The sequence below is a fragment of the Pseudomonas sp. B3G-3 genome, assembly GCF_028640915.1.
GTDB classification, from domain to species: domain Bacteria; phylum Pseudomonadota; class Gammaproteobacteria; order Pseudomonadales; family Pseudomonadaceae; genus Aquipseudomonas; species Aquipseudomonas chlororaphis_I.
Window position 1 is genome coordinate 1 of record NZ_JAQZAB010000064.1, and the last position, 111,460, is coordinate 111,460.

Here is a 111,460-nt window from a genome sequence, read left to right on the forward strand (position 1 = left end):
ACTGCGCCGGAAGTGGGGCGAATTATAGACTTCCAGAATCTGCCGTCAACCCCTAATTTGCTTTTACTATGAATAAACCTGAAAACACCCCAAAAGGGGTGTTTTCAGGCCCCATATATAGAAGGGGTCGGTTGCTCTCTATATAGAAGAGCGCACTCACAGCACGCCTGAGGCTCGCAAGGCATCCACGGACTCAAGCTCAAGCCCCAGCACCCGCTGCAGAACCTGGGCGGTATGCTCTCCTAATAGAGGAGGAGCATGACGGTACTCGACCGGCGTTTCGGAGAGACGGATCGGGCTCGCCACCTGAGGCACCAGCCCGGCCAACGCATGGGGCAGCTCGATCGCCAACCCGCGCGCCTTGACCTGCGGATCCTCGAACATCTGCGCCAGGTCGTTGATAGGGCCGCAAGGCACCCCTGCCTGCTCCAACTGGGTGACCCACTCAGCGGTGGTCTTGAACACAGTGGCCTGACGAATCAGTGGAATCAGCACCGCCCGATTGGCAACCCGCAGCTTATTAGTCGCAAAGCGCGGATCGTCCGCCCACTGCGGTTGGCCCGCCACCTCGGCAAACTTGCGGAACTGCCCGTCATTCCCCACGGTAAGGATGAAATCACCATCCGCCGTAGGAAAGTCCTGATAAGGCACGATATTCGGGTGAGCATTACCCAGGCGCTTGGGAGCGACTCCAGTGGTCAGGTAATTCATCGCCTGGTTGGCCAGACACGCAACCTGCACATCCAGCAGCGCCATATCGATGTGCTGCCCACCACCGCTGTGCTGCCGATGCGCCAGCGCGGCAAGAATCGCCACAGTCGAATACAGCCCCGTCAGGATATCCGTCAACGCCACGCCAACCTTCACCGGCCCAGCACCTTCATCGCCCTCGGGACGCCCGGTCAGGCTCATCAGCCCGCCCAGCCCCTGGATCATGAAGTCGTAGCCGGCACGCTTGGCATAAGGCCCGGTCTGGCCGAAGCCGGTAATGGAGCAATAGATCAGGTCAGGGTTGAGCGCCTTCAGCGACTGGTAGTCCAACCCATAGGCCGCCAAACCGCCAACCTTGAAGTTCTCGATCAGAATGTCGGACTTGGCCGCCAGTTCGCGCACCAGGCGCTGACCCTCCGGCCGAGTGAAGTCGATGGTCACCGACTGCTTGTTACGGTTGGCCGACAGGTAATAGGCAGCCTCCGTGGTGTTCTCGCCATAAGCGTCCTTGAGGAAAGGCGGCCCCCAGGCGCGGGTATCGTCACCATTGCCCGGACGCTCGACCTTGATTACCTCGGCCCCCAGGTCTGCCAGGATCTGACCGGCCCAAGGCCCGGCCAGCACTCGCGACAAGTCCAGCACCCGCAAATGAGATAACGCGCCCATGGTCGCTCTCCTATTAGTAGAACGCCTGGATGCCGGTCTGCGCGCGCCCCAGGATCAAGGCATGGACGTCATGGGTCCCTTCGTAGGTATTCACCACTTCCAGGTTGACCAGGTGACGGGCGATACCGAACTCGTCGGAGATGCCGTTACCACCCAGCATGTCGCGGGCCATGCGAGCGATGTCCAGCGACTTGCCGCAAGAGTTGCGCTTCATGATCGAGGTAATTTCAACCGCCGCCGTGCCTTCATCCTTCATCCGGCCCAGACGCAGGCAGCCTTGGAGGGCGAGGGTGATCTCGGTCTGCATGTCTGCCAGTTTTTTCTGGATCAGTTGGGTAGCCGCTAGCGGGCGACCGAATTGCTGACGATCCAGGGTGTATTGGCGAGCGGTGTGCCAGCAGAATTCGGCCGCACCCAGAGCGCCCCAGGAAATGCCGTAGCGGGCAGAGTTCAGACAGGTGAACGGACCTTTCAGGCCACGCACGTCCGGGAAGATGTTCTCTTCCGGAACAAAGACGTTGTCCATGACGATTTCGCCGGTGATGGAAGCGCGCAGGCCGACCTTACCGTGAATCGCCGGAGCACTCAGACCTTTCCAGCCTTTTTCCAGCACGAAGCCGCGGATATCGCCAGCATCGTCCTTGGCCCACACCACAAACACATCAGCGATCGGACTGTTGGTGATCCACATCTTGCTGCCAGTCAGGCTGTAACCGCCGTCCACCTTGCGAGCACGGGTAACCATCGCGCCCGGGTCGGAACCATGGTTGGGTTCGGTCAGACCAAAGCAGCCGATCCACTCGCCAGAAGCCAGTTTCGGCAAATACTTCTGCTTCTGGGCTTCGGTACCAAATTCGTTGATCGGCACCATCACCAGGGAGGACTGCACGCTCATCATCGAGCGGTAGCCGGAATCCACACGCTCCACTTCACGGGCAATCAGGCCGTAGCAGACATAGTTCAGGCCGCTGCCACCGTACTGCTCGGGAATGGTGGCACCCAGCAGGCCGACTTCGCCCATTTCGCGGAAGATCGCCGGGTCGGTCTTTTCATGACGGAAAGCTTCGAGCACACGCGGCGCCAGCTTGCCCTGAGCGAATTGCTCGGCACTGTCGCGCACCATGCGCTCTTCTTCAGTGAGCTGTTGATCCAGCAGAAGGGGATCGATCCAGTTGAAGCTTGCTTTACCGCCCATGAGTGAGTCCTCGTGAAGTAGGTCAACGTTCGTGGGTTGATCCTAGGCCGGCTTGCCGGGCGCGGCAAACGAGGATTTCGCATACTGTTGTGCTAATTTCTCACTCCGTAACAGCCGTAAGTGGCTTTTAGCGATTCCATTAGTGAGATTGCCGTACATGCGCAGAAAGATCCCCAGCACAGCCGCCCTGATCAGCTTCGAAGCCGCCGCACGCCACGAGAGCTTTACCAAGGCGGCGCAGGAGCTTTCGCTAACCCAGGGCGCAATTTGCCGACAGATCGCCAGCCTGGAAGAGTTTCTCGGGGTCGAGCTGTTCCGCCGGTCCCGGCGCGGCGTCAAGCTGACCGAAGCCGGGCTCTCCTACAGCCGCCGCGTGGCCACCCAACTGGACGCGGTGGAGCGCGACACGCTTTCCGTCATGGGCCAGCAGGGCGCCAACGTCATCGAGCTGGCGGTGGTCCCGACCTTTGGCACCCAATGGCTGCTGCCCCGACTCAAGGATTTTCAGCAGCGACACCCGGAAGTCACGGTCAACCTGACCAACCGCACCCGGCCTTTCCTGTTCGCCGATACCGACTTCGACGCCGCGATTTACTTTGGCGATGCCGACTGGTCGGGCACCCAATCCCATCGCCTGATGGGAGAAAACCCAATGCCGGTGTGCAGCCCCGCGACCCTGGGCAACCGCACCCGGCTAAGTGCCGAAGAAATCGCCGAGCTGCCGCTGCTGCAGCAGACCACGCGCCCCTATGCCTGGCGGCAATGGTTCAACTCACAGCACCTGAATATCCCGCGGGACATGACAGGCCCGCGTTACGAACTATTCTCCATGCTGGCGCAGGCCGCCATGCACGACATGGGCATCGCCCTGATCCCGCCATTCCTTATTCAACGGGAGCTGAGGGAAAAGCGCCTGGTGATCGCCAACCCCGAAGCCCTGGCGAGCATCAAGGCGTATTACCTGATGATTCCCGAGCGCAAGGTGGAGTCAGCGTCTTTACGGGCTTTTCGCGATTGGCTGGTGGAGCAGGCACAAAGCTACAGCCTAGAGAAATAGCAGGGCAGGGCAATAAATTGACTTCGTAGTCAAAAAAAATCAAACACTACAGATATAACTAAATGTCGCATTCAGACAGACTGTATCGATAAGCGGGACAACCGTCCTACAAGCGCCTAACCACGTGGCTTGTAGGGCTTTTTGAGGGTCATGAACGCTCATTCACGCGAGCAATATGAAAATTGTTTTATTTTCCGTCGAAATCCTTACAGGTCACGACTTACAAGGGATTGAGCCCAACCCTTGCGACATTCGGTCACAGGGTGACTTGTAGTTAATTTTCCGTCACCCCTCATAATCCCTTGAAGGGCGTAATGTTCGCCTGCAAAATGCCGCGCCCCGCCTTGATTCTGGCGGGATCGTGCTGATCGGCCGCCCCAGCTGCACCATCCGTAGTGCGCTGGCCTTCTAGAAAAGATCGAAAGCAATAAGATCAAGCAGGAGATTTGACGTGCACATTGGTGTTCCTCTCGAGACCCAAACGGGTGAAACACGGGTTGCTGCAACCCCGGAAACCATCAAGAAACTGATCGGCCAGGGTCATAAAGTCACTGTGCAGAGCGGCGCCGGCATCAACGCCAGTGTTGTCGACAGTGCCTATGAAGCGGCAGGTGCAACCATTGGCAGCGCCAACGATGCATTCGGCGCGGAGCTGATTCTCAAGGTCGTGGCTCCCAGTGACAGCGAGCTGGCCCTGATCAAAAGCGGCACCGTCCTGGTGGGCATGCTCAATCCGTTCAGCAATGAAACCATTGCCAAGATGGCCGAATGCGGCATCACCGCCTTTGCCCTGGAAGCAGCGCCACGCACCTCGCGGGCCCAGAGCCTGGATGTGCTGTCCTCGCAAGCCAACATCGCCGGTTACAAGGCGGTGCTGCTCGCTGCCCACTATTACCCGCGCTTCATGCCGATGCTGATGACTGCCGCGGGCACCGTGAAAGCTGCTCGCGTGCTGATTCTCGGTGCCGGGGTTGCCGGCCTGCAGGCCATCGCCACCGCCAAGCGCCTGGGCGCGGTGATCGAGGCCTCGGACGTGCGTCCGGCGGTCAAGGAACAGATCGAATCCCTGGGGGCCAAGTTCGTCGACGTGCCTTACGAGACCGATGAAGAGCGCGAATGCGCCGTCGGCGTCGGTGGTTACGCGCGCCCGATGCCTGCCAGCTGGATGCAGCGCCAGGCCCAGGCCGTGCACGAACGCGCCAAACAGGCGGACATCGTGATCACCACCGCCCTGATTCCGGGCCGCAAGGCGCCAGTGCTGCTGAGCGCCGAAACCGTGGCCCAGATGAAGCCAGGCTCAGTGGTCATCGACCTCGCCGCGGCCCAGGGCGGCAACTGCCCGCTGACCGTGGCGGATCAGGTGGTCGTCGAAAATGGCGTAACCATTGTCGGCCCGACCAACCTGGCCGGCGCTGTCGCTGCCGATGCCTCGGCGCTGTACGCCCGCAACCTGCTGGACTTCCTGAAGCTCGTCTTCACTAAAGAAGGTCAGTTCGAGGTCAACCTAGAAGACGACATCGTCGCCGCGTGCCTGATGTGCCGCGACGGCCAAGTCATCCGTAAAAACGCCTAAGCAGGGATTCAGACGATGGAAGAGCTTATCTCCCCCGGTATCTACAACCTGATCATCTTCGTGCTGGCGATTTATGTCGGTTATCACGTGGTCTGGAACGTTACACCCGCACTGCACACCCCGCTGATGGCGGTAACCAACGCCATTTCGGCGATCGTGATCGTCGGCGCCATGCTGGCCGCCGCCCTGACCGTGACGCCGCTGGGCAAGACCATGGGCACGCTGGCCGTGGCCCTGGCCGCGGTCAACGTGTTCGGCGGCTTCCTGGTAACCCGCCGCATGCTTGAGATGTTCAAGAAAAAAGCCCCGAAAGCCGTAAAAGAAGAGGCGCCCAAGTAATGAGCATGAATCTGGTAACGACGCTCTACCTGATCGCGTCGATCTGCTTTATCCAGGCCCTCAAAGGCCTGTCGCACCCGACCTCCTCGCGTCGCGGCAACCTGTTCGGCATGCTCGGCATGGCCCTGGCGATCGTCACCACCGTCGGCCTGGTGTTCAAGCTCGGCGCGGAACTGGCGACCGTTGGCATTGGCTACGTGATCGTCGGCCTGCTGATCGGCGGCACCGCCGGTTCGATCATGGCCAAGCGCGTGGAAATGACCAAGATGCCGGAGCTGGTGGCCTTCATGCACAGCATGATCGGTCTGGCGGCGGTGTTCATTGCCATTGCTGCCGTGGTCGAACCGCAGTCCCTGGGCATCGTCCAGCAGTTGGGGGATTCGATTCCGGCCGGTAACCGCCTGGAGCTGTTCCTCGGCGCAGCCATCGGTGCCATCACCTTCTCCGGTTCGGTGATTGCCTTCGGCAAGCTGTCGGGCAAGTACAAGTTCCGCCTGTTCCAGGGCGCACCGGTACAGTTCGGCGGCCAACACAAACTGAACCTGATTCTCGGCCTGGCGACCCTGGGCCTGGGCGTGACCTTCATGTTCACCGGCAATCTCAGCGCCTTCGCCCTGATGCTGGTCCTGGCCTTCGTGCTGGGCGTGCTGATCATCATCCCGATCGGCGGCGCCGACATGCCGGTGGTGGTGTCGATGCTCAACAGCTACTCGGGCTGGGCAGCGGCGGGGATCGGCTTCTCGCTGAACAACTCGATGCTGATTATCGCCGGCTCCCTGGTGGGTTCGTCCGGTGCGATCCTGTCGTACATCATGTGCAAGGCGATGAACCGTTCGTTCTTCAACGTACTGCTTGGCGGCTTCGGCAACACTGCAGACGCTGGCGGCCCGGCGGGCGCGCAAGAAGCCCGCCCGGTGAAGTCCGGCTCGGCCGACGACGCCACCTTCCTGCTGACCAACGCCGACACCGTGATCATCGTTCCGGGTTACGGCCTGGCGGTCGCGCGGGCCCAGCACGCGCTGAAAGAGCTGACCGAGAAACTGGTACACCGTGGCGTGACCGTGAAGTACGCGATCCACCCGGTAGCAGGGCGCATGCCCGGCCACATGAACGTACTGCTGGCCGAGGCCGAAGTGCCGTACGACCAGGTGTTCGAGATGGAAGACATCAACTCCGAGTTCGGCCAGGCCGACGTGGTGCTGGTGCTCGGCGCCAACGACGTGGTCAACCCGGCGGCGAAGAACGATCCGAAATCGCCGATCGCCGGCATGCCGATTCTCGAGGCGTTCAAGGCCAAGACCGTCATCGTCAACAAGCGTTCGATGGCCAGCGGTTATGCCGGCCTGGACAACGAACTGTTCTACCTGGACAAGACCATGATGGTGTTCGGCGACGCCAAGAAAGTCATCGAAGACATGGTCAAAGCCGTCGAGTAAACCCTGCTCCAGCGCAACACCCAAGACCTCAGCCTTTAGTAGGCTGGGGTTTTTTATTTCCCGCACAAACCCGACAAAAGGCTCTAAATCGCGGCCTTTCATTCGACCTTGGTAGCGGGACGAATTTTTTTGAAATCACTAGACTGCGCATCTTGCTTCCGCTGCCCGAGATAACAATCCATGTACCGTGATCGTATCCGCTTGCCTTCGTTGTTGGATAAGGTGATGAGCGCCGCCGACGCTGCCGCTCTGATTCAGGACGGCATGACCGTCGGCATGAGCGGCTTCACCCGCGCCGGCGAAGCCAAGGCCGTGCCCCATGCATTGGCCGAGCGCGCCAAGGTAACCCCACTGAAAATCAGCCTGATGACCGGCGCCAGCCTGGGCAACGACCTCGACAAGCAACTGACCGAGGCCGGTGTCCTGGCCCGACGCATGCCGTTCCAGGTCGACAGCACCCTGCGCAAGGCGATCAATGCCGGCGAGGTGATGTTCATCGACCAGCACCTGTCGGAAACCGTGGAACAGCTGCGCAACCAGCAGCTCAAGCTGCCGGACATCGCCGTCATCGAAGCCGTGGCGATCACCGAGCAGGGCCATATCGTGCCGACCACCTCGGTGGGCAACTCCGCCAGTTTCGCGATTTTCGCCAAGCACGTGATCGTCGAGATCAACCTGGCGCACAATCCGAACCTGGAAGGCCTGCACGACATCTATATCCCGACCTACCGGCCGACCCGCACGCCCATCCCGCTGGTGAAGGTCGACGACCGTATCGGCAGCACCGCCATCCCGATCCCGGCGGAGAAGATCGTCGCTATCGTCATCACCAACCAGGCGGACTCGCCATCCACTGTTTCGACGCCAGACAGCGAAACCCAGGGGATCGCCAATCACCTGATCAACTTCTTCAAGCAGGAAGTGGACGCTGGGCGCATGAGCAACAAGCTCGGCCCGCTGCAGGCGGGTATCGGCAATATCGCCAACGCGGTGATGTGCGGCCTGATCGAGTCGCCGTTCGAAGACCTGACCATGTACTCCGAAGTGCTGCAGGACTCGACTTTCGACCTGATCGACGCCGGCAAGCTGAGCTTCGCCTCGGGCAGCTCGATCACCCTGTCGAGCCGGCGCAATGCCGATGTGTTCGGCAACCTGGAGCGTTACAAGGACAAGCTGGTGCTGCGCCCGCAGGAGATCTCCAACCATCCGGAAGTGGTGCGTCGCCTGGGCATCATCGGCATCAACACCGCCCTGGAGTTCGACATCTACGGCAACGTCAATTCCACCCACGTCTGCGGCACGCGGATGATGAACGGCATCGGCGGTTCGGGTGACTTCGCGCGCAACGCGCACCTGGCGATCTTCGTCACCAAGTCCATTGCCAAGGGCGGGGCGATTTCCAGCGTGGTGCCGATGGTCAGCCACGTCGACCACACCGAACACGACGTCGACATCCTGGTGACCGAAGTCGGCCTGGCCGACCTGCGTGGCCTGGCGCCACGGGAGCGGGCCCGGGTGATCATCGACAACTGTGTACACCCGGACTATCGCCAGCCCCTGAATGACTACTTCACCGCCGCCTGCGCCCTGGGCGGCCACACGCCGCACATCCTGCGCGATGCCCTGCGCTGGCACATGAACCTGGAAGAAACCGGGCGCATGCTCGCTGTGTGATGGGTACAGTCGATGGCTGACGCAAGCACAGTTGCGTCAGCTCATCGACAGTCCTTAAACACTTGTCAAAAACTGTACTGCTGTACTGGTGTTTTACCCCCTCAAAACCCCACCTTTTTCAAGAAAACGTCCTGAAACGCACCTAAATGGTGCTGATAGGTACAGTTGCATCATTTCCGAACAGTACAGCACCTATAAACAGTTAACTGGTCCCTCACAATACAGATGAACTGTATCTACAGAGACTGGCGCGAGAGGAGGATCATGGGCACCAGTTAAACCACTACCTAATCCCGCCACAAGCGGAAGGATGCACACCATGGAACGTACACTCAGTTCCGAACTGTTCTTCGAAGACAAAGCTGCAAAAACCCAGGCCTCCCTGCCTCTGCGCGTTCTCGCCAACCTGATGTTGTGGCAGCGCCGCATCTCCAGCCGCCACCAACTGGCTCGCCTGGATTCGCGTCTGCTGGCTGACGCAGGTATCAGCGAAGCTCAACGCTACGAAGAGCTGAGCAAGCCGTTCTGGCGCTAAGTTAGCGTCGCTGGCCCTGACCCACCGGGTCCACCGCCAGCACCCCGAATTGAAAAAACAAAACCCGTCGCGGGCAACTGCGACGGGTTTTGTCGTTTTAGGCCTGGCAATACTGGGAAGAGCCGGTACAGAAAGGGTATGGCCAGACAGGTACAGTTTAAATATAAATAAAACTGGACCAGTACAATTTCACACTGTTGTATCTGTATATGAGCCTGCGTGAATAGCAACATGGTGTCCCAAGTCCCTGACTTCGGCCTGCCGAAAGGACCGCACCATGAACCACATACCAGGACGTATCGTACCTCTCAGTTTCTCCCATCCTCAGATAAGCGCGTGGAAACGCTTGTACCGCGCCTTGTGCCAAATGCAACAGAACGCCCGGACACGCCGCGTACTGGCAGGGCTCAACGATCAGCAATTGTCCGATGTAGGCATCAGCCATAGCGACCGCATGGCTGAACTGGAGAAACCCTTCTGGCGCTAGTTCGCGCCAAGACAGCAGAAGAGGGCTATTCGAACAGATGGGGTGGGCCTAATATCCAGTAGCGTGTAGCGATTTTCCTGAAGGGGCGTCTGATTCATCTGCCCCACAGTGACTACCCGGTGCCCACTCAGCACCACCCTATCTGTTATCAAGGAGTTTTACCTATGTCCCGTCTTCGCCTGCTCAGCGCTGCTGCCTTGCTGGCCTTGGCCTCCAACGCCCACGCCTCCAGCTTTATCGTCACCACCGATGCGGTTGTCGGCGCACTCAAGGCCACTTCCGATGCGACTTCCGACGTCACATCCTCGTTCCGTGACGACAAAATCGTGCGCGCCGCTCGTGACGACGCCGCCAGTTTTGTCGCCACCGAAGGCGCCATTCGTGGAGTGAAGCTGGAAAGCGCGTTTGACCACATCCGCCAACAGTTGCCACAACTGAGCGCTACTGACGCCCAGATCGCTCAGGCCATCCTGACGATCTGACACCGGTCCGGCGACGGGTGCGCCCAACGCACCCGAAACCCTGGGCGCTGGCTCTCGCCCGGGCATTGCGCTAGCCTTGCCGCTGGTTTTTCAGCTGTCGAGACTCATGCGTTTTTTCAGATCCCTGCTTACCGTCCCTTCGTTGATTGCCGTTTGCTGGACTGGCTCGGCGGCTGCTTTCGACTTGAGCACACAAGGCCTGGTCATCACTGGCTACGCTACCAGCAAGGTGACCTCCGCGCCTTTCGACAACAAACGCGTACTGGCTGCCCAGGATGATGCCGCGGCGTTCGTCGCCACTGACGGCCACCTGCGCGGAGCCCGGCTGGAATCAGCCCTGAAATACCTGCGTAAAACCCAGCCACAACTTCATGTCGGCGACCTTGAACTGGCGCAGGCAATTCTCGTCCAATAACTATCCCTGTCATCCCGGAGTCGTTCCATGCGTAGCCCGCTGATTGCTGCCACCCTTGGCCTGTTGCTGTTGGCTGATGTGGCCCAGGCACAAACCCTGGTAGCCACCAGTAACATCATCGTTCGAGCCTTTGGTCGTACCATCGATTTCACCTCGGACACCACCACCTCCATCCGCGACTCGAAAATCGTGCGTGCCGCCCATGACGACGCCGCCAGCTTCGTCGCCAGCGACGGTGATATTCGTGGCGCCCAGCTGGAGGCCGCCTTCGATACCTTGCGTAACCGCGTGCCGGAAGCCCGCGACGCCAGTGATCAGGTGCTCGCCGAAGCCATCCTCGCACTGTGAGGCCGCTCGCTGCCTGGCTGCTGGGTGCAGCGCTGTTACTCTTGGGCAACAGCGCTCAGGCCGACCTGCAACTGCGGCTCAAGACCGAAGGCTTGAGCCCGGAGCAGCAGCACGCCAGCCAGGCGCTGCTGGATGAAGCGATGCAAGCGCTGCCGCCGCGCTTCATCGAACAACTGGACCGTCGCATCGATGTCGGCTGGACCGACGACATGCCTCACAACGCCTACGGCCAGGCATCGCTGGTCGACGAACTCGACCTGAATCGCAAGCTGCTGGCCAGCCTCACCGACGGCAGCGCGGCCACCCAGAAAACCCATCGCCCCCATGGCACCGTGCGCCGGGAAATGCTCGCCACCGTGCTGCATGAACTCACCCATATTTATGACCGTTCGCGCCTGTGGTCGGGCGCCGAGCGCACGCTGATCCAGCGTTGCAGCCGCCAGAACAGTGCCTCGGGCCTGATCGGGCTGCCGGACCAGTGCCGCGGCCAGACCGCGCGCCGCTTCACCCTCAGCGACGACCCGCGCCTGCTCGACCTCGCCGGCTGGCCGCAATACGTCGGCCGCCGCGGCGAACGCGAGCAGTACAACCGCCAGATCGCCCGCAGCCCGGATATCTACGAAACGACCAACCCGAAAGAGTTCGTCGCGGTGAACATGGAGTACTTCCTCCTGGACCCGAGCTACGCCTGCCGCCGGCCAGCGCTGTACCGTTATTACCAGGAGCATTTCGGCTGGGCGCCGAAGGCCAAGGACACCTGCACCCAATCCTTCGCCTTCCTCAATGCCGGCAACGACTTCGCCAAGCAGCCGCTGGGCAAGGTCGACCCGGAGCGGGTCTACGCCGTGGATTACCTGCTGGCCGAAGCCAACCAGAACTGGGTCAGCCGCTGGGGGCACAGCATGTTGCGCCTGGTGATCTGTGCACCTGGCCGGCCACGCGGGCCGGATTGCCGGCTGGACCTCGAGCAGCACCTGGTGCTGTCCTACCGCGCCTTTGTCGGTGACGTGCAGCTGTCGAGCTGGGACGGCCTGGTCGGCAAATACCCGTCCCGCCTGTTTATCCTGCCGTTGGCCCAGGTCATCGATGAATACACCAAGACCGAGTTGCGCAGCCTGGCTTCGGTGCCGCTGAACCTCTCGCGCAGCGAGATCGAAGAGGTGGTCGAACGCGCCGCCGAGATGCACTGGAGCTACGACGGCAACTATTACTTCCTGTCCAACAACTGCGCCGTGGAAAGCCTGAAGCTGCTGCGCAGCGGCAGCAACAATGCCCAGCTCACCGGGCTCGACAGCATCATGCCCAACGGCCTGCTGGAAGTGCTCAAGGGCCGTGGCCTGGCCGACACCAGCGTGTTGGACGACCCTCGCGAAGCCTTGCGCCTGGGGTATCGCTTCGACTCTTTCCGCGACCGTTACCAGGCGATGTTCGAAGTGTTGAAAAAGCATCTGCCGATCAAACAGAACAGCGTCGAAGACTGGCTGTCCCTGAGCGCCGCGCAGCGCCGCCAGTGGTTCGACCAGGCAGACCTGCGCACCAGTGCTGCCTTGCTGCTGCTCGAACAGGCAAGCTTCCGGCGCCAGCTGCTGCTGGCCCAGGACGAGGTCAAGCAGCGTTATCTGGGCGCTCGCGACCTGCAGAACGGCGGCATGGACAAGGCCAACAAGACCCTGCAGGAAATCCTCGCCAACAGCGGCTTCCTCAGTCGCCCGGCCGAGTTGCTCGGTAGCAGCGGCTATGGCTTGCCGCAGCCAAGCGAATGGCAACGCCTGGAGTCGGAAAGCAGCCTGCGCCAGAAACAGCTGCAGGCCCTGACCGGCGATCTGGACAAGGAAGTACGGGCCTTGCTGGAGCCGAACCGCGCCGCCGAAATCGCCGCCAACGAAGCCAACCTGAAACAGCTGGGCGAACACCTGCGGGCCTTGCACAAGGCCGCGGGCGGGCTGGAACTGCCCTGATCCCGCATCGCGGGCCAGCCTCCTTCATAGCTGGCCCGCGAAGCGATCCCGCAACCTTACAACGTCTCCTCGGCCTCTCCCGGCAGCTGCTCATCCAGGTGCAGCCAGGGCAAACGGCTGTCGGTCCAGATATGCCGCTCGGCCGGCGCCAGTTCCGGATGATCCAGGGTAGCGATGGTCACATCGATGCTGTCCGGGCTCAGTTGTGTGATCAGCGCCAGATGGGCACCGCAGTTCGGGCAGAAGTACCGCGCACAGCCGGGTGAGGAGTGGTAACACGCCGGCGTCCCGGCCAGCCACTGGAAAGCCGGGCGGGGCAGGGTGATCCAGGTGGTCACCAGGCCGCCGCTGACCCGTCGGCAGATCGAACAATGGCAATGGGCGATATCGCGCAACGGTCCACTGAACTGATAACGCAGCTGCCCGCAATGGCAACCGCCGGTATGCAACAGGCTCATACAAGGACCTCCCATCGAATAGCAGCGGAAAACTCCGTCAGCAGGCCGACCTGGTTGTTTTTTAACCGCACGTCGGCTTGCGACGCATCCGATCATTGCTTTCTACAACGAAAGGTAGCTGAAAGCTTCCGCGATTAGGATCGCCTCCACTGCCGGCAACAGACCGGTTGGCCAATGGGCGTTTTCGCGCCTCCAGGCCCAATTAACAACAACAATGGTGATTCTGATGTCCGTTCGTACCCGCCTTTTCACCCCGCTTCCTCCACGTCCCGCGCGTCCCGTTCTGCGCTGACCCCAACCGGTTCGCCATTCCCTAGCCGCGCTACGCCTGGAGTATTCCCATGCTGACTTTCCTTGGCTTCGCCATGGTCATCACCTTCATGTTCCTGATCATGACCAAGCGCCTGTCCGCGCTGATCGCTCTGATCATCGTTCCTATCCTGTTCGCGCTGTTCGGCGGCTTCGCCCCGAAAATCGGCCCGATGATGCTCGAAGGCATCACCAAGCTGGCGCCGACCGGCGTGATGCTGATGTTCGCCATCCTGTATTTCGCCCTGATGATCGACTCCGGCCTGTTCGACCCGGCCGTGCGCAAGATCCTCAAGCTGGTCAAGGGTGATCCGCTCAAGGTCTCGGTCGGTACCGCCGTGCTCGCGCTGGTGGTGTCCCTGGACGGCGATGGCGCCACCACCTACATGATCTGCGTGGCGGCCATGCTGCCGCTGTACAGCCGCATCGGCATGAGCCCGCGGATCATGGCCGGCCTGATCATCCTGGCCGGCGGTGTGATGAACATGACCCCCTGGGGAGGCCCGACCGCCCGTGCCGCCAGTGCGCTGCATGTCGACCCGTCGGACATCTTCGTGCCGATGATCCCGGCGATGCTGGCCGGCGTGGTGGCGATCCTGGCGATCGCCTATATGTACGGCAAGCGCGAACGTGCGCGCCTGGGTGAACTGCACCTGCAGGGCGACGAGATCGACCACAGTGAAATCAGCGTTTCGCAGTTCCCGGACGCCCGCCGTCCGAAGCTGATCTGGTTCAACGGCGCACTGACCTTCGCCCTGATGTGCGCACTGATCGCCGGCCTGTTGCCGCTGCCAGTGCTGTTCATGGTGGCCTTCAGTATCGCGATGATCGTCAACTACCCGTGCCTGCAACAGCAGAAGGACCGCGTCGCGGCCCACGCTGGCAGCGTGCTGGCGGTGGTCGGGCTGATCTTCGCCGCCGGTATCTTCACCGGCATCCTGTCCGGTACCGGCATGGTCGACGCCATGTCGAAGAGCCTGCTGGCGGTGATTCCGGATGCACTGGGCCCGTACCTGGCGGTGATCACCGCGCTGGTGAGCATGCCGTTCACCTTCTTCATGTCCAACGATGCCTTCTATTACGGCGTGCTGCCCGTTCTCGCCGAGGCCGCCAGTCACTACGGCATCACCGCGGTGGAAATGGCACGTGCCTCGATCGTCGGCCAACCCGTCCACTTGCTCAGCCCGCTGGTACCATCCACCTACCTGCTGGTGGCCCTGGCCGGTATCGAGTTCGGCGATCACCAGCGCTTCACCCTCAAGTGGGCAGTACTGGTTTGCCTGTGCATAATGTTCGCCGCCTTGCTGATGGGGATTTTTCCGCTGTTCAGCACTCTATAAAAAGCAATGACTCACCGCGTCGGCCGCTAGACTTCGTTCTCGGAAATCTCGACTGGCGCGGTACAACACTCGCTCAAAGGAATACACATGGAATGGCTGACCAACCCGGAAATCTGGGTTGCCTTCTTTACCCTGACCGCCCTGGAAATCGTCCTGGGTATCGACAACATCATCATGATCTCGATCCTGGTCAGCCGCATGCCCAAACACATGCAGGCACGGACCCGGATTTTCGGCCTGGCGCTGGCCATGATCACGCGGATCCTTCTGCTGCTGTCGATCACCTGGGTCATGCGCCTGACCGCCGACCTGTTCGTGGTCTTCGGCCAGGGTATTTCCGGGCGTGACCTGATCCTGTTCTTCGGTGGCCTGTTCCTGCTCTGGAAGAGTTCCCAGGAGATGTACCACGCCCTGGAAGGCGAGGACGAAACCGCGGAAGAACCAAGCGGCAAGGGCGGCAACTTCCTCTACACCATCATCCAGATCGCGATCATCGACATCGTGTTCTCCCTGGACTCGGTGATCACCGCCGTCGGCATGGTCTCCCATGTGCCGGTCATGGTCGCGGCGATCATCGTCGCGGTGCTGGTGATGATGCTGGCCTCGGGCACCATCAGCGAGTTCATCGACAAGCACCCGTCGCTGAAGATGCTGGCGCTGTCGTTCCTGCTGGTGGTCGGTACCGTACTGATCGCCGAGGCGTTCGAAGTGCATGTGCCAAAAGGCTACGTCTACTTCGCCATGGCCTTCTCGCTGGCGGTGGAGGCGATCAACATCAAGATGCGCACCGCCATCGCGAAAAAGAAAAAGCAGCAGGACCCGGTGAAACTGCGCAAGGACATCCCGGGTCAATAACCCGAGAGCGCAGCAGAAAAAGGGGCTTTCGAGCCCCTTTTTCACACCTGCGAAAAGCCGTTTTTTCATGACAGTTTTGTTTCAATCGCCGCATCAGCTATGCGATGCTGGCGCACAGACCGTTAGCCAACTACAGCTTAAGTACAGAACGTAGAACGACGCGCGGCACCGTTAACTTGCCCCTCTGGGGCGCTATTCACCACAGGGGGCCGTTATGCTCACCCTGCTCAATTTGCTCTCCGCCGTGGCCTTGCTGATCTGGGGCACGCATATCGTCCGCACCGGCATCCTGCGGGTCTATGGCTCGAACCTGCGTCACCTGATCGGCCAGAACATGGCCAAGCGTCCGCTGGCCTTCATCGCCGGGATCCTGGTCACCGCCATGGTCCAGAGCAGCAACGCCACGGCGATGCTGGTCACCTCGTTCGTCGGCCAGGGGCTGATGGCCCTGACACCCGCCCTGGCGACCATGCTCGGCGCCGACGTCGGCACCGCGCTGATGGCCCGGGTGCTGACCTTCGACCTGTCCTGGCTGTCGCCGCTGCTGATCTTTCTCGGGGTGATCTTCTTCCTGTCGCGCAAACAGACCCGCGCCGGCCAGCTCGGGCGGGTAGGGATCGGCCTGGGGCTGATCATCCTGGCACTGCAACTGATCGTCGAAGCCGCCGCGCCCATCACCCATGCCCAAGGCGTGAAAGTCCTGTTCGCCTCGCTGACCGGCGACATCCTGCTCGATGCCCTGATGGGTGCGCTGTTCGCCATGATTTCCTACTCCAGCCTGGCCGCCGTGCTGCTTACCGCAACCCTGGCCGGGGCCGGCGTGATCAGCCTGCCGGTGGCCATCGGCCTGGTGATCGGCGCCAACATCGGCAGCGGGGTGCTGGCCTTTCTCAGCACCAACATGCAGAACGCCGCCGGCCGCCAGGTGGCGCTGGGCAGCCTGCTGTACAAGCTGATCGGCCTGCTGCTGATCATTCCGGTGCTCGACCCGCTCGCCCACTGGATGGACAGCCTGGACTTCAGCCCGCAAGAGGTGGTGATCGGTTTCCACCTGCTCTACAACACCCTGCGTTGCCTGGTGCTGCTGCCGACGGTCGGGCCGATGGCCAAGGTCTGCGCCTGGCTGCTGCCGGAGCGCCCGGAAACCAACGGCCGGGCCAAGCCTCGCCACCTCGACCCGACCGCCCTGGCCACCCCTAGCCTGGCCCTGGCCAACGCGGCGCGGGAAACCCTGCGCATCGGTGACCTGATCGATAACATGCTCGAAGCCGTGCGCGATGTGCTGCACGGCAAGCAGACCGCGATCACCCAGGAAATGCGCAACCTCAACGACGACGTCGAAGTGCTCTATAACGCGATCAAGCTCTACCTGGCGCAGATGCCCCGGGAAGACCTCAGCGAACAGGACAGCCGGCGCTGGGCCGAAATCATCGAACTGGCGATCAACCTGAAACTGGCCAGCGACCTGATCGAACGCATGCTGCGCAAGATCCAGCAGCAGAAGACCGCGCAGCGCCGCTCCTTTTCCGAAGTCGGCATCGAGGAACTGGTCGGCCTGCATGAACAGCTGATCGCCAACCTGCGATTGGGGCTTTCGGTGTTTCTCAGCGCCGATCCGGAAAGCGCCCGGCAGTTGCTGCGGGAAAAACGCCGCTTTCGCGCTCAGGAACGTCGCCTGGCCCATGCCCATGTCAGCCGCCTGCAACGTAAAATCGTCCAGAGCATCGAGACCAGTTCGCTGCACCTGGAACTGATCGCCGATATGAAACGCTTGAATTCGCTGTTCTGCGGCAGCGCCTACGTGGTGCTGGGGACGTCCGAAACCGGTGCGCTCGCCGTGGACGATATGACTGACATCACCCATTCACCCTGAACGTCCACAGTTACCCGAAGTCTGTAGAACTTACGCCCGTCGTAAGGAAGCCTGTTATGCGTTGCCTGTTACTCGCCTGTCTGCTGCTCGGATCAGCCCACTCGTTTGCCCTGGATCGCTTCCAGGTCGAGGGCTACATGCTGCCCAACGGCCTGCAGTTGCTGCTCAAGCCGGGCAGCGAGCGCGGCCACGTAGCGATTCGCCTGGTGGTCGGGGTAGGGCTGGACGACTTCGGCTGCGCCGACAAGGAACTGCCGCATGTGCTCGAACACCTGCTGTTCAGCGGCATCGACGCCAGCGGCGAGGGCGGGCTGGAAGAACGCATGCAAGCCCTGGGCGGCGAGTGGAACGCCTATACCAGCAATGCCGACACCACCTTCGTCATCGAGGCCCCGGCGAAAAACCAGCGCAAGGTACTGGACCTGCTGCTGGCCCTCTTGACCCGCACCGAACTCGACGACAACGCACTGCAAACGGCGAAACGGGTGGTCGAGCGCGAGGACGGCGGGCACTACTCGCACCTGCAACGCTGGCTGGACCGCCAGGACCTCGGCCACACCGCCAGCAACCAGCTGGCAGTGGAACTGGGCCTGAAATGCGCCGAACGGGCCGAGGTCGATCAACTGACCCTCGAACAGCTGGAGCGGCTGCGCAAGGACTGGTACGCGCCGAACAACATGACCCTGATCGTCGTTGGCGACCTTGACCGCCTGTTGCCGGCCTACCTGGAGCGCAGCTACGGCGCGCTGGAACCGGTGGAGCCCAGCGAGCACCAGGGCCTGCCGGACATTCAACAAACGGCCGTCGCCGAGCGCAGCCTGATCCACGGCTGGGTCGGCGACAGCGCCAAGCTGCATTGGCTGTTTCCCGAGCCAACCCTCGACCGGCAGCACGATGAAACCTTCGACCTGCTCAAGGATTACCTGGACTGGGCGCTGTACCAGAAGCTGCGCCTGCAGCACGAGCTGTCCTACGGACCGAACAGCGAACGCGAGGTGTTCGGTGGCGTCGGCTTTCTCAGCCTGAATGCCGACCTGGAACGCGCGGACCTGCCCCAGGCCCGACAGGTGATCGATGAGCTCAAGGCGCAATTGCTCAAGGACGGCCTGGAGCCCGCCACCTTCGCCCGTCTGCAACAGGCCGCCATTGCCCGCCAGGCCTGGGCGGTACAGGGTAACAGCGCCCTGGCGGACTACTACTGGGGCGCCTTGAGCGACTACGCGGACGGGCGTTTCAGCGACCCGGCCAAGCGCCTGAAAGCCGTCAGCCTGAAGCAGGCCAACCAGGCCATGCGCCAGCTGCTGGAGCAACCCGGCTACCTGCGGATCGAAAAACCGCTGCTGAGCTACACGGCCTTGAGCGGGCTGATCCTCGGCGCACTGCTATTGATCATATTGGCGCTGTTCGGCTGGCGCGCTTATCGCAAACGAATCCGTGGCTGATGCGTCTTTTGTCATGCTAAACCGTTATTCTGTCGGGGATTTTTTCTAGTGTGATTGCCGAATGCCAAACCTGACTCATTACATGCAGCGCATCCTGGAACTGATGAAGCGCTACCCAGGGGTCATTGCGCTCGGCGGTTTCATTTCCGGTGTCGGCAGTTTCATCCTGGTGGACCGCCAACAGGGCCTGGCCACCTGGATCGCCGTGATCATGCTGGTGAGCTGGATCTGGCTGATGCTGGAAAACAGCCTGACCCAGCTGTTCACCAAGATCTTCAAGCGGGAAATCCCCCAGCCGCTGCTGCGTTACGCAACGCAGATGATTCACCAGGAAAGCCTGTTTTTCGTCCTGCCGTTCTTCTTCATCACCACCGCCTGGAACAGCGGACAGCTGGTATTCACCGGCCTGCTAGGCGCCTCGGCGCTGGTCTCGATCATCGACCCGCTGTACTACAAATGGCTGGCCCCGCGGCGCTGGCTGTTCCTCGCCCTGCATACCCTGACACTGTTCGCCGCGCTGCTGACCGCGCTGCCGATCATCCTGCACCTGACCACCGCGCAGAGCTTCAAGCTGGCCCTGGGCATCGCCATGCTGCTGTCGTCCCCCAGCCTCGCGTCGATCTTCCCGATCCGCAACCTGCGCGGCGCGCTGATGCTGCTGGGCATGACCCTGGCCATCGGCGGCACCGGCTGGCTGCTGCGCTCCTGGGTTCCGCCGGCGACCTTGTGGATCGCCGAGGAAGCCATCAGCACCCAGTTGCAGGACCGCACCCCCGGCGCCAGCCTCAAGGAAGTCAGCGCCAGCGACGTGCGCAGCACCGGGCTGTATGCCTACACCGCGATCAATGCGCCGCGCGGGCTGGACGAGCGCATTTATCACGTCTGGCAATTCAACGGCAAAGAGGTCGACCGGGTGGCCCTGGACATCCACGGCGGGCGCAAGGAGGGCTACCGCGCCTGGTCGCACAAGCAGAACTTCCCCGGCGATCCGACCGGCAGCTGGCAGGTCCGGGTGCTGACCGAAGACGGGCAGGTGATCGGCGTGCTGCGCTTCAAGATCACCGGCACCAACGGACAAAACTCAGCACCTTAGTACAAGGCAAAGTCGCCTCGATCGTGGTATTACGTAGCACTGCGTAAAAACCATACAAGCACGGAGCTTATGACCCAGAGCGCGACGGCCGGCAGTGCCCAACTGGATACGTCAAGTTCCCCCTCGCGGTTGCGAGTCACGGGGGACTGGACGCTCGTCCATTACACCGAGCTCAAGCACCTCTGCGAAAAGCTCACCGGACAATACGACACCAGCACCCACATCGACCTCAACGGCCTCGGCGCCCTGGATACCGCGGGCGCCTCGCTGCTGGTCGAACTGCTGGGTTCCGAGCGTCTCGGCAAGTCTGCCGAACACCCCGACTGCACCCTGTCTTCGGCCGACCGCGCGCTGCTGCAGACTGTCTATTGCTCGCTGAGCGACTTCTGCGTGCCGCTCAAGGAACCGGAAGTATCGGTCGGCATCCTGTTGCTGACCCGGATCGGCAAGGCGGTCGACGCCATCTGGCAGGACAGCCTGAAGCTGCTGGGTTTCGTCGGCCTGATCCTGGAAACCCTGGTCCGTGGCCTGCTGCATCCCAAGCGCTGGCGCATCACGCCGATGGTCGCGCATATCGAGCAGACCGGCCTCGACGCCGCGCCCATCGTCGCTCTGCTGACCTTCCTGGTGGGCGCCGTAGTGGCCTTCCTCGGCGCCACGGTGCTGCAGAGTTTCGGCGCCAGCATCTTTACCGTGGACCTGGTGGCGTTCTCCTTCCTGCGTGAATTCGGTGTGCTGCTCACGGCGATCCTCATGGCCGGCCGGACCGCGAGCGCCTTTACCGCGCAAATCGGCTCGATGAAGGCCAACGAAGAAATCGACGCCATCCGCACCCTGGGCCTGGACCCGATGGAGCTGCTGGTGCTGCCCCGGGTCCTGGCGCTGCTGGTGGCGCTGCCGATGCTGACCTTCCTGGCGATGCTCTCGGGGATTGTCGGTGGCGGGGTGGTCTGCGCGCTGTCGCTGGATATCTCGCCGGCGATGTTCCTCGCCTTGCTGCAATCGGACATCGGCGTGCAGCATTTCCTGGTGGGCATGGTCAAGGCGCCGATCTTCGCCTTCCTGATCGCCGCCATCGGCTGCCTGGAAGGCTTCAAGGTCAGCGGCAGCGCCGAGTCTGTGGGGGCCCACACCACGTCCAGTGTGGTGCAATCGATCTTCGTGGTGATCGTCCTCGATGCCGTCGCCGCGCTGTTCTTCATGGAGATGGGCTGGTGAACCGTTCAACCCGTCCGCCTGCCGAGGCGGTGATCGAAGTCCGCGGCCTGTGCAATCGCTTCGGCCCGCAGAGCGTGCACGAAAACCTCGACCTGGACCTGTACAAGGGCGAGATCCTCGCCGTGGTCGGCGGTTCGGGCAGCGGCAAGTCGGTACTGCTGCGCAGCATCATCGGCCTGCGCCAGCCCAGCGAAGGCTCGGTGCGGGTGTTCGGCCAGAACCTGCCAAGCCTGGCGGAACATGAGCGCTCGCTGATCGAACGGCGCTTCGGCGTGCTGTTCCAGAAGGGCGCGCTGTTCTCGTCGCTGACCGTGACCGAAAACGTCGCCCTGCCGCTGATCGAGCACGCCGGCCTGAGCCGCGCCGACGCCGAGCACCTGGCGGCGGTGAAGCTGGCGCTGGCCGGGTTGCCGCTGTCGGCGGCCGACAAATACCCGGCCTCGCTGTCCGGTGGCATGATCAAGCGCGCCGCCCTGGCCCGGGCGCTGGCCCTGGACCCGGACATCCTGTTTCTCGACGAACCCACCGCCGGCCTCGATCCGATCGGCGCCGCGGCGTTCGACCAATTGATCCTGACCCTGCGTGACGCCCTGGGCCTGAGCGTGTTCCTGGTCACCCACGACCTGGATACGCTGTACACCATCACCGACCGGGTGGCGGTGCTGGCGCAGAAAAAGGTGCTGGTGGCGGATGCCATCGACCAGGTCGCCGAGACCGACGACGCCTGGATTCACGAGTACTTCCATGGCCCTCGCGGCCGCGCGGCGTATCAGGCCGCTACACAGCTCAACGAGGTATGACATGGAAACCCGAGCCCATCATGTACTGATCGGCCTGTTCACCGTGATTGTGGTGGTCGGCGCCCTGCTGTTCGGCCTGTGGCTGGCCAAGTCCAGCGTCGACACGGAGTTCAAGGACTACGAGGTCGTGTTCAACGAGGCCGTCAGCGGCCTGTCCAAAGGCAGCGCCGTGCAGTACAGCGGGATCAAGGTCGGCGATGTGGTCAGCCTGCGCCTGGACCCGAACGACCCGCGCCGGGTCCTGGCGCGGATCCGCCTGAGCGGTGAAACCCCGATCAAGGAAGACACCCAGGCCAAGCTGACCCTGACCGGCATCACCGGGACTTCGATCATCCAGCTCAGTGGCGGTACTCCACAAAGCCAGCCGCTTCAGGGCAAGGACGGCAAACTGCCGGTGATCGTCGCTTCGCCATCGCCGATCGCCCGCCTGCTGAACAACAGCGAAGACCTGATGACCAGCGTCAACCTGCTGCTGCACAACGCCAACAGCATGTTCTCGCCAGAGAACGTCGAGCGCATCGGCAACACCCTCGAACACCTGGAGCAGACCACTGGGGCCATCGCCGAACAGCGCGGCGACGTGCGCCTGGCCATGCAGCAACTGGCGTCCATCGGCAAGCAGGCCAGCGCCACCCTGGAACAGACCACCGCGCTGATGCGCAATGCCAACGGCCTGCTCAACGAGCAGGGCAAGCAGATGTTCGGCAGCGCCGAGCTGGCCATGCAATCGCTGGAACAGAGCAGCGCCACCATCAACAAACTGCTGACCGACAACCAGGACTCGCTGAACAACGGCATCCAGGGCCTCAATGGCCTGGCGCCGGCGGTGCGCGAGCTGCGCGACACCCTGAGCTCGTTGCGGGCCATTTCGCGTCGCCTGGAAGCCAACCCCAGCGGCTACCTGCTGGGCAGTGACAAGAACAAGGAGTTCACGCCATGAAGCGTGCCTATCGCCCATTCGGCCGGCTGGCCCTGGCCGCCGGCTTCGCCTTGAGCGGCGCCTGCTCGATCCTGCCCCAGGCCGACCCAGTGGATATCTATCGCCTGCCCACGGCCCAGAGCGCCGCAGCCCAGCCTCAGGGACACACACAGCCCTGGTCCCTGCGCCTGACCAAACCCCTGGCGAGCGACGCCTTGAACAGCGCGAGAATCGCTGTGATCCCCCAGGGCGATGTGATCAGCAGCTACAAGGACGCGCGCTGGAGCGATCCGGCGCCGGTGTTGTTGCGCAATCGGCTGCTGGACGGATTCCTCGCCGACGGTCGGGTGCAACTGCTGGGCACCGACGACAGCGATGTGCAGACCGATCTCGAACTGGGCGGCAACCTGCAGGCATTCCAGAGCGAATACCAGGGCAAGGCCGTGGCGGTGGTGATCCGCCTGGATGCGCGCCTGGTGCGCGGCTACGACCAGAAGATCCTGGCCAGCCAGCGCTTCGAAGTGCGCCAGCCGCTGAACGATACCAAGGTGCCGGCGGTGGTCGCCGGATTTGGCCAGGCGGGGGATACCCTGAACCGGCAGGTGGTGGAGTGGACGGTGAAGCAGGGCAGCCAGCTGGTCAGGCGCTGACGGCCTCATCGCGGGTAAGCCTCGCTCCTACAGGATGTTTATCGTCCTTGTAGGAGCGAGCTTGCTCGCGATCAGCCGAAGAACCAGTAGCACACCGCAATCGCCGCCACCACGCCGGCCAGCTCGGCCAGCAGGGCGCAGCCGACGGCATGGCGCGCGCGCTGGATGCCGACCGAACCGAAGTACACCGCCAGCACGTAGAAGGTGGTCTCGGTACTGCCCTGGATAGTCGCCGCGGCCAACGCCGGGAAACTGTCCACGCCCTGGGTCTGCATGGTTTCGATCAGCATCGCCCGCGCGGCACTGCCGGAGAACGGCTTGACCAGGGCCGTCGGCAGGGCATCGACGAAACGCGTGTCCCAGCCGGCCCATTCCACCAGATGACGGATGCCGTCCAGGCCGAAGTCCAGGGCCCCGGAGGCGCGCAGCACGCCTACCGCGCAGAGCATCGCCACCAGATACGGCAGCAGGTTCTTGGCGACGTCGAAACCTTCCTTGGCGCCCTCGACGAAGGCCTCGTAGACCTTGACCTTGCGTAACGCGCCAATCACCAGGAACAGCATGATCAGGCCGAACAACGTCAGGTTGCCCAGGATCGACGACAGCGACGCCAGCGCGGTGGCCGACAGCGTGGCCAGCAGGGCCATGAAGCCGCCCAGGGCCAGGGCGCCGGGAATCAGGTAGGCCAGTACCACCGGATCCCACAGGCGCAGGCGCTGCATCACCGCGACCGACAGCAGGCCGACCAGGGTCGAGGCGCTGGTGGCCAGCAGGATCGGCAGGAACACCAGGGTCGGGTCGGCGGCGCCCTGCTGGGCGCGGTACATGAAGATGGTCACCGGCAGCAGGGTCAGGGACGAGGCGTTCAGCACCAGGAACAGGATCTGCGCGTTGCTCGCCGTGGTCTCGCTGGGGTTGAGGTCCTGCAGGGCGCGCATGGCCTTGAGGCCGATCGGCGTGGCGGCGTTGTCCAGCCCCAGGCCGTTGGCCGCGAAGTTCAGGGTGATCAGGCCGATGGCCGGGTGCCCTGGCGGCACGTCCGGCATCAGGCGGGTGAACAGCGGGCCCAGGGCCTTGGCCAGCCAGTCGACGATCCCGGCCTTCTCGGCGATCCGCAAAAAGCCCAGCCACAGGGTCAGGGTGCCGAACAGCAGCACCATCACTTCCACCGACAACTTGGCCATGGCGAAGATGCTTTCCACCATCGCCGAGAAGATCCCGGCGTTACCGCCAACCAGCCACTGCGCCAGCGCTGAAACGGCCGCCACGATGAAGAAGCCAAGCCACAGGCCATTGAGCATCAGTTATTCCCCCAGAAGATGCGGCGAATGATAGCGGGGCGGACAGAAACGACAAACCCCGGATTGACCGGGGTTTGTCGATGATGACAGAGCAGAACATTGCTAGCCGCTGCCACAGGCTGCGCTCGCCTGCGCAGGAGGCGCCGCGGCCCGGATCGCGAAGTTCCTGCGGAACTTATCGCAGCCTTCGGCAGCGGCTACAGGTATCAGCCTTTGGTGACTTCACCGGCCGGCAGCGGCTCCTTGCTGCGCCAGTGCGGCAGGGAGTTCCAGTAGCGCTGGCCCTTGGCGTCGTCGTACATGCCTTCCCAACGAGCGATGACCAGTACCGCCAGGGCGTTGCCAATCACGTTCAGGGCAGTACGGGCCATGTCCATGATGCGGTCGACACCGGCGATGAAGGCCAGGCCTTCCAGCGGAATGCCCACGCTGCCCAGGGTCGCCAGCAGGACCACGAAGGACACGCCCGGTACGCCGGCGATGCCTTTGGAGGTGACCATCAGGGTCAGGACCAACAGCAGTTGCTGGCTGATCGACAGGTCGATGCCGTACAGCTGCGCGATGAAGATCGCCGCGATGCTCTGGTACAGGGTCGAACCGTCGAGGTTGAACGAGTAACCGGTCGGCACCACGAAACTGCAGATGGCTTTCGGCGCACCGTAGGCTTCCATCTTCTCGATCACCCGCGGCAGCACGGTTTCGGAGCTTGCGGTGGAGTAGGCCAGCACCAGCTCATCCTTGAAGATGCGCATCAGCTTGATCACCGAGAAGCCGAACAGGCGAGCGATCAGGCCCAGGACCACGAAGGCGAAGAAGGCGATGGCCACGTAAACCAGGATCACCAGCTTGGCCAGCGGCAGCAGGGAGGCGAAACCGAAGTTGGCCACGGTCACCGCGATCAGGGCGAATACGCCGATCGGGGCGTAGTTCATGATCATGTGGGTGACTTTGAACATGCTTTCCGAGACGCCCTGGAACATCTTCACCAGCGGCTCGCGCAGGTCGGCCTGCAGGCTCGACAGTCCGAGGCCGAACAGCACCGAGAAGAAGATGATCGGCAGCATCTCGCCGCGGGCCATGGCCGCGAAGATGTTCGATGGGATCAGGTTGAGGATGGTTTCGATGAACGCGTGTTCATGCTGTACCTCGGCGGCGGTCGCCTGGTACTTGGAAATATCCACGGTACCCAGGGTGCTCATGTCGATGCCGGCGCCCGGGTGGAACACGTTGGCCAGCACCAGGCCGACCAGGATCGCGATGGTGGTGACGATTTCGAAGTAGATGATGGTCTTCAGGCCGATACGCCCGAGTTTCTTCGCGTCGCCCACGCCGGCGATACCGACGATCAGCGAGGAGATCACGATCGGGATCACGATCATCTTGATCAAGCGGATAAAGATATCGCCCGCAGGTTGCAGGACGTTGCTGATCCACCAGGCTTTTTCGGCACTGAAATGGTTGAGCAGCGCACCAATTGCAATCCCCAGCACCAGACCGATGAGGATCTGCCAGGCGAGGCTTAGTTTTGCCTTCTTCATATCATTACCCTTACTTCAGTTGGACTCGGGCTGATGCGCGAACTGGAACGCTCAATGGCGGAAAAGTCTGTGCATCGGCCCCCGTATAAGGTCACCCCGAGCGAGCATTTACGGCTCTCTGCAGGCGAAAAAAGGCGCAACTATTCCGACGCAAGGGGGGCGCGTCTAATGCCGTAAACGCCTACCCTATGCCGAATCGGCATGAGTTTTTCTAAACGAAACGGGCGTCCCAACCGGTTCGAATGCGACATTTCGGCCTGGCCATCTGCCGTGAAACGGCCATTTCAGGCGGCATTCAGCGCTTTTGGAAGGATTCGGAATGACCTTCGAAAGAAGGGAAAGTTCTTACGTTAGAACCAGAAATCCCGTCTGGAAAAAGGCAAAAGTTTCTCGATGTACGGTCGCAAAGAAACACCGTGAAACGGTTAGGCCAGGCAACTCGGAATATTTGTCGCGAACCCCTGCCTGAAAAAGCAGGCACCTCTCTGCCACAAAGGTTTGTGGCATTCAAACACGACGCAAGTCGTCAAGCCTGAGCGGCTTGCGAGCTTGCGCCGCAGTTTTTCCTGACCCGGCCCTCGCGGAGGCACTCCCTGTACCCCTAGGTCACTCCGATCCGGTTTCGATCAGAACGTCCCGGCTCCCTGGTCATGCGCTGCCCCTCCTCGGGGCGGTGCAACGGAAAGCAAGGCCCGCTGGACACTCGCCTTCCATGATCGAAGCTTTCGAACCGCAAACTCAGTACCAGTTCGGGTCCTTTTTCAGCTGTTCCCTGAGCAAGCCCTGCATGCCAGCGTCCGGCTTGCCGAGAAAACGGTATTCGGCATGGCGGGTCGGCGACTTGTCCGCGGGCAGGCCCGCCGGCACTTCGACCAACATGGCGTAGGCGTGTTTCTTGTCGAAACTGAACGCCACGATCAGGCGCTGGTTGCGACAGGTATCGCGGGTTTCGCAAAGCGGACCGACCAGGTACTTGTCGCCGTCTTCTTCCAGCGCATTCATCTGCTGCGCATCACCGGACAGGTTCATCACCCACTCCGGCAGGCGCTCTTCCTTTTCGACGACGTCCTGCCAGGTTTCACGGTATTGCGGGTCGCTGTTCAACAACTCGTTGACCCGGGTCTGACCGTCGTTGGCTGCCATCGCCGTGGCCGCGCCGCCCAGTAACAGGGCGGCGGCCAATGCTTTCAAAGAAACGCTCATGTTCAACCTCGACCACGACGGCCAAAGAAGAAGGAAGCAATGAACATCACCAGGAAAACGACAAAGAGAATCTTGGCGATACCCGTGGCGGTGCCCGCGATACCACCGAAGCCCAGTACCGCGGCGATGATGGCAATGATCAGGAATGTGATTGCCCAGCTCAACATGGTCATTCTCCTTACGCTTCTATTTAGAGGTACTGCTTAGCCGGCCCGCAGTTGCGTACCGGCTGTCCTGCCTAGAACACCCAGCGCTCCTGATAAGCCGTGTCGGTGGCAGGCTGAGCCTGGTCGACGTCCATCAGATGCAGCGGGGCGGAATCGGCAAACCGAGTGCTGACTGCACTGAAGTGGGTTTGGGTGGTGTGATAAACCGGCAACCTCACAGCCTCTTGCTGCTGGCTCTGCTCCCAACGTGAAAACTGCTGACCGCCAATCAAGGTCACCAGCAATGCCAGGCTGGCGAACAATCCCTGCTGCAGGTGCAGGGGCGAAACAGACAATTGGGCGAGACGTTGGCGTTTCATCCGGAGGCTCCTCCCACGCGGGTCATTGTTCTCAAGCGCTTGTGGCTGCGCTTGCAGCTTGTTCGGCCGAGTCTGATCGGACTGTTGCAGCCTGCATGCCAGTTTTTTGAATTGAAATAAATTCAATAAAAACAATGAGTTGAAAGCAAACAAGGAAGATCTTCATACGCCATCCTGCACGATGCCGCCCTGGATACCGTGCGAATTGCACGATTGGACTGATACTTGAGGAAAAAACGCGGCTGAAAATGCAGGAGTACAGTGACGAAATCGGGAAAGAATTACGGAGAAGTCCTAAAAGCAATAAAAAACCTATTATTTTCAATCGATTAGCAATACACCCCGGAGATGACTAACCTGCACCCCTGGGAATCGATAAGAATTAACCATGCAACTTGCCCGATTTTTCCGGGACTAAATAAGATCACTCACTTCAGGAGCCTCGGACATGGAATCAGCACCGGAAAATCAAGGCCGCATTCTTCTGGTAGATGATGAGTCCGCAATCCTGCGTACCTTCCGTTATTGCCTGGAAGACGAGGGCTATACCGTCGCCACGGCCAATAGCGCCGCTCAGGCCGAGGCCTTGCTGCAACGCCAGGTGTTCGACCTGTGTTTCCTCGACCTGCGCCTGGGCGAGGACAACGGCCTGGACGTGCTGGCCCAGATGCGCATCCAGGCCCCCTGGATGCGGGTGGTGATAGTCACTGCCCATTCGGCCGTCGACACCGCGGTGGACGCGATCCAGGCCGGCGCCGCCGACTACCTGGTCAAGCCCTGCAGCCCCGACCAACTGCGCCTGGCGACCGCCAAGCAGCTGGAAGTCCGCCAGCTCTCGGCGCGCCTGGAAGCCCTCGAAGGCGAAGTGCGCAAACCCAAGGACGGCCTGGACTCCCACAGCCCGGCGATGAAAGTGGTGCTGGAAACCGCCCGCCAGGTCGCCGGCACCGATGCCAACATCCTGATCCTCGGCGAATCCGGCACCGGCAAGGGCGAGCTGGCCCGGGCCATTCACGGCTGGAGCAAGCGCGCCAAGAAATCCTGCGTGACCATCAACTGCCCGTCGCTGAACGCCGAGCTGATGGAGAGCGAATTGTTCGGTCACAGCCGCGGAGCCTTCACCGGCGCCAGCGAAAGCACCCTTGGCCGGGTCAACCAGGCCGATGGCGGCACGCTGTTCCTCGATGAGATCGGCGACTTCCCGCTGACCCTGCAACCCAAGTTGCTGCGGTTCATCCAGGACAAGGAATACGAGCGGGTCGGCGACCCGGTAACCCGCCGCGCCGACGTGCGCATCCTCGCCGCGACCAACCTCAACCTCGAGGACATGGTGCGCGACGGCCGCTTTCGTGAAGACCTGCTGTACCGCCTGAACGTGATCACCCTGCACCTGCCGCCGCTGCGCGAACGCAGCGAAGACATCCTGACCCTGGCCGACCGTTTCCTCGCACGCTTCGTCAAGGAATACGCCCGTCCCGCCCGAGGCTTCAGCGACGAGGCCCGCGAAGCGCTGCTCAATTACCGCTGGCCGGGCAATATCCGCGAGCTGCGCAACGTGGTGGAACGCGCCAGCATCATCTGCCCCCAGGAGAAAGTGGAGATCAGCCACCTGGGCATGGCCGAGCAACCCACCAACAACACTCCGCGCATCGGCGCCGCCTTGAGCCTGGACGAGCTGGAGAAAGCCCATATCGGCGCCGTGCTGGCCACCAGCGATACTCTCGACCAGGCCGCCAAGACGCTCGGTATCGACGCCTCGACGCTGTACCGCAAACGCAAACAGTACAACCTGTGAGCCGCACCTCATGAAGTTAGCGATGAAACTGCGCACGAGACTGTTTCTGAGCATCTCGGCGCTGATCACCGTGGCGCTGCTCGGCCTGTTGCTCGGGCTGGTCAGCGTGATGCAGATGGCCAAGACCCAGGAAGCGCTGATCCGCAACAACTTCATCACCCTGGACCTGGGGCTCAAGCTGCGCCAGACCCTGGGCGACCAGCTGATCATCATGCTCAACCACAACCCTGACCGGGCGGCACTGGACGACTCCAGGCAGGAATACCTGGCCCTGCTCGACCAGGGCATCGAGCATGAACGGCAAAACAATGTGCGCAACGGCTTCACCCAGGCACGCGACGACTACCAGAGCTTCTTCGAGGCCTTCGAGCGTGCCGACGGGACCTCGGCAGGGGTCAATGGCAATACGGAACTGACCCACCGCTTCAATACCCTGCGCAATGGCTTGATCAGCGAACACAAGCAGGCCCTGGACAACATCAATGACATCGAACATCAGGCCCGCAATCGCGCCTTGCTGATCGCCGGCCTGCTCGGCCTCGTCGGGCTGGCCGTGCTGATCATCGGCTTCATCACCGCCCACGGCATCGCCCAGCGCTTTGGCGGCCCCATCGAAGCCCTGGCCAAGGCCGCCGACAATATCGGCCAGGGCAACTTCGACGTGACCCTGCCCCTGTCTTCGGCTGCCGAGATGAACTTGCTGACCCGGCGCTTCGGGATCATGGCCCAAGCCCTGCGCGAGCATCAGGCCACCAATGTCGACGAACTGCTCGCCGGCCAGCAGCGCCTGCAATCGGTGCTCGACAGCATCGACGACGGCTTGCTGATGATCGACCGCCAGGGTCACCTGGAACACCTCAACCCGGTGGCGCAGCGTCAGCTGGGCTGGGACGAGGAACGCCTTGGACAAGGGCTGGGCAGCGCCCTGCAGCGACCGGAGCTGGACGAGCAGCTGCAACTGGTACTGCGCGGCGGCAGCCTTGAACGGCCGCCGGAGGACCTGAGCATCGAGGTCGATGGCGAATCGCGCCTGCTGACGTACAGCCTGACCCCGGTCAGCCATCCCCAGGGGCATATCCTCGGCGCGGTGATGGTGCTGCACGACGTCACCGAGCAGCGGGCCTTCGAGCGCGTGCGCAGCGAATTCGTGCTGCGCGCCTCACATGAATTGCGCACCCCGGTCACCGGCATGCACATGGCGTTCGGCCTGCTGCAGGAACGCCTGCGCTTCCCTGAGGACTCCCGCGAAACCGACCTGCTGAACACCGTCAACGAAGAAATGCAGCGCCTGATGCAGCTGATCAACGACCTGCTGAACTTCTCGCGTTATCAGAACGGCCTGCAGAAACTCACCCTGGCGCCCTGCTCCCTCGAAGAGTTGCTGGAGCAGGCGCGCAACCGCTTCATCGGCGCGGCCACGGCGCAGGGCATCGAGCTGCTGGTGGAACTGCAGGAGCCGCTGCCGCGGCTGCATGCCGACCGCATGCAACTGGAACGGGTGCTGGACAACCTGATCGACAATGCCCTGCGGCATACCGCCAAGGGCGGGTTGATTCGCTTGCAGGCGCGCCGGCATGGCGAGCGGGTCATCATCAGCGTCGAAGACAACGGCGAAGGCATCGCCTACGGGCAACAGGGACGGATTTTCGAACCCTTCGTCCAGGTCGGGCGCAAGAAAGGCGGGGCCGGCCTGGGCCTGGCGCTGTGCAAGGAAATCGTGCAACTGCACGGCGGGCGCATGGGTGTCTATTCGCGGCCCGGGCAGGGGACCCAGTTCTATCTGGCCTTGCCTCTTTAGGGGCTAGACCTCGTCGTCCAGACGCCGCGGGCCCAGGCGGCGTCCGCGGGTAATCAGGTCGATGAACTGCACTGCGCTCAGTGCATGGGCAAACAGCCAGCCCTGGCCAAAACGCACGCCCTCGCTGCTCAGCAGCAACGCCTGATCCTCGAATTCGATGCCCTCGGCAATCACCTTGAGCTCCAGGGCATGGGCCATGCGAATGATGTGCGGGGCGACGCCGCTGCTGGCGGCGTCATGCCCCAGGGCATCGATGAATGCCTTGTCGATCTTCAGGTAATCCACCGGCAGGGTCTGCAGGTAGGCCAGGCTGCAATACCCCGTGCCGAAGTCGTCGATCAGCACCTGATGGCCAACGTCCCGCAAGGCTTGCAGGTTATGCCGGGCGACCACCACATCAATCAGCCCGCGCTCGGTGACTTCGAAGGCGATCTGCCGCGCCGCCACCCGATGCAGCGCCAGCAGGCGCGCCATCACCTTGCCGATCCGCGGCACCATGACATCGCAGGCCGCCAGGTTGACCGAGATGTACAGCTGCGGGTTGGCCCGCAACAGATGCCCCAACTGCTCGAGCAGGCGTTGCAGGACAAAATCGGTGATGGGGCGGATCTGCCCGGTGTTCTCCGCCATGGGAATGAACAGCTCCGGACTGGTCAGGGTGCCGTCCGGACGGCGCCAGCGCAGCAGAGCCTCGGCGCCGACACACTGGCGCGTTCGTAGATCGAAGATGGGCTGATACAGCACCTGTAGCTCGCCACGGCGCAGCGCCCCTTGCAATTCGGCGCCCAGGGACTGGCGCTGCCCGGCCAGTTGAAAGGCCAGGCCGCCGATGAAGATCGCCAATGCCAGGCTGCTGGGCAGCAGCCACCACCACCCCTCGAACATTTCTCGCTGCATGTTGGTGCGGGGGGTGACGAGTACCAGCTGATACTCCGGATTGCGGGTGGGCATCCGGTAGATCAACTGGTCCTGGGTCACCAGCAACGGGCTGCGCCCCGCGGGCGGCCACGGCTCGGTCGGCGGCCATTCCAGCGCCGGCCCCAGCACCGGGATGGCCCGCAAGCCATGGTCGAGAACCACCATCAGGCTGCTGTTGGCGGGCAGATCGACCATATCGGTCAGATGCCCGCGAGACGTTGCCACGCGAAAGTTGCCCCGCCCGAGCATCAGCGCCGCGCGGTTTTCGTTGGGTTCGGTGGAGGTGTTCAGCCAGTAGTTGTAGGTCGGGCCGCTGATATCCGGCGGCCGCATCACGGCCAGGTTGTCCTGGCGTGGCCAGTTGGTGCAGGCCTGGGCAGCATCGATGTAGGCCGCTTCATAAATGAAGCGATAACTGAAACTGATCTGCTGCAGGGTCGCGACCATCTCGGGGCTGCATTCGCGCAGGGGCTGCGCCTCGAGCACGTCCAGGCCTTCGCGCAGCTGGCCGAACAGTTGCTCCAGGCGCTCGAGAAAGCGCTGGCCCTGGGCATTCATCTGCTCGCTTTCGCGCAATTGCGCCTCATGCATCGCAATGCCCAGGCTCGCCGCCAGCAGCAAGGCCGCACTCAATACAGCCGCGCACGTCGCCAACAGCCAGGGGCGATAGAACCAACTGCGCAGGGGTTCGCGGGCGGCCAGCATCATTGGATATCCGAGGGTTACCAATGAGTTATAGCTACTGATTGAGAAAAAGCCCTGACCGTCGGGCGGGCGTCATTATTTTGTCTGGTTGAGAACCTGCAGGATCGCAGCGCTTTGCGCGTCCGGCTGGCCGTCGAAACGCGACGGCCGGTAATGCATCTGGAACGCGGCCAGCACGTGACGGGTCGCCACATCCAGCTCGCCGGTCTGCGGCGTCTCATAACCAAGACGCGCCAGGCCTTGCTGGAACCAGGCGATGCTCGGCAACTGTGCGGCAAAGAACACCTCCTGGCGCGCCACCGCCTGGGCGTTCGGCCACCGGCCCAACCCGGCTTCGGCCAGACGCTTCCAGGGGAACAGCGGGCCCGGGTCGAGCTTGCGCAGGGGGGCGATATCGCTGTGGCCGATGATGTGTTGTGGCGCGATGTTGTTGCGCTTGCTGATGTCCTTGAGCAGCACGATCAGGCTCTGGACCTGCGCTTCGCTGTAGGGGTACCAGACACGTCCGGTGGGCAGGTCGCGAAAGCCCGGGTTGACGATCTCGATCCCGATGGAGCTGGAGTTCAGCCAGGTACGGCCTTGCCACTGGCTCTCGCCGGCGTGCCAGGCGCGGTACTGCTCGTCCACCAGCTTGTAGATGGTCGCCGCCTTGTCGTCGCCGATCAGGTAGTGGCTGCTGACCTGGCCATGGGTCAGCAGTTGCAGGGAACGCTCCATCGAGGCCGAGGTGTAATGCACCACCACGAATTGCACCCGCTCATCGAAGTTGACCGAAGGGTGACTGGTATCGAAACGCGGACCGCTGGCGCAACCGGCCAGCAACAGAAGGGACAAGGCGAGGACAAGAACTTTCATGGTGGAAGGCAGTACGCTGGAGAAAATAATGCAACAGTGTAACGTACTGCCTTTGCGGAAAACCGGCAAAAACACCGCTTTATACAAAATGGAACAAATTATGCGTCAACCCAGTTCCACCCGGTTGCGCCCCGCCTCCTTCGCCCGATAGAGCGCCTGATCGGCTCTTTTGAGCACCAGATCGCTGCGTTCTCCCGGCTTGAAGGCACTCATGCCGATGGACATGGTGATGGTCACGCGCTCGCCCTTGAAGTGGAACGGACAGGCTTCGATGGCCGCCCGCAAGGTTTCCGCCAGGCGCGCCCCGACCGGCCATGAAGTATTGGGTATCAGCAGGACGAACTCTTCACCGCCGAAACGGGCAATGAAATCACTGCCGCGCAGGCGCTTGCGCAGTACGCCTGCGATGATCTTCAGCACCTTGTCGCCGGCCAGGTGACCGTAGTTGTCGTTGATGCGCTTGAAGTGGTCGAGGTCGAGCATCGCCAGCAACAAGGTGTTGCCGTGCTGCTGCCACTGCGCCACTTCATGCTCCAGGCGCTCGCTCCAGGCCGCGCGATTGGGCAGGCCGGTGAGGGGGTCGATCAACGCTTTCTGCCGCTGTTCTTCCAGGTGCTCGCGGTAGCCCTGGGCTTCCTGCTCCATGCTCGACACCCGCTCGGCCAGGCTCTGCAGGCGCGCGGCCACTTCCTTCTCGCGCTCGTCACGCTGCTTCTGGTGATGGTCCATGGTGCCGAGCAGGCCTTCCAGGTGGCTTTCCAGGACCTGCTTGAGGTCGTCCAGATCCGCCGCCTCCTGAACGCTGCTTTGCAGACCATCGACCTGCTCGCGAATCTGCGTGTCCATCTCCCGCGCCGCGGAACTGCTGTCGGCATGGCCTTCGCTGGCGGCCTGCAGGTTGCTCTGGAAGGATTCCAGGCGCTCGTTGAGCTGCTTGAGATAAGCCTCGAACTCATGCTGGCCACTGTCGGTGATCGCCAGCATCAACACTGCCAGATCGTCGAGGATCGGCAGCAATTCGTACCAGTTCAATCCATGTTGCAAGCGATCGCGCATGGACTCGGCTTGCGGCCGGTGACGCTCGGGCAGGCTCAAGTCGTCCAGCAGGCCGAGCAGGGTATGTTCGATGTGCTTGGCCACCGAACTGTAGGACGGCTCCGGCGAGTCGGGCAGGGCGTACAGCACATCCTGCTCGGCCTGCTGCGGATCGACCGCCGCCAGCGCCTCGGCCATGGCCGCCGGCAATGGCAAGCGGTCAAGCAGCACTGGCGCCGGGGTCGCCTCGGCGGGTGCGGCAACGATCAATTCGTCCGGGTTGGAAAGAACAACCGGAGCCTCGACAGTCGGCGGCTGCACGGACAGCGGTGCTTCGACGGGGCCAGGCACAACTGGCAGCGGCGCTTCCTGCGAATCCGGCATCGGCGGTGCCGGCTCGACGGCGATGGGTTTCTCCGACTCCAGCACCGGCGGCACAAAGGCCTCGACCTGGACTGCCGTGGTTACCTCGGGCAGCGCTTGCGGCTGTGGCTCGGGCGGCTGGCTGACAGCAGCGGGCTTCTCGACCACAGGCGGGGGCACCGGCTCCAGGGTTTCGGACGGCCGTGCGGGCGCGACTTCGACCCGAGGCGGGGGCGGGGGCGTGTCAACTCTTTCAGCCGTTGCCAGCGGCTGCTCCATAGCGGGGGCTGCCACCACCGCAGGCGTCTCAGCCGCGGACGCCGCAGGCGCTTCGTCAGCGTCACGACCACCAAACAAGCGCTGCAGCAAACCTGGGCGGCTCGGCTCCGGGGGGCTCTCCAACTGGCTCAGCGCCTTGCCTTGCAGGCCGCTCAGTTCGCCCAGCAACAGTGGGATTTCCCGGGCCTGGCCGACGCGACCATCCAGCTGCTTGGCGAAGTTTTTCAGCGGCCGACTCACCTCGCGGGGCAACGGCAGCTTCTGCAACTGGCTGACCAGCGAAGTCAGGGCCGTGCTCATTTGCTCGATGCGCGTCTCGCGACGCTGCTCGGAGTCCAGCACGGCTTTTTCCAGGCGTGGCAACAGGGCCGCCAAGGCCGCGTCCATATCGTCGGTGCGCACCACCTCGCGCATTTCCTTCATGCACTGGTCGACGGCGCGATCAGTCCCTTCGGCCGCCAGCGTGCTGCGCACCAGGCCACGGCGAAGCAGGTCGAGGCGGGCATTCCAGCGTCGCTCGAGTTTTTCCTGTTGTTCGATACTTTTGAGGTATTTCTCTTTCCAGCGCTGGGCGTCGTCGCTCATTCATGGGTTCCGCGAGGGGCAGGACTCAGCGCGGGCAATGCATCGGCCGTGAGCGAACCCGGCAGACGAATCTCTACCGCGACCGGCAGGTGATCGGAAATCGGTTGGGCCAGGACTTCGACCCGCTCCAGCGTCAGGCTAGAGCTGAGCAAAATATGATCAAGACAGCGTTGCGGGCGCCAGCTGGGGAACGTCGCTTCCAATTGCGGCGCCAGCAGACCGAGATCGCGCAACGGCGAGTGCTCCAGCAGATCGCTGGCATGGGTGTTCATGTCGCCCATCAGCACCTGATGCTTGTAGCCGCCGATCATCTCGCGGATGTAGGCCAGCTGCCGGGTGCGCGTACGGGCGCCCAGGGCCAGGTGCATCATCACCACCACCAACGCCTCGGGACCATCGCCGAAGCGCAGAAGGATCGCACCACGCCCCTTGGGGCCTGGCAGCGGATGATCTTCGATCGCCCAGGGTCGCAGGCGGCTGAGCACACCATTGCTGTGCTGGGCCAGGCGACCGAGGTTGCGATTGAGTTGTTGGTACCAGTAGGGGAAGGCGCCGAGCTGGGCCAGGTGCTCGACCTGATTGACGTAGCCCGAGCGCAGGCTGCCGCCATCGGCTTCCTGCAGGGCGACCAGATCGAAGTCGCCCAGCAGATCGCCGATCCTTTGCAGGTTGTCGGCGCGCCCGTTGTGCGGCAGCAGGTGCTGCCAGCCACGGGTCAGGTAATGCCGGTAACGTTCGGTACTGATACCGACCTGGATATTGAAACTGAGCAGCCGCAGACGGCTGTCTGCCGGCAGGCCGGAGGACGCCACATGGTGCTCGTTGACCCGCGGGTCATGCAGGCCAACGATGCGTTCCGTACCCCAACGTCGCATGGCAGGGGCTCGCTTACTTGGCCGCCCGCTCTTTGGCGATCAGCTGGTCGGCGACGCTCAGGGCACCTTCAGGACCACCGGCGGTGCCCAGGTCGAAGCGGTACTTGCCATTGACGACCATGGTCGGTACGCCGGAGATCTGATAGGCCTGGGCCTTCTTCTTCGCGTCCTCGACCTTGCCTTTGACGGCGAACGAGTTGTAGGTGCTCAGGAACTTGTCCTTGTCGACGCCTTCGCCGGCCAGGAACTCGGCCATTTCCTCTGGGGAAGCGAGTTTCTTGCCGCCATGGATGGCTTCGAATACGGCTTTGTGGACCTTGTGCTCGACACCCATGGCTTCCAGGGTGATGAACAGTTGGCCGTGAACGTTCCAGATACCGCCGAACATGGCCGGGATGCGTACGAAGTTGACGTCGGCCGGCAGTTTTTCAGCCCATGGGTTGATGGTCGGCTCGAAGGCGTAGCAGTGTGGGCAGCCATACCAGAACAACTCGACCACTTCGATCTTGCCAGGCACCGCAACCGGAACGGCGCTGCTCAGCTCTACGTATTGTTTACCGGCTTCAAGGGGTTCGGCGGCTTGAGCGGTCATGCCAAACAGGCTGGCAGTGACGAGAGCGGCGCTGAGAATCAGATTACGCATGCTTTACTCCTGAACAAGTAAGGTCGCCTCGCGCGGCCTGTTCGCAGACAGGTCATGGCGGGGCTTGAGTTCGCTAGTGTAGCGGCAGACGCCATAAAAAAGGGCGGCCTGAGCCACCCTTTATGCTTTCATCGACAGATTAATCGATCATTAACGTTGCGCAAGATAGACCCTTTCGCAACATGATCGCCGGCCTCAGTGCAGGCCCTGGATGTAGCTGGATACTGCTTCGATGTCCTTGTTGCTCAGCTTGGCGGCGATGCTGCGCATGATCATGGTGTCGCCGTCGTTGGTGCGGTTGCCTTCGCGGAAGTCGGTCAACTGCTTGGCTACGTACTGAGCGTGCTGGCCACCCAGGTGCGGGAAGCCGGCGGCGGCGTTACCCGTGCCATTTGGCGAGTGGCAACCGGTGCAGGAAGGCATGCCTTGATCCAGCTTGCCGCCACGGAACAATTCTTCACCGCGAGCCACGACTTTCGGGTCTGCCGCGCCGACGCTGCCTTTCTGGCTGGCGAAGTAGGCGGAGAGGTCAGCCAGGTCCTGATCGCTCAGGTTGGTCAGCAGGCCGGTCATTTCCAGCACCTGGCGCTTGCCGGACTTGATGTCGTGCAACTGCTTGTTCAGGTAACGCTCACCCTGACCCGCCAGCTTTGGAAAGTTAGGCGCCATGCTGTTCCCATCCGGACCATGGCAAGCACCACATACGGCGGCTTTCGCCTGACCGGCAGCAGCGTCGCCTGCAGCATGGGCGACACCTGTGATGCCCAAGGTCAACAGCAGACTCACGAGTAATTTGTTCATCAGCTAATCCAACTACGGCTAAGGGTTAAGAGTTATGGACCGGGATCACTCGCTCATCCAAAGGATGATGGCTCGGTAATCCTCGGCACTGCAGTCCATGCACAAACCACGCGGCGGCATCGCCTTGAAACCCTGGGTCACGTGTTGCACCAGCGTCTCCATACCTTGCGCCAGCCTCGGCGCCCAAGCTCCCTGGTCCCCCTTGCGGGGAGCCGTTGGTAGTTGGCCGGAATGACAAGCCCCACAAACACGGTTGTACACAGCTTCCGGATCCTGTGTAGCCTGAGCGCTGTAAAGCGGTATCAGGACGCCGGCAGCCAGCAGCCATTTCGTCATAAAACGACCTTTTCAGGGTTGAGAGCGTGCTGCGTTCTAATGCGCAATCAAGGTCTATCGCTCTCGTGAACTTCATCCTACGCTGGGACAAAGCGCACACAAAATCTGCGGCATTATATACTGGCGTTACTGAAACGGAAACGACACCGCTCGCCGCGTCCATTCTCGGCACCGCCCCTATCGGAAATCCCATGCAACTGAAAAACCCCATTCTTGGTCTGTGCCAACAGTCCACTTTCATGCTCAGCGCCGCCAAAGTCGATCAATGCCCCGACGACGAAGGCTTCGAAGTCGCCTTCGCCGGGCGTTCCAACGCCGGCAAATCCAGCGCCCTGAATACCCTGACCCATGCCAGCCTGGCACGCACCTCGAAAACCCCGGGCCGCACGCAGCTGTTGAACTTCTTCAAGCTAGACGACGATCGCCGTCTGGTCGACCTGCCGGGCTACGGTTACGCGAAAGTACCGATCCCGCTCAAGCAGCACTGGCAGCGTCACTTGGAAGCCTACCTGGGCAGCCGCGAGAGCCTGAAGGGGTTGATTCTGATGATGGACATCCGCCATCCGATGACCGACTTCGACCTGCTGATGCTCGACTGGGCCGTCGCCAGCGGCATGCCGATGCATATCCTGCTGACCAAGGCCGACAAACTGACCTACGGCGCGGCCAAGAACACCCTGCTCAAGGTGCAGTCGCAAATCCGTAAAGGCTGGGGCGACAACGTCACCATCCAACTGTTCTCGGCGCCAAAACGCATGGGCCTGGAAGAGGCCTACACTGTACTGGCGAGCTGGATGGAACTGGCAGACAAAGGCGCCGAAATCGAAGTCTGAAAGACATAGATAAAACTGTCTGTGGAGTGATCAGGCAAGGCAAAAGCGCGGCTCGAAAGCGGAGTTTACTGGCTGTAAATGAGCATTTCGGGCCGCGCTTTTAACGCAGCATGATCGCGCCACAGGCAGTTTTAGGGCAAAAAAAAACCCCGGACTTCGTATGGGGAGGGGAAGTTCGGGGTCCAAGTTCCGGACCGCTAGGGCGGGGTCCAGATATCTGCCAACACTTAACACAACATAGGAGCATCGAAGGGCTTCACCAGCCATTCAGATACTCTGAGTGGGCTTTCGCCGATTAAGTTCCGGGAGGTTTCAAAAACTATTGGCAATAGTCGATGAAATTTTCCGCACTAATAGCTCTTCGCCAGCCTTCGCCGCGGCACTATGCCGCGGCCAAAGTGCTGCGTTCTCGCCTCAGTGCGCCTCATCCCAGTTACTGCCCACCCCGACCTCGACCAGCAGCGGCACATCCAGGGTCGCGGCCTTGCTCATGTAGCCGCGAATCTCCTCGCTTACCTGGTCCACCAAGTCTTCGCGCACTTCCAGCACCAGTTCGTCGTGCACCTGCAGGATGACTTTGGCATCCAGGCCTGAGGTCGCCAGCCAGTTATCCACCGCCACCATGGCCTTTTTGATGATGTCGGCCGCCGTGCCCTGCATCGGCGCGTTGATCGCCGTACGTTCGGCGCCGGCGCGTTCCTGCGGCTTGTTGGAGTTGATCTCCGGCAGGTACAGGCGGCGCCCGAACAGGGTTTCCACATAACCCTGTTCCGCAGCCTGGGCGCGGGTGCGATCCATGTATTCGCGCACGCCGGGATAGCGGGCGAAGTAGGTGTCGATATAGGCCTTGGCGGTCTTGGTATCGACGCCGATGTCCTTGCCGAGTTTCTGCGCGCCCATGCCGTAGATCAGGCCGAAGTTGATCGCCTTGGCGCTGCGGCGCTGATCGGAACTGACGTCCTTGAGCTCGACCTTGAATACTTCGGCCGCGGTTGCCGTGTGCACGTCGAGGTTATTGCGGAAGGCATTCAGCAGCCCTTCGTCGCGGGACAGGTGCGCCATGATCCGCAGTTCGATCTGCGAATAGTCAGCCGCCAGCAGTTTGTAGCCAGGCGGCGCGATAAAGGCCTGGCGGATACGCCGGCCTTCGGCGGTACGCACCGGGATGTTCTGCAGGTTCGGATCGCTGGAAGACAAACGCCCGGTAGACGCGACCGCCTGATGGTAGGAGGTGTGGATCCGCCCGGTACGCGGGTTGATCTGCTCCGGCAAGCGGTCGGTGTAGGTGCTCTTGAGCTTGCTCATGGAGCGGTACTGCATCAGCACCTTGGGCAGCGGGTAGTCGTCCTCCGCCAGCTTGGCCAGCACTTCTTCAGCAGTGGACGGCTGGCCTTTGGCGGTTTTCTTCAGCACCGGCAGGCCGAGCTTGTCATAGAGAATCACCCCCAGCTGCTTGGGCGAGCCGAGGTTGAACTCTTCGCCGGCGATCTCGAAGGCTTCACGCTCCAGTTCCACCATCTTGTCGCCGAGTTCGATGCTCTGCACACGCAGCAGGTCGGCATCCACCAGCGCTCCCTGGCGCTCGATCCGCGCCAGTACCGGCACCACGGGCATTTCGATATCGCTGAGCACGCTGGCCAGGCTCGGGATCGCAGCCAGTTTTTCATGCAGGACCTGATGCAGACGCAGGGTCACATCGGCGTCTTCCGCCGCATAAGGCCCGGCCTGCTCGAGGGCGATCTGGTCGAACGTCAGCTGCTTGGCGCCCTTGCCGGCGATGTCCTGGAAGCTCACTGTGGTGTGGCCCAGGTATTTCTCCGCCAGGCTGTCCATGTCGTGCCGGGTAGCCGTGGAATTGAGCACATAGGACTCGAGCATGGTGTCGAAGGCGACCCCGCGCACCGTGATGCCGTTGGCCTGATCGCCGCCGATGGCGCAGTTGGCCAGGATGTTCATGTCGAACTTGGCGTGCTGGCCGACCTTGAGTTTGTTCGGGTCTTCGAAAATCGGCTTCAGGGCCCGCAGGACGGTGTCGCGATCCAGTTGCTCCGGCACATCGATATAAGAGTGGGTCAGCGGAATATAAGCCGCTTCGTTGGCCTGCACGGCGAAGGACAGCCCCACAAGCTGCGCCTGCTGGGCGTCGATACCGGTGGTTTCGGTATCGAAGGCGAACAGCTTGGCGTTCTTCAGTTTCTCCAGCCAGATATCGAAACGCGCCTGATCGAGGATGGTTTCGTACTGCGCTTCGACAACCACCGGCACTTCGATCTCGACCTGAGTCAACAAGTCGGCCACCGGCTCAGAGGCGGCGACACTCAGCTCCAGGCGCTTGGCATCGCGCTGCAGCTCGTCGAGCCAGCTCTTGAACTCCAGCAGGCTGTACAGCTCGAGCAGTTTGTCGCGGTCCGGTTCGCCCAGGTGCAGGTCGTCCAGGCCGATATCCAGCGGCACATCGACCTTGATGGTCGCCAACTGATAGGAGAGGAAAGCCATCTCCTTGTGCTCTTCGAGCTTGGCCGGCAGGGTCTTGGCCCCGCGAATCGGCAGGCTCGGGACGATATCGAGCTGGGCATACAGCTCGTTCAGGCCACCGTTGACCCCCACCAACAGGCCGGAAGCGGTCTTCGGGCCGATGCCCGGCACACCCGGAATGTTGTCGGAGGAGTCGCCCATCAGCGCCAGGTAATCGATGATCTGCTCGGGAGCGACGCCGAATTTCTCCTTCACGCCCTCCACGTCCATGCTGCTACCGGACATGGTGTTGACCAGCGTAATGTGCCCATCCACCAGCTGCGCCATGTCCTTGTCGCCAGTGGAGATCACCACCGGCCGGTCGGCCGCCGCGCTGCTGCGGGCCAGGGTGCCGATCACGTCGTCCGCCTCGACGCCCTCGACGCACAGCAGCGGAAAGCCCAGGGCGATCACGCTGGCGTGCAACGGCTCGATCTGCACCCGCATGTCGTCGGGCATGCTCGGGCGATTGGCCTTGTACTGGGCGTACATGTCATCGCGGAAGGTCCCGCCCTTGGCGTCGAACACCACGGCGAACGGACTGTCCGGGTACTGCTTGCGCAGACTCTTGAGCATGTTCAGCACGCCCTTGACCGCACCGGTCGGCATGCCTTTGGAAGTGGTCAAAGGTGGCAGCGCGTGGAAGGCGCGGTACAGGTAGGACGAACCGTCCACCAGGACGAGGGGGGCTTGGCTCATGAGCAGGATCAACCTTTTCGGCGGGTCCGGCGCTAGAATAGCGGGACCGTTGACGACAAAGGGACAAGGTTATCATGCGCACACTAAATCGCTTGCTGCTGGCCAGCCTGATTGCAATCGCGCCGATGGCCGTGATTGCGGCGGAGGATGCGCCATCGGCGGATCCGGAAGTGACCATTCGCACGGAAGGCGACAAGACCATCCAGGAGTACCGCCAGAACGGTTTCCTGTACGCCATCAAGGTCACGCCGAAGGTTGGCAAACCCTACTTTCTGGTGCGCGCCGACGGTTCCGATGGCAACTTCATTCGTTCGGACCAGCCGGATATGCTGATTCCGGCGTGGAAAATTTTCGAGTGGTAAACCACTCCTAACTTCAACCGGCGCTGGCTCGACAGCGGCGCCCGTACTGGCAGTTTTTAACCATGTCTGTGTTTACTCCCCTGGCTCGGCCCGAGCTGGAAACCTTTCTCGCCCCTTACGGGCTCGGCCGCCTGCTTGACTTCCAGGGGATTGCCGCTGGTAGCGAAAACACCAACTTCTTCATCAGCCTGGAACAGGGCGAGTTCGTCCTGACCCTGGTCGAGCGCGGCCCGGTCCAGGAAATGCCGTTCTTCATCGAACTGCTGGACGTGCTGCACGACGCCGACCTGCCGGTGCCTTACGCCCTGCGCACCACCGACGGCGTGGCCCTGCGCGAGTTGGCCGGCAAGCCGGCGCTGCTGCAGCCGCGCCTGGCCGGCAAGCACATCAAGGAAGCCAATGCCCAGCATTGCGCGCAGGTCGGCGAGCTGCTCGCTCACCTGCACCTGGCGACCAAGGACAACATGATCAAGCGCAAGACCGATCGTGGCCTGGACTGGATGCAGGAAGAAGGCTCGCAGATGCTCTCGCATCTCGATCCGCAGGCGCGGGATCTGCTGCAGCGGGCGCTGGATGAAATCGCCGAACAGAAGGTGAAGATCCTCGCGCTGCCACGGGCCAATATCCACGCCGACCTGTTCCGCGACAACGCGATGTTCGAAGGCACGCACCTGACCGGGCTGATCGACTTCTACAACGCCTGCTCCGGGCCGATGCTGTATGACGTGGCGATTGCCCTGAACGACTGGTGTTCCGACGCCGACGGCCTGCTCGACGGCTCGCGCGCCCGGGCCCTGCTGGGCGCCTACGCGACCCTGCGCCCGTTCACCACCGCCGAGGCCGAGCTGTGGCCAACCATGCTGCGGGTGGCCTGCGTGCGCTTCTGGCTGTCACGCCTGATCGCCGCCGAGTCCTTCGCCGGACAGGACGTGCTGATTCACGACCCGATGGAGTTCCAGCTGCGCCTGGCCCAGCGCCAGCAGGTCAGCACGCCATTGCCGTTCGCCATCTGAAAGCATCGCGGGCAAGCCTCGCACCTACGATCCCNGGAGCGAGGCTTGCCCGCGATAGCGTCAACCGCCTTTACAACGATTCCAGGCAACCCGCCAGATCGTTGCCCAGCTTCTCCAACACCTGCTCGTACCCCTGCGCGGAGGCCGGGGTGTAGCCGCCCAGCGCATCGAGCTCCGCCAGCTTCACCGGCAAGCCCGCCACCAGGGTTTCGGCCAGGCGCGGGCGTAATGGCGGCTCGCTGAAGACACAGGTCTTGCCGACTTCCTGCAAGCGCATGCGCATCGCCGCTACATGCTGCACGCCTGGCTGCACCTCGGCCGCGACGCTGAACACGCCCGCGTGCTTGAGGCCATAAGCGTCTTCGAAATAATCGAAGGCTTCGTGGAAGACGAAGTAAGGCTTGCCGGCGATTGGCGCCAGGCGGGTTTTCAAACGGGCATCCAGGGCATCCAGGCGTGCGTCGAAAGCCTTGGCGTTGCTCTGGTAACGCGCGGCGTTGGCCGGGTCCGCGGCGCTCAGGTCGGCCGCCATGCGGTCGGCGATGACCCGCGCGTTGACCGGCGACAGCCACAAGTGCGCATCGAGGCTGCCCGGACGATGATCGTGATCATGTTCGTCGGCTTCTTCAGCGTGCGAGTGGTTATCTTCGGCGAAATGACGGAGTTTCAGGCCTGGTAGGTCCTGCACCGCCAGCGATGGCAACGTGCGGCCCTTGAGCACCCGCGGCAGGAAGCTCTCCATGTCCGGGCCGATCCAGTACAGTAACTCCACCGACTGCACTTTGCGCACGTCGGAAGGGCGCAGCGCATAGTTGTGCGGCGAGGCACCCGGCGGCAGCAGAACCTCGGGCACGGCGATGCCATCCTGGACGGCGGCGGCGATCAATTGCAGGGGTTTGATGCTGGTCAGGACCCGGACCTCGGCCTGGGCCGAGCTGATCACGAACAAACTGGCGGTAAAAGCGACAAAAAGGGCAAAAAGTCGGGACACGATGACCACTCGAAGAGGCGAGAACGGGTAACATAATAACGTCTCTCACAATTATCGTCGCCGCTCATGCCTAAAACCCCCCTCGCCAGTCGCCCCCACGACCACTCTCACTGCGTGCACAGCGCGCTGTCCGAGGCCGATGCCCTGTGCGCGCGCCAAGGCCTGCGCCTGACCGCCCTGCGTCGGCGGGTGCTGGAGCTGGTCTGGCAAAGCCACAAGCCACTGGGTGCCTACGACATCCTCGCCGTGCTCAGCGAACAGGACGGTCGTCGCGCCGCGCCGCCAACCGTGTACCGCGCCCTGGATTTCCTCCTGGAAAACGGCCTGGTGCACCGCATCGCCTCGCTCAACGCCTTCGTCGGCTGCAACCACCCGGAACACGCGCACCAGGGCCAGTTCCTGATCTGCCGCGTCTGCCACGCCGCCATCGAGCTTGAACAAAAATCCATCAGCGACGCGATCATCAGCAGCGCCCGCGATGTCGGCTTTGTCGTCGAAGGCCAGACCGTTGAAGTGGTCGGCCTCTGCTCGGGTTGCCAGGGGGCTTGATGAGCACTGCCTTGATCCGCCTCGACCAGGTCGCGGTGACCTTTGCCGGGCAGAGCGTGCTGGACAACATCCAGCTCAGTGTCGAACCAGGGCAGATCGTCACCCTGATCGGCCCCAACGGCGCCGGCAAGACCACCCTGGTGCGCGCCGTGCTCGGCCTGCTCAAGCCCGACAGCGGCAGCGTCTGGCGCAAGCCGAAGCTGCGGGTTGGCTATATGCCGCAGAAGCTGCACGTCGATCCGACCTTACCGCTGTCGGTGCTGCGCTTCCTGCGCCTGGTGCCCGGCGTGGACCGCGCGACAGCCTTGGCCGCGCTGAACGAAGTCGGCGCCGAACAGGTGATCGACAGCCCGGTGCAGAGCATTTCCGGCGGCGAAATGCAGCGTGTGCTGCTGGCCCGCGCCCTGCTGCGCGAGCCGGAACTGCTGGTACTGGACGAGCCGGTACAAGGCGTGGACGTCGCCGGCCAGGCCGAGCTGTACAGCCTGATCACCCGTTTGCGCGATCGCCACGGCTGCGGCGTGCTGATGGTCTCCCACGACCTGCACCTGGTGATGAGCACCACCGATCAGGTGGTCTGCCTCAATCGCCACGTGTGCTGCTCCGGCCACCCGGAACAGGTCAGCGGCGACCCGGCCTTCGTCGAGCTGTTCGGCCAGAACGCGCCGAGCCTGGCGATCTACCACCACCATCACGACCACGCCCACGATCTGCACGGCTCGGTCGTCACCGGGGCCGCGGCCGGTCACGTTCATGTTCACGGAGATAGCTGCAAGCATGGCTGATTTTCTGTTCTACGCCCTGCTCGCAGGCCTGGCGCTAGCGCTGGTGGCAGGTCCCCTGGGATCGTTCGTGGTCTGGCGGCGCATGGCCTATTTCGGCGACACCCTGTCCCACGCCGCCTTGCTCGGCGTGGCCTTGGGCTTTCTGCTGGATGTCAGCCCGGCGGTGGCGGTGACCGTCGGCTGTCTGTTGCTGGCGGTGCTGCTGGTCACCCTGCAACAACGCCAGCCGCTGGCTTCCGATACGCTGCTGGGGATTCTCGCCCCCAGTACGCTCTCCCTCGGGCTGGTGGTACTAAGCTTCATGCATGACGTGCGGATCGACCTGATGGCCTATCTGTTCGGCGATCTGCTGGCGATCAGCCCCGGCGACCTGGCGTGGATTCTCGGCGGCAGCGCCGCGGTCCTGCTGCTGTTGGTGGCCCTGTGGCGGCCGTTGCTGGCGATCACCGTGCACGAGGAGCTCGCCAGGGTCGAAGGCTTGCCGGTGGCGTCGTTGCGCCTGGCGCTAATGCTGTTGATCGCGGTGGTGATCGCGGTGGCGATGAAGATCGTCGGGGTGTTGCTGATCACTTCGCTGCTGATCATCCCGGCGGCTGCGGCTCAACGTCACGCCCGTTCCCCGGAGCAGATGGCGCTGGGTGCAAGCCTGCTGGGCATACTCGCGGTCTGTGGCGGGCTGGCGTTGTCCTGGTTCAAGGACACCCCCGCGGGGCCGTCGATTGTGGTCACGGCGGCCGCATTGTTTCTGCTGAGTTTTGTCCTGCCCCGTCGAGGGGTGTAGACTTGCTCGCTTTTTGCGCAATTAGAGAGTCGCAGGAATGAAGCCGTTCGCCTCCCGTTATCTGCTCCTTGTCGCATTTTCCCTGCTGCTGGGCGCCTGCCAGAGCACGCCGCCGGCTGAAGTGCCCGACGCCCGCGCCACGGCCATCGCACAGCTGCAGCAAAATATCGCCAGCAGTGAACTGGCCACCGCCGAAGACCAGTTGAGCGCCTTGCAGGCCCAGTCGCCCAACGACCCGCAGCTCGAGCAATACCAGCGCCAGCTGGCCGAAGCCTACCTGCAGCGCAGCCAGATCGTGCTGCAAAAGGGTGATGTCAACGCCGCCGCCACAGCCCTGAGCCGCGCCCGCGCGCTGATGCCCAAGGCACCGGCCCTGACCGGTGGCGTCGATGGCGCCATCACCCAGGCCCGTAAAGCCGAGCTGGAAAAAGCCGAAGCCGCGCTCAAGGCCGCTGAAGCCCGGCCGCCAGCCAAGCTGATCGACCCGGCCGCCGAGAGCACCACCATTGCGCTGAACCTCAGCGATATCAAGCAACTGCGTCGGCAACTCGATGCGATCGCCGCCGATGTGGTGAATTACCAGTGCGACGTGAGCATCCAGGCGCCACGCACCGAGGATTACCCCTGGCTGAAGACCCTGCTGAGCAAGCGGGTGAAGAAGCTCGACGGTGAGTTCGACCTGCAGATCGAGCGGCAGATCCTGCGCCACGTCCCGGCACAGATGGTGCTGAGCCCGCGCAAGCCCCAATAAACCCATCGCCCGCAAGCCCGCGGCTGTAGGAGCAAGCGGGCGGCGATCCGACTTGCCCGCGATGGACGATAACGCGGTACTACAGATGACCGTGGCGCCCCCATCGCACGCAAGCTGTGCTCCTATACAACATCTCGCCGCAATCGCCTTGGGCTCCCGCTCCCAGAGCCGGTGCCATAACCTTTGATCGCGTTATTGCCAAATCGAAGGATGAATACAAAATAAATGCTAAGAACCTCTATACGGACAGGCTAAAATGCGCGCCCGGCTAACCGCTGATCCTTTTCTAACGCGCCCCACAAGGTTCGCTACGTGATCGAGTTTCAAAACGTCCATAAAACCTACCGGGTCGCCGGTAAGGATATTCCCGCCCTGCATCCGACCACTCTGAAGGTCGAGAATGGCCAGGTATTTGGCCTGATCGGCCATTCCGGCGCGGGCAAAAGTACCCTGCTGCGCCTGATCAACCGCCTGGAAAACCCCAGCGGCGGCAAGATCATCGTCGACGACGAGGAAGTCACCGCCCTGGACGCCAACGGCCTGCGCCGCTTCCGCCAGCAGGTCGGGATGATCTTCCAGCACTTCAACCTGCTGGCTTCCAAGACCGTGGCCGACAACGTCGCGCTGCCGCTGACCCTGGCCGGCGAACTGTCGCGCAGCGCGATCGACCAGCGCGTGGCCGAGCTGCTGGCCCGCGTCGGTCTGTCCGATCACGCCAAGAAGTACCCAGCCCAGCTGTCCGGCGGGCAGAAGCAGCGCGTCGGCATCGCGCGCGCCCTGGCGACCAAGCCGAAGATCCTGCTGTGCGACGAAGCCACCAGCGCCCTGGACCCGCAGACCACCGCGTCGGTCCTGCAACTGCTGGCTGAGATCAACCGCGAACTGAACCTGACCATCGTGCTGATCACCCATGAGATGGACGTGATCCGTCGCGTCTGCGACCAGGTGGCGGTGATGGATGCCGGGGTGATCGTCGAGCAGGGTTCGGTGGCCGAGGTGTTCCTGCATCCCAAGCACCCGACCACCAAGCGTTTCGTCCAGGAAGACGAGCAGATCGACGAAAGCGAACAGCGCGACGACTTCGCCCACGTACCGGGGCGCATCGTGCGCCTGACCTTCCAGGGCGACGCCACCTACGCGCCGCTGCTGGGCACCGTGGCCCGCGAAACCGGGGTGGACTACAGCATCCTCGCCGGCCGCATCGACCGCATCAAAGACGTCCCTTACGGGCAACTGACCCTGGCTATCACCGGCGGTGACATGGAGGCGGCCTTCGCCCACTTCACCGCGGCGGACGTTCATATGGAGGTGCTGCGCTAATGGAACTGCTGACAAGTTTCTTCGCCAATATCGACTGGTACGAAATCTGGCTGGCCACCGGCGACACCCTGCTGATGCTCGGTGGTTCGTTGCTGTTCACCGTGCTGCTGGGCCTGCCCCTGGGTGTGCTGCTGTTCCTTTGCAGCCCGCGCCAACTGCTGGAGCAGAAGAGCCTCTACGCCCTGCTGTCGCTGATGGTGAACATCCTGCGTTCGCTGCCGTTCATCATCCTGCTGATCGTGATGATCCCGTTCACCGTGCTGATCACCGGTACCTCGCTGGGTGTCGCCGGCGCGATCCCGCCCCTGGTGGTCGGCGCCACGCCGTTCTTCGCCCGCCTGGTGGAGACCGCCCTGCGCGAAGTGGACCGCGGCATCATCGAAGCCACCCAGTCGATGGGCGCGACCACCCGACAGATCATCACCAACGCCCTGCTGCCGGAAGCCCGTCCGGGTATTTTCGCGGCAATTACCGTGACAGCGATTACCCTTGTTTCCTACACCGCCATGGCGGGCGTGGTAGGCGCGGGCGGTCTCGGCGACCTGGCGATCCGCTTCGGTTACCAGCGCTTCCAGACCGATGTGATGGTGGTCACCGTGGTGCTGTTGCTGGTGCTGGTTCAAGTTCTGCAAACCGTCGGCGACAAGCTGGTGGTGCACTTTTCCCGAAAATAAGTCGGCCCTGGCCGGCAGGCGTCCGGCACCGGGCGCCTCACAAGGAGCTAGCTGGATGAAAAAACTACTCGTCGCTTTCGCCGCCGTTGCCGCGTTTTCCGCGAACGCCGCTGACACCCTGACCGTGGCCGCCACTCCGGTGCCTCACGCCGAGATCCTCGAATTCGTGAAGCCGGCGCTGGCCAAGGAAGGCGTGGACCTGAAGGTCAAGGTCTTCACCGACTACATCCAGCCGAACGTGCAGGTCGCCGAAAAGCGCCTGGACGCCAACTTCTTCCAGCACCAGCCGTACCTGGATGAGTTCAACAAGGCCAAGGGCACCCACCTGGTGAGCGTCGCCGGCGTGCACCTGGAGCCGCTGGGCGCCTACTCCAACAAGTTCAAGAAGCTCGAAGAACTGCCAGGCGGCGCCAACGTGGTGATCCCCAACGACGCCACCAACGGCGGCCGTGCCTTGCTGCTGCTGGCCAAGGCCGGCCTGATCAAGCTCAAGGACTCCAACAACATCCTGTCCACGGTCAAAGACATCACCGAGAACAGCAAGGACCTGAAATTCCGTGAGCTGGAAGCCGCGACCATCCCGCGCGTGCTGACCCAGGTCGACCTGGCGCTGATCAACACCAACTACGCCCTGGAAGCCAAGCTGGACCCGTCCAAGGACGCCCTGGTGATCGAAGGCAAGGACTCGCCTTACGTGAACATCCTGGTGGCCCGTCCTGACGACAAGGATTCGGACGCCATGAAGAAACTGGTTGCCGCCCTGCACAGCCCCGAAGTGAAGCAATTCATTCTCGAGAAGTACAAAGGCGCCGTGGTTCCGGCGTTCTGATCGGTTACAGAAACACAAACGGGGCGCCTCAAGGCGCCCCGTTTCGTTTCAGTTGCCTACCGCGCCCCCTGTAGCCGCTGCCGCAGGCTGCGATCGGCTCCGCAGGAGACGCGCTCTTGAGGGCCTCGGAAGGTGCTCCGCACCTTATCGCAGCCTGCGGCAGCGGCTACAGGACTCAGGCGTCCCGGATTATTTGCGCTGCAACATCACCGGCAGCTGGGCCACCAGTTTCTGGTTGTTCAGCGGCGCGCGGATGAAGCCGCGCTGGGTGCCGTCCGGGCCGATCACCGCGAGGTTACCGCTGTGGTCGACGGTGTAGTTGGGCTTGCTGGTATCCGCCGGAATGAACGGGATACTCACCGCATTGGCGAGCTTCTGCACATCCGCCACCGAGGTCGCGGTCAGGCCCTTGAAGTCCTTGTCGAAGTAGCCCAGGTACTGTTTCAGCTGCTGCGGCGTATCGCGGTTCGGGTCGACGCTGACCAGCACCACCTGCAGGTTGTCCACCGCCTCCTTGGGCAGCTCGCTCTTGATCTGGCGCAGCTGGGCGAGGGTGGTCGGGCAGATGTCCGGGCAGAAGGTATAGCCGAAGAACAGCAGGCTCCACTTGCCCTTGAGCTCATTGAGCACCACCGGCTGGCCTTCCTGGTCGGTCATCTTCACATCCGGCAGGTTGCGGCTCTGGGGCAGCAGGATGATCCCGGCGTCGATCAGCGCGGTCGGGTCCCCCTGGTTCTTGCCGGTCAGCACTTTGTTGACGGTGAGCCCCAGCACCAGGGCCACCAGCGCCACGAGAATAAAGACGGTTTTCTGAGTTCGAGTCATAGGTTCAACAATAGGTAGTGGTCTACGAGCAGCGCGATAAACAGCAGGAACAAGTAATAAATAGAGTACTTGAAGGTGTTGATCGCCGCGTGCGGCCGACTGCCACGGTACAGCACCCAGGCCCATTGCAGAAAGCGCGCGCCCAGGCCCAGGGCGCAAATCAGGTAGAGCAGGCCGCTCATGTGGATCGCATAGGGCAGCAGACTGACCGCCAGCAGGGCGAAGGTGTAGAGCAGGATATGCACCTTGGTGTAATGCTCGCCGTGGGTCACCGGCAGCATCGGGATGTCGGCCTTGGCGTATTCCTCCTTGCGGTGAATGGCCAGGGCCCAGAAGTGCGGCGGGGTCCAGGCGAAGATGATCAGCACCAGCAGCAGCGGTTCGGCCGTCACATGGCCGGTGGCCGCGACCCAGCCCAACAGCGGTGGCGCAGCCCCGGCCAGACCGCCGATCACGATGTTCTGCGGGGTCGCCCGCTTGAGGAAACCGGTGTAGATCACCGCATAACCGAGCAGCGATGCCAGGGTCAGCCAGGCAGTCAGCGGGTTGGTGAACGCCAGCAGCAAGGCTTGCCCGGCGATGGCCAGCAGCAGGGCGAAACCCAGCGCCGCCGGCGGCGATACCCGGCCTTCGGCCAGCGGCCGTTTGTGGGTGCGCGCCATGACCGCGTCGATCCGCCGGTCCACCACATGGTTCACCGCTGCCGCCGCACCGGCGCACAGGGCGATGCCCAGGTTGCCGAACACCAGCACCGTCCACGGCACCCCGGCACGGGTGGCGAGGAACATGCCCACCAGCGAGGTAATGAGCATCAGCACCACCACCTTGGGTTTGGTCAGCTCCAGGTAGTCACGCCAGATCGCCTGGCGGTGACGCTCGCCGATCAGAGTCGCCATGGCATTTCTCCTTTAATAGTGATGGGCCCGGCGGCGTGTTTGCGCGGGCTCAGGCGCCAGCCCAGCGGCAGGTGCGAGCGGGCGCGGACCAGGCTGGTACGGGCGTGATAGTTGACCAGCACCAGGGTCAGCAGCAGCGCCGCGCCACCCGCGTTATGCGCCACGGCCACCGGCAGCGGCAGGTGGAACAGCACATTGCTGATGCCGAGGCCGATCTGCGCCGCCAGCGCCACCAGCACCAACCCGGCGAGGCGGGTCATGCCCACATGCTTGAGTTGCCAGGCCAGGCCGAGCAACACCAGGGTCACCAGCAACGCGCCGATGCGATGGGTCAGGTGGATGGCGGTGCGGGCGTCGCTGTCGAGCTGCCCGCCCAGGTAGTTGGGGCCGATGTGCTGGGTCAAGTGAAAACCGTTGGCGAAATCCGCCGCCGGCCACCACTGGCCGTGGCAGGTCGGCAGGTCGATGCAGGCCACCGCCGCGTAGTTGGAGCTGACCCAGCCGCCCAGGGCGATCTGCCCGATCACCAGCACCAGCCCGGCCGTGGCCCAGTACTGCAGGCGGCGCGGCACGATCAGCGCCGGCAGCACCCCGGACAGGCGCAGCGTCAGCAAAAACAGCAGGCTCAGGGTGGCGAAGCCGCCCAGCAGGTGCGCGGTGACCACCTGCGGCCACAGCTTGAGGGTCACCGTCCACATGCCGAACAAGGCCTGGGCGAACACCACCGACAGCAGGAACAGCGGCAACTTCAATGGTTGCCCGGGATGATGCCGATGGGTCCAGGAGCGTGCCGCCAGCAATACGATCAACAGGCCCAGGGTACCGGCGAAATAGCGGTGGATCATCTCGTTCCAGCCCTTGTGGGCTTCCACCGGGGTGTCGGGAAAATGCAGCTCGGCATGGGCCAGCTGGGCTTCGCTTTTCGGCACGCTGATGAAGCCGTAGCACCCCGGCCAGTCCGGGCAGCCGAGGCCGGCGTGGGTCAGTCGGGTATAGGCGCCGAGCAGCACCACGATCAGTGCCAGCAAGGTGGCAAACAAGGCGAGGCGAAATCCAGGTTTGGCCATGACGATGCCCTTATCCGATGTTCGACAGTTTCAGCAGATGGCGCAGGTCGTTGAGCAGGTCCTTGCCCTTGACCCGGGCGTCGTAGCGCAGGACCAGGTTGCCGTGCGGATCGACTATCCACAGCAGCGGCGCGCCCTGGTCATTGGCGCCCTTGGTGAAGGTCGGCAGGTCCAGTGGGTAGCGTTGCAGTTGCGGGTATTCGCGCTGCAGCTTGGCCTGGTAATCGGTGTCCAGCGGCTGGGCGGCGGCCAGGGCGTGGCTGGCCCGGGAGGCGTCGCGGCCCAGGGAGATCTGGATCTGCCGCGCCAGGTACACCAGTTGCTGGCAATCCACCGCGCAGTCCCTGGGCGCGGTGACCAGGATCTGCCAGCGCGTCTCGTCGGCCTGGACCCCGATATCGGCGCGGCTCTGGCCGTTGCCGATCAGCTCACCGTGGTAGCTGCGGCTTTCCGGCACCCAGAACTGCAACTTGTACATGCCGGTGGCGAGGATCATCGGGCCGATCACCATGGCCACGATCAGCAGCAGCTGCCAGCGTCCGCGGCGCCGGTTGTGCGGCGCCTGGGCCTCAGAAATGTTGGGTGGATTCATGGCCGCTCCCATGGTGTTTCTCCCTTGCGTTATGCCATCCGAGATAGAGGTACAAAGCGCACAGGGCCAACGCCATGGCGAACCACTGCACGGCGTAGCCCAGATGTTTTTCCGGCCCCATGGCCACCACCGGCCATTCGGTCATGTAGGCGCCCGGGCCAGCCTCCTGGCGCAGCTCGTAGGCGAAACCGCTGCGCCCCAGCTCGCTCCAGAGCCTGGCCGGATCGACCGTCGTCACCAGCCGCGGCCACTGGGCATTGCGCGGATCGGCATGCAGTTGAAAGGTCGCGCCGGGGGCGACATAGACCCAGGCGTCAAGGTCCAGTGGTTGTTCGGGAGTACTGAATACCGGTGGCGTGCGCCGGTCCGGCCAGGGCAGCCAGCCACGGTTGAGCAACAGCCATTGGCCGCTGGCCTGGTCGAGAAAGGGTTGCAGCAGCTCGACCCCGACTTTGCCTTCGTGCATGCGGTTATCCAGCAGCAGGCTGTGGGCTGCATCGAAGCTGCCATGCACTCGCACCCGGCGGAACGCCGGATCAGGGGCAGCCTGCAGCTCATCCACGCTCAAAGGCTCGGCCACCCGCCGTTCCGCGTAGCTGGCCAGCAGCTCGCGCTTCTGTTCGCCCCGGCCCAGTTGCCAGAACCCGAGCGTCACCAGTACCGGCAGCAACGCCAGCACCACCAGGGTCGGCAGCACGCCCGGGCGAAAGCCGTTCATGGCAGCGCCCGAAAGTGGCGAGATCGACTGGCTATACTCAAGCGCATCGCGTTTCCCCTGGAGCCCACCATGCTTAAAGCGGCAATCGTCCTGTTGCTGATCGCCACGCTCATCAGCCTGTTCAGCGGCCTGTTCTTTCTGGTCAAGGACGACAGCAGCTCCCATCGCCTGGTCAGGTCGTTGACCGTGCGTGTGTGCCTGGCCGCGCTCACCGTCGGCTTGATCGCCTGGGGCTTCTTCAGCGGCCAGCTGGTGTCGCACGCGCCCTGGTAACCCCGCGCTCAGAGCACGTAGACGAAGACAAACAAGCCGATCCACACCACATCGACAAAGTGCCAATACCAACTGGCCGCCTCGAAACCGAACTGATGCTCGGCGTCGAAGTGCCCCTTCATGATGCGCATCAGCATCACGAACAGGATCAGCGTGCCGATAGTCACGTGGGCACCGTGAAAGCCGGTGAGCATGAAGAAGGTGGCGCCATAGATGCCCGAACCCAGGGTCAGCCCCAGCTCGTGGTAGGCGTGCAGGTACTCCTCGGCCTGGAAGCCGAGAAAGGCACAACCCAGCAGCACGGTGATCGCCAGCCAGATTTTCAGCGCGCCGCGATGGCCGTTCTTCAGGGCGTGGTGGGCGATGGTCACGGTGACGCTGGAACTCACCAGCAGCACGGTGTTGAGCAGCGGCAGGCCCCAGGGGCTGATGACTTCCTTGGGCGGCGGGAACAGCTTGGAATCGGGGTTTTCGAGCAATGGCCAGACGAACTCGAAGTTCGGCCAGAGCATGTGCGCGATGCCCTTGCTGCCTTCGCCACCCAGGGCCGGGCCGGCGATCTGGCGCACGTAGAACAGCGCGCCGAAGAAGGCGATGAAGAACATCACTTCGGAAAAGATGAACCAGCTCATGCCCCAGCGGAACGAGCGATCCAGCTGGGCGCTGTACAAGCCAGCGCGACTTTCCTTGATCACCGCGCCGAACCAGCCGAACAGCATGTAGGCCAGCAACAGGCTACCGACGAAGAAAATCAGCGGGCCATGGGATTCCGGGCGCGCGGCCTTGAGGTCGTTGAACCAGGTGGCCAGGCCGAACACGGTAACGAACATGCCCACGGTGGCGATGATCGGCCACTTGCTCTGGGCGGGAACGTAATAATGCTCATGAGTTGCCATTTATTGTTCTCCTTATCGGGCACGCTTGAACGTCTTAACCGCCGGTGTTGGTGCTCACGGCCACCGGTGGATGACGCGCGGTGATATCGAACAGCGTGTAAGCCAGCGTCAGGTGCTTCACATCCTTGGGCATGTCGCGGTCAACGATGAAACGTACCGGCATCTCGATCTGCTGACCGGGCTGCAGCACTTGCTGGGTGAAACAGAAGCATTCGGTCTTGTGGAAATACATCGCGGCGCTGCTCGGCGAAATGCTCGGGATCGCCTGGGCGCTCATCGGGCGGTCGCTGGGATTGCGGGCGATGAAGATCATCTCGTTCACCGCGCCCGGATGGACCACGATGTCGTCGGCCTTGGGATAGAAGTCCCAGACCATGTCGATCGCGTTGGTCGACAGGAACTGCACCCGCACCTGGCGCGAGACATCCACCTGCTGCTCGCCGGAATACTGCCCGCCGGTCTTGCCGTTGATGCCCAGTGCCTTGCACATCACGTCATAGATCGGCACCAGGGCAAAACCGAAGACGAACATCGCCGCCACCACCAGCAACAGGCGGGTGACCAGCTTCTTCATCGAGATCTCAGCCATGAGCGCGCCCCCTTGTAGGAGCGAGCTTGCTCGCGAAAAAATCACCAACGATGACTCGATGAGGCTGATAGCGCGCCACTTCGTGGCTATCGCGAGCAAGCTCGCTCCTACAGGAGGAGGTCAGCGGGTATCGCGGCAGGCTGTTCATTTCACTTCCGGCGGCGTGGTGAAGGTGTGGTAAGGCGCCGGCGACGGCACGCTCCACTCCAGCCCTTCGGCACCGTCCCAGGGCTTGGCCGGTGCGGGTTGGCCGCCACGGATGCACTTGATGACGATGAACAGGAAGAAGATCTGCGTCGCGCCGAAGGTGAACGCGCCGATGGACGACACCATGTTGAAATCGGCGAACTGCAGGTTGTAGTCCGGGATCCGCCGCGGCATTCCCGCCAGGCCGACGAAGTGCATCGGGAAGAACGCCATGTTCATGCCGACGAAGGACAGCCAGAAGTGCAGCTTGCCCAGGGTTTCGTCGTACATATGCCCGGTCCACTTCGGCAGCCAGTAATAGGCCGAGGCGAAGATGCCGAAGATCGCGCCCGGCACCAGTACATAGTGGAAGTGCGCGACCACGAAATAGGTGTCCTGGTACTGGAAGTCCGCCGGGGCGATGGCCAGCATCAGCCCGGAGAAGCCGCCGATGGTGAACAGGATCACGAAAGCCACGGCGAACAGCATCGGCGTCTCGAAGGTCAGCGAGCCCTGCCACATGGTGCTGACCCAGTTGAAGACCTTGACCCCGGTCGGCACCGCGATAAGCATCGTGGCGTACATGAAGAACAGCTCGCCCACCAGCGGAATGCCGACCACGAACATGTGGTGCGCCCAGACGATGAACGACAGGAAGGCGATACTCGCCGTGGCGTAGACCATCGAGGTGTAGCCGAACAACGGCTTGCGCGAGAACGCCGGGATGATTGCGCTGACGGCGCCGAAGGCCGGCAGGATCATGATGTACACCTCGGGGTGGCCGAAGAACCAGAACACATGCTGGAACAGCACCGGATCACCGCCACCGGCGGCACTGAAGAAGCTGGTGCCGAAGTGGATGTCCATCAGCATCATGGTCACGCAGCCGGCCAGCACCGGCATCACCGCGATCAGCAGGAACGCGGTGATCAGCCAGGTCCAGACGAACAGCGGCATCTTCATCAGGGTCATGCCGGGGGCGCGCAGGTTGAGGATGGTGGCGATCACGTTGATCGCACCCATGATCGAGCTGATGCCCATCAGGTGGATGGCGAAGATGAAGAAGGTCACGCTTTCCGGCGCGTAGGTGGTGGACAGCGGGGCGTAGAAGGTCCAGCCGAAGTTGGGTCCGCCACCGGGCATGAACAGGGTCGAGACCAGCAGCAGGAACGCCGCCGGCAGCAACCAGAAACTGAAGTTGTTCATCCGCGGCAGGGCCATGTCCGGCGCGCCGACCATCAGCGGGATCATCCAGTTGGCCAAGCCAACGAAGGCCGGCATCACTGCGCCGAAGACCATCACCAGGCCGTGCATGGTGGTCATCTGGTTGAAGAATTCCGGCTGCACGATCTGCAGGCCGGGCTGGAACAGCTCGGCGCGGATCACCATGGCGAACGAGCCGCCGAGCAGGAACATGGAGAAGGCGAACCACAGGTACAGGGTGCCGATGTCCTTGTGGTTGGTGGTCAGCACCCAGCGCATCAGGCCCTTGGCGGGGCCGTGGGTATGGTCATGATCGCCAACGACTGCATGACCGTGCTCATCGCTCACAGCGTTCATGGCCTGTCTCCTGTAAACGGTTGGGCTGGACGATCGAGGGCAGCACGCCCCGAGCGGCTGCGGGAACACGCAATGGACCGGGTCATTTGCTTTCCGCCTGTTTCAGAGCCAGGACATCCTTGGGCGTCACCATGTCGCCCTTGTTGTTGCCCCAGGCGTTACGTTCGTAGGTGACCACCGCCGCCAGGTCGACTTCCGACAGCTGCTTGCCGAAGGCCGCCATGGCGGTGCCAGGCTTGCCGTGGAAGACGATGTTCAGGTGATCCGCCACCGGCCCGGTGGCGATCTTCGAGCCCTTGAGCGCCGGGAACATCGGCGGCAGGCCCTGGCCCTCGGCCTGGTGACAGGCCACGCAGGTGGTGTGGTAGACCTTGTCGCCGCGGGCCACCAGCTCTTCGAGGGTCCATTCCTTGCTGGTCAGTTCCTTGAGCTTGAGGGCCTCGGCCTTGCGTTCGCCCAGCCAGGTGTCGTAGTCGGCCTGGGTCTTCACATCGACCACGATCGGCATGAAACCGTGGTCCTTGCCGCACAGCTCGGCGCACTGGCCGCGATACAGGCCGGGCTTGTCGACCCGGGTCCAGGCTTCGTTGACGAAACCGGGGATCGCATCGCGCTTGACCGCGAAGGCCGGGACCCACCAGGAATGGATGACGTCGGCGGAGGTCACCAGAAAGCGCACCTTGGCGCCGATCGGCAGCACCAGCGGCTGATCGACTTCCAGCAGGTAATGCTCGCCCTTGGCGCTCTGGTTATGAATCTGTTCGGCGGGGGTGGTCAGGTTGCTGAAGAACTCGACGTCCTGGCCCAGGTATTTGTAGTGCCACTTCCATTGATAGCCGGTGATCTGGATGTCCACATCCGGCTCACTGGCGTCGTACATCTTGATCAGGGTCGCGGTGGCGGGAACGGCCATGGCCACCAGGATCAGCAGCGGCACCACCGTCCAGAGGATTTCCACCGTCGTGCTTTCATGGAACTTGGCGGCCACCTGGCCGGTGGAGCGGCGGTGCACGATCATCGACCAGAACATGGCGCCGAAGACAATGACGCCGATCACCACACAGATCCAGAAGATGGTCATGTGCAGGTCGAATACCGCGTGACTTATATCAGTCGCTCCAGGCGCCATATTCACGGTCCAGGCGCCATGCGCCTGGCTGAATACCGACCACAACAGGAGGCCCATCCAGACTTGTGGATGTCGCATCATTGCGGGTTCCCCTTATCGTTCTTGTTATCCCGCCGGCTTTCACCTGCGGCCAAGGGATCGGCTGCCCAGACTACGAACTTAAACCGCCGAGCCTTCGCTGCACATGCAGTCGGGCGTCATCAGCTAACTTCATACAGCCCCGAGTATAGACAGCGACTTCGACCTCGCAACGCGGTGCCGTAAATCCACTGAAACAGTTTGCCGCGGCCTTATAGGCCACGGTTGGAAAGGGATAGGGGATGAGTGATGGCGAAGCGATATAACTCAGACGACTAACCATGAAATAATTATGAGAAATACGTCTTAAGCGATTTCGTGAGCAGGCTAACTTATGTCTTCCCTAATTAATTGCCCTTGTTTCCTGGAGTATTCATGAACACCGCCGCATTGCGCGAGCAGATCCAACGAGCCCATCAACATGAGTCCAGCACCGGGCATTTGCGCCGCCAGCTGGAAACCCAATTGCCACACCTGCACCCCGCCATCCAGCTCCCCGAACTGGACGCCCAGGGGGTGATGACCCGTTTTGTCGCCGCTTATATCGATCAGGTTCCCGACCTGCTGGACGCCGCCAACGAAGTCGCGCGCGAAGCCGGCATCGAGTCGCAGATCAAGCCGGTGCTGAAGATCGCCGAGCAGTTCTTCCTCCAGCCGCCCGCCATCATGGCCGGCCACGAAGGCCTGGACAGCCTGCTGGACGAAGCCTATCTGGCCCATCGCCTGGTGGAAGAGGTCAACGACCTGTACATCACCCATTTCGGCCAGCCGCTGATCCCGCTGGACACCACGGTGGCCAACCTGATCGCCCACCAGTTGATCGGCGAAACCTTCGCCAACCAGCTGGACGAAGCGGTGCACCATGCGGTCGACGCGATGCTCAATGAAGAAAGCTTCGCCCTGGAGTCGGTCGAGGCCTACCGTGAGAAGCTCAGCAGCCCCGACACCGACGCCGCCTGGAAACGCTGGCCGTGCCTGTCGCGCCAGTTGGGCGTGGAGCTGGAGCTCGACCAGCCGGCTGCCTGAGGATTGCAGGTGGCGGCCCTGTAGCCGCTGCCGCAGGCTGCGATCGACCGGCACGGTCGCAGCGATATCACCGCCGCTGAAGGCCCTTCGGACCTTATCGCAGCCTTCGGCAGCGGCTACAGGGCTACAGACTTACGCCCGGCTCAAGCCTTTCGCCTCCAGCTTCGAGGCCGGGCTCACGCCGACGTTGGTGTGCAAACGCCCCTCCAGCCGGCGCTTCAACCCGCGCGACTCGATCACCAGCTTCGAGCCCTTGGCCGCATTGGCCCGTCCCCACTCCTCGAGCAGTTCCAGGCAGGCATGGTCGATGTAGCCCAGGTTATTGAGCGGCACATGCACCGTGGTGCCCGGCGGGATGCTGCCCAGTGCCTGGGTCAGGGCCGGCACCTTGAGGAAGGTCGCGGCGCCTACCAGGCGCAGCTCCATTTCGCCTTCGGCGGGCAGGTCCACCAGGCTGATCTTCAGTCGCGAAGCGCCCCAGGCCAGCTTCACCAGGGTCAGGCCGAAACCGATCAGCACACCGGTCAGCAGGTCGGTGAAGACAATCGCCAGCGCGGTCACGCCGTAGGTCAGCATCGGCATCGGCCCATAACGGCCCAGCTTGCGGAACGACTTGAGGTCCACCAGCTTGAACCCGGTGTACACCAGCACGCCCGCCAGGCTGGCCACCGGAATGCTTTGCAGCACGCTGGACAGCAACAGCACGAACGCCAGCAGCCACAGGCCGTGGAAGATCGCCGACAACCGCGTGGTCGCGCCCGCCTGGACGTTGGCCGAACTGCGCACGATCACCCCGGTCATCGGCAAGGCGCCGAGCAACCCGCAGAGCATGTTGCCGATCCCTTGCGCCGACAGTTCACGGTCGAAATCCGAACGTGTACCGCTGTGCATGCGATCCACCGCGGCAGCGGACAGCAGGGTTTCGGCGCTGGCGATAAAGGCCACGGCAAAGGCTGCGATCAGCAGTGTCGGGTCCGCCAGGTTGAGCAGGTCGGCCGGGCGCAGCCAGTCGATTGCCTCGGCGAGGTTTTCCGGTACCTCGACCCGCTTGACCTGCAGCGCCAGGAGCAGGCTGGCAAAGGTCGCCAGGCCGACACCCAGCAGGGCGCCGGGGATGAAGCGCAGCGAATGCGGGCGCAGTTTTTCCCACAGGAACATCACCGCCATGGTCGACAGGCCGAGCAACCCGGCCTGCCAGCCAAAGCCGCCGCCCAGGCTGGGCAAGGCTTGGGTCACCGCCTCGGGGAAACCCGCGAGGTTATCCAGGCCGGACGCCTGGGGCTGGGCATCGAGCATCACGTGCACCTGGGAGAGCACGATCAACACCCCGATCCCGGCAAGCATGCCGTAGACCACCGCTGGCGCCGTGACCCGGAACCAGCAGCCCAGGCGCAAGCGCCCGGCCACCAACTGGAGGAAACCCGCCAATAGCAGGATCGGCCCGAGCATGGCGATACCGTGCTGGCGCACCAGCTCGAACACCAGGACCGCCAGCCCCGCGGCCGGACCGCTGACCTGCAAGGGCGAGCCCGCCAGCCAGCCCACTACCAGGCCACCGATGATCCCGGTGATCAGACCCTTGGCCGGCGGCATGCCGGAAGCGATGGCAATACCCATGCACAAGGGCAGGGCCACCAGGAACACCACCACGGAAGCGAGCAGCTCCCGTGGCAAAACAGCTTTCAGTTGTGCTGCACGCATGATGATTCTCCCGAACTTTTTTCAGGCGTGGCAAAGCCTGACCGCACTGACAGCAGTCATGGCTGAACCCCACTGGGATTTAGGAGGATTTAGAAGCGCGCTTTAGGCGTCGCAACCGGGATCGGATGGCGTCCGTCCAACGGCAGGAAACACCCTTGATCCGCGTCGTAGGCTTTGATTTCGCTGGTTTCGATGTTGTACACCCAGCCATGGATGAACAACTGGCCGTTGGCCATGCGCGAAGCCACCGAAGGGTGGGTGCGCAAATGCTGCAACTGGGCGATGACGTTCTCTTCGGTCAGCACATGCATGCTGGCGTTCTCGTCGGCGCAGTCGCAGTTCTCCTGGACCATGGTCTTGGCCACTTCGGCGTGGCGCAGCCAGGCTTTGACCGTCGGCATCTTTTCCAGGCTCTGCGGGTTGAGCACCGCGCGCATGGCGCCGCAGTCGGAATGGCCGCAAACGATGATGTGGTGCACACCCAGCGCCATGACCGCGTATTCGATGGCCGTGGACACACCGCCGTTCATCTGCCCGTAAGGCGGTACCACGTTACCGACGTTGCGGGTCACGAACAGGTCGCCCGGGGCGCTCTGGGTAATCAGTTCGGGAACGATGCGCGAATCCGCGCAGGCAATGAACATCGCCCGCGGCCGCTGGGCCGTGGCGAGTTTCTTGAACAGTTCTTCCTGCTGTGGGAAGACCTCGTGATGAAAATGCAAAAAGCCGTCAACGATTATCTGCAGCGCTGCATCGGCGCTTTCGGCGACCTCCGTGGACGCTGAAGCCGACGCAGCCAACGGCTGTTTATCCTTGTCACTCATGATTCATCCCCTTTTGACGGATTAGGTGAATTTTCCAGTTTTATCCGGCACGACGCCAGCGATTGATCAAAAAACGACCAGACCGCCGACAGCGACCCATCGGTCACTCGGTGAACAAGGTAGCCTTCCAAACTTAACTCAAACTGAACGGAGCGCTCTAAAACGCCACTATTGGCGATGCAAAAAGGTGACCAGCCTATAGAGCCAGGTGCACCGGCACTACTCCACCATAGGCCAATAACCCCTACAGCAACGACATCTGCCCACCCGGCGGACAGAAGGCCGTGCAATCGAGGTTGTAGCCTTCGCGCCGATCGAGCCCCAGGCGTTTGCTGGCCTTGGCGAAACGCTGCGCCAACAGGGCCGCGAAGGGGCCTTCGCCGCGCATCCGTGCACCAAAACGGCTGTCGTACAGCTCGCCGCCGCGACACTGGCGGATCAGGCTCAGGACATGGGCCGCCCGCTGCGGGTAATGGGCGTTGAGCCATTCCTCGAACAGCGGCGCCACTTCCAGGGGCAGGCGCAGCATCATGTAGGCCGCGCTTTGCGCGCCCGCGGCATGGGCCTCGGCGAGCAGGCTTTCCAGCTCGCTGTCGTTGATCATCGGAATCATCGGCGAACACAGCACCCCTACGGGAATCCCCGCCTCGCGCATCACCCGGATCGCCCGCAATCGCGCCTTGGGCGCCGCCGCCCGGGGTTCGAGGATGCGCTTGAGCTCGTCGTCCAGGGTGGTCAGGCTGATCATCACCGCCACCAGCCGCTGCTCGGCCAGCTCGACCAACAGGTCGAGATCGCGCAGGATCAGCGAGCCCTTGGTGACGATGGTCACCGGGTGCCGGTAGCGCAGCAGCACCTCCAGGGTCCGGCGGGTCAGTTGGTGCTCACGCTCGATGGGCTGGTAGGGGTCGGTGTTGGAACCCAGGTTGATCGGCGCGCATTTGTAGCCGGGCTTGGACAGCTGCTGTTCCAGCATTGCCGCGGCATTGGTTTTGGCGATCAGCTTGGTCTCGAAGTCCAGCCCCGGCGACAGGTCCCAATAGGCATGACTGGGCCGCGCATAACAGTAGATGCAGCCGTGCTCGCAACCGCGATAGGGGTTGATGGAGCGGTCGAAGGGCAGGTCCGGCGAGCTGTTGCGGGTGATGATGGATTTCGCCGTCTCGAAGCGCACCTCGGTGCCCTGGGTCAGCGGGGCTTCCTGGTACCAGCCGTCATCGAAGGCCACCGAGCGCTGGGGCGCAAAACGGTTGTGCGGATTGGTCGCGGTGCCACGGCCGCGTGGGGGCAGGGGGCTGAACATGGGAGGCGCTCCGATACTGTATTCATATACAGTATCGGAGGTTCGAATTTCTGCAAAGCGCCGTCGGGCGGAGCGCGCCTTCGGCGCTGATCGCGAGCAAGCCCGCTCCTACAGAGAACACACGCATCCCTGTAGGAGCGAGCTTGCTCGCGAAAAAGGCCGGTTAGCCACCGCTGTGCTTGGTCCCCTGCCCCAGATCGTCATTCGAGGTGCTTTGCAGGTCGCCCTTGCGCAGCCCCGCCACGTCCGCGGCGTTCACCTCGGAACCCTGGTTGCCCCAGCTGGTGCGGATGAAGTTGACCACATCGGCCACCTCCTGGTCCGACAGCCGCCAGGCGAAGGCCGGCATGGTGAAGGTCGATGGCGCGGTATGAGTCGCCGGCAAGGTGCCGCCCTTGAGCACGATATTGATCAGCGACGTGGCATCGGCGCTTTGCAGCACCGGGTTGCCCGCCAGCGCCGGGAACACCCGGGTATAGCCATGGCCGTCGGTACGGTGGCACGCCGCACAGTTGTCGACATACACCGACGCCCCCGGCTTGCTGTCGTCACCTTTCCACAACGCCTCGGCCACCGCCTTGTCGTACTGGTGCGGCTGGTCGTTGGCATCCACTGCCGGCAGCGACTTGAGGTAACGGGCGATGGCCGTCAGGTCCTCTTCGGACATGTACTGCATGCTGTGCACCACCACGTCGCTCATGCCGCCGAACACCGCGCCACGATCACTACGACCGGTCTTGAGGAACTGCACCAGCTGCTCTTCGCTCCAGCTGCCCAGGCCGTCCTTGTGGTCGCCGCGCAGGCTCTTGGCGATCCAGCCTTCCAGCGGCGCGCTGCCGGCCAGGAAGTGGCTGCCTTCGCTGGCGCTCAGGGCCTTCTCCTGCATGGTCAGGGCGCGCGGCGTGTGGCAGGCGCCACAGTGGCCGAGGCCCTCCACCAGGTAGGCACCGCGACTGACCACCGGGTCTTCGCCTGCCTTGGCCTGGCCGTTGCCTTGCAGGTCCGCCACGCTCGGCGCGAACATCCAGCGCCAGCCCGCCAACGGCCAGCGCATGCTCAGCGGCCAGGGGATGTCGCTGTCGCGGTTCTCCTGGACCACCGGCGCCACGCCTTGCATGAAGTAGGCATACAGCGCCTGCATGTCGGCGTCGCTGACCCGCGCATAGGACGGGTAGGGCATGGCCGGGTACAGGCTGCTGCCGCTCTTGGCCACGCCATGGCGCACGGCCTTGTCGAAGTCGTCGAAGCTGTACTCGCCGATGCCGGTCTTGTCCGGGGTGATGTTGGTGGAGTAGATCATGCCGATCGGGGTTTCCATCGGCAGGCCGCCGGCGAACGGCTTGCCGTCCTTGGCGGTGTGGCAGGCCACGCAGTCACCGGCGCGGGCCAGGTATTCGCCCTGCTTGATCAAGGCTTGCCGATCGGTTTCGGCGGCGCTGAGGGAAGCGCTGCCGAGCAGGGCCAGGGTCGCGATAACGAGGGTTTTCATGGTCATCGCTCCTTATGCCTGGACCAGCGGGCCGGGGTTCTTCAGGTACTGCTCGCGGATCGCGCGGGCCGACCAGTAGGTCAACGCGGCCACCAGGCCGGTCGGGTTGTAGCCCAGGCCCTGGGGGAAGGCCGAAGCGCCCGGGACGAACACGTTGTGCACGTCCCAGCTCTGCAGGTAACGGTTCAAGGCACTGGTTTTCGGGTCGGTGCCCATGATCGCGCCCCCGTTGAGGTGGGTGGTCTGGTAGGACGCGGTGTTGAAGTGCTCACCGACCTTCTTGCCCAGCACCGCGATGGCCTTGGGGTTCATCGCCTCGGCGATCTTGCCCATCTTCTCGACCATGAAGCGGTTCATCTTGATGTCGTTTTCCTGCCAGTCGAAGGTCATGCGCAGCAGCGGCAGGCCGTAGGCGTCGCGGTACACCGGATCGAGGTCGAGGTAGTTGCCGCGGTAGGACTGGTGGGCGCCGTGGGCGTCCATCGACACCTGATGGGTGTAGTAGTCGGCGGTGGCCTTCTTCCAGGCGCTGCCCCAGGCCGGGGTGCCCGGTGGGTTGGAGGTCCCGGCGATCGGCCGGCTGCCAGCCTGGTTGACCCAGAACGGCGAGCCACCGACGAAGCCATGCGGGCCGTGGTCGAAGTTGTCGGCGTTGAAATCGTCCACCGCCACGCCATTGCCGCCGGCACCGATGAAGTTGTTGGTGTGCACGTCCTTGTCGAAGTAGGCCTTGATGGTGGCCATGTTCTGGTAGGCGAAGTTCTTGCCCACCACGCCTTCGCCGGTGATCGGGTCGTACGGCTTGCCGATGCCGGACAGCAGCATCAGACGCACGTTATGGAACTGGAAGGCACCGAGGATCACCAGGTCCGCCGGCTGCTCGATCTCGCGGCCCTGGCCATCGACGTAGGTAACGCCGGTCGCGCGGGTCTTGGTGCTGTCGAGGTTGACCTTGAGCACGTGGGAGTTGGGGCGCAGCTCGAAATTCGGCAGCGGCTTGAGGGCCGGCAGAATGTTCACGTTCGGCGAAGCCTTGGAGTACATGTAGCAGACATAGCCGCTGCAGAACCCGCAGAAGTTGCACGGCCCCATTTGCGCGCCATAGGGGTTGGTGTACGGCCCCGAGGTGTTGGCCGACGGCAGGTTGTAGGGCTTGTAGCCGACTTCGCCGGCGGCTTTCTGGAACAGCTGGGCGGAGTAGGTGTTCTTCTGCGACTCCAGCGGGAAATGGTCCGAACGGTCCGGCGCGTAAGGGTTGCCGCCCTTGCCTTCACCGACCAGCTGGCCTTTCACGGTCCAGGCCTGACCTGAGGTACCGAAGACTTTTTCCGCGTAATCGAAGAACGGCTCCAGCTCTTCGTAGGTGACGCCGAAGTCCTGGATGGTCATGTCCTTGGGAATGAAGTTCTTGCCGTAGCGCTCTTCGTAGTGGCTGCGCATACGCAGCTCGATCGGGTCGGCGCGAAAATGCACGCCGGACCAGTGCAGGCCGGCACCGCCGACGCCGTTGCCCGGCAGGAACGCGCCCAGCTGGCGGTTCGGCAGGGCCACGTCGTTGACGCTGTGGCGAATGGTCACCGTTTCCCGGGAGATGTCCTGGAAGAGTTTCTTGCGCACGCTGTAGGTGAGTTCGTCGATCACCTGCGGGTAGTTGCCGTCCGGGTAGGTGTCCTGCATCGGCCCGCGCTCCAGCGCCAGCACGTTGAGCCCAGCCTCGGTCAGCTCCTTGGCCATGATCGCGCCGGTCCAGCCAAACCCGACGATCACTGCGTCGACCTTCTTCATTACCGTTGCCATGCTCAAGCCCTCTCGCCGCGAATCGACACTGCCGGGAAAGGGTATTGCTCGTTGCGTTCCACCCAGTCCATGAAATCGGCGCGCGCGCCGGGGAAGCCGATCAACGTCCAGCCGACCATGCCTTTATTGCCGCCGTGGATCGGGTCGCAGAAGAACCCTTCCTTGGTGTTTTGCAGCAGAAGGTTGAAGAAAATCTTCGGCGGAACGCTGTCGAATTGGGGTTTTCCCGCTTCGAGCTGCTTGAGCAAATCGTCTCGGGTAGCGCTGTCTTGCGCGGCAAATGTTTTACCGTTGAAGGCTTTCGACCAAGCATCCGTCGCGGCAATGCCCAGGCGGTAGATCTCCTTGGGTACCAGCTTGCTCTGCCAGCCCATCTCCGGCGCGGCGTCGGCGTTGAACGGGCCTTGCATGTACCACAGGGCACCCGCGGCGTAGGGGGTGTTCATCTGCCGGTCGATGTATTCCGGCACGCCGGCTTCCAGGGCACCCGGGCCTTGTTCGTCGGCCGGGATCAGACGCTCTACCGCGGCCTGGACAAAGGCCCATTCTTCGGCGGTGAAATAGCTTGGCTGGTAAGCGTCAGCATTGGTGCTGACCGGGGCTCGGGCCGGCTCGACCGGCTTGGGCGCTTCGGGCGCGGCCATCAGCATCGAGCTGCCCAGGCCGGTACTGGCGACCGTGACCACCGGGATCAAGGTCAGGGATTTGCGCAGAAACTCACGCCGCGGGTTGTCTTGATCGTGATCAGACATGGGGGTGCACCTCACACTAGGCATTCACGGGTTGGGCAGCCGCGTCATGGCGTGGCTTGTCGTTCTGGCGGCGCAACGGGTCGATCCCGAGGCCGAGGAAAGCACAGTTCAGCAAATTTTGGTTACAAATGGTAGCAGGCTAAGCATTCGAATAAATCGTTTGCGTTGCAAAAAAGTCGCGATTGCCGAGAAAAAACCTCTATCGCAGCGACTTCACGTTTCTTTGACGAGCGCCTCACAGGGCGTTGACCGGTCCGGATGGAAGCTAGGCTCTCTCCACCCCATTTCCGGTCACGGCCTTCTGCATGCACAACTCTCGTATCCTTCCCGCTCTCTGCCTGTCCCTGCTGACGCTGCTCGCCTGGCCCCAGGCGCAGGCCGCCGAAACCGGCACGACCCGCCCGGCCCAGTGGGCCCAGCCCGTGGAAACCCACTACAACCTGTACCAGATGTCGCCGACGCTGTACCGCAGCGCCTTGCCGGACGGCGGCGCCGTGCCTTTGCTGGAAAAACTCAAGGTGGGCACGGTGATCAACTTCCTGCCGGAATCCGATTCCAGCTGGCTGCAGGCCCCGAGAATCAAGCAGGTGCAATTGCCTTACCGGACCAATCACGTGGATGACGCCGACGTGCTGGCGGCCTTGCGCGCGATCCAGAGCGCCGAAAGCGACGGCCCGGTGTTGATGCACTGCAAGCACGGCTCGGACCGCACCGGACTGATGTCGGCGATGTATCGAGTGGTGGTTCAGGGTTGGAGCAAGGAGGAGGCGCTGAATGAAATGACCGGAGGCGGGTTTGGTGACAGTTCCCACTTCAAGGACGGCATTCGCTACATGATGCAGGCCGATGTCGACAAATTGCGCACCGCCCTGGCCAATGGCGATTGCAGCACCAGCGTGTTCGCCACCTGTTCGGTGAAGAGCTGGTTCGAGACGGTGAGCGTCAGCAAGCCAGCGAATTGACCGGCTGCGTGAAGCTGCAGAATTGAGCTTCGACCGCATCCCGGTAGGAGCCAAGCTTGCTGGCGATCAAAGCACCGCGGTGTACCTGATACACCGCTATCGCGCGCAAGCTGCGCTCCTACAGGGGATTTGCAGTTACTTGGGCTCGTCGGTCTTTTTCTTCAACTTGGGGTTGGGGAAAAACTGTACCGACTGGACCTTGGCATCCGGCACCTTGAGGGCCGTGGTGTTGACCCGCGTGCCCAGCTCCTTGGGCACCGACAGGCCCTGTTCATTCAGGGTGTCGGAATACCCGCAGGCCACGCACTCGCGATGGGGAACGTCGTCTTCGCTCCACATCATCAACTTGTCCTGCTCGCTGCACGCCGGGCAGACCGCCCCGGCGATAAAGCGTTTTTTCGTCTTCACTGGCCCCTCGCTCATGCCGCTGCGCCCTCGGTCAGGCCGCTATGGCGCAAGAGTGCGTCAATCGACGGTGCGCGTCCGCGGAAGTCGACGAACAGCACCATCGGCTCCTGGGAGCCGCCGCGGGCCAGGATCGCTTCGCGGAACGCGCGACCGGTCTCGGCATTCAGCACGCCTTCTTCCTCGAACCTCGAGAAGGCATCGGCCGACAGCACTTCGGCCCACTTGTAGCTGTAGTAACCCGCCGCGTAACCGCCGGCGAAGATGTGCGCGAAGCTGTTGGGGAAACGGTTGTAGGCCGGCGGACGCATCACCGAGACCTCGTCGCGCACGCCTTCGAGCACTTGCAGCACGGCACGGCCATCGCCGTGGGTGGCATGCAGTTCGAAGTCGAACAGCGAGAACTCCAGCTGGCGCACCATCATCAGGCCGGACTGGAAGTTCTTCGCCGCGAGCATCTTTTCCAGCAGGTCCTGGGGCAGCGGCTCGCCGGTTTCATAGTGACCGGAGATCAGCGCCAGGCCTTCCGGCTCCCAGCACCAGTTCTCCATGAACTGGCTCGGCAGCTCCACCGCATCCCAGGCCACGCCGTTGATGCCGGAAACACCGGCATGTTCGACGCGGGTCAGCAGGTGGTGCAGGCCATGGCCGAATTCATGGAACAGCGTGGTGACTTCATCGTGGGTCAGCAGGGCTGGCTTGCCGCTGTCGGCCGGGGTGAAATTGCACACCAGGTTGGCCACCGGGCTTTGCAGCACGCCGTCGAAAGTGCGGCGACGATCACGGGCGCCATCCATCCAGGCACCGCCACGCTTGTTGGCGCGGGCATACAGGTCGAAGAAGAAGCGGCCCACGTGCTGGCCGTTCTCCTTGATCTCGAACAGGCGCACGTCCGGGTGCCAGGTGTCGAAGCCTTTCAGTTCGGCGATCTCGATGCCATACAGGCGCTGGACGATGGCGAACAGGCCGCCCAGTACCTTGTCGATCGGGAAGTAGGCGCGCAGGGTTTCCTGGGCCACGCTGTAGCGCTGCTCGCGCAGCTTCTCGCCGTAGAAACCGCTGTCCCAGCTTTGCAGGTCCGGGCAGCCCTGTTCGGCGGCGTAGGCCTTGAGCTGTTGCAGGTCCTGGGCGGCGAACGGCTTGCTGCGCTTGGCCAGGTCCCGCAGGAAACTCAGCACCTGGTCGCTGGACTCGGCCATCTTGGTGGCCAGGCTCAGCTCGGCGAAGTTGGCGTAGCCCAGCAGTTGGGCCAGTTCCTGGCGCAGGTCGAGGATTTCTTCCATGACCGGGCCGTTGTCATTCTGGCCGGCATTCGGGCCCTGGTCCGAGGCGCGGGTGCAGTAGGCGGCGTAAACTTCTTCGCGCAGCGCGCGGTCTTCGGCGTAGGTCATCACTGCGTAGTAGCTGGGGAATTCCAGGGTGATCAGCCAGCCTTGCAAATCCTTGGCCTGGGCCGCGGCAGCCATCTGCGCCTTGGCCGACGCGGTCAAGCCAGCCAGGGCCGCTTCGTCAGTGACGTGCTTGGTCCAGGCCTGGGTGGCGTCGAGCAACTGGTTGGAGAAGCGGCTGCCCAGCTCGGAAAGCTTGCTCTGCACTTCGGCGTAGCGCTTCTGCTGCTCTGGCGGCAGGTCGATACCCGACAGGCGGAAGTCACGCAGGGAGTGTTCCAGGATAGTTTTTTGCGCCACGTCGAAACCGGCGGCTTCCGGGCTGCTCGCCAGGGCTTCGAAGGCCTGGAACAGCTCACGGTTCTGCCCCAGCTCGGTGGCGTAGGCGCTCAAGTCCGGCAGGCAGGACTCATAGGCTTCGCGCAGTTCGGCGCTGTTGCACACGGCATTGAGGTGGCTGACCGGGCTCCAGGCCGCGCCCAGGCGGTCGTTGAGTTCGTCCATGGCCAGCACCAGGCCGGCCCAGGTCGGTTGCGCGCCCTGGTTCTTGAGGATTTCAGCGATGGCGGCGCGGTTGTCAGCCAGGATCTGTTTGATGGCCGGCTGTACGTGCTCGGCGCGGATCGCCGAAAACGGCGGCAGGTCGTAGGGCTGCAGAAGAGGGTTGTTCACACTCACGGTTGGCACCTTGGCTGGAAGAAACGTGGCCCCATCTTAATTACAATCGACGCACACCGCAGCTATCGCCCCCATTAATAAATGTCAGAACAGGTATCCAACTTGGCCATTCGCAGCTATCAGAACCACACGCCCATCCTTGGCCCGCGGGCCTTCGTCGACAGCTCGGCGGTGGTGATCGGCGACGTCGAAATCGGTGCCGACAGCTCGGTCTGGCCACTCACGGTGATCCGCGGCGACATGCACCGCATCCGCATCGGCGCCCGCACCAGCGTGCAGGACGGCAGCGTGCTGCACATCACCCACGCCGGCCCCTTCAACCCGGATGGTTTCCCGCTGCTGATCGGCGACGACGTGACCATCGCCCACAAAGTGATGCTGCACGGTTGCAGCGTCGGCAGCCGGGTGCTGATCGGCATGGGCAGCATCGTCATGGACGGCGCCGTGGTGGACGACGACGTGATCGTCGGCGCCGGCAGCCTGGTGCCGCCTGGCAAACGCCTGGAAAGCGGCTTCCTCTATGTCGGCAGCCCGGTGAAACAGGTTCGCCCGCTGACCGACAAGGAGCGCGCGTTCTTCACCTATAGCGCCGCCAACTACGTGAAGCTCAAGGACCTGCACCTGGCCGAAGGCTACGACCAGGCTTGAGCCCCCGACCCACTGCCCAGGAATCCCCATGCATTACCAAACCGTTCTGTTCGACCTCGATGGCACCCTGACCGACCCGCGCGAAGGCATTACCCGCTCGATCCAGTTCGCCCTCGGCAAGCTGGGCATCGACGAGCCCGACCTGAGCAAGCTGGAACACTTCATCGGCCCGCCGCTGTTGCAGGCGTTCATGCAGTTCTACGGTTTCGACGAAGCCAGGGCCTGGGAGGCGGTGAATTTCTACCGCGAGCGTTTCAAGGTCACCGGCCTATATGAGAACCGCGTGTTCGACGGCGTCACGCCCCTGCTGGAAACCCTCGGCGGGCAGGGCCGCCAGCTGTACATCGCGACGTCCAAGCCGTGGGTGTTCGCCCGCGAAATCGCCCGGCACTTCGATTTCGCCCGGCACTTCAAGGTGATCTACGGCAGCGAACTGGACGGCACCCGCACCGACAAGGTCGAGCTGATTCGCCACCTGATCAGCGAAGAAGGCCTGGACCCGAGCGATACCCTGATGATCGGCGACCGCAAGCACGACCTGATCGGCGCCCGCCGCAACGGACTGGATGCGGCGGCGGTGGGTTACGGCTTCGGCAGCCACGAAGAACTGAGCGCCGAGGCACCGGCCTATCACTTCCAGACCCTGGATGAGCTGCATCAGGCGTTCTTGCAACGCTGAGCCGATCGCTATCGCAGGGCTTGCGTGCTTCTGTAGGAGAGGCCGGTCGACGCTCGATTGCCCGCGATAGCGTCCCCCCAGACACATCCCGCACAACAGACATACACCGTCCCGCCCTTCTTCGATCTAGCCTGGAAAACACGATCAAGGAGGATCTCCCATGCCCAGCAAACCCCACGCCCATCGCCTGCGTACTGGGCGTTACTCGCAGCCCGGTCAAATCTACGTTCTCACCTCCGTCACCCAAAACCGGGAACCGCTATTCAGTGATTTCCACTCGGGCCGCTTGGCAGTGGCTGCGTTCAAACAGGCCGAGCAGGAGCAACTCGCCCACTCGCTGGCCTTTGTCGTCATGCCCGATCATTTTCACTGGTTGGTCGAACTGCATGGCTCCACGTTGCCAGTGTTGATGGGCAGGACTCGCTCGCGCATTTGCGTATCGTTGAATCGCCAGCGGCGGCGCAAAGGGGCGGTCTGGCAACGTGGGTACCATGATCGAGGCATTCGCAAGGAAGAGGATTTACAGGCTGTCGCACGGTATATCGTGGCCAACCCGTTACGCGCGGGGTTGGTGAAGCGGGTGGGGGATTATTCGCTTTGGGATGCGATATGGGTTTGACGATCCGGCCTCATCGCGGGCAAGCCTCGCTCCTACAGAAGCACGTACGCCCTTTGTAGGAGCGAGGCTTGCCCGCGATAGCGTCCTTTCAGGCACCATCCATCAATGTTTGCAGCGCCGCCTTGCGCTTTTCAGCCGGCAGCGCGCCGAGCTTCTCCACGGCCTGGTAAAACGCCGGCCAATCGCCATTCACCTGCTTGAACAAGGCGGCAAACGCCGGCACCCACTGGTCGTACAGGCCAAAAGGCAACAGCCTGGCATTGTTCAGCGGGGTGTTGATCCAGAAGTCGTAGCGCGAGTCGCCCTGCCATTGGCTGTCCTTCAGCTGGCGGTAATCCCGGCGCAGCCGTTCGAATTCGGCGGCCTTGCGCTGGCGCATCTGCTCGGCTGGCAGCGGCAGGGCATACAGGCGTTCCAGGCGCTGGCGGGTATCGAGGATCAGCTGGATGAACTGGTCCTTCTGCTTGACCAGGGCATCGCTGGCCGGCGCCAGGCCCCGGGCCGCGCGCCATTGCCGGGTGCCTTCCTGCTCGACGAAGGTGGCGAAGGACTCGTTGAACTCGGTGTCGTCCTTCACATAGAAGCGCTGATGGGCCAGCTCGTGGAAGATCAGGGTCGCCAGGCGCTCGTCGCCCCAATGCAGCATCGAACTGAGGATCGGGTCGTTGAACCAGCCCAGGGTCGAGTAGGCCTCCACCCCGCCGATGGCCACATCCATGCCCTGCTGTTTCTGCAAGGCCGCCTCGCCCCGGGCCGCGCCCTGGCTGTAGTAGCCGCGATAGGCCACGCAGCCGGCAATCGGGAAACAGTGGGTCTTGGGGCTCAGGGAAAACTCGGGGGTGCTGAATACATTCCACACCACGTAAGGCCGGCCGATGTCGGCGTAGAGGCGGTAGCTCTGGTTGTCCGGCAGGTGCAGGTGCTGGCTGGCGAAGCGCCGGGCCTTCTGCGACTGGGCCAGATGGGCGCGCAACAACGGGTCGCGAGCCGGGTCGGCGATGACCTGCTCGACCGGCGTGCGGGCCTGCAGCAGACGCCATTGGCCACTGGCCAGCTGGCCGTAGTAACCCACGCTGGAACAACCGTTGAGCAACAAAAGCAGCAAGCCCGGAAACAAAAAGCGCAAAAGATGATCAAGTAACCCATGGCTTGAACGCGGCCTAATCAAATCGAATCATCCTTCGAGAGTCTGCCCCCAAGACTATCTCGCCTGCCTGGAGTTTCGCTATGCGCGTGTTGCTGCTGACCACCGGACTGTTGACCCTGAGCGGCTGTACCGGATTGCCCGCCCCCGATCCGACGCAAGCCTGGATCGACCTCGACACCCACCAGGACAGCGCGCTGCAGGCGCTGGAGGTCGACGAAAAGGCTTGGGTGGACCGTCGATATTTCGAGGTCCAGCCCGGCAACCATGAGCTGAAGGTGCGCTACCAGTTCGCCGTGGAGCCCACCAATATCGGCCCGGACAGCGAACCGCTGTGGCGCGATTGCCAGCTGAACGTGAAGTACAAGGACTTCAACGCCGGCCAGCGCTACCAGTTGCAGACCGGCAATATCGGCTTCCGGCCCTGGGCCAAGCTCTATGACCAGCAGCGTAATCTGGTGGGTACCGGCCAACCGGCGGGCTGCCAACGCACCTGATCGGCGCTATGCTTGAGGCCTTTCCCCGGACGGCCCGACCTCATGCGCCAACCCTTGCTGCTGCTTGCCCTGACCGGCCTCGTTGCCTGCTCCAGCCCCCTGCCGGCGGTGGACCCGCAACAGGCCTGGGTCGATTTCGCCACCCCGACGCCGGGCGGCAAGCTGCTGATGGCCGAGCGCCTGGACAACCAGCGCCTGACCGACGGCCGCTACTTCCAGGTCACCCCGGGCAGTCACGAGTTGATGGTGCGTTTCGATTTCGAGGTGTTCAGCGGGCGCTTCGGCATGATGAACGATCCGGCCGAGCGCCTGTGCTACCTGAGCGTGCGCTACGACCATTTCGAAGCCGGCCAGCGTTACCTGCTGGAAGCCCGCTCGCTGGGTTTCTCTCCCAGTGCCCGGCTGTACAACGCCAAGCGTGAGCTGCTGGCCGAAGACCACATGGTCAACTGCGTGATCTGAACGATCAGCTGTCGTTTCGCTGATAGATGATCGCCTTGGTGCCGTTTTCGCAGGTACCGACCACCATGGCCACGTCATGCTTTTCGGCTTCCTCCTTGCTGACAATCTCCAGGGTGTAGGAGGGCACGGCGTTAGCCTGGATCTTGATTTCAATCTCTTTCTTGAGTTCTTCGCAATCCTTCGGAGCCGCCAGGGCCGAGGTGGCCAGCGCGCTACAAACAACTGCCAGGACAAAACGTTTCATGAGTGGAGCTCCCCTTGATGCAGCGCCCACGGTCATGGGCTGAGCCTGCAGTCGTGCATTCGACCACATTTTCATGAAGCGAGTTCTGACGCCGCGCATATCTGGCGCGGGAGTGTTGCGAAGAAAACGCAATCGCGAGCCAGCGAACGGCGGCCGGTTGCTCCTGCAAAAGGCCTCGTTCGCTGGCTCGCGATGCGATGTAACGGTTGTAACGGTTGTAACGGTTGTAACGGTTGTAACGGTTGTAACGGTTGTAACGGTTGGACCGTGGCTCAGCTGACCAGCGTCGCATCCAGGCTGATCTTGGCGTTCAGCACCTTGGACACCGGGCAACCTTCCTTGGCCTTCTTGCTCAGTTCATCGAACTGCTGCTGGCTGGCGCCGGGAATCTTCGCCTTGAGGATCAGGTGCACCGCGGTGATCGCAAAACCGCCATCGACCTGGTCCAGGGTCACTTCGGCGTTGGTGTCGATACTGTCGGCCTTGAGCCCGGCCTCGCCGAGAATCATCGAGAAGGCCATGGAAAAACACCCCGCGTGCGCGGCGCCGATCAGTTCTTCCGGGTTGGTGCCCTTGCCGCCTTCGAAACGCGCCTTGAAGCCGTAAGGTGCATCGCGCAGTACCCCGGTTTCAGTGGAAATCGAGCCAATGCCGGTTTTCAGGTCGCCTTCCCAGTGAGCCGATGCTTTCTTGGTGATGCTCATGTCTGTCTCCTCGAGAACGGGCGCGAAAGACCGCGCCCTTGTGGTTTTCTGCTACTCAGGGTTCTAGAGGATAGAAGGCCTGGCGAAGTTCATCCTGTCTGAATCCGCCGTTTATCCGGACAGCAAATTCAGCTTGGCTATTGAAACTCGGGTATATGCCCACATTGCATGAAACAGGCTTTCAGCATTCGGCAGGTTTTGGCTCATGACAAAGGCCTGCACACCATTGGAGAAGCAGGCTTATGAAACCACTGTCCGACGTTAAGTTTTCCACCCTCGACCTGGTCCCCGTGCGCGAGGACGGCAGCCCGGCGCAATCGCTGCGTAATTCCCTGGACCTGGCCCGCCATGTAGAGAAGTTCGGCTACACCCGCTTCTGGGTCGCCGAGCACCACAACATGGACGGTATCGCCAGCTCCGCGACCTCGGTGCTGCTGGGTTATCTGGCCGGCGGCACCTCGAGCATTCGCGTCGGTTCCGGTGGCGTGATGCTGCCCAACCATGCGCCGCTGGTAATCGCCGAGCAGTTCGGCACCCTGGAAAGCCTGTACCCGGGGCGCATCGACCTGGGCCTGGGACGCGCGCCGGGGTCGGACCAGATGACCGCCCGCGCCCTGCGCCGCGAACGTTCCGGCAGCGCCGACGATTTCCCTGAAGACGTGGCCGAGCTGATGGCCTACCTCGGTCCACGCACCCCGGAACAGCGGGTGATCGCGGTACCAGGGACCGGTACCCAGGTGCCGGTGTGGCTGCTGGGTTCCAGCCTGTTCAGTGCGCAACTGGCCGGTGAGCGCGGCTTGCCTTACGCCTTCGCCTCGCATTTCGCGCCGCGCTACATGCACGAGGCGATTCGCGTGTACCGCAATCACTTCAAGCCCTCGGCGGTGCTCGACAAGCCTTATGTGATGCTCGGCGTGCCGCTGGTGGCGGCCGATACCGACGAACAGGCCGACTATCTGGCGACCTCGGTGTACCAGCGGATCCTCGCGCTGATGCGCGGCCAGAGCCTGGTGCAGCGCAAACCGGTGAAGAGCATGGACGGCCTGTGGCTGCCCCATGAAAAAGAAGCCGTGGGCAGCTTCCTCGGCCTGGCCATGATCGGCAGCCCGGCGAAGATCCGCGCCAAGCTCGAAGTGCTGATCGAACAGACCGGCGCCGATGAGCTGATCTTCACCTGCGACCTGTACGAACACGCCGACCGCCTGCATTCCTACGAATTGCTGGCGCAGGTCATGAAAGGTTGAGTGCAATCGGGCCAAAGGATTCTGTGATCCTGAGGCCTTGCGCGCCCTTCGGTCGCGATCGCAGCCTGCGGCAGCGGCCACAGGGGCGTCTGGCCTGAGTAATAACCGGGCACAAAAAAGCCGACGCATTGCGTCGGCTTTGTTCATTTCTACGAGGGCTCAGCCGCGCTTGTAGACGATTTCCTTGGTACCGCCTTCGCAGGTACCGACCACTTTGCCGTCAGTCGCGCTGCCTTTGTCGACAATTTCCAGCGAATAACCCGACACGCCTTTGGCATCGATCTTCGCGGCGATTTCGCTTTTCAGCTCTTCGCATGATTTGCCGGCAGCAAGGGCTGTTCCCGCGACACTCAACAACGCTAAAGCCATTACCAGTTTTTTCATCGGTCACATTCCCTGGTCGAATCAAAAATAAGCGTCAAGCCCCGGCCTGCTCGGCATCGAGGCAGATATAGCGCTTTGCCATTCCCTATGGCAATCGGCCAGCGCCCAAGTTCAACAGCCTAGTCCAGGTTCAGCTGTTGGCAATGCGGAAACCGACCTTGAGCGTGACCTGGAAATGCGCGGCCTTGCCATCAAGGATGTGCCCGCGGGTTTCCGTGACCTCGAACCACTCCAGGTGCTTGATGCTTTTGCTGGCTTCGGCCAGCGCATTGTTGATGGCGTCTTCGATGCTGCTAGGGGACGAACCAACCAGTTCGACTTTCTTGTAGGTGTGATGATCAGACATGGCGCTCTCTCCTTATGAGGTAGATCAAAGCCTAGCAGCGATTACCAGCAACACTGGAATAAGCCCCGGGCCCATCGTCATGCAGATTTAATGCACTTTCGCCAGGCCGCGCAGTCGGACCCTACAGACCCCTCAATCAACAATGCAGGAGAGCCACCATGGCCAACACTTCGCTACGCAAAGCCTCATTGGAAAGCATGGAAGCCGAGATCGAAAGTCTGCTCAAGTCCCTGGAAAGCCTCAAGGACGATGCTTCGGACGAGTCGCGCAAAACCCTCAAGGCACTGAAAAGCAACGCCGAGAGCGCGCTGAGACATTCGCGCAGCCTGCTCGGCGATGCCTATGAAGAAGTCAAAGTGAAAACCCGTGAAACCGGGATCGCCACCCGCGACTACGCCCAGCAACACCCCTGGACCACCGCCGGCGTCGCCGTGGGCGCGCTGGGCCTGCTGGCCGCTTACCTGCTGTGCAAACGCGGCAATTAAGGAGTCTGGCGCAGCTCATTACTGAGCCACTGCGCCAGCTGCCGGGCGCGCCCATCCGCGGCGCGCTTGGGTAGCCACAACGCCAGTTGCCCCGGGGTTTCACAGAAACCCCACGGGGCAACCAGGCGCCCGGCACGCAGGTCCTCGGCCACCAGCGGCTGCGGCGCGATCGCCACGCCCAGCCCGGCCACCGCGGCCTCCAGCAAATAATACAAATGCTCGAAACCTTGCCCGAACTTCAGCGCCCCGGCGTCGATGCCGTTCTGCCGTGCCCAGCTGGGCCAGGCCTGCGGGCGCGAGCTGGTCTGTAGCAACGTCTCGTTGAGCAGCGCACTGGCCGGCGCCTCGCGCAGTTGCTCGTAACGGCTGTAGCGCGGGCTGAGCACCGGGCCGATGCGCTCGCTGGCCAGTTCAAAGACCTGCATGTCCGCCGGCCACGGCGGCTCGGCGAATACCAGCAAGGCATCCAGCCCCGGCCGGCGCGGGTCGAGATCGCCTTCGCCGGCCGACAGGTGCAGGCGCAGGTCCGGCAGGTCGGCATTCAGCCGCCCCAGGCGCGGAATGAACCAGCGCGCCAGCAGGCTGCCGGAACAACCGAGCACGAAGGGCGCATCGGCGGTGCTCTGGCTCAGCTCGGCGCAGACCGTGCGCAGGCGCTCGAAGGCATCGCTGCTGGCATCGCGCAGGCGCACCCCGGCATCTGTGAGTTTCAGGCCGCGCCCTTCCTTGACGAACAGGCTCACCCCGAGATGCTCTTCAAGCACCTTCAACTGGCGGCTGACCGCGCCATGGGTGACGTGCAGCTGTTCGGCCGCCTGACTGACGCTGTTCAGGCGAGCGGTGGCTTCGAAGGCCCGGAGGGCGTTCAGCGGGGGCAGGTCGTGGCTCATGGGATATGTGAGTTTTCCTGACAGGTTGTGGCGATCTTATCGGTTTTCAGCCTGGGGTGTCAGGGGTAGAGTGAACGCCATTGCCTGTCCATGCATTCACCCTTTTGACGAATCACCGGGAGCGCCCCAATGACCCAGACCAACCTGCGCAACGGCCCTGATGCCAACGGCCTGTTCGGCGCGTTCGGCGGCCGTTACGTCGCCGAAACCCTGATGCCGCTGATCCTCGACCTGGCCCGCGAATACGAAGCGGCCAAGGAAGATCCGGAGTTCCTCAAGGAACTGGCCTATTTCCAGCGCGACTACGTCGGCCGTCCAAGCCCGCTGTATTTCGCCGAACGCCTGACCGAGCACTGCGGCGGCGCCAAGATCTACCTCAAGCGCGAAGAGCTGAACCACACCGGCGCGCACAAGATCAACAACTGCATCGGCCAGATCCTCCTGGCGCGGCGCATGGGCAAGAAACGCATCATCGCCGAGACCGGCGCCGGCATGCACGGCGTGGCCACTGCCACCGTGGCGGCGCGTTTCGGCCTGGACTGCGTGATCTACATGGGCACCACCGACATCGAGCGCCAGCAGGCCAACGTGTTCCGCATGAAGCTGCTGGGCGCCGAAGTGATCCCGGTGGTCGCCGGCACCGGCACCCTGAAGGACGCGATGAACGAAGCCCTGCGTGACTGGGTGACCAACGTCGACAGCACCTTCTACCTGATCGGCACCGTGGCCGGTCCGCACCCTTATCCCGCCATGGTCCGCGACTTCCAGGCGGTGATCGGCAAGGAAACCCGCGAACAGCTGCAAGCCCAGGAAGGCCGCCTGCCGGACAGCCTGGTGGCGTGCATCGGCGGCGGTTCCAACGCCATGGGCCTGTTCCACCCGTTCCTCGACGACAAGAGCGTGCAGATCATCGGCGTCGAAGCCGCCGGCTACGGCATCGAGACCGGCAAGCACGCGGCCAGCCTGAATGGCGGCCTGCCAGGCGTGCTGCACGGCAACCGCACCTTCCTGCTGCAGGACGAGGATGGCCAGATCATCGATGCCCACTCGATTTCCGCCGGCCTCGACTACCCGGGCATCGGCCCTGAACACGCCTGGTTGCACGATATCGGCCGTGTCGAATACACCTCGGTGACCGACGACGAAGCCCTGGCCGCCTTCCACCAGTGCTGCCGACTGGAAGGCATCATCCCGGCCCTGGAAAGCGCCCACGCCCTGGCCGAAGTGTTCAAGCGCGCGCCGAACCTGCCCAAGGATCACCTGATGGTGGTCAACCTCTCGGGCCGCGGCGACAAAGACATGCAAACCGTGATGCACCACATGGAACACTCTCAACAAGAGCACTCCCAGCAGGAGAAACACTGATGAGCCGCCTGCAAACGCGCTTTGCCGAGCTTAAGCAACAGAACCGCGCCGCCCTGGTGACCTTCGTCACCGCCGGCGACCCGGGCTATGACGCTTCCCTGGCGATCCTCAAAGGCTTGCCGGCAGCCGGCGCCGACGTGATCGAGCTGGGCATGCCCTTCACCGACCCGATGGCCGACGGCCCGGCGATCCAGCTGGCCAACATCCGCGCCCTGACTGCCAAGCAGAACCTGGCGAAAACCCTGCAAATGGTTCGCGAATTCCGCGCCGGCAACAACGACACACCGCTGGTGCTGATGGGGTACTTCAACCCGATCCACCACTACGGCGTGCCGCGCTTTATCGCTGAAGCCAAGGAGGCCGGCGTCGACGGCCTGATCGTGGTCGACATGCCGCCCGAGCACAACGCCGAGCTGTGCGACCCGTCCCAGGCCGCCGGTATCGACTTCATCCGCCTGACCACGCCGACCACCGACGACGTGCGCCTGCCGAAGGTGCTGAACGGCAGCTCGGGCTTCGTCTACTACGTCTCAGTGGCCGGTGTGACCGGTGCCGGTTCCGCCACCCTGGAGCATGTGGAAGAGGCGGTGACCCGCCTGCGTCGCCACACCGACCTGCCGATCAGCATCGGCTTCGGCATCCGCACCCCGGAGCAGGCCGCGGCCATCGCCCGCCTGGCCGACGGTGTGGTGGTGGGTTCGGCGCTGATCGACCAGATCGCCAATGCCGCCAGCTCCGAGCAGGCCGTGGACGGCGTGCTGAGCCTGTGCGCCTCCCTCGCCGAAGGGGTGCGTCAAGCCCGTGTCAGCTGAGGGTAAAGTTCCTGATACAGAGGAATTAGCCTCGGGATCCACAGACTAAACCGGCAAGACCAAGGGGTTCAGGACCAGGTTCTGAACCCCTTTTTGTTGTTCGTGCTCTGAGGAAGACCCGATGAAAATGCCCAAACGCCTGATTGCCGGTCTCGGCGTGCTGATGCTCAGCGCCAGCCCGCTGTTGCACGCGGTCGCGGACCCACGTGACGACCACGATCGCGGAGGCCCGCAACAGGGTCGCTACGACAATCGAGGAGACAATCGCGCGGACAATCGGGGCGATGAGTATCGTGGCCCGCAGGCCGATCGGCGTGGCGGCCCACCCCGGGATTTCGGCCCGGTGCGCGAAACCATTCGCGACAATCACGTCTACTTCGTACGCGGCGCACCACCGCCCCACGGCATCCACCTGGTACGCGGCCAGCCGCTGCCCCGCGGCTACTACGGCGAACGCCTGGACAACCGTGCCCTGGCGCACCTGCCGTACTACCCGGGTTATGAATGGCGGCGCATGGGCGCCGATATCGTGCTGATCGCGGTGGGCAGCGGGATCGTCTACGAGATTCTCGACGGCGTGCTGTATTGATCGGGGATTGATAGCGTTTGAGAGGACGTCATCGCGAGCAAGCTCGCTCCTACAGAAAGCGCCTGACCTTGTAGGAGCGAGCTTGCTCGCGAAAAATCTCAAAAAATCGACAGATCCAGCGGCCTGATCGCCCCCATCCAGACCGCATGCTCAGTGTGATCCTTCAGGTCGTCCCCGGTATCCGGGTGCAGAAACACCACCAGCCCGTTGCGATTGAGCGCCAGCCACGGCAGCACCTCCCCCAGGTACTGCGGTTCGAACGCCAGCTGGCAGCTCCAGTCCGGATGCGGGCCGACCGGCCGTTCATGCACCCGGCCCATCTTCAATGGAAACAATTGCGCCGCCTGCTCACACAAGGCCCGCGCCTGGTCGATGGTGCTGGCGTCGAAATAGACGTGGGCGTGATAGCCCTTGATGCGTTGCATGGAACCTCTCATGACAAAGTCGAACCCTGGCGACAGCCCACAGGTCATAACCTTACCAGTGTAAAGAAACGAGCCGCGCCATGAAAAATGCCGAAACCCCGGTGGTCAAACTGGTGCTCTACGGTGCCATGAGCAGCCTGGGCAGCGCGCTGATGGCGGAGTTCCTGCGGCGCCAGCATGAAGTCATCGCCATCCTCGACGACCTGACGGCCCTCGAGCCCCTTCCCGGCTTGCGCACCAAATGCGGTGACCTGTTCGATGCCGTGCGGGTCAGGCAAAGCGTGGCCGGAGGCGACGTGGTGGTCTGCCTGCTGAATGCCCCGGGGCTGCCCATGGGCCTCGAACAACAGGAAAACCTGCTGCTCGAACCCCGGGAACAAGTCCAGGCAGTCGAAGCGCTGATCGCCGGCATGCAGGCTGCCGGCGTCCGACGCCTGTTTCTGGTGGGGAATTTCGAGGTGCTGGACCAGCCGGAGATGGAGGGTTATCCACACCGTCAGACGGCCGAGACCATCCTCGACGCGCTGCAAGGCAGCAGCTTGCGCTGGACCCTGGTGAATGCGCCGCAAAGCGTACCCGGGCTGACCCTGGAACACTTCAGCCACCCCATCGACAGCCTTGCACCCGAGCGGGTCGAGCCGGTGCAGCGACTGGCGCGGGTAGCTGCCGGCATCGCCGACGAACAGCAGCTGAACCTGCATGTGGGCGAGCATGTGAACTTCGTGTGTTGAATCCTTATCGCGAGCAAGCTCGCTCCTACAGAAGGCTATGCGATCCCATGTAGGAGCGAGCTTGCTCGCGATGGCTTGCGCGCCAACCCCAAACCTCAGATGGCAATCGAAGGCAGGCCCAGCCCGGTCAGGGATTGCGCGCTGTCGGCCTGCTCGGCCATCAGCCAGTCGAAAAACCGCTGGATCAGCGCCCCCCGGCGTTTGCGCTGGGGCAGGACCACGTAATAGCCGTAGCGGGAAATCAGCGTTTCGCTGATCGGCCGGCACAACAGACCTTGCGCCAGCAAGTTATCCACAAGGTGGCGCCAGCCAATGCCCACGCCCTGGCCACCGATCGCCGCCTGGATCAGCAGGGTGTAGTTGTCGAAACGCAACTGCCCCGGCGCTGGCGGGGTGGCGATCCCTAACTCACGAAACACGCCGCTCCAGTCGAACCAGTGGCTGCTGTTTTCGCCCTTCAGGTGCAGCAGCGGAAACTCCAGCAGCGAATGGGCGCCCAGCGGTAGCGGCCGCTCCTTGAGCAACAGCGGGCTGCACACCGGAAACACCTCTTCATTGAACAGCCAGTGGCTTTCCCCCTGCTTGAAACGGCCATCGCCAAACAGCACCGCCACGTCGATATCGCTGCGCAGCATGTTGTGGCTGCGTTCGCTGGTGACCAGGCTCACATCCACCTGCGGATTGGCGGCGTGGAAACGGTGCAGGCGCGGCATCAGCCAGTAGGCGGCAAAGGCGAAGTCGGTGGCCACCTGCAGCACCTCATGCTGATGCTGGGCGGTGATGGCGCTCAGGCCGTTGTCGATGCTCTGCAAGCCGGCCTGCACCTGTTCGAACAACTGGCTGCCGGCCTCGGTCAGTTCGATGCCACGGTAGATGCGGTCGAACAGCCGGGTGCCGAGCTGTTCTTCCAGCCGCTTGATCTGCTGGCTGATGGCCGGTTGGGTGGTCCCCAGTTCCACCGCCGCGGCGGTAAAGCTGCGCTGGCGCGCCGCCGCCTCGAATACGCGGAACAGATCCAGGGACAGGTCGCCAAGCGCTTCATACATAAGCTGTGCTTATCCTAGTCATTGCCGTACATGGGCTTTACCGCAAAAGCCGCGGGTTACATGCTCGATCGCAGCACTTTCGCATAACTGCCCACTATGGAATGCCGCGAATACATGAAGCGCAAGAACATTCTTTTCATCATGGCCGATCAGATGGCCGCGCCAATGTTGCCGTTCTACGGTCCATCGCCCATCAAGCTGCCGCACCTGAGCCGTCTCGCCGCGCAAGGCGTGGTGTTCGACGCCGCCTACTGCAACAGCCCACTGTGCGCGCCCTCGCGTTTCACCCTGGTCAGCGGCCAGTTGCCGAGCAAGATCGGCGCCTATGACAACGCCGCCGACTTCCCCGCCGACGTCCCGACCTACGCCCATTACCTGCGCCGCCTGGGCTACCGCACCGCGCTGTCAGGCAAGATGCATTTCTGCGGCCCGGACCAGCTGCACGGTTACGAAGAACGCCTGACCAGCGATATCTACCCGGCCGACTATGGCTGGGCGGTGAACTGGGATGAGCCGGACGTGCACCCCAGCTGGTACCACAATATGTCCTCGGTGCTGCAGGCCGGGCCATGCGTGCGCACCAACCAGCTGGATTTCGACGAAGAGGTGGTGTTCAAGGCCCGCCAGTACCTGTTCGATCACGTTCGCGAAGACGGCGACCAGCCGTTCTGCCTGACCGTGTCGATGACCCACCCGCACGACCCGTACACCATTCCCAAGGCCTTCTGGGACCTGTACCGCGACGAGGATATTCCGCTGCCGCAGACCCCGTCCCAGGACGCGCTTGACCCGCATTCCCAGCGCCTGCTCAAGGTCTACGACCTGTGGGACAAGCCGCTGCCTGTGGATAAGATTCGCGACGCGCGTCGCGCCTATTTCGGCGCATGCAGCTATATCGACAGCAACGTCGGCAAACTCCTGGAAACCCTGGAGGAAACCGGGCTGATCGACGACACCATCATCGTTTTCTCCGGCGACCACGGCGACATGCTCGGCGAGCGCGGCCTCTGGTACAAAATGCACTGGTTCGAAATGGCCGCGCGGGTGCCGCTGCTGGTCAGCGCGCCGGGGCAGTTCGCCGCTGGCCGGGTGGGCCAGGCGGTCTCGACCGCCGACCTGCTGCCGACCCTGGTGGAACTGGCCGGTGGCCAACTGCAAGCGGATCTGCCGCTGGATGGCCGCTCCCTGGTGCCGCACCTGCAAGGGCAGGGCGGGCATGACGAAGTCTTCGGCGAATACATGGCCGAAGGCACTATCGGCCCGCTGATGATGATTCGTCGCGGCCGCTACAAGTTCATCTACAGCGAAGACGACCCGTGCCTGCTGTTCGATGTGGCCAACGACCCGCGTGAACAGAAAGAACTCAGCCAATCGCCGCAATATCGCCCGCTATTCGAGGATTTTCTCCGCGAAGCGCGGGCCAAATGGGATATCCCGGCCATTCACCAACAGGTACTCGCCAGCCAGCGCCGCCGCCGCTTCGTCGCAGGCGCCTTGAGCCTCGGCAAGCTGAAGAGCTGGGACCACCAGCCACTGGTCGACGCCAGTGCGCAATACATGCGCAACCACATCGACCTCGACGATCTGGAGCGCAAGGCTCGTTATCCACAACCCTGCCAAAACCAATAACGTAAGGGGAAGAGCATGCAAAGGTTATCCACAGCAGTGACGGCTGCGCTTCTGGCGCTGGGCAGTGCTTCGATCCCGGCCCTGGCCTGGGCCGAACAGGGGTGCGAGACGGTGAAGATGGCCGACCCGGGCTGGAGCGACATCGCCGCCACCAACGCCATCGCCGGTTTCCTGCTGGACGGCATGGGCTACAAGGCCAAGGTCGATACCCTGGCGGTGCCGATCACCTTCGGCGGGCTCAAGGACGGCCAGGTGGATGTGTTCCTGGGCAACTGGATGCCGGCGCAGCAGGGCTTCTACGACAAGTTCGTGGCCAATGGCGATGTCACCCAGCTGGCGAAGAACCTGGACGGCACCGAGTTCACCCTGGCGGTGCCGGATTACGTCTGGGACGCCGGCGTGCATGACTTCAGCGACCTGAACAAATACGCCGAGCTACACCCAAAAGAAGTCGACAAAAAGCTCTACGGCATCGGCTCCGGGGCCCCGGCCAACCTGTCGTTGCAGGAGATCATCAAGAAGAACGACTTCGACCTCGGCCAGTGGAAGCTGATCGAGTCCAGCGAGCAGGCGATGCTCGCTGAAGTCTCGCGGGCGGTGAAAAGGCAGAAGTTCGTCACCTTCCTCGGCTGGACCCCGCACCCAATGAATGTGCAGTTGAAAATGCGCTACCTCAAGGGTGGCGAGAAGTACTTCGGCGACACCGGCAGCGTCTACACCCTGACCCGCAAGGGTTATGCACAGGCCTGCCCGAACGTCGGCAAGCTGCTGAGCAACCTGAGCTTCACCCAGGACATGGAGAACAGCATCATGGCCGAGGTGGCCAACAAGAAGGTCAGCAACTTTGACGCAGCCAAGGCCTGGATCAAGGCCAACCCGGCGGTGCTGGACAAGTGGCTGGACGGGGTGAAGACCCTCGACGGCAAGGATGCGCTGCCGGCGGTGCAGGCCAAACTCTAACGCCCGTCGTAGGAGCGAGGCTTGCCCGCGATGCGGGCGACACGGTCTTCCAGATGGACCCTGCATGCAGGTTTTGGGGCTACTGCGTAGCCCATCGCGGGCAAGCCTCGCTCCTACAGGAAACCCTGGCGGAATGGGGCAAGCCTTCCGGCAATGCTTTACCCTGACGCCCCTGAACACCTTCACCCGCGAGGACCCATGGCCTGGCCCAATCGCCATTCACTCTTGCCCTTCCTGAGCTGGCTGCCCCGGCAGACCCGCGCCAGCGTCGGGCGCGACCTGCTGGTGGGCCTGAGCGGCGCCATCCTCGCCCTGCCGCAATCCATCGCCTATGCCCTGATCGCCGGCCTGCCGCCGGAATACGGCCTGTATGCCGCCGTCGTCCCGGTGCTGATCGCCTGCCTCTGGGGTTCTTCCTGGCACCTGATCTGTGGCCCGACTGCGGCGATTTCCATCGTCCTCTACGCCAGCGTCAGCCCCCTGGCGGTGCCGGCATCCCAGGACTACATCACCCTGATCCTGCTGCTGACCTTGCTCGCTGGCGTGTTCCAGTGGCTATTGGGGCTGTTGCGCTTCGGCGCGCTGGTGAACTTCGTGTCCCACTCGGTGGTGCTCGGCTTCACCCTCGGCGCCGCGGTGGTGATCGCCCTGGGGCAACTGCCCAACCTGCTGGGCCTGGACTTGCCGAGCGAAGCCACCGCGCTGAACAGCCTGACCTCGCTGTTCGCCCATCTCGATGCTGTGGATAACCCCTCGCTGATCCTCGGCCTGGGCACGCTGATCGTCGGCCTGGCCCTGAAACTGCTGGTGCCGCGCTGGCCCTCGCTGCTGATCAGCCTGATCCTCAGCGCTCTGGTGGTATGGCTGTGGCCGGCGCTGTTCGGCCAGGTGAAGCTGGTCAGCGCCTTTACCGGGCGGCTGCCGCCGTTCAGCCCGCTGCCGCTGGACCTGGACATGATCCTGCGCCTGCTGCCCAGCGCCGTGGCGGTGGGCATGCTGGGGCTGGTGACCAGCCTGTCGATCGCCCGCTCGCTGTCGGCGCGCTCCGAGCAGTTGCTCGATGCCAACCAGGAAGTCCGCGCCCAGGGCCTGTCGAATATCGTTGGCGCATTCTTCTCCGGCTATCTGTCGTCCGGCTCCTTTACCCGCTCCGGCCTGAGCTACGAAGCCGGCGCCTGTTCGCCGCTGGCGGGGGTGTTCTCGGCGCTGTGGGTGGCCTTGTTCGCTGTGGCCGGCGCGGCGCTGATCGCCCATATCCCGATCCCGGCCATGGCCGGGAGCATCCTGCTGATCTGCTGGGGATTGGTGGACCATCGCGGCATTCGCGCGCTGTTCCGGGTCAGCCGCGCCGAGTTCGCGGTGATGAGCCTGACCTGTGTCGCCACCTTGCTCCTGGAATTGCAGACGGCGATCTATGCCGGGGTCCTGGCATCGCTGTTCTTCTACCTCAAGCGCACCTCGCAACCGCGCGTGCAGCATGGGCGCGAAGGCGACGAGGACATCCTGCGGGTCGGCGGCTCGATCTTTTTCGGCGCCAGCCATTACCTGCAAGTGCGCATGCAGCGCTGCCATGCGCCGCGCCTGGTGATCGACGCCCGGCAGATCAACTTCATCGACTATTCCGGGGTGGCCATGCTGCACCAGGAAGCCCGCCGCCTGCTGCGGCAGAACCGCAGCCTGACCCTGCGCCGCGCGCGGGCCTCGGTGATCGAAGAGTTGAGAAAGCTCGAAGGCGCGGAGAGATGCCCGATCCGGTTTGAGGATTGAACCCGGCTATGTAGGAGCGAGCTTGCTCGCGATGAACGTCGACGATAATACGGCGTGGCTGTCGCACCGCCGCTTCGCGGCTATCGCGAGCAAGCTCGCTCCTACAATAGAAAGAGGGGCGCGGGGTCAGAGCCCCAGCTGGCGCCGCAGCTCCGCCAGCACCGGCGCGGTGTCCGGACGCACGCCGCGCCACAGGAAGAAGGCTTCCGCCGCCTGTTCGGCGAGCATGCCCAGGCCATCCATGGAAATCGCCGCGCCGTATTGGCTGGCCCAGCGACAGAAGGCGGTCGGCTCCTTGCCATACATCATGTCATAGCACACCGTCTTGCCCGGCTCGATCAGGCTGGCGGCGATCGGCGGCACGTCGCCGGTAAGGCTGGCCGAGGTGGCGTTGATGATCAGGTCCACCGGCTCGCGCAACCAGTCGAAACCGCTGGCCGACACCGGCCCCAGGTCGCTGAACAGCTCGGCCAGCAGCTCGGCCTTTTCCACCGTGCGGTTGGCGATGATCACCGACGCCGGCTGCTCCGCCAGCAGCGGCTCCAGCGCGCCACGCACCGCGCCACCGGCCCCCAGCAGCAGAATGCGCTTGCCCTTGAGGCTGAAGCCGGCGTTGACCGTCAGGTCGCGCACCAGGCCGGCGCCGTCGGTGTTGTCGCCCAACAGGCTGCCATCGGCGAGTTTGCTCAAGGTGTTCACCGCACCGGCGCGCTGGGCGCGGGCGGTCAGGCTGTCGGCTAGGCGGTAGGCGTCTTCCTTGAACGGCACCGTGACGTTGGCGCCACGTCCGTCCACGAAGAACCCGCGGGCACAGCCGGCGAAATCGTCGAGGGGCGCCAGCAGAGTGGTGTAGACCAGCCGCTGCGCCGTCTGCTCGGCGAACAGCCGATGAATCAGCGGCGACTTGCTGTGGCCGATCGGGTTACCAAAAACGACGTACTGATCCATCCAATAAAACCCTCATGCACATCCCTGTAAGGAACCAGCTTGCTGGCGACAGGGACGCTGCGCTGTTCTGTTCAATCGCATTATCGTCCAGCGCCGGCCAGCCGGCTGCAACGCTTTACGCAGAGCCCGCCAGCCAGTCGCGGTCCTGCAGGAAATATTCGGTCAGGCGCGCTTCTTCGCTGCCCGGCTCGGCTTTCCAGTCGTAGCCCCAGCGCACCTGCGGCGGCAGGGACATGAGGATCGACTCGGTACGCCCGCCCGATTGCAGGCCGAACAGGGTGCCGCGGTCGTAGACCAGGTTGAACTCGACATAGCGGCCGCGACGGTACTCCTGGAACTCGCGCTGCTTCTCGGTATAGCCCAGGGCCTTGCGGCGCTGGACGATCGGCAGGTAGGCCTCGAGGTAGGCGTCGCCGATGGCGCGCATGAAGGCGAAGCTGGTGTCGAAGTCCCACTCGTTGAGGTCGTCGAAGAACAGGCCGCCGATGCCGCGTGGTTCATTGCGATGCTTGATGTGGAAGTAGCTGTCGCACCAGGCCTTGTAGCGCGGGTAGACGTCCGGGCCAAAGGACGCGCAGGCCTTTTCGGCGACGCGGTGCCAGTGCACGCAGTCTTCCTCGTTGGCGTAGTAGGGGGTCAGGTCGAAACCGCCGCCGAACCACCAGACCGGCTCTTCGCCTGCTTTTTCAGCGATGAAGAACCTTACGTTGGCGTGGGAAGTCGGCACATGGGGGTTGTGCGGGTGGATCACCAGCGACACGCCCAGCGCCTCGAAGCCACGGCCGGCCAGTTCGGGCCGGTGGGCGCTGGCGGACGGCGGCAAGCCGCTGCCGAACACGTGGGAAAAGTTGACGCCGCCTTTCTCGATCACCTTACCGTCGGCAATCACCCGGGTGCGCCCCCCACCGCCGGCCGGTCGGGTCCAGGCGTCTTCGACGAAGCGCGTACCGCCGTCTTCGGCTTCCAGGGCAGCGCAAATGCGGTCTTGCAGGTCGAGCAGGTAGGCTTTTACGGCCTCGGTGCGGGTAGTCATGGCATCACCTTGAATCGGGCAAAGCTACGCGGCGCCAGGGATACAGCAGAGGGCCTGCGCAAATGGGCGCGTAGCATAACACTGCGTGGGGGCCGGTCGCAGTTGACGGCGGTCAAGCATAGGAGTCCGATAAGGCACTTTCGCGACACGACCGAGGAGAGAGTGCAGATGGCCAAACGTATCCAGTTCCGGGCCCATGGCGGCCCGGAAGTACTCGAGTATGTGGATTACCAACCCGCAGAACCGGGCCCGCAACAGGTCCGCGTGAGCAACAAGGCCATCGGCCTGAACTTCATCGACACCTACTACCGCAGCGGTCTCTACGCGCCACCGGCCTTGCCATCGGGCCTGGGTGCCGAAGGGGCCGGGGTGGTCGAGGCGGTGGGCAGCGCCGTGACCCGCTTCAAGGTCGGCGATCGCGTGGCCTATGGCAGCGGCCCGCTGGGCGCCTACAGCGAGCTGCATGTGCTGCCCGCGGACAATCTGGTGCACCTGCCGGACAGCATCGACTTCGAACAGGCGGCCGGGGTGATGCTCAAGGGCCTGACCGTGCAGTACCTGCTGCGCCAGACCTACGAGCTCAAGGGCGGTGAAACCGTGCTGTTCCACGCGGCCGCCGGCGGTGTCGGGCTGCTCGCCTGCCAGTGGGCCAAGGCCCTGGGGGTGAAGCTGATCGGTACTGTCAGCTCGCCGGAAAAAGCCGCGCTGGCAAAATCCCTCGGCGCCTGGGAAACCATCGACTACAGCCATGAAGACGTGGCCAAGCGCGTGCTGGAGCTGACCGACGGCAAGAAATGCCCGGTGGTCTACGACGGCGTGGGCAAGGACACCTGGCTGACCTCGCTGGACTGCCTGCAGCCACGGGGTCTGATGGTCAGCTTCGGCAACGCCTCGGGCGCGGTGGAGGGGGTCAACCTGGGCATCCTGGCGGCCAAGGGCTCGCTGTATGTCACCCGTCCGACCCTGGGCACCTACGCCAACAACGCCGAGAACCTGCAGGCCATGGCCGACGATCTGTTCGGCATGATCGCCAGCGGCAAGCTGAAGATCGAGATCGGCCAGCGTTATCCACTGGCGGACGCGGCGAAGGCACAGATCGAACTGGCGGCGCGGCGCACCACGGGTTCGACCATTCTGCTGCCTTGAAATGCATCGCGATCCGACTTGCCCGCGATAAACGATGACGCGGTGTCAGGCCGGACGCACGATCTTGCCGGTCACCAGGTCGCGGATCAGGCTCGGGTTCTTGCGCCCGCCCAGGCTGCCGCCCAGGACCATGTCCAGCTGCCCGCGGAAATACTGCTCGACGCGAATCCGCGTGCGGGCGGCCGGGCGCCCCTGGGGATTGGCCGAGGTGGAAATCAGCGGCCCCACCAGCGCACATAACTCGCGCACCAGTGGATGATCGCTGACCCGCAAGGCCACGGTGTCGTGGACCCCAGTGACCCATTCCGGCAACAGATTCTGATGGGGCACCAGCCAGGTGTTCGGCCCCGGCCAGGTGCTGGCCATGCGATCGAGCCATTCCTGGGGGAAGTCCTCGAAGAGGAAATCGAACTGGCGGATGTTGTCGGCGATCAGGATCAGGCCCTTGTCCACGGAGCGCGACTTGATGGCCAGCAACCGGTCCACCGCCTCTTCGTTCCACGGGTCGCACCCCAACCCCCAGACTGCTTCGGTTGGGTAGGCAATCACCGCCCCTGCGCGAATTTCTCGTGCGGCTTGTTGCACACGCCAACTGCTGACCATTGCTGACTCTCCGGATTAAGGCTGTGCGCAGTTTACCGATCCTGCTTATAAAGCCTAGCCTTTTGCCCGGGCATACCAGCAGCCTGCTTCACATACCGCATGGCCCTCCAGCTCCAGCTCCGTAAGCGCCGCCAGCACCCTGGACAGGCTCCAGCCACTGGCCTGCACCAGGCCCTCGCTGGTCTGCGGCGCAGCATGCAACAGCGCCAGCAACGGGTGAGCGGGCGCGACTGGTGGCGGGGCTGGGGATAACGGCAGTCGTTGCCAGCCACGCAGGGCTTCGAGGATATGTTCGATGGTTTCCACCAGCACCGCGCCATCACGAATCAGCTGATGACAGCCCCGGGCCCCGGGGTGATGGATCGACCCGGGTATCGCATACACCTCGCGGCCTTGCTCGGCGGCGAGCCGGGCGGTGATCAGCGAACCGCTGGCGACGCTGGCCTCCACCACCAGCACGCCAAGGGACAGGCCACTGATGATCCGGTTGCGCCGGGGAAAGTGGCTGGCGTGGGGTCCGGTCTCCAGCGGGAACTCGGAAACCAGCGCGCTACCCTGGGCGATCATGGCATCGGCAAGGCGCCGATTGCGCTGTGGATAAAATTTTTCCAGGCCGGTGCCGAGCACGCCGACGGTCTGCCCGCCGACCTCCAGGGCGGCCTGGTGCGCCGCGCCATCGATCCCCAGCGCCAGGCCGCTGGTGATGACAAAACCGGCCGCGGCCAGGCTGCGGGAAAAGGCCGCGGCGGTGTCCATTCCAGGCCTCGAAGCGCGACGACTGCCAACCACCGCCAACTGCGGTTTTTCCAGGATCCGCGGATCGCCGGCGACAAACAGCAGCGGCGGCGCATCGGCAATTTCATTCAACAACGGCGGGTAGTCAGGCTGGTCCCACATCAGTAAATGCTGGCCCGGACGCTCCAGCCAGGCCAATGCACGGCTGGCGCCATCACGCACCTCGGCGTTGCGCCGGGCCTCGGCCGCACTCGCCGGCAGGCCCAACGCACGCCAGGCACTGGCCGGCGCGCTGATGGCCTTGGAGGCCGAACCGAAGGCTTCGAGCAACAGCTGAAAACGCTTCGGGCCAAGGTCCGGCAAGCGGTGCAAACGTAGACGGGCTTCCAGTTCCGCGGGGGAAACCGGAGCCTGGGCAGGCAGTGACATAGGATCATCCTTGATCGTTATAAGCCCGGCTGAAGCAGGAATAAGCTGTGGATAACTCTGTTGGTAACTTGTTGAGGGTTTACGGGTTACGCACCTTGTCCATGATCGCCAGGGAGCGGGAAGCATTGAGCACCAGGCCGTAGCTGAGTTTGTCGTAGGTGCGGAAAACCATCAGCAGACCGGCCCGCTCATCCGGCATCTTCACCTGGCCGCCGGCCACCCGATCGCGCACGGTTTCACCGGTCTTCAGCACCGCCAGCACATTGCCTTCAGCCAGGCCATCGCGCCGCCCCTTGTTCAGCGTCACCACGTCCAGCGCGCCGATCTGGGTGACGCCCCGTGGCACGTCGATGATCAGGCCCTCGACCGCCCGGCTCGGCGGGCTGGGGACAAAGGTCGAGTTGATGACCCGCGGCTCGCCGCTGAACAAACGGTCGCCCAGGCGCACTTCCTGGGTGGTGCGCTGCAATTGCAGGGTGGCGATATCGCCCTCGACCGCGACCACCTCGCCGCCGCCGATCTCGTCGGCGTTGATCCCCAGCACTTCGCCGCTCTGCGGGTCGGTGTAGGTCTTGCCCTGGCGGAAGATGCCGTAGGCCGATTGTTCCGGGTCGAAGCGGCCGCGCGCGAAGATCCGGTCGCCGGTGCCGCTGAGCACCCGTTCGGCATCGCCGGCGACTATGTAGGGCGCACTGTCGAAGGTCTCGGCCCGGTCGAGGATGCGGTTGCTCAGCAGAAAGCTGTCGATGGCCTGCAGTGGAATGGTCGGGATCGCCTCGGCCAGCGGCGTGCGGCGCACCTGAGGCGACAGTTTGACCGTACCCCGGGAAGCGCCGCGCTCCAGGGTCAGGCGTGGTTCGCCATTGACCTGTACCAGCGCCAGGGAGTCGCCGGGGTAGATCAGATCGGGGTCGGCGAGGCTGGAATTGGCCTGCCAGAGCGCCGGCCATTGCCAGGGATCGCGCAGAAAGCGGTTGGCGATGCTCCACAAGGTATCGCCCGCCACCACGGTGTAGCGCTGTGGGTAACCCTCCCGGAGCGGCACCTGCGCCTGGCCGAAACCGGCCCAGCCCACGAGCAGCAAGGCGAGTAGTGATTTCCTCATGCGGTGAATCCCTTTATTATGTGTACTCGCGTGAAACGCCAGCGCCTGTGCGCTCCCTGCTCCTGATCGAGCACGTTTTACAACGGTTGCCCTTCCAGAACCCGCAAGGCCTCCGACTCCGAACTTACTTCACACGTGTAGCAATTACGCTTATGGCCATTTTAAACATCCTCGAATTCCCCGACTCGCGCCTGCGCACTATCGCCAAACCAGTGGCCGTAGTGGACGACGAAGTGCGTCAGTTGGTCGACGACATGTTTGAAACAATGTATGAGGCGCCCGGCATCGGCCTGGCCGCTACCCAGGTCAACGTGCACAAGCGCATCGTGGTCATGGACCTGTCCGAAGACCGCAGCGAGCCACGGGTGTTCATCAACCCAGAGTTCGAACCGCTCACCGACGAAATGGGCCAGTATCAGGAAGGCTGCCTGTCGGTACCGGGCTTCTACGAGAACGTCGATCGTCCGCAACGCGTGAAAATCAAGGCCCTGGACCGTGACGGCCAGCCTTACGAACTGATCGCCGAAGGCCTGCTCGCGGTGTGCATCCAGCACGAATGCGACCACCTCAACGGCAAATTGTTCGTCGATTACCTGTCCACGCTCAAACGCGACCGGATCAAGAAGAAGCTGGAAAAGCAGCATCGTCAGCAGGCTTGATCCCCTTCTTCCAAAGGCTTGCAGCGGCAAGCCTTTTTCTTTTCTGCGTATTTATTAGCGAGAATTCCCATGACTGAGCCACTGCGCATCGTCTTTGCCGGTACCCCGGAATTTGCCGCCGAACACCTCAAGGCCCTGCTCGACAGCCCCTACGAGATCGTCGCGGTCTACACCCAGCCGGACCGGCCGGCCGGACGCGGGCAAAAGCTGATGCCGAGCCCGGTCAAGCAACTGGCGCTGGAGCACGATATCCCCGTGCTGCAGCCGCCAACCCTGCGCAACGCGGAGGCCCAGGCCGAACTAGCGGCCCTCGCGCCGGACCTGATGGTGGTGGTCGCCTACGGCCTGATCCTGCCGCAGGCGGTGCTGGATATTCCGCGCCTGGGCTGCATCAACAGCCACGCCTCGCTGCTGCCACGCTGGCGCGGGGCGGCGCCGATCCAGCGCGCCGTGGAAGCCGGCGACGCCGAGAGCGGCGTGACCGTGATGCGCATGGAAGCCGGCCTGGACACCGGGCCGATGCTGCTCAAGGTCCGCACCCCGATCAGCGCCACCGACACCGGCGGCAGCCTGCATGACCGACTCGCCGAAATGGGCCCGCCGGCCGTGGTGCAGGCCATCGCCGGCCTCGCTGCCGGAACCCTGCAAGGCGAAGTGCAGGACGACAGCCTGGCCACCTACGCCCACAAGCTGAACAAGGACGAAGCACGGATCGACTGGAGCCGCCCGGCGCTGGAGCTGGAGCGCCTGGTACGGGCCTTCAACCCCTGGCCGATCTGCCACAGCACGCTCAATGGCGAAGCCCTGAAAGTGCTGGCCGCCAGTCTCGCCGAAGGCAAGGGCGCCCCGGGAACCATCCTCGGCGCCAGCAAGGACGGCCTGCTCGTCGCCTGCGGCGAGCAGGCGCTGTGCCTGACCCGCCTGCAATTGCCCGGCGGCAAGGCGCTGAACTTCAGCGACCTGTTCAACAGCCGGCGCGAGAAATTCGCCACCGGCACCGTGCTCGGACAAGCGGTGGATGCTCAATGAACCCGCGTCTGGCCGCCGCCAAGGCCCTGACCTCGGTCCTCAATGGCAAAGCCTCGCTCAACAGCTCGCTGCCAACCCTGCTGGACAAGGTCGAAGTGCGCGATCGCGGCTTCACCCAGGACCTGGCGTTCGGCACCGCGCGCTGGCAGCCACGGCTGGCGGCGCTGGCGGCCAAGCTGTTGCAGAAGCCGTTCAAGGCAGCCGATGCCGACGTCGAGGCGCTGCTGCTGGTGGGCCTTTATCAATTGCTCTACACCCGCGTCCCGGCGCACGCCGCCATCGGCGAAACCGTGGGCTGCGCCGACAAGCTGAAAAAGCCCTGGGCCAAGGCGCTGATCAACGCGGTGCTGCGCCGTGCACAACGCGAGAGCGAAGCGCTGTTCGCCGAGCTGGAGCGCGACCCGGTGGTGCGTACCGCCCATCCGCGCTGGCTGCAAAAATCCCTCAAGGCGTTCTGGCCCGAGCAGTGGGAAGCCATCTGCGCCGCCAACAACGCCCACCCGCCGATGATCCTGCGGGTCAACCGTCGCCATAAATCCCGCACGGCCTACCTCCAGCTGCTGAGCGAAGCCGGTGTCGCCGCCAAGCCTTGCGTCTACAGCCAGGACGGCATCGTCCTCGATGAAGCCGCCGACGTGCGCAGCCTGCCGGGCTTCGCCGAAGGCTGGATCAGCGTGCAGGACGAGGCCGCGCAACTGGCCGCCGAGCTGCTGGAGCTGGCGCCGGGACAACGGGTGCTGGACGCCTGCTGCGCGCCTGGCGGCAAGACCTGCCACATCCTCGAAGTCGAGCCCGCGCTGGCCGGCGTGGTCGCGGTGGACCTGGAAGCCAAGCGCCTGGTGCGTGTCCAGGAGAACCTCGACCGCCTGGGGCTGAACGCCGAGCTGATCGCCGCCGACGGCCGCGACACCGCTGCCTGGTGGGACGGCAAGCCGTTCCAGCGCATCCTGCTGGACGCGCCGTGTTCGGCCACCGGGGTGATCCGTCGCCACCCGGATATCAAGCTCACCCGTCAGGCCGACGACATCGCCGCCCTGGCCACCTTGCAAGGCGAACTGCTGGACACCATGTGGTCGACCCTGGAAGTCGGCGGCATCCTGCTGTACGCCACCTGCTCGACCTTGCCGACCGAAAACACCGAGGTGATCGAGGCGTTCCTGGCCCGGACCCCGGGCGCTCGCGAACTGGACATCGGCGGGCAACTGGGCCAGCCTCCGGCCGGCCTGAAGCAGCCCCACGGTCGCCAGTTGCTGGCGCAAGAGGGCGGCCATGACGGGTTCTACTACGCCAAGCTGATCAAGATTGCCGCCGCGCGCGGTTAAGAAAGGTTCTAAGGGAGTGACTGGATGAAGATCATCATCCTCGGAGCAGGGCAGGTGGGCGGCACGCTGGCAGAGCATCTGGCCAGCGAAGCCAACGACATTACAGTGGTCGACACCGATGGCGAACGCCTGCGCGATCTCGGCGACCGCCTGGACATCCGCACCGTACAGGGCCGCGGTTCGTTCCCGACGGTGCTGCGCCAGGCCGGCGCCGACGATGCCGACATGCTGGTCGCGGTGACCAACAGCGACGAAACCAACATGGTCGCCTGCCAGGTCGCCCATACCCTGTTCCACACCCCGACCAAGATCGCCCGGGTCCGCGAGGCGGCCTACCTGACTCGCGCCGGCCTGTTCGATAACGAGGCGATTCCGGTCGACGTGCTGATCAGCCCGGAACAGGTGGTGACCAACTACATCAAGCGCCTGATCGAACACCCCGGCGCCCTGCAGGTGATCGACTTCGCCGAAGGCAAGGCCCAGCTGGTGGCGGTCAGGGCCTATTACGGCGGGCCGTTGGTGGGGCAGCAACTGCGCCAGCTGCGCGAGCACATGCCCAACGTCGACACCCGCGTCGCGGCGATCTTCCGCCGTGACCGGCCGATCCTGCCCCAGGGCGATACGGTGATTGAGGCCGACGACGAAGTGTTCTTCATCGCCGCCAAGGCCAACATCCGCGCGGTGATGAGCGAGATGCGCCGCCTCGACGAATCCTACAAGCGCATCGTCATCGCCGGCGGCGGGCAGATCGGCGAACGCCTGGCCGAAGCCATCGAAAGCCGTTACCAGGTGAAGATCATCGAGATGAACCCGGCGCGTTGCCGCTACCTCTCGGACAACCTCGACAGCACCGTGGTCCTGCAAGGCAGCGCCTCGGACCGCGACCTGCTGATGGAAGAGAACATCGCCGACGCCGATATCTTCCTGGCCCTGACCAACGACGACGAAGCCAACATCATGTCCTCGCTCCTGGCCAAGCGCCTGGGAGCGAAGAAGGTGATGACCATCATCAACAACCCAGCCTATGTCGACCTGATCCAGGGCGGCGATATCGATATCGCCATCAGCCCGCAGTTGGCCACCATCGGCACCCTGCTGGCCCACGTGCGCCGTGGCGATATTGTCAGCGTGCACTCGCTACGCCGTGGCGCGGCGGAAGCCATCGAGGCGATTGCCCATGGCGATGCCAAATCGAGCAAGGTGATCGGCCGCGCCATCGAGGACATTACGCTGCCGCCAGGCACCACCATCGGCGCGATCATCCGCGACGAGGAAGTGCTGATCGCCCATGACGACACGGTGATCGAGGCCGGCGACCATGTGATTCTGTTCCTTGTGGATAAAAAACATATCCGCGATGTGGAGAAGCTGTTCCACGTGGGGTTGAGCTTCTTCTGATCCGGGACCTGCGCTGTCAGGACCGGTCAATCGCGAGCAAGCTCGCTCCTACAATGGAAGGCGTACATCCCTGTAGGAGCGAGCTTGCTCGCGATAGCTGTCTCGAATACGCCACCTAACCGTCGAAGGAGCCCTCCCATGCTCGAATCCCTGGAAAAAATGCTCGCCAAGGGTATGGATAACTCGCTGCTGCGCTTCGGCCTGGGCAAGGGTTATCTGGATCTGCACGAATACGCCAAGGCCGCCGAGCACCTGCAACGCTGCGTCGGTTTCGACCCCAAGTATTCGGCGGCGTGGAAGCTGCTGGGCAAGGCCTACCAGGGGCTGGAGGATTATCCGGCGGCGCGCCAGGCCTGGGAGCAGGGCCTGGAGGCAGCCCGCGGGCATGGCGACAAGCAGGCGGAAAAGGAAATGACGGTGTTTCTCAAGAAGCTCGAGCGCCAGACCAAAGGCTGACTGTAGCCGCTGCCGAGTGAGCGAGGCTGCGATCGACCGCGAAGCGGTCGTAAAACCAGGCGCCGCGATCTGCCAGACACTCCTGCTGCGCAGGTTTAGCGAGGACTGCGTCCTCGTACGCAGCCTCGCAAGTTCGTCAGCGGCTACAGGCGATGTCCGAACGCTTCAGAGATAACGCAGGCCGATGCCCTCGGCGTCCACCAGCACCACTTCCATCTTTACCCGTGGGGCGCTCATCGGCAGGCCTTGCACCTGGCCGTAGACCACCGCGCCCTTGGGCAGCGCCGCCAACGCCGGGTGCTTGACGTAGACCCCGCTGGCAGACAGGTTGCGCGTCTGGCCCAGGCATTCGCCGAAGCTTTCGTGCTGGATCTTGATCCTCAGGGATTTGCGCGAATCGGGCATATGCTGTGCTCTGCTTCAACCTTTGTGGATAACCTTGGGCGAAAGGTTATCCACAGATCGTGCCAGGCGGTCAGTACCAGCGTTCTTCGCCGGCCGGACGTTTCTTGAAACGCTTCATGCTCCACATGTACTGGCTCGGATAAGCCCGCACATAGCGCTCGACTACCTGGCTCATCGCCGCGCAGGAGGTTTCGGTATCGGTGCTGTACATCGCATCCGGCGCGGCTTCGAGGATTACCTTGTAGCCGGAACCGTCGGGCAGGCGCAGCGCATGCAGGAACACCCCGACCGCCTTGCCGCCGGCCAGCATGTTCGGCACGAACTTGCTGGTCAGCGCCTTGGTGGCGAAGAAGGGCACGAAGATCCCGGCGGATTCGGCCGGTTCCGGGTCGGCGGGAATGCCCACCGCACCACCTTTGCGCACTTCCTTGATGACGCTGAGGATGCCTTCCTTGGTGGACGGCGCCACGCGGTTGCCCAGTTGCACCCGCTGTTTCTGCAGCAGGTCGTCCACCGCCTTGAGCTTCGGCGGGCGGTAGAAAATGATCGGTTTGCACTGGCTGCAATAGAAGTGGTTGAGCACTTCCCAGTTGCCCAGGTGGCTGGTGATGCCGACCACACCCTTGCCCGACGCCAGCGCCTCTTGCAGCACCTCGAGGCCCTCGACTTCACGCACCAGGGCGATCGAGCGCTCGGCCGGCCAGATCCAGGCGCAGGCGCTTTCGGTCAGGGACTTGCCGATGTCTTTCAGGCTCTGTCCCACTAAACGCTCGCGCTCGGCGGCGTCCATCTGCGGAAAGCACTTGGCCAGGTTGATCCGCACCACATCGCGGGAACGGTTGGGGGTCTTCCACATGATCCAGCCGATGGCCGAACCGACCGCCTGCACCGCGCGCCAGGGCAGCAGGGCAAACAATCGCAGAGCGCCCACCAGCAGGGCGCCTTTAAACTTATCCACAGGTGACTCCTGATATCCGGGTCATGAACCTTGTCGCAAGCCGGTTATTCTAACCGCCCGTTTGCCAGGATGGCGTAGCGATCGCAGTCGCGGGTGTGATCCATCACCATGCCCGAAGCCTGCATCAGCGCATAACAGATGGTCGGCCCGACAAAGGTGAAGCCGGCCTTTTTCAGACCCTTGCTCATCGCCTCGGCCTCTGGAGTCACCGCCGGAACCTCGCTGCGGTCCTTGAAATGATTGACCCTGGGCACCCCGCCGACGAACGACCAGAGGAATGCCACCGGGTCCTCCAGCGCCATCCAGGCCTGGGCATTGCGCCGGGCGGCAGCGAGTTTCAGGCGGTTGCGGATGATCCCGGGATCGAGCATCAACTCGTCGATTTGTGCATCGCTCATCTGCGCCACGCGCTGCACATCGAAGCCGAACAGCACCTGGCGATAACGCTCGCGCTTCTTCAGGACGGTGATCCAGGACAGGCCGGCCTGGAACCCTTCGAGCAATAACAACTCGAACAAACGCTGCGCATCGCGTAGCGGCACGCCCCACTCCTGATCGTGATACGCCATGTACAGGGGATCTTCGTTGCACCAAAAGCAGCGTGGCATAAGGCTCCAGTGGGCGTGCGCACAACTGAATCGGGTATACTCCCGCTCTTTAAATCGCAGCCCAAGTAACAGGTGAATTTCGTGAGCCAGCCTACGCCAGCCGTGCGTACCTTCCAAGACTTGATCCTCGCCCTCCAGCAATACTGGGCCGAGCAAGGTTGTGTGGTACTTCAGCCCTACGATATGGAAGTAGGCGCCGGCACTTTCCATACCGCCACGTTCCTGCGCGCCATCGGCCCGGAAACCTGGAACGCCGCTTATGTGCAGCCCAGTCGTCGCCCGACTGACGGCCGCTACGGCGAAAACCCGAACCGTCTGCAGCACTACTACCAGTTCCAGGTGGTCTTGAAGCCGAACCCGGAAAACTTCCAGGAGCTGTACCTGGGCTCGCTCAAGCACGTCGGCCTCGACCCGCTGGTGCACGACATCCGTTTCGTCGAAGACAACTGGGAATCGCCGACCCTCGGCGCCTGGGGCCTGGGCTGGGAAGTCTGGCTCAACGGCATGGAAGTGACCCAGTTCACCTACTTCCAGCAAGCCGGTGGCATCGAGTGCTACCCGGTGACCGGCGAGATCACCTACGGCCTGGAACGCCTGGCCATGTACCTGCAGGGCGTGGATTCGGTCTATGACCTGGTCTGGGCCGACGGCCCGTTCGGCAAGGTGACCTACGGCGACGTGTTCCACCAGAACGAAGTGGAGCAGTCGACCTACAACTTCGAACACGCCAACGTCGAGAAGCTGTTCGAACTGTTCGATTTCTACGAAAGCGAAGCCAAGCGCCTGATCGAGCTGGATCAGCCGCTGCCGCTGCCGAGCTATGAAATGGTCCTCAAGGCCTCGCACACCTTCAACCTGCTGGATGCCCGTCGCGCGATCTCCGTGACCGCGCGTCAGCAGTACATCCTGCGTGTGCGCACCCTGGCGCGTTCCGTTGCGCAAGCCTACCTGCTGGCCCGCGCCAAGCTGGGCTTCCCGATGGCAACCCCGGACCTGCGTGATGAAGTGTTGGCTAAGTTGGAGGCGGCACAATGAGTGCGCAAGATTTTCTGGTTGAACTGGGCACTGAAGAACTGCCACCCAAAGCCCTGAACACCCTGGCCGAAGCCTTCCTGGGCGGTATCGAAAAAGGCCTGCAGGCCGCCGGCCTGAACTTCGAGACCAAGCACGTCTACGCCGCACCACGCCGCCTGGCGGTGCTGATCAGCGGCCTGGCCACCCAGCAGCCGGATCGCAGCATCAACCTCGACGGCCCGCCGCGTCAGGCCGCCTTCGACGCCGAAGGCAACCCGACCCAGGCAGCCCTGGGCTTCGCCAAGAAATGTGGCGTGGACCTGAGCGAAATCGACCAGAGCGGGCCGAAGCTGCGCTACAGCCAGAGCATCAAGGGCAAGCCGACCGCCAGCCTGCTGCCGACCATCGTCGAAGACTCGCTGAACGACCTGCCGATTCCAAAACGCATGCGTTGGGCTGCGCGCAAGGAAGAGTTCGTGCGTCCGACCCAATGGCTGGTGATGCTGCTCGGTGACCAGGTCATCGACTGCACCATCCTCGCCCAGAAAGCCGGTCGCGACTCCCGCGGTCACCGCTTCCATCACCCGCAAAGCGTGCGCATCACCTCGCCGGCCAACTATCTGGACGACCTGCGTGCCGCCTATGTGCTGGCCGACGCCAACGAGCGTCGCGAGCTGATCAGCAAGCGCACCGAAGAACTGGCGCGCCTGCAGGAAGGTACTGCCATCGTTCCAGCCGATCTGCTGGACGAAGTGACCGCCCTGGTGGAATGGCCGGTGCCGCTGGTGTGCTCGTTCGAGGAACGTTTCCTCGAAGTGCCGCAGGAAGCCCTGATCACCACCATGCAGGACAACCAGAAGTACTTCTGCCTGCTGGACGTCGACGGCAAGCTGCTGCCGCGCTTCATCACCGTGGCCAACATCGAAAGCAAGGACCCGCGCCAGATCATCGAGGGCAACGAGAAAGTCGTTCGCCCACGCCTGACCGACGCCGAGTTCTTCTTCAAGCAGGATAAGAAACAGAAGCTCGAAGACTTCAACCAGCGCCTGCAGAACGTGGTGTTCCAGGAGAAGCTGGGCAGTGTCTACGACAAGGCCGAGCGCGTCTCGAAACTGGCCGCGTTCATCGCCCCGCGCATCGGCGGCGACGCCCAGCGCGCCGCGCGCGCGGGCCTGCTGTCGAAGTGCGACCTGGCCACCGAAATGGTCGGCGAGTTCCCGGAAATGCAAGGCATCGCCGGTTACTACTACGCCCTCAATGACGGCGAGCCGGAAGACGTCGCCCTGGCGCTGAACGAGCAGTACATGCCGCGTGGCGCCGGCGCCGAGCTGCCAAGCACCGTCACCGGTGCCGCCGTGGCCATCGCCGACAAGCTCGACACCCTGGTCGGCATCTTCGGCATCGGCATGCTGCCAACCGGCAGCAAGGACCCGTACGCGCTGCGTCGTGCCGCGCTGGGCGTGCTGCGCATCCTGATCGACAAGAAGCTCGACCTGGACCTGACCGAAGCCGTGGCGTTCGCCGTCAGCGCGTTCGGCAGCAAGGTCAAGAGCGCCGGCCTGGCCGATCAGGTCCTGGAGTTCATCTTCGACCGTCTGCGTGCCCGTTACGAAGACGAAGGCGTGGATGTCGCCACCTACCTGTCGGTCCGTGCCCTGAAGCCGGGTTCGGCCCTGGACTTCGACCAGCGCGTGCAGGCCGTGCAGGCCTTCCGCAAGCTGCCGGAAGCCGCTGCGTTGGCCGCGGTGAACAAGCGCGTTTCGAACCTGCTGAGCAAGGTCGAAGGCAGCGTGCCGACCACCGTGGAAGCCAAGTACTTCGACAACGCCAACGAGTTCTCCCTGTACTCGGCGATCCAGCAAGCGGACCAGGCCGTGCAGCCAATGGCCGCGGCGCGTCAGTACAGCGAGACCCTGGCCCGCCTGGCCGCCCTGCGCGAGCCGGTCGACGCCTTCTTCGAGAAGGTGATGGTCAACGCCGAAGACGCCAACGTGCGGGCCAACCGCTACGCGCTGCTGGCACGTCTGCGGGGTCTGTTCCTCGGTGTCGCCGACATCTCGTTGCTGGGGTAAGGCGTACGTGAAACTGCTGATTCTCGATCGGGACGGAGTGATCAATTACGACTCCGACGCTTACATCAAATCGGTGGAGGAGTGGATTCCGCTCCCCGGCTCGGTCGAAGCCATCGCGCAGTTGAGCAAGGCCGGCTGGACGGTAGCGGTCGCTACCAACCAGTCGGGCATCGCTCGCGGTTACTACGATGTCGCCACCCTCGACGCCATGCACGAGCGCCTGCGCGCCCTGGTGGCCGAGCAGGGCGGCGAACTCGGCCTCATCGTGTACTGCCCCCATGGCCCGGACGAAGGTTGCGCCTGCCGCAAACCCAAGCCCGGCATGTTGCAGACCATTGCCCGGCACTACGAAGTGGATCTGGCTGGTCTATGGTTTGTGGGCGACAGTCTCGGTGACCTGGAAGCCGCAAAAGCCGTCGACTCTCAGCCAGTTTTGGTAAAGACCGGGAAAGGCGAAAAGACCCTGGGGAAAACCCTACCGGTAGGCACCTTGATTTTTGACGACCTGGCGGCAGTTGCCGCTGAACTTATCCACAATTAGAGAGTTCTTCTGACATCCTGGCCAAGGACTGTTCGGGAGTGCGCTTTTTTAGAGGCGGGCAATGCCCGCAACGGTAAACGCCGCTATGTCGATCCTGCAGGCAATCAGAACCTTCTTCTTTTACCTGCTGCTGGGCACCAGTTCGTTGCTGTGGTGCTCCCTGAGCTTTTTTATCGCGCCCTTCCTGCCGTTCAAGGCGCGCTATCGCTTTATCAACGTCTATTGGTGCCGCTGCGCGTTGTGGCTGGCCAAGGTGTTTCTCAAGATCAACGTGGAAGTGAAGGGCGCGGAAAACGTCCCCGAGCGTCCATGCGTGATTGTCTCGAACCACCAGAGCACCTGGGAGACGTTCTTTCTCTCGGCCTATTTCGAACCGCTGAGCCAGGTGCTCAAGCGTGAACTGCTGTACGTGCCGTTCTTCGGCTGGGCCATGGCCATGCTGCGTCCGATCGCCATCGACCGCGACAACCCCAAGGCCGCGCTCAAGCAGGTCGCCAGCAAGGGCGACGAGCTGCTCAAGGACAATGTCTGGGTACTGATCTTCCCGGAAGGCACCCGGGTGCCTTACGGCCAGATGGGCAAGTTCTCCCGCAGCGGCAGCGCCCTGGCGGTCAACGCCGACTTGCCGGTGCTGCCGATCGCGCACAACGCCGGCAAATACTGGCCGAAGACCGGCTGGGTCAGGCACCCCGGCACCATCACCGTGGTGATTGGTGCGCCGATGTACGCCGAAGGCTCCGGACCACGGGCCATCGCCGAGCTCAACGACCGGGTCGCGGCCTGGAATGAGCAGGCGCAGCGGGACATGGGTTCGCTGCCTCCGGTAGCCGCGGCGCCGGACAAGATGGCCATCTGAGTTTCTGTGGATAACCTGTGTACCGTTTTATGGATAATCGCTATATAAAATTCGTAAGCATATGATTTATATACATATTTCATAAACCCATAAAACTCCGGAAAACGTGCATAAGTTTTCTGGATACGAAAAAAACCGGCCCTTGAGCCGGTTTTTTTCGCCTGTCGATATTCAGTCCGTGAGCAGGGGTAATTGCAGGCTGAAGGTTGTCCCCTGGCCGACCACGCTACGGCAGACAATCCGCCCTTCATGCCGGTCGACCACCGCCTTGACCATCGACAACCCCAGCCCCAGGCCTTCGCTGCCCTGGGCCGAGGCGAAGCGCTGGTACTGCACGAACAGCTGCGGCAGCTCATCGGCCGCAATGCCTTTGCCCTGGTCGGTGATATCGCAGGTCAGCCAGCCTTCTGTGCAAGCGACTTGCACCCGGACGGTCGAGCCCGACGGGCTGTACTTAATGGCGTTTTCCAGCAGATTGAACAAGGCCCGGGTCAGCAGGGATTGATCGGCCAGCACCATGCCTTCGGCATCGTCGTCGAGGTCATGCACCAGCTGGATGTTTTTCAGCTGGGCGATGGTCATGGCCTGGTCGAATGCATCCAGCACCAGCATGGCGAACATGCTCGGCTGGAACTGATAGGCCTCGGACTCGGCCTTCGCCAGTTGCACAAAGGCTTCGGTGAGCCCCAGGGCGCGACGCACCTGCAGTTCGATCTGGCTGTAGATCCGTGTATCGCCCGAGCCCTGGTGCCGCTGCACATCGAGCAAGGCCAGGATCGCCGAATGGGGCGCGCGCAGGTCATGGGACAGGAAGCGCAACAGGGTGGCCCGCTGCTGCTCGGCATCCCGCTCGAGGCTCAGGTCGGTGAGGCTCAGCAGCCAGCCGATCGGCGTATCGCTGTCGATCGGCAGCAAGGGCGCCAGGTCCACGCGCAGGCTGCGCTGTTCGATATCCCGAAATTCCAATGGCTGCAGTTGCGACAGGGCAGGGCGTTGCCCGTCCTGCAAACCGGGATAACCCAGGCCGGCCAACTGGTGGACCAGGTCCTCGCCGATCAGCGCGTTGCCAAACACTTCACGGGCGTTGCGGTTAGCCAGCAACACGCGGCCGTCCGGATCGCTGATCAGGGTGGCCACCGGCAGGTATTCCAGGCCGTCGGCAATGAACCGGCGGGTGTCGCGGGTGCGGCTCAAGGCCTGCTCCAGGGCCACGATCTGCCCCTGCAGCACATCCCCGGCGGGGGTCTGGGTGCGCCGGCGTTCGGGCAGTACCTTGGGTTCGCTGTCCAGGCGCGCCAGCTCCCAGCCAAAGTAGGCCAGGATCACGCTCAGGCGACGCCAGTTCCAGATCAGGTAAGCCAGCAGCATCCCCAGCAGACTGGCCACCGGCGGCCACCACAGTCCCAGGCGCAGCAGCCCGGCCGAACCGAGTAGGGCCGCCGCCATGCAGGCCAGGGTCAACCACAACGCATGCCGCGGCCGTACCAGCAGCAATCCCAGCAGGGCCGCCACCAGCAGCACCGACAGCGCCGCGGCCGGCCATTGCCCCAGGGCAACGATGGTGCGCTGCTGCAACAAGCCATTGAGCAGGTTGGCCTGGATCTCGATGCCTGGGGTGGTGCCGACGCTGGCCGACTGCGGGGTGACGTAACGGTCGCCCAGGCCGGGAGCGGTGGTGCCGATCAGGATCAGCTTGTCACGCAACAACTCCGGTGGGACTTCACCGCGCAATACGCTGACATAGGGAACACTGGGGAACCCGGCCTGGGTGCTGATGAAGGGGATGCGTATTTCGTTGCTGCGCAGCCAGCCCTGGGTGATCTGCGCGGTGTCCGAGCCAGGCATCGACAGGGCAGTGCCTGCCGGGTGCGCCTGTTGATAAAGCAGCCAGGCCAATTGTGCCTTCGGCGCCTGCGGTGGGCCTTCGCGCAGATAGACGCTGCGGACCGTGCCGTCGGTATCGGCCTCGGCGTTGATATGGCCGACCGCCTTGGCGCACTGGCTCAACGGCGCCACCGGCTCGATCTCACCCAGCGGTTGGCCGTAGCGGGCCACGCTCTCGCGCAGCAGGGGCAGGAATACCTGGCCTTCGCGGCAGATCGCCTGGGCCAGGCGCTGATCGTTCTCGGGAACGCTGTCGGGTTCGCTGAAGATCACGTCGAACAGCACACCCTGGACCTTGGCCGCCGTCAGCCGATCCAGCAGGTCGGCATGCAGGGTGCGCGGCCAGGGCCACTGGCCCAGCTGCTGCAGGCTGTAGTCGTCGATGGTGATCATCAGCAGGCGTGAATCGACCGGCAACGGGCTGAGCCGTCGCAGGTTGTCATACAGCAGGTTATTCAGCGCCAGTCCGTGGCTCAGCGACAACAGGGCGGTCAAGGGCAGCAGGATCAGGCTGACCCATGCCCATTCCCGCACCAGACCGCCAAACAGTCGCTGGGCTTGCGTCGGCTCCCGGCCCTCGGGTCGGCGCCAGCGCCTCACCGACAAACCGCCGCGCACTTACTGAACACGCGTGGTCCTGGGGTAATAGAAGATGTCATAGACCCCCGTCTCTCCTTCGAGTCCGTGCTCATCGAAAGCAGAAAGGCGGACATGATAAAAAAAGGCTTCCAGGCCGCTGAAGTTGACTTCCGGCGTGCTGGAGAACTGTTCCTGCTTGATATTGAGGAAGCTTTTGTCGGTCGCCACCTGGGCCCGGTAACGCTTGGCGCCCGGCAAGGGCTTCATGATCAGCTGCCAGACCGGCAGATCGCCCGTCTGGCCCGCCTGGCCCATCAGCTGCGGCGCAGGTAACAGATCGACTGGCTTCAACGGGCCTTCTTTCTGGATACGCAAACCTTGGCGAGCCATGACCTGCACTTCACCGGGAACCGGCCCGACCGGTTTATCCACAGGGCGTTTCTTGCCCTTGGTCTGTTTCGGCGCTTCGTCGTCTTCGCGGTTGACCGCTACCTGGCCGTTGAGCACTTCCACCAGCGACTGCTGATCGTCGTTACGCACCCGGAAGTGCGTACCGCGTACACCCAGCACGCCGATCGGCGTGACGATCTGGAAACGGTCGTAATCGCTCGGGCGCTTGATGACATAGGACTCGATCTGCCCCTGTTCGAGCGCGACCTGGGGGATCGCATGTTCTTCGTTCAGGTGCAGGGTGATCTGGGAACTGGAGGGCAGCACCACCAGCGAGCCATCGCCCAGGGACAGGCTGACGAATGCCGAAGGCGAGGTCTTTACCCCTTCGAGTTCATCGACGCTCATGCCTTCTTCCAGGGGTACCTGGTTGCCCTTGGCATCCAGCTTCCAGGCTTCGCCCGTGAGATGCTCGACCGTCGCCGGCAGCGGCTGGCCACGGCATTGCTGGTTTTCATCGATATAGGGAGGGCGCTTGGGCGCGGCGACGGCAGCCTGCGGCATGGAAAAGGCCAGTGTGCTGCCGAGCAGAAATGAAACGAGCATGGCCCGGTGGCGGATGTGCAAGGAGGTCATGGGTTCATGGGTCCGTAGTCGCGCTCTTCTGAAGTCCGTGCCATTAGAACTGCATTGTTAGCGTTCTGACCATACCTCTTGAACCAAGGCCGGCCAGGGTCATTCCATTACGGGACAAACAGCACAACCGCTAAAGAGCGGCTGCGCTGTTTGGCTCCATGCCGGCCGGATGCGAATCAGCGCATCCGACCCGCCCAGGTCAGTCCCGCTCGATGGAGATCAACCGATAGGCCAGGGCTCCCAGCCCTGCGCCCAACAGCGGTGCTACCCAGAACAGCCACAGCTGGGACACTGCCCACTCGCCGGCGAAGAAGGCGACCGCGGTGCTGCGAGCAGGGTTGACCGAGGTATTGGTGACCG

Annotated in this window: 113 protein-coding genes (1 of these 113 cut by a window edge); 59 read left to right on the forward strand and 54 right to left on the reverse strand. The window is 63.1% G+C overall.

Annotation, left to right across the window (positions count from 1 at the left end; translation table 11 throughout):
- Positions 1-156: 156 nt before the first annotated feature.
- Both PVZ80_RS03880 and PVZ80_RS03885 read right to left on the reverse strand, forming a co-directional pair.
- On the reverse strand, positions 157-1,377 hold the full coding sequence (locus tag PVZ80_RS03880; RefSeq protein ID WP_016703894.1) for a CaiB/BaiF CoA transferase family protein: 1,221 nt from the start codon (positions 1,375-1,377) through the stop codon (positions 157-159).
- A 13-nt stretch (positions 1,378-1,390) separates the two neighbouring features.
- On the reverse strand, positions 1,391-2,572 hold the full coding sequence (locus PVZ80_RS03885; protein ID WP_009046307.1) for an acyl-CoA dehydrogenase: 1,182 nt from the start codon (positions 2,570-2,572) through the stop codon (positions 1,391-1,393).
- Between the two features lie 157 nt (positions 2,573-2,729).
- Between PVZ80_RS03885 and PVZ80_RS03890 the strand changes: the two genes are divergently transcribed.
- The 11 genes from PVZ80_RS03890 (at position 2,730) to PVZ80_RS03940 (ending at position 12,876) form a co-directional block, all read left to right on the forward strand.
- Positions 2,730-3,629: a LysR family transcriptional regulator gene (locus PVZ80_RS03890; protein ID WP_009046306.1), complete on the forward strand. Its 900-nt coding sequence runs from the start codon at positions 2,730-2,732 to the stop codon at positions 3,627-3,629.
- Positions 3,630-4,080: 451 nt separating this feature from the next.
- Positions 4,081-5,202 carry a Re/Si-specific NAD(P)(+) transhydrogenase subunit alpha gene (locus PVZ80_RS03895; protein ID WP_273829012.1) on the forward strand — a complete coding sequence of 374 codons (1,122 nt, stop codon included), beginning with the start codon at positions 4,081-4,083 and terminating at the stop codon, positions 5,200-5,202.
- A 15-nt stretch (positions 5,203-5,217) separates the two neighbouring features.
- Positions 5,218-5,541 (forward strand): NAD(P) transhydrogenase subunit alpha, encoded by a 324-nt coding sequence (locus PVZ80_RS03900; RefSeq protein ID WP_003187010.1) that lies wholly within the window; start codon positions 5,218-5,220, stop codon positions 5,539-5,541.
- Positions 5,541-6,977: an NAD(P)(+) transhydrogenase (Re/Si-specific) subunit beta gene (locus PVZ80_RS03905; RefSeq protein WP_106696173.1), complete on the forward strand. Its 1,437-nt coding sequence runs from the start codon at positions 5,541-5,543 to the stop codon at positions 6,975-6,977. The genes PVZ80_RS03900 and PVZ80_RS03905 overlap by 1 nt, the downstream gene beginning before the upstream one ends.
- Positions 6,978-7,157: 180 nt before the next feature.
- Positions 7,158-8,651: an acetyl-CoA hydrolase/transferase family protein gene (locus tag PVZ80_RS03910; protein ID WP_009046303.1), complete on the forward strand. Its 1,494-nt coding sequence runs from the start codon at positions 7,158-7,160 to the stop codon at positions 8,649-8,651.
- Between the two features lie 319 nt (positions 8,652-8,970).
- The gene (locus tag PVZ80_RS03915; protein WP_007924247.1) at positions 8,971-9,186 is read left to right on the forward strand and encodes a DUF1127 domain-containing protein; all 216 of its coding nucleotides are present in this window, start codon (positions 8,971-8,973) and stop codon (positions 9,184-9,186) included.
- A gap of 277 nt (positions 9,187-9,463) precedes the next feature.
- Positions 9,464-9,673, forward strand: a complete 210-nt coding sequence (locus PVZ80_RS03920; RefSeq protein ID WP_053275401.1) for a DUF1127 domain-containing protein — start codon at positions 9,464-9,466, stop codon at positions 9,671-9,673.
- 164 nt (positions 9,674-9,837) lie between these two features.
- Positions 9,838-10,155, forward strand: coding sequence for a DUF2388 domain-containing protein (locus PVZ80_RS03925; protein WP_273863450.1), 318 nt, complete (start codon positions 9,838-9,840; stop codon positions 10,153-10,155).
- 106 nt (positions 10,156-10,261) lie between these two features.
- Complete coding sequence (locus PVZ80_RS03930; protein ID WP_009046301.1) at positions 10,262-10,570, forward strand: DUF2388 domain-containing protein; 309 nt, start codon at positions 10,262-10,264, stop codon at positions 10,568-10,570.
- A 27-nt stretch (positions 10,571-10,597) separates the two neighbouring features.
- Positions 10,598-10,918 carry a DUF2388 domain-containing protein gene (locus tag PVZ80_RS03935; RefSeq protein WP_009046300.1) on the forward strand — a complete coding sequence of 107 codons (321 nt, stop codon included), beginning with the start codon at positions 10,598-10,600 and terminating at the stop codon, positions 10,916-10,918.
- Complete coding sequence (locus tag PVZ80_RS03940) at positions 10,915-12,876, forward strand: DUF7844 domain-containing protein (RefSeq protein WP_273863451.1); 1,962 nt, start codon at positions 10,915-10,917, stop codon at positions 12,874-12,876. Before PVZ80_RS03935 ends, PVZ80_RS03940 begins: the two co-directional genes overlap by 4 nt.
- Before the next feature lie 56 nt (positions 12,877-12,932).
- On the opposite strand, the gene PVZ80_RS03945 is transcribed toward PVZ80_RS03940, so the two are convergent.
- On the reverse strand, positions 12,933-13,334 hold the full coding sequence (locus tag PVZ80_RS03945; RefSeq protein WP_009046298.1) for a GFA family protein: 402 nt from the start codon (positions 13,332-13,334) through the stop codon (positions 12,933-12,935).
- Between the two features lie 341 nt (positions 13,335-13,675).
- Between PVZ80_RS03945 and PVZ80_RS03950 the strand changes: the two genes are divergently transcribed.
- The 9 genes from PVZ80_RS03950 (at position 13,676) to PVZ80_RS03990 (ending at position 23,833) form a co-directional block, all read left to right on the forward strand.
- Positions 13,676-14,983, forward strand: a complete 1,308-nt coding sequence (locus PVZ80_RS03950) for a CitMHS family transporter (protein WP_007924260.1) — start codon at positions 13,676-13,678, stop codon at positions 14,981-14,983.
- 87 nt (positions 14,984-15,070) lie between these two features.
- Positions 15,071-15,838: a TerC family protein gene (locus PVZ80_RS03955; RefSeq protein WP_009046297.1), complete on the forward strand. Its 768-nt coding sequence runs from the start codon at positions 15,071-15,073 to the stop codon at positions 15,836-15,838.
- 214 nt (positions 15,839-16,052) lie between these two features.
- Positions 16,053-17,711, forward strand: a complete 1,659-nt coding sequence (locus PVZ80_RS03960; protein WP_028683564.1) for a Na/Pi cotransporter family protein — start codon at positions 16,053-16,055, stop codon at positions 17,709-17,711.
- 56 nt (positions 17,712-17,767) lie between these two features.
- Positions 17,768-19,153 (forward strand): M16 family metallopeptidase, encoded by a 1,386-nt coding sequence (locus PVZ80_RS03965; protein ID WP_124312594.1) that lies wholly within the window; start codon positions 17,768-17,770, stop codon positions 19,151-19,153.
- A gap of 61 nt (positions 19,154-19,214) precedes the next feature.
- Positions 19,215-20,246: a DUF5924 family protein gene (locus tag PVZ80_RS03970; RefSeq protein WP_273863452.1), complete on the forward strand. Its 1,032-nt coding sequence runs from the start codon at positions 19,215-19,217 to the stop codon at positions 20,244-20,246.
- Positions 20,247-20,315: 69 nt separating this feature from the next.
- The gene (locus tag PVZ80_RS03975) at positions 20,316-21,464 is read left to right on the forward strand and encodes an ABC transporter permease (protein WP_016703904.1); all 1,149 of its coding nucleotides are present in this window, start codon (positions 20,316-20,318) and stop codon (positions 21,462-21,464) included.
- Complete coding sequence (locus PVZ80_RS03980) at positions 21,461-22,264, forward strand: ABC transporter ATP-binding protein (protein ID WP_007924271.1); 804 nt, start codon at positions 21,461-21,463, stop codon at positions 22,262-22,264. The genes PVZ80_RS03975 and PVZ80_RS03980 overlap by 4 nt, the downstream gene beginning before the upstream one ends.
- A gap of 1 nt (position 22,265) precedes the next feature.
- Positions 22,266-23,204, forward strand: a complete 939-nt coding sequence (locus PVZ80_RS03985) for an MlaD family protein (protein WP_009046292.1) — start codon at positions 22,266-22,268, stop codon at positions 23,202-23,204.
- Positions 23,201-23,833 (forward strand): ABC-type transport auxiliary lipoprotein family protein, encoded by a 633-nt coding sequence (locus PVZ80_RS03990; protein ID WP_009046291.1) that lies wholly within the window; start codon positions 23,201-23,203, stop codon positions 23,831-23,833. The genes PVZ80_RS03985 and PVZ80_RS03990 overlap by 4 nt, the downstream gene beginning before the upstream one ends.
- Positions 23,834-23,904: 71 nt before the next feature.
- On the opposite strand, the gene PVZ80_RS03995 is transcribed toward PVZ80_RS03990, so the two are convergent.
- The 6 genes from PVZ80_RS03995 to PVZ80_RS04020 all read right to left on the reverse strand — a co-directional run bounded on the left by PVZ80_RS03995 (position 23,905) and on the right by PVZ80_RS04020 (position 28,567).
- Positions 23,905-25,134 (reverse strand): nucleoside recognition domain-containing protein, encoded by a 1,230-nt coding sequence (locus PVZ80_RS03995; RefSeq protein WP_009046290.1) that lies wholly within the window; start codon positions 25,132-25,134, stop codon positions 23,905-23,907.
- A 206-nt stretch (positions 25,135-25,340) separates the two neighbouring features.
- On the reverse strand, positions 25,341-26,672 hold the full coding sequence (gltP, locus tag PVZ80_RS04000) for a glutamate/aspartate:proton symporter GltP (protein ID WP_007924276.1): 1,332 nt from the start codon (positions 26,670-26,672) through the stop codon (positions 25,341-25,343).
- Between the two features lie 738 nt (positions 26,673-27,410).
- Complete coding sequence (locus PVZ80_RS04005; protein WP_009046289.1) at positions 27,411-27,875, reverse strand: inhibitor of vertebrate lysozyme family protein; 465 nt, start codon at positions 27,873-27,875, stop codon at positions 27,411-27,413.
- A 2-nt stretch (positions 27,876-27,877) separates the two neighbouring features.
- Complete coding sequence (locus PVZ80_RS04010; protein ID WP_003177151.1) at positions 27,878-28,042, reverse strand: DUF1328 domain-containing protein; 165 nt, start codon at positions 28,040-28,042, stop codon at positions 27,878-27,880.
- A gap of 71 nt (positions 28,043-28,113) precedes the next feature.
- Positions 28,114-28,401, reverse strand: coding sequence for a hypothetical protein (locus tag PVZ80_RS04015; RefSeq protein WP_009046288.1), 288 nt, complete (start codon positions 28,399-28,401; stop codon positions 28,114-28,116).
- A 31-nt stretch (positions 28,402-28,432) separates the two neighbouring features.
- A complete protein-coding gene (locus PVZ80_RS04020) occupies positions 28,433-28,567 on the reverse strand; it encodes a hypothetical protein (RefSeq protein ID WP_256587560.1) in 135 nt (44 codons plus the stop codon).
- Between the two features lie 282 nt (positions 28,568-28,849).
- Here PVZ80_RS04020 and algB point away from each other — a divergent pair, with 282 nt between their 5' ends.
- The gene (gene algB, locus PVZ80_RS04025; RefSeq protein WP_009046287.1) at positions 28,850-30,196 is read left to right on the forward strand and encodes a sigma-54-dependent response regulator transcription factor AlgB; all 1,347 of its coding nucleotides are present in this window, start codon (positions 28,850-28,852) and stop codon (positions 30,194-30,196) included.
- 10 nt (positions 30,197-30,206) lie between these two features.
- Entirely contained in the window at positions 30,207-31,994 is a 1,788-nt protein-coding gene (locus PVZ80_RS04030; RefSeq protein ID WP_028683567.1) for a KinB sensor domain-containing domain, read from the forward strand.
- Positions 31,995-31,997: 3 nt separating this feature from the next.
- Here PVZ80_RS04030 and PVZ80_RS04035 read toward each other — a convergent pair whose 3' ends face one another.
- The 7 genes from PVZ80_RS04035 to PVZ80_RS04065 form a co-directional block, all read right to left on the reverse strand.
- Positions 31,998-33,620, reverse strand: a complete 1,623-nt coding sequence (locus PVZ80_RS04035) for an EAL domain-containing protein (protein WP_016703907.1) — start codon at positions 33,618-33,620, stop codon at positions 31,998-32,000.
- Between the two features lie 72 nt (positions 33,621-33,692).
- The gene (locus tag PVZ80_RS04040) at positions 33,693-34,472 is read right to left on the reverse strand and encodes an N-acetylmuramoyl-L-alanine amidase (protein ID WP_273863453.1); all 780 of its coding nucleotides are present in this window, start codon (positions 34,470-34,472) and stop codon (positions 33,693-33,695) included.
- A 105-nt stretch (positions 34,473-34,577) separates the two neighbouring features.
- Entirely contained in the window at positions 34,578-36,734 is a 2,157-nt protein-coding gene (locus PVZ80_RS04045; protein ID WP_028683570.1) for a GGDEF domain-containing protein, read from the reverse strand.
- Positions 36,731-37,609, reverse strand: a complete 879-nt coding sequence (locus PVZ80_RS04050; protein WP_009046282.1) for an endonuclease/exonuclease/phosphatase family protein — start codon at positions 37,607-37,609, stop codon at positions 36,731-36,733. The genes PVZ80_RS04045 and PVZ80_RS04050 overlap by 4 nt, the downstream gene beginning before the upstream one ends.
- A gap of 13 nt (positions 37,610-37,622) precedes the next feature.
- On the reverse strand, positions 37,623-38,252 hold the full coding sequence (locus PVZ80_RS04055; RefSeq protein ID WP_009041530.1) for a thiol:disulfide interchange protein DsbA/DsbL: 630 nt from the start codon (positions 38,250-38,252) through the stop codon (positions 37,623-37,625).
- 195 nt (positions 38,253-38,447) lie between these two features.
- Complete coding sequence (locus PVZ80_RS04060) at positions 38,448-39,053, reverse strand: c-type cytochrome (protein WP_009041529.1); 606 nt, start codon at positions 39,051-39,053, stop codon at positions 38,448-38,450.
- 45 nt (positions 39,054-39,098) lie between these two features.
- On the reverse strand, positions 39,099-39,389 hold the full coding sequence (locus PVZ80_RS04065; RefSeq protein WP_009041528.1) for a c-type cytochrome: 291 nt from the start codon (positions 39,387-39,389) through the stop codon (positions 39,099-39,101).
- A gap of 191 nt (positions 39,390-39,580) precedes the next feature.
- Between PVZ80_RS04065 and yihA the strand changes: the two genes are divergently transcribed.
- Entirely contained in the window at positions 39,581-40,222 is a 642-nt protein-coding gene (yihA, locus tag PVZ80_RS04070; protein ID WP_009046280.1) for a ribosome biogenesis GTP-binding protein YihA/YsxC, read from the forward strand.
- 414 nt (positions 40,223-40,636) lie between these two features.
- Here yihA and polA read toward each other — a convergent pair whose 3' ends face one another.
- On the reverse strand, positions 40,637-43,435 hold the full coding sequence (gene polA, locus PVZ80_RS04075) for a DNA polymerase I (protein WP_053267948.1): 2,799 nt from the start codon (positions 43,433-43,435) through the stop codon (positions 40,637-40,639).
- A gap of 74 nt (positions 43,436-43,509) precedes the next feature.
- Here polA and PVZ80_RS04080 point away from each other — a divergent pair, with 74 nt between their 5' ends.
- Positions 43,510-43,797 (forward strand): DUF2782 domain-containing protein, encoded by a 288-nt coding sequence (locus PVZ80_RS04080; RefSeq protein WP_007924295.1) that lies wholly within the window; start codon positions 43,510-43,512, stop codon positions 43,795-43,797.
- A gap of 62 nt (positions 43,798-43,859) precedes the next feature.
- Positions 43,860-44,810, forward strand: a complete 951-nt coding sequence (locus PVZ80_RS04085; protein ID WP_028683571.1) for a homoserine kinase — start codon at positions 43,860-43,862, stop codon at positions 44,808-44,810.
- A gap of 70 nt (positions 44,811-44,880) precedes the next feature.
- On the opposite strand, the gene PVZ80_RS04090 is transcribed toward PVZ80_RS04085, so the two are convergent.
- Complete coding sequence (locus PVZ80_RS04090; RefSeq protein ID WP_016703913.1) at positions 44,881-45,810, reverse strand: zinc ABC transporter substrate-binding protein; 930 nt, start codon at positions 45,808-45,810, stop codon at positions 44,881-44,883.
- A 57-nt stretch (positions 45,811-45,867) separates the two neighbouring features.
- On the opposite strand from PVZ80_RS04090, the gene zur reads away from it, so the two are divergent.
- The 7 genes from zur (at position 45,868) to PVZ80_RS04125 (ending at position 51,490) form a co-directional block, all read left to right on the forward strand.
- Positions 45,868-46,350 carry a zinc uptake transcriptional repressor Zur gene (zur, locus tag PVZ80_RS04095; protein ID WP_007924301.1) on the forward strand — a complete coding sequence of 161 codons (483 nt, stop codon included), beginning with the start codon at positions 45,868-45,870 and terminating at the stop codon, positions 46,348-46,350.
- A complete protein-coding gene (gene znuC / locus PVZ80_RS04100) occupies positions 46,350-47,135 on the forward strand; it encodes a zinc ABC transporter ATP-binding protein ZnuC (protein WP_009046275.1) in 786 nt (261 codons plus the stop codon). Before zur ends, znuC begins: the two co-directional genes overlap by 1 nt.
- A complete protein-coding gene (gene znuB, locus PVZ80_RS04105) occupies positions 47,128-47,916 on the forward strand; it encodes a zinc ABC transporter permease subunit ZnuB (protein WP_009046274.1) in 789 nt (262 codons plus the stop codon). The genes znuC and znuB overlap by 8 nt, the downstream gene beginning before the upstream one ends.
- Positions 47,917-47,953: 37 nt before the next feature.
- Entirely contained in the window at positions 47,954-48,667 is a 714-nt protein-coding gene (locus tag PVZ80_RS04110; protein ID WP_009046273.1) for a PA5502 family lipoprotein, read from the forward strand.
- Positions 48,668-48,979: 312 nt separating this feature from the next.
- A complete protein-coding gene (locus tag PVZ80_RS04115; protein WP_016703914.1) occupies positions 48,980-49,987 on the forward strand; it encodes a methionine ABC transporter ATP-binding protein in 1,008 nt (335 codons plus the stop codon).
- Positions 49,987-50,661 carry a methionine ABC transporter permease gene (locus PVZ80_RS04120; RefSeq protein ID WP_009046271.1) on the forward strand — a complete coding sequence of 225 codons (675 nt, stop codon included), beginning with the start codon at positions 49,987-49,989 and terminating at the stop codon, positions 50,659-50,661. Before PVZ80_RS04115 ends, PVZ80_RS04120 begins: the two co-directional genes overlap by 1 nt.
- Before the next feature lie 55 nt (positions 50,662-50,716).
- Positions 50,717-51,490 (forward strand): MetQ/NlpA family ABC transporter substrate-binding protein, encoded by a 774-nt coding sequence (locus PVZ80_RS04125; RefSeq protein ID WP_009046270.1) that lies wholly within the window; start codon positions 50,717-50,719, stop codon positions 51,488-51,490.
- Positions 51,491-51,679: 189 nt separating this feature from the next.
- Here the strand turns inward: PVZ80_RS04125 and PVZ80_RS04130 are convergent, their stop codons facing one another.
- From PVZ80_RS04130 to PVZ80_RS04150, 5 genes are read right to left on the reverse strand one after another with little or no spacing between them, the layout of a single operon-like run.
- Positions 51,680-52,315, reverse strand: coding sequence for an SCO family protein (locus PVZ80_RS04130; protein ID WP_009041520.1), 636 nt, complete (start codon positions 52,313-52,315; stop codon positions 51,680-51,682).
- Positions 52,312-53,211, reverse strand: coding sequence for a heme o synthase (cyoE, locus tag PVZ80_RS04135; protein ID WP_009046269.1), 900 nt, complete (start codon positions 53,209-53,211; stop codon positions 52,312-52,314). Before cyoE ends, PVZ80_RS04130 begins: the two co-directional genes overlap by 4 nt.
- A complete protein-coding gene (locus PVZ80_RS04140; RefSeq protein WP_007924313.1) occupies positions 53,199-54,278 on the reverse strand; it encodes a COX15/CtaA family protein in 1,080 nt (359 codons plus the stop codon). Before PVZ80_RS04140 ends, cyoE begins: the two co-directional genes overlap by 13 nt.
- A 10-nt stretch (positions 54,279-54,288) precedes the next feature.
- Positions 54,289-54,882 (reverse strand): hypothetical protein, encoded by a 594-nt coding sequence (locus tag PVZ80_RS04145; protein WP_273863454.1) that lies wholly within the window; start codon positions 54,880-54,882, stop codon positions 54,289-54,291.
- Positions 54,848-55,588 carry an SURF1 family protein gene (locus PVZ80_RS04150; protein WP_273863455.1) on the reverse strand — a complete coding sequence of 247 codons (741 nt, stop codon included), beginning with the start codon at positions 55,586-55,588 and terminating at the stop codon, positions 54,848-54,850. Before PVZ80_RS04150 ends, PVZ80_RS04145 begins: the two co-directional genes overlap by 35 nt.
- 69 nt (positions 55,589-55,657) lie before the next feature.
- On the opposite strand from PVZ80_RS04150, the gene PVZ80_RS04155 reads away from it, so the two are divergent.
- On the forward strand, positions 55,658-55,861 hold the full coding sequence (locus PVZ80_RS04155; protein ID WP_016703917.1) for a twin transmembrane helix small protein: 204 nt from the start codon (positions 55,658-55,660) through the stop codon (positions 55,859-55,861).
- 8 nt (positions 55,862-55,869) lie between these two features.
- On the opposite strand, the gene PVZ80_RS04160 is transcribed toward PVZ80_RS04155, so the two are convergent.
- From PVZ80_RS04160 to coxB, 4 genes are all read right to left on the reverse strand, one after another.
- The gene (locus PVZ80_RS04160) at positions 55,870-56,757 is read right to left on the reverse strand and encodes a cytochrome c oxidase subunit 3 (RefSeq protein WP_009046266.1); all 888 of its coding nucleotides are present in this window, start codon (positions 56,755-56,757) and stop codon (positions 55,870-55,872) included.
- Between the two features lie 34 nt (positions 56,758-56,791).
- A complete protein-coding gene (locus tag PVZ80_RS04165; protein ID WP_009046265.1) occupies positions 56,792-57,346 on the reverse strand; it encodes a cytochrome c oxidase assembly protein in 555 nt (184 codons plus the stop codon).
- 144 nt (positions 57,347-57,490) lie between these two features.
- On the reverse strand, positions 57,491-59,092 hold the full coding sequence (ctaD, locus tag PVZ80_RS04170; RefSeq protein WP_009046264.1) for a cytochrome c oxidase subunit I: 1,602 nt from the start codon (positions 59,090-59,092) through the stop codon (positions 57,491-57,493).
- 82 nt (positions 59,093-59,174) lie between these two features.
- The gene (gene coxB / locus PVZ80_RS04175; protein WP_009046263.1) at positions 59,175-60,302 is read right to left on the reverse strand and encodes a cytochrome c oxidase subunit II; all 1,128 of its coding nucleotides are present in this window, start codon (positions 60,300-60,302) and stop codon (positions 59,175-59,177) included.
- Positions 60,303-60,674: 372 nt separating this feature from the next.
- Between coxB and PVZ80_RS04180 the strand changes: the two genes are divergently transcribed.
- Positions 60,675-61,325: a hypothetical protein gene (locus PVZ80_RS04180; protein ID WP_009046262.1), complete on the forward strand. Its 651-nt coding sequence runs from the start codon at positions 60,675-60,677 to the stop codon at positions 61,323-61,325.
- Between the two features lie 132 nt (positions 61,326-61,457).
- Here PVZ80_RS04180 and PVZ80_RS04185 read toward each other — a convergent pair whose 3' ends face one another.
- The 6 genes from PVZ80_RS04185 to PVZ80_RS04210 form a co-directional block, all read right to left on the reverse strand.
- Positions 61,458-63,026: a SulP family inorganic anion transporter gene (locus PVZ80_RS04185; RefSeq protein ID WP_016703919.1), complete on the reverse strand. Its 1,569-nt coding sequence runs from the start codon at positions 63,024-63,026 to the stop codon at positions 61,458-61,460.
- 89 nt (positions 63,027-63,115) lie between these two features.
- Entirely contained in the window at positions 63,116-63,850 is a 735-nt protein-coding gene (locus PVZ80_RS04190; protein WP_009046260.1) for a carbonic anhydrase, read from the reverse strand.
- A 244-nt stretch (positions 63,851-64,094) separates the two neighbouring features.
- Positions 64,095-65,153, reverse strand: a complete 1,059-nt coding sequence (locus PVZ80_RS04195) for a PA0069 family radical SAM protein (RefSeq protein WP_016703920.1) — start codon at positions 65,151-65,153, stop codon at positions 64,095-64,097.
- A 163-nt stretch (positions 65,154-65,316) separates the two neighbouring features.
- Positions 65,317-66,642: a c-type cytochrome gene (locus PVZ80_RS04200; RefSeq protein WP_009046258.1), complete on the reverse strand. Its 1,326-nt coding sequence runs from the start codon at positions 66,640-66,642 to the stop codon at positions 65,317-65,319.
- 12 nt (positions 66,643-66,654) lie between these two features.
- Positions 66,655-68,439, reverse strand: a complete 1,785-nt coding sequence (locus PVZ80_RS04205; RefSeq protein WP_009046257.1) for a GMC family oxidoreductase — start codon at positions 68,437-68,439, stop codon at positions 66,655-66,657.
- Between the two features lie 2 nt (positions 68,440-68,441).
- A complete protein-coding gene (locus PVZ80_RS04210; protein ID WP_009046256.1) occupies positions 68,442-69,191 on the reverse strand; it encodes a gluconate 2-dehydrogenase subunit 3 family protein in 750 nt (249 codons plus the stop codon).
- Between the two features lie 305 nt (positions 69,192-69,496).
- On the opposite strand from PVZ80_RS04210, the gene PVZ80_RS04215 reads away from it, so the two are divergent.
- Positions 69,497-70,153, forward strand: a complete 657-nt coding sequence (locus PVZ80_RS04215; RefSeq protein ID WP_041987870.1) for a phosphatase domain-containing protein — start codon at positions 69,497-69,499, stop codon at positions 70,151-70,153.
- Positions 70,154-70,288: 135 nt separating this feature from the next.
- On the opposite strand, the gene PVZ80_RS04220 is transcribed toward PVZ80_RS04215, so the two are convergent.
- A complete protein-coding gene (locus PVZ80_RS04220) occupies positions 70,289-70,576 on the reverse strand; it encodes a YheV family putative zinc ribbon protein (protein WP_009046254.1) in 288 nt (95 codons plus the stop codon).
- Entirely contained in the window at positions 70,573-72,624 is a 2,052-nt protein-coding gene (prlC, locus tag PVZ80_RS04225) for an oligopeptidase A (RefSeq protein WP_041987873.1), read from the reverse strand. Before prlC ends, PVZ80_RS04220 begins: the two co-directional genes overlap by 4 nt.
- A 102-nt stretch (positions 72,625-72,726) precedes the next feature.
- Here prlC and PVZ80_RS04230 point away from each other — a divergent pair, with 102 nt between their 5' ends.
- The 3 genes from PVZ80_RS04230 to PVZ80_RS04240 all read left to right on the forward strand — a co-directional run bounded on the left by PVZ80_RS04230 (position 72,727) and on the right by PVZ80_RS04240 (position 74,570).
- Entirely contained in the window at positions 72,727-73,272 is a 546-nt protein-coding gene (locus PVZ80_RS04230) for a gamma carbonic anhydrase family protein (RefSeq protein WP_009046252.1), read from the forward strand.
- 28 nt (positions 73,273-73,300) lie between these two features.
- A complete protein-coding gene (locus PVZ80_RS04235) occupies positions 73,301-73,951 on the forward strand; it encodes an HAD family hydrolase (RefSeq protein WP_041987875.1) in 651 nt (216 codons plus the stop codon).
- Between the two features lie 160 nt (positions 73,952-74,111).
- Positions 74,112-74,570 carry an REP-associated tyrosine transposase gene (locus tag PVZ80_RS04240; protein ID WP_009046251.1) on the forward strand — a complete coding sequence of 153 codons (459 nt, stop codon included), beginning with the start codon at positions 74,112-74,114 and terminating at the stop codon, positions 74,568-74,570.
- Positions 74,571-74,658: 88 nt separating this feature from the next.
- Here PVZ80_RS04240 and PVZ80_RS04245 read toward each other — a convergent pair whose 3' ends face one another.
- Positions 74,659-75,738 (reverse strand): aminopeptidase, encoded by a 1,080-nt coding sequence (locus tag PVZ80_RS04245; RefSeq protein ID WP_028683577.1) that lies wholly within the window; start codon positions 75,736-75,738, stop codon positions 74,659-74,661.
- A gap of 59 nt (positions 75,739-75,797) precedes the next feature.
- Between PVZ80_RS04245 and PVZ80_RS04250 the strand changes: the two genes are divergently transcribed.
- Together PVZ80_RS04250 and PVZ80_RS04255 are read left to right on the forward strand one after the other, a co-directional pair.
- The gene (locus PVZ80_RS04250) at positions 75,798-76,211 is read left to right on the forward strand and encodes a PA0061/PA0062 family lipoprotein (RefSeq protein ID WP_273863457.1); all 414 of its coding nucleotides are present in this window, start codon (positions 75,798-75,800) and stop codon (positions 76,209-76,211) included.
- A gap of 42 nt (positions 76,212-76,253) precedes the next feature.
- Complete coding sequence (locus PVZ80_RS04255) at positions 76,254-76,673, forward strand: PA0061/PA0062 family lipoprotein (protein WP_009046248.1); 420 nt, start codon at positions 76,254-76,256, stop codon at positions 76,671-76,673.
- Between the two features lie 4 nt (positions 76,674-76,677).
- Here PVZ80_RS04255 and PVZ80_RS04260 read toward each other — a convergent pair whose 3' ends face one another.
- On the reverse strand, positions 76,678-76,917 hold the full coding sequence (locus PVZ80_RS04260; protein WP_009046247.1) for a DUF1161 domain-containing protein: 240 nt from the start codon (positions 76,915-76,917) through the stop codon (positions 76,678-76,680).
- Between the two features lie 272 nt (positions 76,918-77,189).
- Positions 77,190-77,621, reverse strand: coding sequence for an OsmC family protein (locus tag PVZ80_RS04265; protein ID WP_009046246.1), 432 nt, complete (start codon positions 77,619-77,621; stop codon positions 77,190-77,192).
- A gap of 242 nt (positions 77,622-77,863) precedes the next feature.
- On the opposite strand from PVZ80_RS04265, the gene PVZ80_RS04270 reads away from it, so the two are divergent.
- Positions 77,864-78,865, forward strand: coding sequence for an LLM class flavin-dependent oxidoreductase (locus PVZ80_RS04270; RefSeq protein ID WP_009041499.1), 1,002 nt, complete (start codon positions 77,864-77,866; stop codon positions 78,863-78,865).
- Between the two features lie 159 nt (positions 78,866-79,024).
- On the opposite strand, the gene PVZ80_RS04275 is transcribed toward PVZ80_RS04270, so the two are convergent.
- Both PVZ80_RS04275 and PVZ80_RS04280 read right to left on the reverse strand, forming a co-directional pair.
- A complete protein-coding gene (locus PVZ80_RS04275) occupies positions 79,025-79,249 on the reverse strand; it encodes a DUF1161 domain-containing protein (RefSeq protein WP_009046245.1) in 225 nt (74 codons plus the stop codon).
- A 130-nt stretch (positions 79,250-79,379) separates the two neighbouring features.
- Entirely contained in the window at positions 79,380-79,595 is a 216-nt protein-coding gene (locus PVZ80_RS04280) for a dodecin (protein WP_009046244.1), read from the reverse strand.
- Between the two features lie 158 nt (positions 79,596-79,753).
- Here PVZ80_RS04280 and PVZ80_RS04285 point away from each other — a divergent pair, with 158 nt between their 5' ends.
- Complete coding sequence (locus PVZ80_RS04285; protein ID WP_101281594.1) at positions 79,754-80,080, forward strand: DUF883 family protein; 327 nt, start codon at positions 79,754-79,756, stop codon at positions 80,078-80,080.
- Here the strand turns inward: PVZ80_RS04285 and PVZ80_RS04290 are convergent.
- Positions 80,077-80,970 (reverse strand): LysR family transcriptional regulator, encoded by an 894-nt coding sequence (locus PVZ80_RS04290; protein ID WP_038635658.1) that lies wholly within the window; start codon positions 80,968-80,970, stop codon positions 80,077-80,079. The genes PVZ80_RS04285 and PVZ80_RS04290 overlap by 4 nt on opposite strands.
- A 129-nt stretch (positions 80,971-81,099) precedes the next feature.
- Here PVZ80_RS04290 and trpB point away from each other — a divergent pair, with 129 nt between their 5' ends.
- The 3 genes from trpB (at position 81,100) to PVZ80_RS04305 (ending at position 83,736) form a co-directional block, all read left to right on the forward strand.
- A complete protein-coding gene (gene trpB, locus PVZ80_RS04295) occupies positions 81,100-82,335 on the forward strand; it encodes a tryptophan synthase subunit beta (protein WP_009046242.1) in 1,236 nt (411 codons plus the stop codon).
- Positions 82,335-83,147: a tryptophan synthase subunit alpha gene (gene trpA, locus PVZ80_RS04300; protein ID WP_028683579.1), complete on the forward strand. Its 813-nt coding sequence runs from the start codon at positions 82,335-82,337 to the stop codon at positions 83,145-83,147. Before trpB ends, trpA begins: the two co-directional genes overlap by 1 nt.
- Positions 83,148-83,268: 121 nt before the next feature.
- Complete coding sequence (locus PVZ80_RS04305; RefSeq protein ID WP_028683580.1) at positions 83,269-83,736, forward strand: anti-virulence regulator CigR family protein; 468 nt, start codon at positions 83,269-83,271, stop codon at positions 83,734-83,736.
- Between the two features lie 98 nt (positions 83,737-83,834).
- Here PVZ80_RS04305 and PVZ80_RS04310 read toward each other — a convergent pair whose 3' ends face one another.
- Entirely contained in the window at positions 83,835-84,161 is a 327-nt protein-coding gene (locus PVZ80_RS04310) for a DOPA 4,5-dioxygenase family protein (protein ID WP_009046239.1), read from the reverse strand.
- A gap of 80 nt (positions 84,162-84,241) precedes the next feature.
- Between PVZ80_RS04310 and PVZ80_RS04315 the strand changes: the two genes are divergently transcribed.
- Positions 84,242-84,892: an NAD(P)-dependent oxidoreductase gene (locus PVZ80_RS04315; RefSeq protein WP_257371667.1), complete on the forward strand. Its 651-nt coding sequence runs from the start codon at positions 84,242-84,244 to the stop codon at positions 84,890-84,892.
- A 95-nt stretch (positions 84,893-84,987) separates the two neighbouring features.
- On the opposite strand, the gene PVZ80_RS04320 is transcribed toward PVZ80_RS04315, so the two are convergent.
- On the reverse strand, positions 84,988-85,938 hold the full coding sequence (locus PVZ80_RS04320; protein ID WP_101281591.1) for a choline sulfate utilization transcriptional regulator: 951 nt from the start codon (positions 85,936-85,938) through the stop codon (positions 84,988-84,990).
- A gap of 114 nt (positions 85,939-86,052) precedes the next feature.
- Here PVZ80_RS04320 and betC point away from each other — a divergent pair, with 114 nt between their 5' ends.
- The 3 genes from betC (at position 86,053) to PVZ80_RS04335 (ending at position 90,294) form a co-directional block, all read left to right on the forward strand.
- The gene (betC, locus tag PVZ80_RS04325; RefSeq protein WP_273863458.1) at positions 86,053-87,567 is read left to right on the forward strand and encodes a choline-sulfatase; all 1,515 of its coding nucleotides are present in this window, start codon (positions 86,053-86,055) and stop codon (positions 87,565-87,567) included.
- A 15-nt stretch (positions 87,568-87,582) separates the two neighbouring features.
- Positions 87,583-88,527, forward strand: coding sequence for a choline ABC transporter substrate-binding protein (gene choX, locus PVZ80_RS04330; protein ID WP_273863459.1), 945 nt, complete (start codon positions 87,583-87,585; stop codon positions 88,525-88,527).
- Between the two features lie 198 nt (positions 88,528-88,725).
- Positions 88,726-90,294, forward strand: a complete 1,569-nt coding sequence (locus tag PVZ80_RS04335; RefSeq protein ID WP_110175227.1) for a SulP family inorganic anion transporter — start codon at positions 88,726-88,728, stop codon at positions 90,292-90,294.
- Positions 90,295-90,420: 126 nt separating this feature from the next.
- Here PVZ80_RS04335 and aroE read toward each other — a convergent pair whose 3' ends face one another.
- Both aroE and hemF read right to left on the reverse strand, forming a co-directional pair.
- A complete protein-coding gene (aroE, locus tag PVZ80_RS04340; protein WP_009046233.1) occupies positions 90,421-91,242 on the reverse strand; it encodes a shikimate dehydrogenase in 822 nt (273 codons plus the stop codon).
- A 115-nt stretch (positions 91,243-91,357) separates the two neighbouring features.
- The gene (gene hemF, locus PVZ80_RS04345; protein ID WP_273863460.1) at positions 91,358-92,275 is read right to left on the reverse strand and encodes an oxygen-dependent coproporphyrinogen oxidase; all 918 of its coding nucleotides are present in this window, start codon (positions 92,273-92,275) and stop codon (positions 91,358-91,360) included.
- Between the two features lie 168 nt (positions 92,276-92,443).
- Between hemF and PVZ80_RS04350 the strand changes: the two genes are divergently transcribed.
- The gene (locus tag PVZ80_RS04350; protein ID WP_273863461.1) at positions 92,444-93,421 is read left to right on the forward strand and encodes an NADPH:quinone reductase; all 978 of its coding nucleotides are present in this window, start codon (positions 92,444-92,446) and stop codon (positions 93,419-93,421) included.
- A gap of 45 nt (positions 93,422-93,466) precedes the next feature.
- Here PVZ80_RS04350 and PVZ80_RS04355 read toward each other — a convergent pair whose 3' ends face one another.
- The 3 genes from PVZ80_RS04355 to PVZ80_RS04365 form a co-directional block, all read right to left on the reverse strand.
- Positions 93,467-94,024, reverse strand: coding sequence for an L-threonylcarbamoyladenylate synthase (locus PVZ80_RS04355; protein ID WP_007926207.1), 558 nt, complete (start codon positions 94,022-94,024; stop codon positions 93,467-93,469).
- Between the two features lie 54 nt (positions 94,025-94,078).
- Positions 94,079-95,188: a DNA-processing protein DprA gene (gene dprA, locus PVZ80_RS04360; protein ID WP_041987901.1), complete on the reverse strand. Its 1,110-nt coding sequence runs from the start codon at positions 95,186-95,188 to the stop codon at positions 94,079-94,081.
- Positions 95,189-95,267: 79 nt separating this feature from the next.
- Positions 95,268-96,293 (reverse strand): LysM peptidoglycan-binding domain-containing protein, encoded by a 1,026-nt coding sequence (locus tag PVZ80_RS04365; RefSeq protein ID WP_009046228.1) that lies wholly within the window; start codon positions 96,291-96,293, stop codon positions 95,268-95,270.
- Positions 96,294-96,445: 152 nt separating this feature from the next.
- Here PVZ80_RS04365 and def point away from each other — a divergent pair, with 152 nt between their 5' ends.
- From def to PVZ80_RS04390, 5 genes are all read left to right on the forward strand, one after another.
- Entirely contained in the window at positions 96,446-96,952 is a 507-nt protein-coding gene (gene def, locus PVZ80_RS04370) for a peptide deformylase (protein WP_009046227.1), read from the forward strand.
- Between the two features lie 69 nt (positions 96,953-97,021).
- Entirely contained in the window at positions 97,022-97,981 is a 960-nt protein-coding gene (fmt, locus tag PVZ80_RS04375) for a methionyl-tRNA formyltransferase (protein WP_016703938.1), read from the forward strand.
- Positions 97,978-99,303: a 16S rRNA (cytosine(967)-C(5))-methyltransferase RsmB gene (rsmB, locus tag PVZ80_RS04380; protein WP_016703939.1), complete on the forward strand. Its 1,326-nt coding sequence runs from the start codon at positions 97,978-97,980 to the stop codon at positions 99,301-99,303. The genes fmt and rsmB overlap by 4 nt, the downstream gene beginning before the upstream one ends.
- Positions 99,304-99,327: 24 nt before the next feature.
- Positions 99,328-100,701: a Trk system potassium transporter TrkA gene (gene trkA / locus PVZ80_RS04385; protein ID WP_009046224.1), complete on the forward strand. Its 1,374-nt coding sequence runs from the start codon at positions 99,328-99,330 to the stop codon at positions 100,699-100,701.
- Positions 100,702-100,839: 138 nt separating this feature from the next.
- Positions 100,840-101,157: a tetratricopeptide repeat protein gene (locus PVZ80_RS04390; protein WP_009046223.1), complete on the forward strand. Its 318-nt coding sequence runs from the start codon at positions 100,840-100,842 to the stop codon at positions 101,155-101,157.
- Positions 101,158-101,322: 165 nt separating this feature from the next.
- Here PVZ80_RS04390 and PVZ80_RS04395 read toward each other — a convergent pair whose 3' ends face one another.
- From PVZ80_RS04395 to PVZ80_RS04405, 3 genes are all read right to left on the reverse strand, one after another.
- Positions 101,323-101,562 carry a pilus protein PilZ gene (locus PVZ80_RS04395; RefSeq protein WP_016703940.1) on the reverse strand — a complete coding sequence of 80 codons (240 nt, stop codon included), beginning with the start codon at positions 101,560-101,562 and terminating at the stop codon, positions 101,323-101,325.
- Positions 101,563-101,632: 70 nt separating this feature from the next.
- A complete protein-coding gene (locus PVZ80_RS04400) occupies positions 101,633-102,520 on the reverse strand; it encodes a lysophospholipid acyltransferase (RefSeq protein ID WP_023967681.1) in 888 nt (295 codons plus the stop codon).
- 44 nt (positions 102,521-102,564) lie between these two features.
- On the reverse strand, positions 102,565-103,128 hold the full coding sequence (locus PVZ80_RS04405; protein WP_009046221.1) for a DNA-3-methyladenine glycosylase I: 564 nt from the start codon (positions 103,126-103,128) through the stop codon (positions 102,565-102,567).
- An 81-nt stretch (positions 103,129-103,209) separates the two neighbouring features.
- Between PVZ80_RS04405 and glyQ the strand changes: the two genes are divergently transcribed.
- The 4 genes from glyQ (at position 103,210) to PVZ80_RS04425 (ending at position 107,611) form a co-directional block, all read left to right on the forward strand.
- Positions 103,210-104,163: a glycine--tRNA ligase subunit alpha gene (glyQ, locus tag PVZ80_RS04410; RefSeq protein WP_003177094.1), complete on the forward strand. Its 954-nt coding sequence runs from the start codon at positions 103,210-103,212 to the stop codon at positions 104,161-104,163.
- Positions 104,160-106,214, forward strand: coding sequence for a glycine--tRNA ligase subunit beta (glyS, locus tag PVZ80_RS04415; RefSeq protein ID WP_007921024.1), 2,055 nt, complete (start codon positions 104,160-104,162; stop codon positions 106,212-106,214). Before glyQ ends, glyS begins: the two co-directional genes overlap by 4 nt.
- Before the next feature lie 7 nt (positions 106,215-106,221).
- Positions 106,222-106,755, forward strand: a complete 534-nt coding sequence (gene gmhB, locus PVZ80_RS04420; RefSeq protein WP_016703942.1) for a D-glycero-beta-D-manno-heptose 1,7-bisphosphate 7-phosphatase — start codon at positions 106,222-106,224, stop codon at positions 106,753-106,755.
- Between the two features lie 85 nt (positions 106,756-106,840).
- Positions 106,841-107,611, forward strand: coding sequence for a lysophospholipid acyltransferase family protein (locus tag PVZ80_RS04425; protein ID WP_037006036.1), 771 nt, complete (start codon positions 106,841-106,843; stop codon positions 107,609-107,611).
- Positions 107,612-107,782: 171 nt separating this feature from the next.
- On the opposite strand, the gene PVZ80_RS04430 is transcribed toward PVZ80_RS04425, so the two are convergent.
- The 3 genes from PVZ80_RS04430 to aqpZ form a co-directional block, all read right to left on the reverse strand.
- A complete protein-coding gene (locus PVZ80_RS04430; RefSeq protein WP_273863462.1) occupies positions 107,783-110,101 on the reverse strand; it encodes a CHASE2 domain-containing protein in 2,319 nt (772 codons plus the stop codon).
- Positions 110,102-110,113: 12 nt separating this feature from the next.
- Positions 110,114-111,100 carry a FecR family protein gene (locus PVZ80_RS04435; RefSeq protein ID WP_028683592.1) on the reverse strand — a complete coding sequence of 329 codons (987 nt, stop codon included), beginning with the start codon at positions 111,098-111,100 and terminating at the stop codon, positions 110,114-110,116.
- 199 nt (positions 111,101-111,299) lie between these two features.
- A protein-coding gene (gene aqpZ / locus PVZ80_RS04440; RefSeq protein WP_007921032.1) for an aquaporin Z crosses the window boundary here: on the reverse strand, positions 111,300-111,460 show its 3' end. The gene runs 529 nt beyond the window's last position; only the last 161 of its 690 coding nucleotides appear in the window; its start codon lies off the right edge, out of view; its stop codon occupies positions 111,300-111,302.

Excerpts from the sequence above, each read along its gene's own strand:
- PVZ80_RS03880 (WP_016703894.1), bottom strand. The coding sequence starts at position 1,377 with ATGGGCGCGTTATCTCATTTGCGGGTGCTGGACTTGTCGCGAGTGCTG.
- PVZ80_RS03885 (WP_009046307.1), bottom strand. The coding sequence starts at position 2,572 with ATGGGCGGTAAAGCAAGCTTCAACTGGATCGATCCCCTTCTGCTGGAT.
- PVZ80_RS03890 (WP_009046306.1), top strand. The coding sequence starts at position 2,730 with ATGCGCAGAAAGATCCCCAGCACAGCCGCCCTGATCAGCTTCGAAGCC.
- PVZ80_RS03900 (WP_003187010.1), top strand. The coding sequence starts at position 5,218 with ATGGAAGAGCTTATCTCCCCCGGTATCTACAACCTGATCATCTTCGTG.
- PVZ80_RS03905 (WP_106696173.1), top strand. The coding sequence starts at position 5,541 with ATGAGCATGAATCTGGTAACGACGCTCTACCTGATCGCGTCGATCTGC.
- PVZ80_RS03910 (WP_009046303.1), top strand. The coding sequence starts at position 7,158 with ATGTACCGTGATCGTATCCGCTTGCCTTCGTTGTTGGATAAGGTGATG.
- PVZ80_RS03915 (WP_007924247.1), top strand. The coding sequence starts at position 8,971 with ATGGAACGTACACTCAGTTCCGAACTGTTCTTCGAAGACAAAGCTGCA.
- PVZ80_RS03920 (WP_053275401.1), top strand. The coding sequence starts at position 9,464 with ATGAACCACATACCAGGACGTATCGTACCTCTCAGTTTCTCCCATCCT.
- PVZ80_RS03925 (WP_273863450.1), top strand. The coding sequence starts at position 9,838 with ATGTCCCGTCTTCGCCTGCTCAGCGCTGCTGCCTTGCTGGCCTTGGCC.
- PVZ80_RS03930 (WP_009046301.1), top strand. The coding sequence starts at position 10,262 with ATGCGTTTTTTCAGATCCCTGCTTACCGTCCCTTCGTTGATTGCCGTT.
- PVZ80_RS03935 (WP_009046300.1), top strand. The coding sequence starts at position 10,598 with ATGCGTAGCCCGCTGATTGCTGCCACCCTTGGCCTGTTGCTGTTGGCT.
- PVZ80_RS03945 (WP_009046298.1), bottom strand. The coding sequence starts at position 13,334 with ATGAGCCTGTTGCATACCGGCGGTTGCCATTGCGGGCAGCTGCGTTAT.
- PVZ80_RS03950 (WP_007924260.1), top strand. The coding sequence starts at position 13,676 with ATGCTGACTTTCCTTGGCTTCGCCATGGTCATCACCTTCATGTTCCTG.
- PVZ80_RS03955 (WP_009046297.1), top strand. The coding sequence starts at position 15,071 with ATGGAATGGCTGACCAACCCGGAAATCTGGGTTGCCTTCTTTACCCTG.
- PVZ80_RS03960 (WP_028683564.1), top strand. The coding sequence starts at position 16,053 with ATGCTCACCCTGCTCAATTTGCTCTCCGCCGTGGCCTTGCTGATCTGG.
- PVZ80_RS03965 (WP_124312594.1), top strand. The coding sequence starts at position 17,768 with ATGCGTTGCCTGTTACTCGCCTGTCTGCTGCTCGGATCAGCCCACTCG.
- PVZ80_RS03970 (WP_273863452.1), top strand. The coding sequence starts at position 19,215 with ATGCCAAACCTGACTCATTACATGCAGCGCATCCTGGAACTGATGAAG.
- PVZ80_RS03975 (WP_016703904.1), top strand. The coding sequence starts at position 20,316 with ATGACCCAGAGCGCGACGGCCGGCAGTGCCCAACTGGATACGTCAAGT.
- PVZ80_RS03985 (WP_009046292.1), top strand. The coding sequence starts at position 22,266 with ATGGAAACCCGAGCCCATCATGTACTGATCGGCCTGTTCACCGTGATT.
- PVZ80_RS03990 (WP_009046291.1), top strand. The coding sequence starts at position 23,201 with ATGAAGCGTGCCTATCGCCCATTCGGCCGGCTGGCCCTGGCCGCCGGC.
- PVZ80_RS03995 (WP_009046290.1), bottom strand. The coding sequence starts at position 25,134 with ATGCTCAATGGCCTGTGGCTTGGCTTCTTCATCGTGGCGGCCGTTTCA.
- gltP (WP_007924276.1), bottom strand. The coding sequence starts at position 26,672 with ATGAAGAAGGCAAAACTAAGCCTCGCCTGGCAGATCCTCATCGGTCTG.
- PVZ80_RS04005 (WP_009046289.1), bottom strand. The coding sequence starts at position 27,875 with ATGAGCGTTTCTTTGAAAGCATTGGCCGCCGCCCTGTTACTGGGCGGC.
- PVZ80_RS04010 (WP_003177151.1), bottom strand. The coding sequence starts at position 28,042 with ATGTTGAGCTGGGCAATCACATTCCTGATCATTGCCATCATCGCCGCG.
- PVZ80_RS04015 (WP_009046288.1), bottom strand. The coding sequence starts at position 28,401 with ATGAAACGCCAACGTCTCGCCCAATTGTCTGTTTCGCCCCTGCACCTG.
- PVZ80_RS04020 (WP_256587560.1), bottom strand. The coding sequence starts at position 28,567 with ATGAAGATCTTCCTTGTTTGCTTTCAACTCATTGTTTTTATTGAATTT.
- algB (WP_009046287.1), top strand. The coding sequence starts at position 28,850 with ATGGAATCAGCACCGGAAAATCAAGGCCGCATTCTTCTGGTAGATGAT.
- PVZ80_RS04030 (WP_028683567.1), top strand. The coding sequence starts at position 30,207 with ATGAAGTTAGCGATGAAACTGCGCACGAGACTGTTTCTGAGCATCTCG.
- PVZ80_RS04035 (WP_016703907.1), bottom strand. The coding sequence starts at position 33,620 with ATGATGCTGGCCGCCCGCGAACCCCTGCGCAGTTGGTTCTATCGCCCC.
- PVZ80_RS04040 (WP_273863453.1), bottom strand. The coding sequence starts at position 34,472 with ATGAAAGTTCTTGTCCTCGCCTTGTCCCTTCTGTTGCTGGCCGGTTGC.
- PVZ80_RS04045 (WP_028683570.1), bottom strand. The coding sequence starts at position 36,734 with ATGAGCGACGACGCCCAGCGCTGGAAAGAGAAATACCTCAAAAGTATC.
- PVZ80_RS04050 (WP_009046282.1), bottom strand. The coding sequence starts at position 37,609 with ATGCGACGTTGGGGTACGGAACGCATCGTTGGCCTGCATGACCCGCGG.
- PVZ80_RS04055 (WP_009041530.1), bottom strand. The coding sequence starts at position 38,252 with ATGCGTAATCTGATTCTCAGCGCCGCTCTCGTCACTGCCAGCCTGTTT.
- PVZ80_RS04060 (WP_009041529.1), bottom strand. The coding sequence starts at position 39,053 with ATGAACAAATTACTCGTGAGTCTGCTGTTGACCTTGGGCATCACAGGT.
- PVZ80_RS04065 (WP_009041528.1), bottom strand. The coding sequence starts at position 39,389 with ATGACGAAATGGCTGCTGGCTGCCGGCGTCCTGATACCGCTTTACAGC.
- yihA (WP_009046280.1), top strand. The coding sequence starts at position 39,581 with ATGCAACTGAAAAACCCCATTCTTGGTCTGTGCCAACAGTCCACTTTC.
- polA (WP_053267948.1), bottom strand. The coding sequence starts at position 43,435 with ATGAGCCAAGCCCCCCTCGTCCTGGTGGACGGTTCGTCCTACCTGTAC.
- PVZ80_RS04080 (WP_007924295.1), top strand. The coding sequence starts at position 43,510 with ATGCGCACACTAAATCGCTTGCTGCTGGCCAGCCTGATTGCAATCGCG.
- PVZ80_RS04085 (WP_028683571.1), top strand. The coding sequence starts at position 43,860 with ATGTCTGTGTTTACTCCCCTGGCTCGGCCCGAGCTGGAAACCTTTCTC.
- zur (WP_007924301.1), top strand. The coding sequence starts at position 45,868 with ATGCCTAAAACCCCCCTCGCCAGTCGCCCCCACGACCACTCTCACTGC.
- znuC (WP_009046275.1), top strand. The coding sequence starts at position 46,350 with ATGAGCACTGCCTTGATCCGCCTCGACCAGGTCGCGGTGACCTTTGCC.
- znuB (WP_009046274.1), top strand. The coding sequence starts at position 47,128 with ATGGCTGATTTTCTGTTCTACGCCCTGCTCGCAGGCCTGGCGCTAGCG.
- PVZ80_RS04110 (WP_009046273.1), top strand. The coding sequence starts at position 47,954 with ATGAAGCCGTTCGCCTCCCGTTATCTGCTCCTTGTCGCATTTTCCCTG.
- PVZ80_RS04120 (WP_009046271.1), top strand. The coding sequence starts at position 49,987 with ATGGAACTGCTGACAAGTTTCTTCGCCAATATCGACTGGTACGAAATC.
- PVZ80_RS04125 (WP_009046270.1), top strand. The coding sequence starts at position 50,717 with ATGAAAAAACTACTCGTCGCTTTCGCCGCCGTTGCCGCGTTTTCCGCG.
- PVZ80_RS04130 (WP_009041520.1), bottom strand. The coding sequence starts at position 52,315 with ATGACTCGAACTCAGAAAACCGTCTTTATTCTCGTGGCGCTGGTGGCC.
- cyoE (WP_009046269.1), bottom strand. The coding sequence starts at position 53,211 with ATGGCGACTCTGATCGGCGAGCGTCACCGCCAGGCGATCTGGCGTGAC.
- PVZ80_RS04140 (WP_007924313.1), bottom strand. The coding sequence starts at position 54,278 with ATGGCCAAACCTGGATTTCGCCTCGCCTTGTTTGCCACCTTGCTGGCA.
- PVZ80_RS04145 (WP_273863454.1), bottom strand. The coding sequence starts at position 54,882 with ATGGGAGCGGCCATGAATCCACCCAACATTTCTGAGGCCCAGGCGCCG.
- PVZ80_RS04150 (WP_273863455.1), bottom strand. The coding sequence starts at position 55,588 with ATGAACGGCTTTCGCCCGGGCGTGCTGCCGACCCTGGTGGTGCTGGCG.
- PVZ80_RS04155 (WP_016703917.1), top strand. The coding sequence starts at position 55,658 with ATGCTTAAAGCGGCAATCGTCCTGTTGCTGATCGCCACGCTCATCAGC.
- PVZ80_RS04160 (WP_009046266.1), bottom strand. The coding sequence starts at position 56,757 with ATGGCAACTCATGAGCATTATTACGTTCCCGCCCAGAGCAAGTGGCCG.
- PVZ80_RS04165 (WP_009046265.1), bottom strand. The coding sequence starts at position 57,346 with ATGGCTGAGATCTCGATGAAGAAGCTGGTCACCCGCCTGTTGCTGGTG.
- ctaD (WP_009046264.1), bottom strand. The coding sequence starts at position 59,092 with ATGAACGCTGTGAGCGATGAGCACGGTCATGCAGTCGTTGGCGATCAT.
- coxB (WP_009046263.1), bottom strand. The coding sequence starts at position 60,302 with ATGATGCGACATCCACAAGTCTGGATGGGCCTCCTGTTGTGGTCGGTA.
- PVZ80_RS04180 (WP_009046262.1), top strand. The coding sequence starts at position 60,675 with ATGAACACCGCCGCATTGCGCGAGCAGATCCAACGAGCCCATCAACAT.
- PVZ80_RS04185 (WP_016703919.1), bottom strand. The coding sequence starts at position 63,026 with ATGCGTGCAGCACAACTGAAAGCTGTTTTGCCACGGGAGCTGCTCGCT.
- PVZ80_RS04190 (WP_009046260.1), bottom strand. The coding sequence starts at position 63,850 with ATGAGTGACAAGGATAAACAGCCGTTGGCTGCGTCGGCTTCAGCGTCC.
- PVZ80_RS04195 (WP_016703920.1), bottom strand. The coding sequence starts at position 65,153 with ATGTTCAGCCCCCTGCCCCCACGCGGCCGTGGCACCGCGACCAATCCG.
- PVZ80_RS04200 (WP_009046258.1), bottom strand. The coding sequence starts at position 66,642 with ATGAAAACCCTCGTTATCGCGACCCTGGCCCTGCTCGGCAGCGCTTCC.
- PVZ80_RS04205 (WP_009046257.1), bottom strand. The coding sequence starts at position 68,439 with ATGGCAACGGTAATGAAGAAGGTCGACGCAGTGATCGTCGGGTTTGGC.
- PVZ80_RS04210 (WP_009046256.1), bottom strand. The coding sequence starts at position 69,191 with ATGTCTGATCACGATCAAGACAACCCGCGGCGTGAGTTTCTGCGCAAA.
- PVZ80_RS04215 (WP_041987870.1), top strand. The coding sequence starts at position 69,497 with ATGCACAACTCTCGTATCCTTCCCGCTCTCTGCCTGTCCCTGCTGACG.
- PVZ80_RS04220 (WP_009046254.1), bottom strand. The coding sequence starts at position 70,576 with ATGAGCGAGGGGCCAGTGAAGACGAAAAAACGCTTTATCGCCGGGGCG.
- PVZ80_RS04235 (WP_041987875.1), top strand. The coding sequence starts at position 73,301 with ATGCATTACCAAACCGTTCTGTTCGACCTCGATGGCACCCTGACCGAC.
- PVZ80_RS04240 (WP_009046251.1), top strand. The coding sequence starts at position 74,112 with ATGCCCAGCAAACCCCACGCCCATCGCCTGCGTACTGGGCGTTACTCG.
- PVZ80_RS04250 (WP_273863457.1), top strand. The coding sequence starts at position 75,798 with ATGCGCGTGTTGCTGCTGACCACCGGACTGTTGACCCTGAGCGGCTGT.
- PVZ80_RS04255 (WP_009046248.1), top strand. The coding sequence starts at position 76,254 with ATGCGCCAACCCTTGCTGCTGCTTGCCCTGACCGGCCTCGTTGCCTGC.
- PVZ80_RS04260 (WP_009046247.1), bottom strand. The coding sequence starts at position 76,917 with ATGAAACGTTTTGTCCTGGCAGTTGTTTGTAGCGCGCTGGCCACCTCG.
- PVZ80_RS04265 (WP_009046246.1), bottom strand. The coding sequence starts at position 77,621 with ATGAGCATCACCAAGAAAGCATCGGCTCACTGGGAAGGCGACCTGAAA.
- PVZ80_RS04270 (WP_009041499.1), top strand. The coding sequence starts at position 77,864 with ATGAAACCACTGTCCGACGTTAAGTTTTCCACCCTCGACCTGGTCCCC.
- PVZ80_RS04275 (WP_009046245.1), bottom strand. The coding sequence starts at position 79,249 with ATGAAAAAACTGGTAATGGCTTTAGCGTTGTTGAGTGTCGCGGGAACA.
- PVZ80_RS04280 (WP_009046244.1), bottom strand. The coding sequence starts at position 79,595 with ATGTCTGATCATCACACCTACAAGAAAGTCGAACTGGTTGGTTCGTCC.
- PVZ80_RS04285 (WP_101281594.1), top strand. The coding sequence starts at position 79,754 with ATGGCCAACACTTCGCTACGCAAAGCCTCATTGGAAAGCATGGAAGCC.
- PVZ80_RS04290 (WP_038635658.1), bottom strand. The coding sequence starts at position 80,970 with ATGAGCCACGACCTGCCCCCGCTGAACGCCCTCCGGGCCTTCGAAGCC.
- trpB (WP_009046242.1), top strand. The coding sequence starts at position 81,100 with ATGACCCAGACCAACCTGCGCAACGGCCCTGATGCCAACGGCCTGTTC.
- trpA (WP_028683579.1), top strand. The coding sequence starts at position 82,335 with ATGAGCCGCCTGCAAACGCGCTTTGCCGAGCTTAAGCAACAGAACCGC.
- PVZ80_RS04305 (WP_028683580.1), top strand. The coding sequence starts at position 83,269 with ATGAAAATGCCCAAACGCCTGATTGCCGGTCTCGGCGTGCTGATGCTC.
- PVZ80_RS04310 (WP_009046239.1), bottom strand. The coding sequence starts at position 84,161 with ATGCAACGCATCAAGGGCTATCACGCCCACGTCTATTTCGACGCCAGC.
- PVZ80_RS04315 (WP_257371667.1), top strand. The coding sequence starts at position 84,242 with ATGAAAAATGCCGAAACCCCGGTGGTCAAACTGGTGCTCTACGGTGCC.
- PVZ80_RS04320 (WP_101281591.1), bottom strand. The coding sequence starts at position 85,938 with ATGTATGAAGCGCTTGGCGACCTGTCCCTGGATCTGTTCCGCGTATTC.
- betC (WP_273863458.1), top strand. The coding sequence starts at position 86,053 with ATGAAGCGCAAGAACATTCTTTTCATCATGGCCGATCAGATGGCCGCG.
- choX (WP_273863459.1), top strand. The coding sequence starts at position 87,583 with ATGCAAAGGTTATCCACAGCAGTGACGGCTGCGCTTCTGGCGCTGGGC.
- PVZ80_RS04335 (WP_110175227.1), top strand. The coding sequence starts at position 88,726 with ATGGCCTGGCCCAATCGCCATTCACTCTTGCCCTTCCTGAGCTGGCTG.
- aroE (WP_009046233.1), bottom strand. The coding sequence starts at position 91,242 with ATGGATCAGTACGTCGTTTTTGGTAACCCGATCGGCCACAGCAAGTCG.
- hemF (WP_273863460.1), bottom strand. The coding sequence starts at position 92,275 with ATGACTACCCGCACCGAGGCCGTAAAAGCCTACCTGCTCGACCTGCAA.
- PVZ80_RS04350 (WP_273863461.1), top strand. The coding sequence starts at position 92,444 with ATGGCCAAACGTATCCAGTTCCGGGCCCATGGCGGCCCGGAAGTACTC.
- PVZ80_RS04355 (WP_007926207.1), bottom strand. The coding sequence starts at position 94,024 with ATGGTCAGCAGTTGGCGTGTGCAACAAGCCGCACGAGAAATTCGCGCA.
- dprA (WP_041987901.1), bottom strand. The coding sequence starts at position 95,188 with ATGTCACTGCCTGCCCAGGCTCCGGTTTCCCCCGCGGAACTGGAAGCC.
- PVZ80_RS04365 (WP_009046228.1), bottom strand. The coding sequence starts at position 96,293 with ATGAGGAAATCACTACTCGCCTTGCTGCTCGTGGGCTGGGCCGGTTTC.
- def (WP_009046227.1), top strand. The coding sequence starts at position 96,446 with ATGGCCATTTTAAACATCCTCGAATTCCCCGACTCGCGCCTGCGCACT.
- fmt (WP_016703938.1), top strand. The coding sequence starts at position 97,022 with ATGACTGAGCCACTGCGCATCGTCTTTGCCGGTACCCCGGAATTTGCC.
- rsmB (WP_016703939.1), top strand. The coding sequence starts at position 97,978 with ATGAACCCGCGTCTGGCCGCCGCCAAGGCCCTGACCTCGGTCCTCAAT.
- trkA (WP_009046224.1), top strand. The coding sequence starts at position 99,328 with ATGAAGATCATCATCCTCGGAGCAGGGCAGGTGGGCGGCACGCTGGCA.
- PVZ80_RS04390 (WP_009046223.1), top strand. The coding sequence starts at position 100,840 with ATGCTCGAATCCCTGGAAAAAATGCTCGCCAAGGGTATGGATAACTCG.
- PVZ80_RS04395 (WP_016703940.1), bottom strand. The coding sequence starts at position 101,562 with ATGCCCGATTCGCGCAAATCCCTGAGGATCAAGATCCAGCACGAAAGC.
- PVZ80_RS04405 (WP_009046221.1), bottom strand. The coding sequence starts at position 103,128 with ATGCCACGCTGCTTTTGGTGCAACGAAGATCCCCTGTACATGGCGTAT.
- glyS (WP_007921024.1), top strand. The coding sequence starts at position 104,160 with ATGAGTGCGCAAGATTTTCTGGTTGAACTGGGCACTGAAGAACTGCCA.
- PVZ80_RS04425 (WP_037006036.1), top strand. The coding sequence starts at position 106,841 with ATGTCGATCCTGCAGGCAATCAGAACCTTCTTCTTTTACCTGCTGCTG.
- PVZ80_RS04435 (WP_028683592.1), bottom strand. The coding sequence starts at position 111,100 with ATGACCTCCTTGCACATCCGCCACCGGGCCATGCTCGTTTCATTTCTG.